General features: G+C 61.8%; 109 protein-coding genes and 6 pseudogenes (2 of these 115 running past the window's edge). 58 read left to right on the forward strand and 57 right to left on the reverse strand.

Annotated elements, in window-relative coordinates; translation table 11 throughout:
• The 10 genes from BM43_RS00695 to BM43_RS00740 all read left to right on the forward strand — a co-directional run.
• A protein-coding gene (locus tag BM43_RS00695) for a VirB4 family type IV secretion system protein (RefSeq protein ID WP_036047751.1) crosses the window boundary here: on the forward strand, positions 1 to 867 show its end. 1,611 nt of this gene lie to the left of the window's left edge; only the last 867 of its 2,478 coding nucleotides appear in the window; its start codon lies beyond the left edge, outside the window; it ends in the stop codon at positions 865 to 867.
• 234 nt (positions 868 to 1,101) lie between these two features.
• Entirely contained in the window at positions 1,102 to 1,842 is a 741-nt protein-coding gene (locus BM43_RS00700; RefSeq protein WP_036047750.1) for a type VI secretion protein, read from the forward strand.
• Entirely contained in the window at positions 1,839 to 2,849 is a 1,011-nt protein-coding gene (locus BM43_RS00705; RefSeq protein WP_036047749.1) for a type IV secretion system protein, read from the forward strand. Before BM43_RS00700 ends, BM43_RS00705 begins: the two co-directional genes overlap by 4 nt.
• The gene (locus BM43_RS00710; protein ID WP_036047748.1) at positions 2,849 to 4,192 is read left to right on the forward strand and encodes a TraI domain-containing protein; all 1,344 of its coding nucleotides are present in this window, start codon (positions 2,849 to 2,851) and stop codon (positions 4,190 to 4,192) included. Before BM43_RS00705 ends, BM43_RS00710 begins: the two co-directional genes overlap by 1 nt.
• The gene (gene traD, locus BM43_RS00715) at positions 4,189 to 6,057 is read left to right on the forward strand and encodes a conjugative transfer system coupling protein TraD (RefSeq protein ID WP_036047747.1); all 1,869 of its coding nucleotides are present in this window, start codon (positions 4,189 to 4,191) and stop codon (positions 6,055 to 6,057) included. The genes BM43_RS00710 and traD overlap by 4 nt, the downstream gene beginning before the upstream one ends.
• Before the next feature lie 10 nt (positions 6,058 to 6,067).
• Positions 6,068 to 6,583: a hypothetical protein gene (locus BM43_RS00720; RefSeq protein ID WP_036047746.1), complete on the forward strand. Its 516-nt coding sequence runs from the start codon at positions 6,068 to 6,070 to the stop codon at positions 6,581 to 6,583.
• Positions 6,540 to 6,803, forward strand: a complete 264-nt coding sequence (locus BM43_RS00725; RefSeq protein ID WP_036047744.1) for a hypothetical protein — start codon at positions 6,540 to 6,542, stop codon at positions 6,801 to 6,803. Before BM43_RS00720 ends, BM43_RS00725 begins: the two co-directional genes overlap by 44 nt.
• A complete protein-coding gene (locus BM43_RS00730; RefSeq protein WP_036047743.1) occupies positions 6,793 to 7,398 on the forward strand; it encodes an IncC plasmid conjugative DNA transfer DtrJ family protein in 606 nt (201 codons plus the stop codon). Before BM43_RS00725 ends, BM43_RS00730 begins: the two co-directional genes overlap by 11 nt.
• A gap of 359 nt (positions 7,399 to 7,757) precedes the next feature.
• Complete coding sequence (locus tag BM43_RS00735) at positions 7,758 to 8,672, forward strand: hypothetical protein (protein ID WP_036047741.1); 915 nt, start codon at positions 7,758 to 7,760, stop codon at positions 8,670 to 8,672.
• A gap of 17 nt (positions 8,673 to 8,689) precedes the next feature.
• Positions 8,690 to 10,411: an ATP-dependent helicase gene (locus BM43_RS00740; protein WP_036047740.1), complete on the forward strand. Its 1,722-nt coding sequence runs from the start codon at positions 8,690 to 8,692 to the stop codon at positions 10,409 to 10,411.
• A 33-nt stretch (positions 10,412 to 10,444) separates the two neighbouring features.
• On the opposite strand, the gene BM43_RS00745 is transcribed toward BM43_RS00740, so the two are convergent.
• The 3 genes from BM43_RS00745 to BM43_RS00755 form a co-directional block, all read right to left on the reverse strand.
• The gene (locus BM43_RS00745) at positions 10,445 to 10,837 is read right to left on the reverse strand and encodes a hypothetical protein (protein ID WP_036047738.1); all 393 of its coding nucleotides are present in this window, start codon (positions 10,835 to 10,837) and stop codon (positions 10,445 to 10,447) included.
• Positions 10,834 to 11,241 carry a bactofilin family protein gene (locus BM43_RS00750; protein ID WP_036047737.1) on the reverse strand — a complete coding sequence of 136 codons (408 nt, stop codon included), beginning with the start codon at positions 11,239 to 11,241 and terminating at the stop codon, positions 10,834 to 10,836. The genes BM43_RS00745 and BM43_RS00750 overlap by 4 nt, the downstream gene beginning before the upstream one ends.
• A 932-nt stretch (positions 11,242 to 12,173) precedes the next feature.
• Entirely contained in the window at positions 12,174 to 12,782 is a 609-nt protein-coding gene (locus BM43_RS00755) for a hypothetical protein (protein WP_036047735.1), read from the reverse strand.
• A gap of 617 nt (positions 12,783 to 13,399) precedes the next feature.
• Between BM43_RS00755 and BM43_RS38075 the strand changes: the two genes are divergently transcribed.
• The 10 genes from BM43_RS38075 (at position 13,400) to BM43_RS00795 (ending at position 22,903) form a co-directional block, all read left to right on the forward strand.
• Entirely contained in the window at positions 13,400 to 13,666 is a 267-nt protein-coding gene (locus tag BM43_RS38075; RefSeq protein ID WP_080562464.1) for a DUF7696 family protein, read from the forward strand.
• Positions 13,663 to 14,937: a recombination directionality factor gene (locus BM43_RS00760; RefSeq protein ID WP_036047734.1), complete on the forward strand. Its 1,275-nt coding sequence runs from the start codon at positions 13,663 to 13,665 to the stop codon at positions 14,935 to 14,937. The genes BM43_RS38075 and BM43_RS00760 overlap by 4 nt, the downstream gene beginning before the upstream one ends.
• A gap of 166 nt (positions 14,938 to 15,103) precedes the next feature.
• A complete protein-coding gene (locus BM43_RS00765) occupies positions 15,104 to 15,589 on the forward strand; it encodes a riboflavin biosynthesis intermediates N-glycosidase (RefSeq protein ID WP_036047733.1) in 486 nt (161 codons plus the stop codon).
• A gap of 79 nt (positions 15,590 to 15,668) precedes the next feature.
• Positions 15,669 to 17,036, forward strand: a complete 1,368-nt coding sequence (locus BM43_RS00770; protein WP_036047732.1) for a metallophosphoesterase family protein — start codon at positions 15,669 to 15,671, stop codon at positions 17,034 to 17,036.
• Between the two features lie 195 nt (positions 17,037 to 17,231).
• On the forward strand, positions 17,232 to 17,753 hold the full coding sequence (locus tag BM43_RS00775; RefSeq protein ID WP_036047730.1) for a hypothetical protein: 522 nt from the start codon (positions 17,232 to 17,234) through the stop codon (positions 17,751 to 17,753).
• Positions 17,741 to 20,062, forward strand: coding sequence for a nuclease SbcCD subunit C (locus BM43_RS00780; protein ID WP_036047728.1), 2,322 nt, complete (start codon positions 17,741 to 17,743; stop codon positions 20,060 to 20,062). Before BM43_RS00775 ends, BM43_RS00780 begins: the two co-directional genes overlap by 13 nt.
• A gap of 79 nt (positions 20,063 to 20,141) precedes the next feature.
• On the forward strand, positions 20,142 to 20,318 hold the full coding sequence (locus tag BM43_RS41565; protein WP_167547483.1) for a hypothetical protein: 177 nt from the start codon (positions 20,142 to 20,144) through the stop codon (positions 20,316 to 20,318).
• A 22-nt stretch (positions 20,319 to 20,340) separates the two neighbouring features.
• Positions 20,341 to 20,535 (forward strand): hypothetical protein, encoded by a 195-nt coding sequence (locus tag BM43_RS00785; protein ID WP_036047726.1) that lies wholly within the window; start codon positions 20,341 to 20,343, stop codon positions 20,533 to 20,535.
• A 59-nt stretch (positions 20,536 to 20,594) separates the two neighbouring features.
• Positions 20,595 to 21,029 carry a phospholipase D-like domain-containing protein gene (locus tag BM43_RS42070; RefSeq protein ID WP_230676221.1) on the forward strand — a complete coding sequence of 145 codons (435 nt, stop codon included), beginning with the start codon at positions 20,595 to 20,597 and terminating at the stop codon, positions 21,027 to 21,029.
• Positions 21,030 to 21,100: 71 nt separating this feature from the next.
• Complete coding sequence (locus BM43_RS00795) at positions 21,101 to 22,903, forward strand: phosphoadenosine phosphosulfate reductase domain-containing protein (RefSeq protein WP_036047723.1); 1,803 nt, start codon at positions 21,101 to 21,103, stop codon at positions 22,901 to 22,903.
• A gap of 101 nt (positions 22,904 to 23,004) precedes the next feature.
• Here BM43_RS00795 and BM43_RS00800 read toward each other — a convergent pair whose 3' ends face one another.
• The 8 genes from BM43_RS00800 to imuA all read right to left on the reverse strand — a co-directional run bounded on the left by BM43_RS00800 (position 23,005) and on the right by imuA (position 31,140).
• A complete protein-coding gene (locus tag BM43_RS00800; protein ID WP_036047720.1) occupies positions 23,005 to 23,484 on the reverse strand; it encodes a hypothetical protein in 480 nt (159 codons plus the stop codon).
• Between the two features lie 70 nt (positions 23,485 to 23,554).
• Positions 23,555 to 24,484 (reverse strand): tyrosine-type recombinase/integrase, encoded by a 930-nt coding sequence (locus BM43_RS00805; protein WP_036047717.1) that lies wholly within the window; start codon positions 24,482 to 24,484, stop codon positions 23,555 to 23,557.
• Positions 24,485 to 24,702: 218 nt separating this feature from the next.
• Positions 24,703 to 25,095, reverse strand: coding sequence for a DUF2471 family protein (locus tag BM43_RS00810; protein ID WP_036047714.1), 393 nt, complete (start codon positions 25,093 to 25,095; stop codon positions 24,703 to 24,705).
• Between the two features lie 90 nt (positions 25,096 to 25,185).
• Positions 25,186 to 25,485, reverse strand: coding sequence for an H-NS histone family protein (locus BM43_RS00815; RefSeq protein ID WP_036052807.1), 300 nt, complete (start codon positions 25,483 to 25,485; stop codon positions 25,186 to 25,188).
• Between the two features lie 92 nt (positions 25,486 to 25,577).
• Entirely contained in the window at positions 25,578 to 25,844 is a 267-nt protein-coding gene (locus BM43_RS00820; protein ID WP_036047712.1) for a hypothetical protein, read from the reverse strand.
• A 24-nt stretch (positions 25,845 to 25,868) separates the two neighbouring features.
• Positions 25,869 to 29,018 (reverse strand): error-prone DNA polymerase, encoded by a 3,150-nt coding sequence (locus BM43_RS00825; protein ID WP_036047709.1) that lies wholly within the window; start codon positions 29,016 to 29,018, stop codon positions 25,869 to 25,871.
• Between the two features lie 6 nt (positions 29,019 to 29,024).
• Entirely contained in the window at positions 29,025 to 30,503 is a 1,479-nt protein-coding gene (locus BM43_RS00830; RefSeq protein WP_036047707.1) for a Y-family DNA polymerase, read from the reverse strand.
• Positions 30,421 to 31,140 carry a translesion DNA synthesis-associated protein ImuA gene (gene imuA, locus BM43_RS00835; RefSeq protein WP_036047704.1) on the reverse strand — a complete coding sequence of 240 codons (720 nt, stop codon included), beginning with the start codon at positions 31,138 to 31,140 and terminating at the stop codon, positions 30,421 to 30,423. Before imuA ends, BM43_RS00830 begins: the two co-directional genes overlap by 83 nt.
• Before the next feature lie 155 nt (positions 31,141 to 31,295).
• Here imuA and BM43_RS00840 point away from each other — a divergent pair, with 155 nt between their 5' ends.
• On the forward strand, positions 31,296 to 31,733 hold the full coding sequence (locus tag BM43_RS00840) for a hypothetical protein (protein ID WP_230676220.1): 438 nt from the start codon (positions 31,296 to 31,298) through the stop codon (positions 31,731 to 31,733).
• A gap of 64 nt (positions 31,734 to 31,797) precedes the next feature.
• Positions 31,798 to 32,556: an SOS response-associated peptidase gene (locus BM43_RS00845; protein ID WP_036047697.1), complete on the forward strand. Its 759-nt coding sequence runs from the start codon at positions 31,798 to 31,800 to the stop codon at positions 32,554 to 32,556.
• A gap of 268 nt (positions 32,557 to 32,824) precedes the next feature.
• On the opposite strand, the gene BM43_RS00850 is transcribed toward BM43_RS00845, so the two are convergent.
• Both BM43_RS00850 and BM43_RS00855 read right to left on the reverse strand, forming a co-directional pair.
• Positions 32,825 to 33,817 carry an IS5 family transposase gene (locus BM43_RS00850; RefSeq protein WP_036047694.1) on the reverse strand — a complete coding sequence of 331 codons (993 nt, stop codon included), beginning with the start codon at positions 33,815 to 33,817 and terminating at the stop codon, positions 32,825 to 32,827.
• 221 nt (positions 33,818 to 34,038) lie between these two features.
• Complete coding sequence (locus tag BM43_RS00855) at positions 34,039 to 35,031, reverse strand: IS5 family transposase (protein WP_036047694.1); 993 nt, start codon at positions 35,029 to 35,031, stop codon at positions 34,039 to 34,041.
• 429 nt (positions 35,032 to 35,460) lie between these two features.
• Between BM43_RS00855 and BM43_RS39955 the strand changes: the two genes are divergently transcribed.
• From BM43_RS39955 to BM43_RS38085, 7 genes and pseudogenes are all read left to right on the forward strand, one after another.
• A complete protein-coding gene (locus tag BM43_RS39955; protein WP_144417600.1) occupies positions 35,461 to 35,781 on the forward strand; it encodes a hypothetical protein in 321 nt (106 codons plus the stop codon).
• An 18-nt stretch (positions 35,782 to 35,799) separates the two neighbouring features.
• Positions 35,800 to 36,117 (forward strand): H-NS histone family protein, encoded by a 318-nt coding sequence (locus BM43_RS00860; RefSeq protein ID WP_036047689.1) that lies wholly within the window; start codon positions 35,800 to 35,802, stop codon positions 36,115 to 36,117.
• A gap of 481 nt (positions 36,118 to 36,598) precedes the next feature.
• Positions 36,599 to 36,790 (forward strand): LLM class flavin-dependent oxidoreductase, encoded by a 192-nt coding sequence (locus BM43_RS41195; RefSeq protein WP_036047687.1) that lies wholly within the window; start codon positions 36,599 to 36,601, stop codon positions 36,788 to 36,790.
• Positions 36,791 to 36,819: 29 nt separating this feature from the next.
• Complete coding sequence (locus BM43_RS00865) at positions 36,820 to 37,596, forward strand: LLM class flavin-dependent oxidoreductase (protein ID WP_052409119.1); 777 nt, start codon at positions 36,820 to 36,822, stop codon at positions 37,594 to 37,596.
• Positions 37,548 to 37,823: a hypothetical protein gene (locus BM43_RS42080; RefSeq protein WP_208453390.1), complete on the forward strand. Its 276-nt coding sequence runs from the start codon at positions 37,548 to 37,550 to the stop codon at positions 37,821 to 37,823. The genes BM43_RS00865 and BM43_RS42080 overlap by 49 nt, the downstream gene beginning before the upstream one ends.
• Before the next feature lie 732 nt (positions 37,824 to 38,555).
• Positions 38,556 to 38,684, forward strand: a pseudogene (locus tag BM43_RS42085) (alkanesulfonate monooxygenase); the annotation flags it as partial.
• Between the two features lie 124 nt (positions 38,685 to 38,808).
• Positions 38,809 to 39,138, forward strand: a complete 330-nt coding sequence (locus tag BM43_RS38085; RefSeq protein ID WP_013700210.1) for an H-NS histone family protein — start codon at positions 38,809 to 38,811, stop codon at positions 39,136 to 39,138.
• A 185-nt stretch (positions 39,139 to 39,323) separates the two neighbouring features.
• On the opposite strand, the gene BM43_RS00875 is transcribed toward BM43_RS38085, so the two are convergent.
• The 4 genes from BM43_RS00875 to BM43_RS41570 form a co-directional block, all read right to left on the reverse strand.
• Positions 39,324 to 39,746: a DUF6884 domain-containing protein gene (locus BM43_RS00875; RefSeq protein WP_036047680.1), complete on the reverse strand. Its 423-nt coding sequence runs from the start codon at positions 39,744 to 39,746 to the stop codon at positions 39,324 to 39,326.
• A gap of 73 nt (positions 39,747 to 39,819) precedes the next feature.
• A complete protein-coding gene (locus tag BM43_RS41205) occupies positions 39,820 to 39,987 on the reverse strand; it encodes a hypothetical protein (protein ID WP_155296512.1) in 168 nt (55 codons plus the stop codon).
• A gap of 44 nt (positions 39,988 to 40,031) precedes the next feature.
• Positions 40,032 to 40,307, reverse strand: a complete 276-nt coding sequence (locus BM43_RS00880; protein WP_036047676.1) for a hypothetical protein — start codon at positions 40,305 to 40,307, stop codon at positions 40,032 to 40,034.
• A gap of 8 nt (positions 40,308 to 40,315) precedes the next feature.
• Positions 40,316 to 40,492, reverse strand: coding sequence for a hypothetical protein (locus BM43_RS41570; protein ID WP_167547484.1), 177 nt, complete (start codon positions 40,490 to 40,492; stop codon positions 40,316 to 40,318).
• A gap of 479 nt (positions 40,493 to 40,971) precedes the next feature.
• Between BM43_RS41570 and BM43_RS00890 the strand changes: the two are divergent.
• The 5 genes and pseudogenes from BM43_RS00890 to BM43_RS38090 form a co-directional block, all read left to right on the forward strand.
• Positions 40,972 to 41,873: pseudogene (locus BM43_RS00890) on the forward strand (IS3 family transposase); the annotation flags it as partial.
• 116 nt (positions 41,874 to 41,989) lie between these two features.
• On the forward strand, positions 41,990 to 42,466 hold the full coding sequence (gene tnpA, locus BM43_RS00895) for an IS66-like element accessory protein TnpA (protein WP_036052816.1): 477 nt from the start codon (positions 41,990 to 41,992) through the stop codon (positions 42,464 to 42,466).
• Positions 42,442 to 42,792: an IS66 family insertion sequence element accessory protein TnpB gene (tnpB, locus tag BM43_RS00900; protein ID WP_036047872.1), complete on the forward strand. Its 351-nt coding sequence runs from the start codon at positions 42,442 to 42,444 to the stop codon at positions 42,790 to 42,792. The genes tnpA and tnpB (BM43_RS00900) overlap by 25 nt, the downstream gene beginning before the upstream one ends.
• A gap of 31 nt (positions 42,793 to 42,823) precedes the next feature.
• Positions 42,824 to 44,389: an IS66 family transposase gene (gene tnpC, locus BM43_RS00905; RefSeq protein ID WP_036047871.1), complete on the forward strand. Its 1,566-nt coding sequence runs from the start codon at positions 42,824 to 42,826 to the stop codon at positions 44,387 to 44,389.
• A 26-nt stretch (positions 44,390 to 44,415) separates the two neighbouring features.
• Positions 44,416 to 44,580, forward strand: a pseudogene (locus BM43_RS38090) (integrase core domain-containing protein); the annotation flags it as partial.
• A gap of 3 nt (positions 44,581 to 44,583) precedes the next feature.
• On the opposite strand, the gene BM43_RS00910 reads toward BM43_RS38090, so the two are convergent.
• The 5 genes from BM43_RS00910 to BM43_RS00925 all read right to left on the reverse strand — a co-directional run bounded on the left by BM43_RS00910 (position 44,584) and on the right by BM43_RS00925 (position 47,028).
• Positions 44,584 to 44,883: a hypothetical protein gene (locus tag BM43_RS00910; RefSeq protein ID WP_144417601.1), complete on the reverse strand. Its 300-nt coding sequence runs from the start codon at positions 44,881 to 44,883 to the stop codon at positions 44,584 to 44,586.
• Positions 44,884 to 45,074: 191 nt separating this feature from the next.
• Positions 45,075 to 45,641, reverse strand: coding sequence for a hypothetical protein (locus BM43_RS00915; protein ID WP_144417602.1), 567 nt, complete (start codon positions 45,639 to 45,641; stop codon positions 45,075 to 45,077).
• Between the two features lie 34 nt (positions 45,642 to 45,675).
• Positions 45,676 to 45,975, reverse strand: a complete 300-nt coding sequence (locus BM43_RS38095; protein ID WP_080742007.1) for a hypothetical protein — start codon at positions 45,973 to 45,975, stop codon at positions 45,676 to 45,678.
• A 237-nt stretch (positions 45,976 to 46,212) separates the two neighbouring features.
• Complete coding sequence (locus BM43_RS00920; protein WP_036047658.1) at positions 46,213 to 46,599, reverse strand: hypothetical protein; 387 nt, start codon at positions 46,597 to 46,599, stop codon at positions 46,213 to 46,215.
• A 27-nt stretch (positions 46,600 to 46,626) separates the two neighbouring features.
• Positions 46,627 to 47,028: a hypothetical protein gene (locus tag BM43_RS00925; RefSeq protein WP_036047655.1), complete on the reverse strand. Its 402-nt coding sequence runs from the start codon at positions 47,026 to 47,028 to the stop codon at positions 46,627 to 46,629.
• A gap of 287 nt (positions 47,029 to 47,315) precedes the next feature.
• On the opposite strand from BM43_RS00925, the gene BM43_RS39970 reads away from it, so the two are divergent.
• Positions 47,316 to 47,675 carry a hypothetical protein gene (locus BM43_RS39970; RefSeq protein WP_111946429.1) on the forward strand — a complete coding sequence of 120 codons (360 nt, stop codon included), beginning with the start codon at positions 47,316 to 47,318 and terminating at the stop codon, positions 47,673 to 47,675.
• On the opposite strand, the gene BM43_RS39975 is transcribed toward BM43_RS39970, so the two are convergent.
• From BM43_RS39975 to BM43_RS41835, 5 genes are all read right to left on the reverse strand, one after another.
• Positions 47,660 to 47,896, reverse strand: coding sequence for a hypothetical protein (locus BM43_RS39975; protein ID WP_144417603.1), 237 nt, complete (start codon positions 47,894 to 47,896; stop codon positions 47,660 to 47,662). The genes BM43_RS39970 and BM43_RS39975 overlap by 16 nt on opposite strands.
• Positions 47,897 to 47,906: 10 nt before the next feature.
• Entirely contained in the window at positions 47,907 to 48,281 is a 375-nt protein-coding gene (locus BM43_RS00935) for a hypothetical protein (protein ID WP_036047947.1), read from the reverse strand.
• 482 nt (positions 48,282 to 48,763) lie between these two features.
• Positions 48,764 to 48,934: a hypothetical protein gene (locus BM43_RS41210; protein ID WP_155308249.1), complete on the reverse strand. Its 171-nt coding sequence runs from the start codon at positions 48,932 to 48,934 to the stop codon at positions 48,764 to 48,766.
• A gap of 81 nt (positions 48,935 to 49,015) precedes the next feature.
• Entirely contained in the window at positions 49,016 to 49,498 is a 483-nt protein-coding gene (locus tag BM43_RS38110; protein ID WP_080742004.1) for a hypothetical protein, read from the reverse strand.
• 512 nt (positions 49,499 to 50,010) lie between these two features.
• Positions 50,011 to 50,199 (reverse strand): hypothetical protein, encoded by a 189-nt coding sequence (locus tag BM43_RS41835; protein ID WP_052409117.1) that lies wholly within the window; start codon positions 50,197 to 50,199, stop codon positions 50,011 to 50,013.
• A 271-nt stretch (positions 50,200 to 50,470) separates the two neighbouring features.
• Here BM43_RS41835 and BM43_RS38120 point away from each other — a divergent pair, with 271 nt between their 5' ends.
• On the forward strand, positions 50,471 to 51,049 hold the full coding sequence (locus BM43_RS38120; RefSeq protein ID WP_080742003.1) for a nucleotidyltransferase family protein: 579 nt from the start codon (positions 50,471 to 50,473) through the stop codon (positions 51,047 to 51,049).
• On the opposite strand, the gene tnpC (BM43_RS00955) is transcribed toward BM43_RS38120, so the two are convergent.
• From tnpC (BM43_RS00955) to BM43_RS01000, 11 genes are all read right to left on the reverse strand, one after another.
• Entirely contained in the window at positions 51,046 to 52,638 is a 1,593-nt protein-coding gene (gene tnpC, locus BM43_RS00955; protein WP_036047652.1) for an IS66 family transposase, read from the reverse strand. The genes BM43_RS38120 and tnpC (BM43_RS00955) overlap by 4 nt on opposite strands.
• A gap of 31 nt (positions 52,639 to 52,669) precedes the next feature.
• Complete coding sequence (gene tnpB / locus BM43_RS00960; RefSeq protein WP_027810102.1) at positions 52,670 to 53,020, reverse strand: IS66 family insertion sequence element accessory protein TnpB; 351 nt, start codon at positions 53,018 to 53,020, stop codon at positions 52,670 to 52,672.
• Positions 52,996 to 53,484, reverse strand: a complete 489-nt coding sequence (locus BM43_RS38125; RefSeq protein WP_111946431.1) for a transposase — start codon at positions 53,482 to 53,484, stop codon at positions 52,996 to 52,998. Before BM43_RS38125 ends, tnpB (BM43_RS00960) begins: the two co-directional genes overlap by 25 nt.
• A 281-nt stretch (positions 53,485 to 53,765) precedes the next feature.
• A complete protein-coding gene (locus BM43_RS37370; protein ID WP_052409116.1) occupies positions 53,766 to 53,999 on the reverse strand; it encodes a hypothetical protein in 234 nt (77 codons plus the stop codon).
• 228 nt (positions 54,000 to 54,227) lie between these two features.
• Positions 54,228 to 54,791, reverse strand: a complete 564-nt coding sequence (locus tag BM43_RS00970) for an imm11 family protein (RefSeq protein ID WP_036047648.1) — start codon at positions 54,789 to 54,791, stop codon at positions 54,228 to 54,230.
• 6 nt (positions 54,792 to 54,797) lie between these two features.
• The gene (locus tag BM43_RS00975; protein WP_042284310.1) at positions 54,798 to 59,036 is read right to left on the reverse strand and encodes an RHS repeat-associated core domain-containing protein; all 4,239 of its coding nucleotides are present in this window, start codon (positions 59,034 to 59,036) and stop codon (positions 54,798 to 54,800) included.
• A 21-nt stretch (positions 59,037 to 59,057) separates the two neighbouring features.
• A complete protein-coding gene (locus BM43_RS00980) occupies positions 59,058 to 59,528 on the reverse strand; it encodes a DUF1795 domain-containing protein (protein WP_042284307.1) in 471 nt (156 codons plus the stop codon).
• A gap of 52 nt (positions 59,529 to 59,580) precedes the next feature.
• Complete coding sequence (locus BM43_RS00985) at positions 59,581 to 60,015, reverse strand: hypothetical protein (protein ID WP_042284304.1); 435 nt, start codon at positions 60,013 to 60,015, stop codon at positions 59,581 to 59,583.
• The gene (locus BM43_RS00990; protein WP_036032541.1) at positions 60,015 to 60,884 is read right to left on the reverse strand and encodes an ankyrin repeat domain-containing protein; all 870 of its coding nucleotides are present in this window, start codon (positions 60,882 to 60,884) and stop codon (positions 60,015 to 60,017) included. Before BM43_RS00990 ends, BM43_RS00985 begins: the two co-directional genes overlap by 1 nt.
• Positions 60,884 to 63,874: a type VI secretion system tip protein TssI/VgrG gene (locus tag BM43_RS00995; protein WP_042284301.1), complete on the reverse strand. Its 2,991-nt coding sequence runs from the start codon at positions 63,872 to 63,874 to the stop codon at positions 60,884 to 60,886. The genes BM43_RS00990 and BM43_RS00995 overlap by 1 nt, the downstream gene beginning before the upstream one ends.
• A gap of 510 nt (positions 63,875 to 64,384) precedes the next feature.
• Entirely contained in the window at positions 64,385 to 65,371 is a 987-nt protein-coding gene (locus BM43_RS01000; RefSeq protein WP_052710553.1) for an FtsZ/tubulin family protein, read from the reverse strand.
• On the opposite strand from BM43_RS01000, the gene BM43_RS38135 reads away from it, so the two are divergent.
• On the forward strand, positions 65,354 to 65,695 hold the full coding sequence (locus BM43_RS38135; RefSeq protein WP_036052839.1) for a helix-turn-helix transcriptional regulator: 342 nt from the start codon (positions 65,354 to 65,356) through the stop codon (positions 65,693 to 65,695). The two genes, BM43_RS01000 and BM43_RS38135, sit on opposite strands and share 18 nt — an antisense overlap.
• A 388-nt stretch (positions 65,696 to 66,083) precedes the next feature.
• Here BM43_RS38135 and BM43_RS01010 read toward each other — a convergent pair whose 3' ends face one another.
• Positions 66,084 to 67,112 carry an extracellular solute-binding protein gene (locus BM43_RS01010; RefSeq protein ID WP_036047927.1) on the reverse strand — a complete coding sequence of 343 codons (1,029 nt, stop codon included), beginning with the start codon at positions 67,110 to 67,112 and terminating at the stop codon, positions 66,084 to 66,086.
• Positions 67,109 to 68,806 (reverse strand): ABC transporter permease subunit, encoded by a 1,698-nt coding sequence (locus BM43_RS37375; RefSeq protein WP_120513391.1) that lies wholly within the window; start codon positions 68,804 to 68,806, stop codon positions 67,109 to 67,111. Before BM43_RS37375 ends, BM43_RS01010 begins: the two co-directional genes overlap by 4 nt.
• A gap of 508 nt (positions 68,807 to 69,314) precedes the next feature.
• Here BM43_RS37375 and BM43_RS01020 point away from each other — a divergent pair.
• The 4 genes from BM43_RS01020 (at position 69,315) to BM43_RS01035 (ending at position 72,826) form a co-directional block, all read left to right on the forward strand.
• Entirely contained in the window at positions 69,315 to 69,791 is a 477-nt protein-coding gene (locus tag BM43_RS01020) for a GNAT family N-acetyltransferase (protein ID WP_042284296.1), read from the forward strand.
• Positions 69,792 to 69,822: 31 nt separating this feature from the next.
• Positions 69,823 to 70,818 (forward strand): AraC family transcriptional regulator ligand-binding domain-containing protein, encoded by a 996-nt coding sequence (locus tag BM43_RS01025; RefSeq protein ID WP_230676315.1) that lies wholly within the window; start codon positions 69,823 to 69,825, stop codon positions 70,816 to 70,818.
• 473 nt (positions 70,819 to 71,291) lie between these two features.
• On the forward strand, positions 71,292 to 71,615 hold the full coding sequence (locus BM43_RS38140; protein WP_080742000.1) for an Arc family DNA-binding protein: 324 nt from the start codon (positions 71,292 to 71,294) through the stop codon (positions 71,613 to 71,615).
• Positions 71,616 to 71,938: 323 nt separating this feature from the next.
• Entirely contained in the window at positions 71,939 to 72,826 is an 888-nt protein-coding gene (locus BM43_RS01035; RefSeq protein ID WP_036052800.1) for a hypothetical protein, read from the forward strand.
• A 432-nt stretch (positions 72,827 to 73,258) separates the two neighbouring features.
• On the opposite strand, the gene BM43_RS01040 is transcribed toward BM43_RS01035, so the two are convergent.
• The 7 genes from BM43_RS01040 to BM43_RS01070 form a co-directional block, all read right to left on the reverse strand.
• Positions 73,259 to 74,317: a DUF746 domain-containing protein gene (locus tag BM43_RS01040; protein ID WP_080741999.1), complete on the reverse strand. Its 1,059-nt coding sequence runs from the start codon at positions 74,315 to 74,317 to the stop codon at positions 73,259 to 73,261.
• The gene (locus BM43_RS01045) at positions 74,317 to 76,056 is read right to left on the reverse strand and encodes a ShlB/FhaC/HecB family hemolysin secretion/activation protein (RefSeq protein WP_036052799.1); all 1,740 of its coding nucleotides are present in this window, start codon (positions 76,054 to 76,056) and stop codon (positions 74,317 to 74,319) included. Before BM43_RS01045 ends, BM43_RS01040 begins: the two co-directional genes overlap by 1 nt.
• Positions 76,057 to 76,440: 384 nt before the next feature.
• A complete protein-coding gene (locus tag BM43_RS01055; protein ID WP_155296510.1) occupies positions 76,441 to 85,719 on the reverse strand; it encodes a hemagglutinin repeat-containing protein in 9,279 nt (3,092 codons plus the stop codon).
• Between the two features lie 211 nt (positions 85,720 to 85,930).
• Positions 85,931 to 86,584 carry a hypothetical protein gene (locus BM43_RS38145; RefSeq protein WP_230676314.1) on the reverse strand — a complete coding sequence of 218 codons (654 nt, stop codon included), beginning with the start codon at positions 86,582 to 86,584 and terminating at the stop codon, positions 85,931 to 85,933.
• Positions 86,553 to 87,530: an ATP-binding protein gene (locus tag BM43_RS01060; RefSeq protein ID WP_036052794.1), complete on the reverse strand. Its 978-nt coding sequence runs from the start codon at positions 87,528 to 87,530 to the stop codon at positions 86,553 to 86,555. The genes BM43_RS38145 and BM43_RS01060 overlap by 32 nt, the downstream gene beginning before the upstream one ends.
• Before the next feature lie 26 nt (positions 87,531 to 87,556).
• The gene (locus BM43_RS01065) at positions 87,557 to 89,548 is read right to left on the reverse strand and encodes an integrase core domain-containing protein (protein WP_036052791.1); all 1,992 of its coding nucleotides are present in this window, start codon (positions 89,546 to 89,548) and stop codon (positions 87,557 to 87,559) included.
• On the reverse strand, positions 89,548 to 90,177 hold the full coding sequence (locus tag BM43_RS01070) for a hypothetical protein (protein ID WP_036052788.1): 630 nt from the start codon (positions 90,175 to 90,177) through the stop codon (positions 89,548 to 89,550). Before BM43_RS01070 ends, BM43_RS01065 begins: the two co-directional genes overlap by 1 nt.
• A gap of 704 nt (positions 90,178 to 90,881) precedes the next feature.
• On the opposite strand from BM43_RS01070, the gene BM43_RS41215 reads away from it, so the two are divergent.
• From BM43_RS41215 to BM43_RS01120, 13 genes and pseudogenes are all read left to right on the forward strand, one after another.
• Complete coding sequence (locus BM43_RS41215; RefSeq protein WP_155296509.1) at positions 90,882 to 91,169, forward strand: hypothetical protein; 288 nt, start codon at positions 90,882 to 90,884, stop codon at positions 91,167 to 91,169.
• A 46-nt stretch (positions 91,170 to 91,215) separates the two neighbouring features.
• Positions 91,216 to 92,450 (forward strand): annotated as a pseudogene (locus BM43_RS01075) (IS3 family transposase).
• A gap of 27 nt (positions 92,451 to 92,477) precedes the next feature.
• Positions 92,478 to 92,645: pseudogene (locus BM43_RS42095) on the forward strand (IS110 family transposase); the annotation flags it as partial.
• Between the two features lie 58 nt (positions 92,646 to 92,703).
• Positions 92,704 to 93,510 (forward strand): IS5 family transposase, encoded by an 807-nt coding sequence (locus tag BM43_RS01080; protein ID WP_036052779.1) that lies wholly within the window; start codon positions 92,704 to 92,706, stop codon positions 93,508 to 93,510.
• A gap of 9 nt (positions 93,511 to 93,519) precedes the next feature.
• Positions 93,520 to 94,431, forward strand: coding sequence for a LysR family transcriptional regulator (locus tag BM43_RS38160; protein WP_080741998.1), 912 nt, complete (start codon positions 93,520 to 93,522; stop codon positions 94,429 to 94,431).
• 902 nt (positions 94,432 to 95,333) lie between these two features.
• Positions 95,334 to 96,314 (forward strand): VOC family protein, encoded by a 981-nt coding sequence (locus BM43_RS01090; RefSeq protein ID WP_036052775.1) that lies wholly within the window; start codon positions 95,334 to 95,336, stop codon positions 96,312 to 96,314.
• Positions 96,315 to 96,369: 55 nt separating this feature from the next.
• Complete coding sequence (locus BM43_RS37805) at positions 96,370 to 97,509, forward strand: FAD-dependent oxidoreductase (protein WP_036052773.1); 1,140 nt, start codon at positions 96,370 to 96,372, stop codon at positions 97,507 to 97,509.
• A 17-nt stretch (positions 97,510 to 97,526) separates the two neighbouring features.
• Complete coding sequence (gene kce, locus BM43_RS01100) at positions 97,527 to 98,453, forward strand: 3,5-dioxohexanoate:acetyl-CoA acetone transferase (protein ID WP_036052771.1); 927 nt, start codon at positions 97,527 to 97,529, stop codon at positions 98,451 to 98,453.
• 71 nt (positions 98,454 to 98,524) lie between these two features.
• Positions 98,525 to 99,700 (forward strand): alpha/beta hydrolase family protein, encoded by a 1,176-nt coding sequence (locus BM43_RS01105; RefSeq protein WP_036052768.1) that lies wholly within the window; start codon positions 98,525 to 98,527, stop codon positions 99,698 to 99,700.
• Positions 99,697 to 100,473, forward strand: a complete 777-nt coding sequence (locus tag BM43_RS01110; protein ID WP_036052767.1) for a cyclase family protein — start codon at positions 99,697 to 99,699, stop codon at positions 100,471 to 100,473. Before BM43_RS01105 ends, BM43_RS01110 begins: the two co-directional genes overlap by 4 nt.
• A 116-nt stretch (positions 100,474 to 100,589) precedes the next feature.
• A complete protein-coding gene (locus BM43_RS38165) occupies positions 100,590 to 101,498 on the forward strand; it encodes a SphA family protein (RefSeq protein WP_036052765.1) in 909 nt (302 codons plus the stop codon).
• A gap of 217 nt (positions 101,499 to 101,715) precedes the next feature.
• Positions 101,716 to 102,963, forward strand: a complete 1,248-nt coding sequence (locus BM43_RS01115) for an FAD-dependent oxidoreductase (protein WP_036052762.1) — start codon at positions 101,716 to 101,718, stop codon at positions 102,961 to 102,963.
• Between the two features lie 103 nt (positions 102,964 to 103,066).
• A pseudogene (locus BM43_RS01120) lies at positions 103,067 to 104,149 on the forward strand (IS256 family transposase); the annotation flags it as partial.
• A gap of 21 nt (positions 104,150 to 104,170) precedes the next feature.
• On the opposite strand, the gene tnpC (BM43_RS01125) reads toward BM43_RS01120, so the two are convergent.
• From tnpC (BM43_RS01125) to BM43_RS01155, 7 genes are all read right to left on the reverse strand, one after another.
• The gene (gene tnpC, locus BM43_RS01125) at positions 104,171 to 105,751 is read right to left on the reverse strand and encodes an IS66 family transposase (RefSeq protein ID WP_036052759.1); all 1,581 of its coding nucleotides are present in this window, start codon (positions 105,749 to 105,751) and stop codon (positions 104,171 to 104,173) included.
• 30 nt (positions 105,752 to 105,781) lie between these two features.
• Positions 105,782 to 106,114 carry an IS66 family insertion sequence element accessory protein TnpB gene (tnpB, locus tag BM43_RS01130; protein ID WP_111946417.1) on the reverse strand — a complete coding sequence of 111 codons (333 nt, stop codon included), beginning with the start codon at positions 106,112 to 106,114 and terminating at the stop codon, positions 105,782 to 105,784.
• The gene (locus BM43_RS01135; RefSeq protein ID WP_036052755.1) at positions 106,111 to 106,635 is read right to left on the reverse strand and encodes a transposase; all 525 of its coding nucleotides are present in this window, start codon (positions 106,633 to 106,635) and stop codon (positions 106,111 to 106,113) included. Before BM43_RS01135 ends, tnpB (BM43_RS01130) begins: the two co-directional genes overlap by 4 nt.
• 124 nt (positions 106,636 to 106,759) lie before the next feature.
• Positions 106,760 to 107,380, reverse strand: a complete 621-nt coding sequence (locus tag BM43_RS01140; RefSeq protein ID WP_036052753.1) for a hypothetical protein — start codon at positions 107,378 to 107,380, stop codon at positions 106,760 to 106,762.
• Between the two features lie 94 nt (positions 107,381 to 107,474).
• A complete protein-coding gene (locus BM43_RS01145) occupies positions 107,475 to 107,759 on the reverse strand; it encodes a hypothetical protein (protein ID WP_144417605.1) in 285 nt (94 codons plus the stop codon).
• 49 nt (positions 107,760 to 107,808) lie between these two features.
• Positions 107,809 to 108,069: a hypothetical protein gene (locus BM43_RS01150; RefSeq protein WP_036047908.1), complete on the reverse strand. Its 261-nt coding sequence runs from the start codon at positions 108,067 to 108,069 to the stop codon at positions 107,809 to 107,811.
• Between the two features lie 91 nt (positions 108,070 to 108,160).
• Entirely contained in the window at positions 108,161 to 108,694 is a 534-nt protein-coding gene (locus tag BM43_RS01155; protein ID WP_036047905.1) for a hypothetical protein, read from the reverse strand.
• Between the two features lie 394 nt (positions 108,695 to 109,088).
• Here BM43_RS01155 and BM43_RS01160 point away from each other — a divergent pair, with 394 nt between their 5' ends.
• Complete coding sequence (locus BM43_RS01160; protein ID WP_230676225.1) at positions 109,089 to 110,009, forward strand: hypothetical protein; 921 nt, start codon at positions 109,089 to 109,091, stop codon at positions 110,007 to 110,009.
• Between the two features lie 489 nt (positions 110,010 to 110,498).
• Positions 110,499 to 110,867: a hypothetical protein gene (locus tag BM43_RS37385; protein WP_144417606.1), complete on the forward strand. Its 369-nt coding sequence runs from the start codon at positions 110,499 to 110,501 to the stop codon at positions 110,865 to 110,867.
• Positions 110,868 to 110,872: 5 nt separating this feature from the next.
• Here the strand turns inward: BM43_RS37385 and BM43_RS39985 are convergent, their stop codons facing one another.
• The 3 genes from BM43_RS39985 to BM43_RS01175 all read right to left on the reverse strand — a co-directional run bounded on the left by BM43_RS39985 (position 110,873) and on the right by BM43_RS01175 (position 112,840).
• On the reverse strand, positions 110,873 to 111,481 hold the full coding sequence (locus tag BM43_RS39985; RefSeq protein ID WP_144417607.1) for a hypothetical protein: 609 nt from the start codon (positions 111,479 to 111,481) through the stop codon (positions 110,873 to 110,875).
• A gap of 268 nt (positions 111,482 to 111,749) precedes the next feature.
• On the reverse strand, positions 111,750 to 112,046 hold the full coding sequence (locus BM43_RS01170; RefSeq protein WP_144417608.1) for a hypothetical protein: 297 nt from the start codon (positions 112,044 to 112,046) through the stop codon (positions 111,750 to 111,752).
• 35 nt (positions 112,047 to 112,081) lie between these two features.
• On the reverse strand, positions 112,082 to 112,840 hold the full coding sequence (locus tag BM43_RS01175) for an HNH endonuclease (protein WP_144417609.1): 759 nt from the start codon (positions 112,838 to 112,840) through the stop codon (positions 112,082 to 112,084).
• A gap of 268 nt (positions 112,841 to 113,108) precedes the next feature.
• Between BM43_RS01175 and BM43_RS01180 the strand changes: the two genes are divergently transcribed.
• The gene (locus BM43_RS01180) at positions 113,109 to 113,351 is read left to right on the forward strand and encodes a hypothetical protein (RefSeq protein ID WP_036047899.1); all 243 of its coding nucleotides are present in this window, start codon (positions 113,109 to 113,111) and stop codon (positions 113,349 to 113,351) included.
• 55 nt (positions 113,352 to 113,406) lie between these two features.
• A protein-coding gene (locus BM43_RS01185; protein ID WP_036047897.1) for a hypothetical protein crosses the window boundary here: on the forward strand, positions 113,407 to 114,099 show its 5' portion. It continues 150 nt past the right edge of the window; only the first 693 of its 843 coding nucleotides appear in the window; its start codon is at positions 113,407 to 113,409; the stop codon falls past the right edge of the window.

Below are 114,099 nucleotides of genomic sequence, written 5' to 3' on the forward strand. Positions count from 1 at the left end.
CCCCTTTCACTATTGGCGGAGCCTCGGCACTACACCTACGTGTCTGATTGGGTGCAGATGGCGATTGAAGGTGATGGCGAGGAATTTCGATGCACCCCGCAGCAGCAGCGGACGCTCTACGAGAGCGTGGTGACGCTCGCGCAAGGCTATGGGCCGGGGTATTGGACTCTTTCCTATCTGACAACGCTATTGCCGGTTGAGCTGCGTGAGCGCCTCCAGATCTGGACGAAGGGCGAGAAGAACGGCCGATTCTTTGATCACGTCGATGACGCGTTTTCGCTCTCCGACGATCTCGCGATCGAGATGGGTGAACTGTTCGAGAACTATCCGGTGGCAGCGGCGCTGTTCATGGATTATGCCTTCTACCGCATCTCGCAGTGGCTGGACGGGAAGCGCTTCACCGTCATTGAGGTCGAGGAGTGTGGCTTCTTCTTCCGGTATCCGAATTTTTACGCGCGTCTCGAAATGTGGGCGGTCACGATCCGCGGGCTGAATGGCACGCTCGTCATGGCCACCCAGTCGCTGAGTCAACTCGAGCGGGTCCCGAACTTCGAGATCTTGAAGGAGAACATCCAGAACTTCTTCTTCCTGCCCAACCGTGACGCTCGGAACAACAAGCGGCTCTATCGCGATGTGTTCGGCCTAACCGACGACCAGATCGACATGATCAGCGATGGCGTTCCGAACCGTGACTACCTCTGGGTTACTCCGGATCACTCGCGGATGCTGCAGGCTCAGTTTCCGAAAGAGGCCCTCGCGCTCCTGCGCGCCGACGGCGCAGCGCAACGCACGCTCGACAAGCACCTTGCGACAGGTTCGCCGACCTGGCGTGAGGACTATATCCAGGAAATGGCAACCGCGGACTGACAGGAAACCTATGGAACGCCCTTATATCTCGGCCTGGCACGCTCACTATCGAGACACATTCGGTTTTACTTCGGACGAAGTTGCTGCGGTCACAACTGGGACGGCCGTACACGTCCGCTTGCGGTGCAACCTCGGGGCCGCGAGCGACTCGTTATCGGGGCCGCGCCAACCTCAGCTCCCTATGCAGCGCGCGGAAGGTGCGGAAATTCAGATCCTCGATTGGAAGGCCTCCCGATGAAATTCTTGCCTACTCTCCGCGTTGCTGCGCTCGCCGCTTCTCTCTTCGTCACCCAGCGCGCGTTGGCGCTCACGGTCTTCGACCCAATGAACTACGCACAAAACGTGGTGACTGCGGCCAAGGCCGTTAGGGGGGAGATCTACCAGAACACCAACATCCTCTATCAGTATCAGATGATGATGAATGATCTGTTGCAGGCACAGAACCTCAACCCGGCGGCCTGGAAAGCGGCGTATGACCAGATCTCGGGCGACATCAGCAAGGTTAAGGGGCTGGTCGGAACGCTGCAGGGCCTCTACGGCGACCTGAACAAGGGCGGCGAATGGGTGACCCAGGTGCAGGGGCTTATCAGCCGATCGGGAAAGACAAACGCGCAGTGGTTCTCGGACATGAATACGCTCTTCCAGCAGAACGACAAGGTCGCGCGAAACCTGTTCCAAATGGGCTCGAACATCATGGAGCACACGAACGAGATGGCGCAACGCCGCCAGGACCTGCAGTCGCAACTGTCGTCGTCGCCGACGCAGCAGGCAACAGCCGAGATCACTACGCATTACCTCGACATCGTGACGAGCCAGAACTCGGACATTCTTCAACTTAATGCGGCCAAGGCTCAGAAGGACGCTCAAAAGGATGCGCAACAGGCGGAAGACGACCAGGAAAAGGCGGCGGATGCGGAAAAGTTCATTTCCAAGCAACAGGCGGAAAGAGCGGCCTACGGGATCACGACGCAATGAGGCTCAGCAAGAGATGTCCTTGGTTACTGGGCGCGCTGCTGCTCGCCGGGCTCGTGCTGCCGAGCCTTGTTTTTGCAGCGGCGCCGGATAGCCCGACTCCGGCCGGTACGAGCGGCTGGAGCTCGAGCTACGTGGTGGGCGAGGTCGCGCAAGGTGCGATGGCTGCCATCGACCAGATCACGCAGTTGATGAAGGGCCTAATCGATCTTGCGGTGACGGTCAGCAAGTCGCTCGACAAAGACTCTGACAAGATGGCCGGCGGCCTTGCGGTCGTCACGATCGTCCTGGCGTTCGTCAGGTTTGCCGCAACAAGAGACCCGGTCGCTGCTTGGGGCAGCGTTTTCGAAGACCTCGCCATTCTGGGTGTTTTTGCGTCGGTTTATCTGGCCTACGGTACCTGGGCTCCTGGGTTTTACAAATGGTTCAACGACATGGCGGTCGCAGTTTCCGGCACCGACGCGCAGTCGTTGCCGGCGGCGATGGTTAAGTCGGCGGGGGCAATATTCGACGCGATCAATGAGGCGCTGAAGGCAGAGCACTGGTGGAACTATGTCGCCTTGGCCATTAACCTCGTTCCGTTGTTGGCGGCGTGGTTCATCCTGATGGTTGCGTCGTTGGTGTTCCTTTTCTACATTTCGCTCGGCACGATTCAGATGGCGGTTGCAATCGTGATGGGGAAGATCGCTTTTGCGCTTGGCATGTCGGAGTTTACGCGGGGTTGGTTCAAGAGCTGGCTTGACTTCACGATCGGCGCGGGTATGTACATGGTTGTTGCCGCGATCCTCCAGCGGCTAATGACGACCACTCTAGCGACGTCGTTTGGCAACACGATTGCGAAAGGCCTGACGACACCGTATTCGGGCTCGATGACGCTTGATCTATCGATTTTCGTTTTAATCCTCTCTTTCGAGATCCCGAAGTTTGCATCCATGTTCGGCGGTGGCGCCAATGCTAGCGGTGGCGCGATCAAGAGTCTGTCGAAGATCGCAACGAAGGGGCTGGCTTGATGATCGATCCGCGTCTCTTTGCTCCTGTCGGCGCTGGCGAGCTCGTGGCTCGCAACGAACGGCGTATCGAGCTGATTGCGCAATGCGCAAACGAATCGTCGCGCACGGAGTTCGACCGGAAGTGGTTGGTGCCGATCATTCGCTGCGCGGAGTGGTTTTCGTCCGTTCCGCTTAGCCCGGAACTGTACCGGGAACCCGCTGGCGCGTTTCGGTGGACGGTCGAGACGGCTTTCTTCGCGATGCGGCTCTCGGGTGGATTGAAATTCGGCACCAACCTTCCGTCGGAACGACGCCGACGCATCGAGCCGCAGTACAGCTACGGCGTATTCCTCGCGGCAATCTGTTCCGGACTTGACGAGCCGTACCGCCATTTCGAGGTGGAGCGAGCATCGGACCGTCACGTTTGGAACCCGTCGGTCCATGGGGCGGTCGGGCCATGGCTCGCTGACGCCAGCTACCGTATGGCGAGGCGGTCAACCCCCCTGCCGGTGGAACGCATGCGGACCGGGATGTTGGCAAATGTGCTGGTCGGCACGGAGTTGCTGTCCGGACTGGACGCCGAGGTGCAGGCGGAGATCTTCGGCGCTATCAATCCCAATCATGCTCCGATGGGCGTGGAAAGCCTGATCCATAAGGTCGTTCGTCAGGCGATCGTGACGGCCGCGGAGTTCGACAGCAAGGCGCAACGGGCGGTCTTCGCGCCGGTAACGTTCGCGGTTCCGTCAGCGATTCATGTGGCCGCCGAGTTGGAGCCCAAGGTCGAAGCTGCGTCTTCAGTGGGTACGCCAATACCCGGATCTGCGCCAGCGCCGGCGCCAGATCAATCGGGGGTTGTCGACTCCTCGGGGGATCCTACGATTGCGGGTGGCGGTGGGATTTCGGAGGGGCCGGGCGCGCCGCCAGAGGTTGGCCAGGAACGCACGAGTGCGAGCACGGTGCCGGCGCCTGCAGTACAGGCGCCATCCAAGGCTCCGGATAACCGGCAGATGGCGCTGGAGCTGCCGCCGCCAGCGGCCGTCAATCCTGCCGAGATTCGACGTGAACCTGCCTCGGCCACGCCGGCGCGGGCCGAGGCCCGGTTCGACGAAATTCTGAAAGGTGCGCCGCGCATGATTTCGGACTTCTTCTCGGCTCTGCAGCAGGACGTCGCGGGCGGCAAGGCCAAGGTTCGGTGGGCGGAGAAGGGCCTCGTGGTGTCCAAGCGCACGATCGGCAGTTACGGCGTCACAAGCGACACGCTGATCGAACATATGCGCCGGCGCAGCCTGCTTCTCGCCAACGATACTGCGGAGGTTACGCTGGCTCCGCGTATCGGTGAACTGATCCAGGAGCGGGAAGCATGAGGGGTTACATCAACCACTTTCGGCCAATTTACGAGGTTCGCGCTGCATTCGGTTGGCTGATCGCGCTCCTAGTTTTGCCGCTTTCCGGTATGCCGTACGGCTGGGCCTTCGCCCTGTTTGTGCTCCCGGTTTTCGGTCTCCGCTCGGGGCAGGTGTGGCGCGCACTCAAGTTTCGGATGGGCCTGTCAACGAAGTGGCTTACGACGCTGGCGGTGCCGTCCTTGCTCGCGATCCAGACCCGCATGCGCGCCGAAGTGAACGCGATGTATCTCGGCACCGGCTTCGAGTGGACGCAAAAGCACTGCCAGATGGCTCACGACATTCTGCGGATGCCGACCACCGAGATTCCTGGCCTTCCGAAGTGGTTACCCAAGACGAAGGCCGGCCGCGCGTTCGAAGAGATGATCGAGGGCCTCTTTGCGCCGAAGGACAGTATCCGGGACCGCGAGCCACAGGGCGTTTCCTGGATTCACGGTCTAGAGACGGCGAAAGGTTTTGTGCCCTTTCACTACAAGGCGATGGGTGGCCACACGGCGGTGGGCGGGACGACAGGCTCCGGCAAGACGCGGACATATGAGGTCATCTCGACGCAGGTTATCCACTGCGGCGATGTGCTGATCAACATCGATCCCAAGAACGACAAGGACTGGAAGGCTCGAGCTGAGCGCGAGGCAAAGCGTACCGGCCGGAAGTTCCTGTATTTCAACCAAGCCAAGCCGTCTGAGTCAATTCGCCTCGAGCCGCTCGATAGCTGGTCACAGCCGTCCGAGATTCCGAGCCGCATCGCGCAGCTCATGGAGGAGGGGCCGTTCCGTGATTTCGCGTACCTGTTTATCAGTCGGTCGGTGAATGGCGAACTGTACATTGGTGACAAGCCGAACCTGCGCTCGATCCTGAAGTACGCGCAGCTCGGGATCGATCCACTCCTGGAGAAAGCACTCAAGCGTTTCTTCATCGAGAGCGGCCAGACCGACTGGGAGGAACAGGTTGCGACCGGCACGGTCAAGTTCGCGAATAAGCCAGGTTCGACGCCAGTCGACGCGATGATTTCGCTATACCAAGCGAGATTCGGTGCGAACGATCGAGGCCACGAGGCGATTGATGGATTGATCGCGACCCACGTGCATGACCGCGAGCATTACATGCGGATCATCGCGTCGGCCCTGCCGCTGCTCCAGATGCTTGCGACCGGGGAAACTGGCCTGATGCTCGCTCCGAAGGTCGACGATTTCGAAGACGAACGGGAGATCTGGACGATCGAGAAGGTCATTCGGCAGAAGGCTGTCCTGCACATCGGGCTCGACTCATTGTCCAACAGCATTGTCGCAAAGGCCATCGCGTCGATGATTCTGGCGGACGTGTCGGCGGTGTGCGGTTCGATTTACAACTTCTACGATAAACCGCCCGATGTCGTGCTGATCATCGACGAGATCGCAGAGGCAATCAATGAGCAGGTGATCCAGATCCTGAACAAGGGGCGCGGCGCCGGCTTCAAGGCGTTCGTGGCGTTCCAGACGCGCGCTGACCTCGAAGCTAAGCTAGGGAATGCCGCAAAAATGCTGCAGGTTTTGGGGAACTTGAACAACCAGATCATCTTACGATTGGAAGACACCGACACTGCAGAGTGGTTCTCGAAGAAGGTGGGGGACACCGCGATCCGCAACCTGATCGTCTCTAGCAGCACGAGCAAGGCCAGTGAAGGGCATGTGGGGGAGTTCACCGGCTCGGTGACGCGGTCGCAGCAGCTGGAAGCCGTGCCGTTGATTCCGACACGTCTGATACAGACCCTCCCGAACCTGCAGTACTTCATGCGCATTTCGGGCGGCGCGGTATATCAGGGACGCATTCCAATTCTTACAGGCTAAACAACCAAGCATGGCTGCCTTATTCAAAAAAATCATTCGCGAGCACAAACTTTCCGCACATCTGACTCCGGTGTTCACCTTTGCTCCCGAACTCGAGCTGGTGTGTGCCCGTGTCGCGGAATTCGTTGGTGAGCACTTCCTTGGAAAGGCCGAGCCGCTCGTCAAGGAGATGTTCGTCGACGGCCTCGCTGCGTTCAAGCGCGTGCGCAAGACCGGCGATCCGCACGTCGCGTTCATGCAAGGACTATTCGGGTCTGCCCACATGCTGTATGCGCGGCGCTTTGTCGTGCGCGATGGTGAACGCTGCCACGTTTGGTCGCCGATGTTCGAGCCGGTAACGGCGTTCGAATCTAGGTTCAAGGTGGCGCCGCAGATGGTGGACGAGCGCTGCCCGGAGAACATCAGCCAGAAGTCGGCCGCATTCCAGCTTGCCGCCCGGGCACTGACCGGTGAGACCTTTCGACTGTACTTCGAGGAATACGATGTCGCTCACGCATTTTCTGATTCGGACGCTCACGCGGCTTGACGGCCATACGGTGGCGCGCGTGATCTCGACCGCGGCCGCGCAAGATGAGCCGACTGCGCAGCCGCCGGCAGAGTTCCGGCAGGGGAGGACTGCGATGGCATACGCGCTGGCCACTTTTATCGGCCGGCGGCCGGTGCAATTTTACGTCGGGCTGTCGGGACTGATCGCCTTGCCGATTTACCTGGTCGGCACGCTGGTTGGGGACTTCTATGGCTGGTAGTCGGTTCGTCGGACACATCAAGTTGTGGTTCTTCTTCGTGCCCCTCTTGTCGTTAGCTCTTCTGCCGGCGGCACCGGAGCCGTCGCTGTTCGTCATCCCGGACGCCGAGACCGCGTCCGTGGCCAGTAGCCTCGGTGAGGCACGAGCAGCGGACGTCGTCGTAGCCACGAACCGAATATTCAAGCGCTATTTCGTCGAAACTGGTTTGGTGCAGGCGTCGATGGCGTCTACGGGCAGTTCCCAGATTGAGGACGGGGGCGTGGCGGACTTTGCGAACCGCTGGGTCCACAATTTCTGGCGTCTTGTGTATCGGATGGCTTATCGCCTCATCGTGATGAAGTACTGGCTGCTCGGTGTCGTGGTGTTCGGGATCGCGATGTTCATTGATGGGTCGGTCCGCCGGAAGGTGAGGGCCGCAGCAGCCGGCTTCGTCAGCCCTTTGTCGTTCCACCTTGCCGCCCACGGAATCTTGCTGGTGTTCGGCATGACGTTCGCGGTTTTGATCGCGCCCGTTCCGATTATCGCGCCATACTTGCTTATCGTCGCGGCGTGCCTCGGCTTGCTGCTGTGGAAAGTGGCGTCCTCATACCAATGACGGCGGAAAGCTGAGGTTTTTCATAGGGCTTTCTGCGCTGAGTCCCACAACCGGTTGCGCGCTACCGCAGGTCCTGAGACGAGAAAAGCCTATTGAAACAGACGACGTTTCCGGCGATTACGGTGGGATTGTCGGATCACAATGATTCCAGGTGCACAGCCCTCGGAAAGCTCGACTCCCCGTAGAGCTTTCAGCCTTGCCCCCTCTAACCTAGAGGGGGCTTTTTTTTCGTCCGCGTGTGGGCGCAGTGCCGTGAAAGGGGCATGAAATCGTTCACGTTTCGGGCGTGTTGCGCGGCATGCGCCCGCAAGAATAGAAGCAAGCCGCACGTGCGGTTAGTCAACCAAAAAAGGATCCACATGAGCACGATCAACGAAGAATCGCACGTTGGCACCGACACCGCAGACGTGCCACCCGAGGATTCGGCTGCGGCCTCCGACCAGGCGCACGCCAACACACCGGCAGGCGCTACTGTGCGCCCCGCGGCAGGCGATGCGCACCTGAGCGACGATCGGCAGACGACGGACGGCGCTGACGATGGGGACGTCGAGCGGGAACTTGACGAGATGGAGCGGTCAGCAAGCATCCTCCAGCGAGAAGGGCTGATCAGCGCCGAGGAAGCTGTGACCAAGATGGAGGAGGTGGCGCGTACGCGGACCCTGTTCCGGGATCTGCCGCCTGAGCAGCGCGCACGGATCGTCCAGCGCCGGCGCGAGATCGGCCGCCAATTGATGAACAAGCAGCTCTCGGGCGCGGCCGTCGTGACCGCGCGGGTCACGATGAGGCATACGCGGCTGAAGCCGCTGTTCGAGCAATGGTGGCCGTACCTGAATCGGATGACAATCAACATGCAGCGCTTTGGACGGGCAACCTACGGCGCGAATGAGCAGGGGATTGTCAGCACCTGGTTCGAGAAGCAGCTGGAGCAGCTTGAAGTGTATGTGAGCGAGCAGCTCGATGTGGCGCAGGGATTTCGGGAGAAAACGGAGACGGAGATGCGGGCCCGTAGCGAGACAGTATTCGAGCCTACGGTGACGAAGCCTTCGCTTGATATCGAGGTGGAAGCGTACTCACGGTTCTCGATGCGCCTGCTGTCGGTGATCCTTAAGTTCGACCAGGTCATGGACCACTTCGATTTCCTCGTCTGGAACGGAATTCGGGACCAGTCCGATGTCGACGACGAAACCGGGCGCTTTCTGCGCAAATTCCATCCGGTCGGCCTGCGGGGCTACACGACCCACTTGAAGCTGATGAACACCGTCCGCGGTAACTGATCTGAAAGGGCGGTGCCATGCTCGACGAGTTGAACCCCCAACAGCGCGAGGTGGCACTTCTACGCCGCCACTGCCTCGCGATCGCTTGCCCGGGCGCGGGCAAGACGAAAATGAGCGCCGCGAAGGCCGCTTGGCGCCTGCAGGATCCGACCGCAATGGTTGGGGCCGTCACCTTCAGCAAGGACGCCGCCGTCGAGCTGCGTGAGCGAATTCTCGCGTTGGCGCCGCCAGACGCCAAGCGCCGCCTCATCGCTGGCACCTTCCACTCCCTCTCCTTCAAGCAGCTTCAACAACCCGGGCGCGGACGGCCGGATATTGCCTCGGACGGAGACCGGCTCGGAATGCTGGGGCGCGTGCTCGCGGAGCTCGGGTACGACTGGAAGGTCGAGGAGGCCGTGCCGATCATCGAGCGGATCAAGACCAACTTCGGCCAGGCGGATGAAGGCTCGGCCGAGGCCGCGCTCTACGCCGCCTACCAAGACGCGCTTGAGCGAAATGGCAAAATCGACTTCCAGGATATGTTGCGTCTGGCCGTCGAACGGATGCAGAGTGGGGAGATCAAGCCCTACCGGTTTACGGATCTGCTCGTCGACGAGTTCCAGGATACGGACCCGCTTCAGTTCCGTTGGGTTGAGCTGCACGCCCGCGCAGGTACTCAGGTCACCGTGGTCGGTGACGATGATCAAAGTATCTACGGGTTTCGGGCTGCCCTGGGTTTCAGGGGAATGGAGAACTTCGCGCGCACGTTCGAGGCTCAACGCGTTGTACTCGGAAGCAACTATCGCTGCCGCGCGGAGATTCTGGCGGCCGCAGACCGCGTGATCCAGAACAACGTCGATCGCATGCCGAAGCTCCTTCATGCGTCGCGTGGCACCGGGGGCGAGGTTGCGGCGCGGCGATTTGACGACGAATACGGCGACGCGGTGGCCGCGGTTGAAGCGCTTGAACCAAAACTGGCTGCCGGCGAGAGTTGCGCAATTCTCGCCCGTACCAACCGTATCCTGGATCCGCTTGAGTCGGTATGTCGATCACATGGCGTGCCGTACTATCGGGCGTCAGGTGGATCGGTGCTCAGCAAGCCGCAGGCCGCGTTGATGTGCAATCTGCTACAAGTCGTGGAAGGCCATAAGCAAAACGGCATCGACGCCGTTTTGGGGTATATGGGCATGAGCTCCTACGACCTCAGTACATTGCATAAGCGCATGGGGACCGCTTTCGTCCAGTTGCAAAAGCAGGAGCTGATCGGCCTTGGCCTGCACGAGGAAACAGCGACCGCTTACCGGGCCTTCATGAAGCGGCTGGGCGAGTGGCAGGCACTTTGCCTGCGGTCGTTCCATTCGCTTGCGCTGGAAGGCGTCTACGAGTGGATGATGACGTACGCGAAGGGCGACGTCGCCACTCGGGCTATCCAGTGTATTTATGACGTGGTGTCCCGGTTAAGCGGCTCGTTCTCTGAGCGCATCGAGTTCTTGAGGCGGGACAACAACAAGCCGGGCGAGGGCGTTTTGGTGCTCACGACGATGCACAGCGCAAAGGGGCTGGAGTATGACCACGTCTGGATCAGCCGCTCGGAGGAAGGGGTTGTGCCGGACAGCAAGAGCCCGGAGTCGGAGGAGCGGCGCCTGTTCTACGTCGCCATGACGCGAGCTCGCGACAGCCTGACCATTTCATCGACCACGAAGAATGCGGTTTCGCGGTTCGTAATCGAGTCCGGTATTGAGCGAGATTCGATCGCGTGATGCGGCCGGGTATGGGGATCCAGTCGCAAGCTTCTACTTGCTTCCCCATTGCTTAATCCAAATCGCCAAAGCGAATGCGCGCCGATTGAGGTAAGGGACGGCTGCTGAGCCAATCGAGAGTAGTAGCACGGCCAGAGCGAGATCGAAAAACGTTCCCCAGTAGTAAAACGCCCCCCAGCCTATTACATTTAATTTCTCGAAATTGGCCAGGGAAAACGCGGGGTCCCCGGGCGGCCCGCCGCTATAAGCTCGGGCGAAGAAATACGCAGCGGCTTGTAGGAACGGGACGATCCGCGTAGTCGCGTCCCCCTGGAAGAAGGGAACGAGGCCCCAGAGGATGTATCCAGTGGAGGCGATCACAGGAACGGACCAGGCACATGCGACCACGGCACCGCTGGCTTGGCGAACCCGGCGGAGCTTCTTCATTGAGCGGCTCCGTTCGATTCCAGGCGTTCGTGCGTCGTCTCTCGCTCGGCAGGGGCGCTTTCGATGATGAGCTCACGGGATACACGACGGAGCTGCCCGTTGAGTGCGGCATGTTGCCCTAGCCGGATAGTGCCGCAATAAAAGACGTTGCCGAGAACGCGGCCGTTGATCTCCAGCGTGGTCCGCGCGTGGACGTCGCCCTCTACAAGTCCATCTATCCGGACGATCTCGCCCTGGACCTTCCCCTTGACGATCCCGCCGGCTCCGATGTGCAGCAGACCTTCTGTCGAAATGATGTCCCCGTTCGCGAGGGCGAAGACGCTCAGGCCGTGATCGAGAATCATGTTGCCTTCGACCACCAGACCCGCCATCAGGACCGTCACGTTGTTCGGTTTTACTTTCATGGAGTGTCTCTTTTAGAACAATGGGACGTCGCCAGTCTTGGTCGGCGTCGGGGATTTCGGGGTGGAATCGGCCTTCGCGGGTTCCATGTGCGGCGCGGAGGCCGGCGCTGTAGTCACGGCTGACTCGTGGTGCCGAACTGCAGGTGTACGGTGAAGGCGTCTCGGGACGCGTGTCGGCTGTTCCTGCAATTGCGCTGTCGGCTGCGCAGCGTGCTGCGTCGTCGACGTCGCTGGGCGGGCGGGCGCGAGGTCGGATGCTGACTCTTCTTGCTGGCCAGCGGTCGGTTTCGGATCAGCATGCGCTGCCTGGACGGGGGATGCGGCAACCCTTTCATTGCCGTTCGCGGGTGAGGCATCGCTAACCAGTGCCGCTGGCGCAGCGGCGTCTGCTGAACGCGGCGCTTGCGAGTCGATTCCGGCAGAGCCTGGCGCGTGGCCGGGCGGGTCGGCAAAGTCCGCGCTGGTGAGCCGCCGTTGGGACACTGCGGGCGTGGAAGCGGTGGCGGCCACTGGCGCGGCGACGGCGGGGCGTACGGTTGGCCGCTCAATATGCGCGGAGGGCTGCGGCGGATGGAGCGCGTGCCAGAGCTTCGCCGCGCAAACGCCGGTGACCCCTGCTCCCATCACCACGGCGAGAAATATCGTAGCTGGCTTGCCGAATTTTTGAACGAAGGAGGCGATCCGCGCTGTGACGCGCCTCCGGTGATATTCCTGCGGATCGGGAGCAGGGAGCGCGCGGACGTGGCCGCCGATGTCGATGACGATGGGTCGAGACGAGTATTGGGAGTGTAGCGCTTGGATCTCGCGAATGTCCAAAATGGGCTCCTTGGTTGATCGAAGGTCGCGGCGTGGTTCGAATGCGCGACAGGCTCGAGGCGAGCCAATGCGCCGGACCACGTGGTCTAGGTCCGGTAGCCTGGAAATCGCAGCCGTCAGTCGCGGACGGTTCCGTCGGCGTCGTAGCGGTCGTTATCAGGGATGCACAGGGTTTTGACGTGCAAGATCCGGCCTTCTGCATTCGACAGGATGTTCACGCGATCCTGCGGCGTAATCTTCTCGGCGAGCTGCGCCTCCATCGAGGCCGTAAACAGACGGTCGTACTGGGTTAGGCAGCGAACCAGCAAGCCGGCAAGGGGGCGCGTGACCTTCAATTCGATCTGTTCGTATGGGAACGTGAGGGAGCGGGCGTTGTGCCGCTCGACCCAGGCAGTCGCCTTGCGCATCCAGTCCGTGGTATCTCTCAGCGCGGTCTCAAGTGCTCGAACCTTGCCACCGCGAGCGACCGATATTTTGGCTGCGCAGAAGTTGTAGTCGCTTCGGATGAACGTGCGCGCGAAAACTGAGCTGTAGAGCAGGATCGTGACGGCGTCCGAATCGGGCACGATCTTGTCGATTCGGCTGTCGCTTGTCAGGCGCTGGATTGGCCTCAAGCCGGTGGACGTGGCGAGATGAACCGCCGGCTCGCTGGAGGAGGGGGTGCTTTGCGTGGGCGCGTCGGATTGCCCGCGCCCATGGTGCGGTGGTTCGAGAACGGCAGACATGAGGTTTTTCGGGTGGTCTCTCTCATTGCCAATTCTGAGCGTCCCGCCATGTAGGGTGTCGGCAAAAGCGTGGCTGATTTCGTGAGCTTTTCGGGGATTGCGGTCCGAGATATTCGCGATACTGACTTTACTTCTCGCGTCCCTGACGCATCGACCTTGACTTCGCTGGCCGAAGTCCATCTTTTGTACAAGCCGTGCCAATGGGCATGCTCCGACTGGTTGGCAACCGGTGTGGAATTCCTTTCTGATGAGTGCCTCGCCCGCGCTCCCCATTTCAGTCATGAAACTCGCTGCTGGCCGCATTTATTTGCGCCGTGGCGTCGTTCGAACCCGGGCAACGGGTGTCTCTCTCCAGGCCTCTGTCTGGGTAGAACGACTGTAGTCGACTGAGCCGTGAACCTGCGTCGGAATGGCACTTCCGAAAATGGGTTGTAGCGCAGCGTGACCATGCTGCGCGAGGACGACCTATCGTCCTCTCTATGAGCCGACCGGCTCCCTGAGCACCACGTCCCCGGAAGGGACGTGGTGCTTGGGTCATTTCACCGAATCCAAGAAGCGCGTTCCTCGACCGAGGAACGCGCTTTTTTTTCGTCCTTCTTTCTTCCCCGGAGGTACGTGTGCTCCCCAATCGTCTCAATTCCCGGATTGCCGACGTGATCACTCAAACGATCGCAGAGGAAAGGTCAGCCACTGATACGACGTCACCCGCATGGCGGCAGCGTTGCGAAGTGGCGCAAGTCGCCATGTTCACCGACTCCGACCGCCGGATTTTTCTGTCCAGTATCGCCAATCGGCGAGGTGAAGCGGCAGCCAAGGCTCTCGAGCAATCGGCGGACGCGTTGCGCACCCAGGCGATCTTCCAACTTGCGAGGAAACCTTCATGAATGCAGTTGTCAGTTTGATCGGCGGCCCCGTACGGAGCGTCGTCGAAGAGCGGGCGATGCGCCCGCCCGTGATCGGGAAGATTCGGCCCGGTATCAAGGTCCTGACCTCGGCCGCTCGGGGCAATCCGGATGCGGTTGCTCTGTACGAGGAGATGGTGGCCGCCGGAGACTCGTTCGAGACGATCGGCAAAGCGATCGAATCCCGTTGTCGGCTCAAGCATGCGCTGGCGCCGCGCAACACCGATTACTTCACGTGCCGCCGCTCGGACTTCAACAATCCGGACGTCGCCGACGAGATTCTCCGGCTCTACGGTGAGGAACGAGGGCAGGGCATCCGGCTCTACCGCTTCCCCGTGCTATTTGCCTTCAACGACTGGATGCAAAACATCCCGAATGAGATGGCGGCGTGGGGATCGAGCGGTCGGAAGTACTTCTCGCAGTACGGACCCGATGGTCTACGCTACTGCAAGACGTATGCGAAGGTTGAGCGCGATCCGCGGGCGCAGCGTGCGACTCGCCATTTCGGCGGCCGCGACGTGATTTTCCGGCAGGATGATGCGATTCCCGATGGCATCTGCAACCCCGAGCAATGCCCGCAGTACCAAAGTCGACAATGCAACCTCGGTGCCCAGTTCATCTTCGCCATTCCGGATATCAAGGGACTGGGTTTGATTGAACTCCCGACGAACTCGATCTACGTCCTGCAGAAAGCATACGCGGCGATGAAGACGGTCCAGCTGGCACGCGGCAAGCTGACGGGCACGAAGTTCTGGATCTCGAAGCGTGAATTCGACATCACGCGTATCAATGAGGCGGGCGACGCGGTGCGTCAGATGCAGATGCTGACCGTGCTCGATGCGGACATCGACATTGGTGCACTGCTCGACGGTGCCGAGGACGCCACGGCAGCGATCGAGGGCGCCGGGCGGCCCACACTTGCCGACTCTGGCAGCACGGTGATTCAGCTTCACCCGTCTGACGGAGAAAGCACCGCCATGCGCGCTGATCAGGCTGTAGCCGGCGACGGCCCACCCGAGTCGATGGACGAAAAGCGCCATCGCATGCAGGACCTGCTGCAGCGCCTTCGCTTCGTTGAGGAGGACCAGCGCAAGGCCTTTCGCATCTACGGCCACTTCCGATTCGGACGCGGCTGGGTGGAACGGCCCACCGACGTCGACAAGATGATCGCGAGGCTGACGACGGCGCTGGAGGACCCGACTTCACTTCAAAGTGAAATCGGCGCCGCGGTCGAGTCGTTCCACGGCAAGTAAATCACACCCCATTCGCCGGCCCTTCGGGGCCGGTGTCTTTTTCTACGTCGCGCCCTGAGAGTCCTTCAGCAAAGCCATTTGCTCAAGTGCTTTCGACCGCGTGCCTCACGCATCGAAATCGTCCGCGCAAGCGGCAATCTCTCGACCCATCCCTCCGGAGTATCCCATGCGCCGAATTGGCAATTTCACGGCGTTTTTCGGTGCTGAAGATGTATTGAGTAATTGGCACCCGAGCCGTTTTACCTACCATGACGTTGAATTCAACTGCGTCGAGCAGTTCATGATGTACGCGAAAGCGATGCTGTTCGACGACCACGAAACCGCGTCGAAGATTCTGACGGCGCAATCACCGAAGAGGCAGAAGGAGCTCGGTCGCGACGTATCTGGTTTCGACGAGCAAACGTGGATCAAAAGCCGCGAATCAATCGTGTTCGTGGGCTGCAGGGAGAAGTTCCGGCAGAACCCCAGCCAAGGAACGGTGTTAAGCGGAACGGGCTCAACGATTCTTGTCGAGGCCAGCCGGTCCGACAAAATCTGGGGAGCTGGGATTGGTCAATTCGACTCTCGAATCACCGACCCCACGAAGTGGCCTGGACTTAACCTCCTTGGTTACACATTGATGCGGGTGCGTGACCGTCCGTTCTCGAAGTGATCACCTTTTATTGCCGCTCGCCGGCGATCGACAATCCTTGGCTGCCCTTGGGCGGCCATTTCTTTTTCTGGAGGCGTTGATGAAGATCGCGCATTTTTCTGACCTGCATTACTCGCCGGGAAACCTCGAGGAGGCTGACCGGTGCTTTTCGCATGCGGTGGGTGAGGCCATTGCACGCGAGGCTGTCGTGGCGGTGATCAGCGGTGACTCGACCGACCACCGTCTTGATGCCCACGCGCCGGCATTGAACGCCCTCGCCCGGCAGGTGCACCGACTCGCGCAAGCGATGCCGGTGCTCATGCTGCAGGGCACGTTCACGCACGAGCCGCCGGGAACGCTTGACAACTTCGCGCTGATGGGCGCGCGGTATCCGGTGGCGATAGCGGATCGAGTCTGTCAAGTCGCCCTCTACGACGGGAATTTCTGGTTTTCGCGTGGTCCGGTTTTCGCTGGAGAGGAGGTTCGGCATCACCTCGAATGCGAGCCCCAGGCGATCTTCACCTGCCTGCCCACGATGAACAAAGCCGACCTGGCGCTGCGCGTCGGGTCGCTGGCGGCATCGACAGATCTCCCGGATACCCTCGGGGGGTTCCTCGCAGCTGCCGGCCGGATCAATGCGGCATTCCGAGCGGCGGGCATCCCTACGATCGGCGTATCGCACGGCACGGTGAACGGTTGTCAGACGGAACACGCCGTCACGATGGCAGGATTCGATCACGAGTTCAGCCTGAGCGCGCTGTTTGGCGCGGAGTGCTCGGCGTTCTTGCTGGGTCACATCCACAAGTACCAGACGTGGGAGCGCGAGGGGCGCCTCGTGGGGTATCCGGGTTCGATCGGACGTTTCCACTACGGTGAGCTCGGCGACAAGGGCTATCTGTCTTGGGACGTTTCCGCTTCCGATGCACGGGCCGTCCTGGTCCCTTCACCGTCGCGGGAGATGGTTTCCGTTGCGTTTGACGGTCCGCCTGACATGAACGAGCTCGAAGCGCTCGCGGCGGCATCCGCCGGGAAGTTCGTGCGTATCCGCTGGCAGATCGACGAAGAGCATAAGCAACTGGTCGACCGCAAGGCGATCGAAGCGATGTTCTCGACTGCCGCCGGCGTGAAGCTCGAGCCGCGCGTGCTTCCTGTCATGCGTAGCCGGGCGGAAGGGATCAGCATGGCGCTGACGGTCGACGCGAAGTTAACCCGATGGTGTGAGCTGGCCGACGTCGATGCTGACCCGCTGGTTGATCGGCTGCAGCTGCTCGAGGCCGGCGAACCCGACGCGATCGCGCAAGCGATCCTGGCGCGTTTAGCCTGTCCCGGCAAGTCCTCGGCTGATCAGCGCAGCGCGCCAATCGACGGGTCCGTTCCATCTCTGACCACAACGTTGATGCACGTGGGGGATGGCGCGACGGCCGCAGTCGAGCCGGATTGGCTCTCTGATGATCTGTTCGCGGCGTAACGCCGCCCAATGACGGAACGCTCTCCGTCCATTCGAACACAGCCGTGTTCCGATAGCCCGAGTGGCTATCGAAACGAGGTTCACCCCGCGCCCGTTGGCGCATCGAACGCAGCAGCGCTGCAGCCATTTTCTTTTCCACCCTGACGGGGCGTGTTCCCCTCAGGGGCGCACTCCGTCTCAATTCGGAGTGTGCTCATGTTTGGTCTCTATCCTGCCGGCGTCCGTTGGGCGCAATCCTATACCGCGTCCACGGACGCGAAGTCATTGCAGAAGCTCCTCGTCGACCACGGCGGGTGCACAGCGGCTCTCTTTCATCAACCGTTCGGTGCTCAGCGCGGCGCTGTCATCGCGCAGCGCGATGGCCTGTTCGTCCTTACCCATGTGATCGAATCCGATCATGCTGAAATTGTGGTCACGCTGGGTGTCGAGCTGCAGAACTTGATCTGGTCGTTCGACTCGGGGTACTCGGGTCAGTGGTCCGGTCGCGAACTGCAGATCCTCACGGGTTGTCCCGATTGGGACTCGGTGCTCAAGCAGACGTCGGACGCGTTCCGGCGCCTCTGTGGGACGGTACAGGCGGCCGTCGACGGCACGTTGGCCAAGCCGACTTCCCGGCCCGAGCCGAAGCTGACGTTCGACGACGATGATGTGCCGTTCCTGCCTGACGGCTATCTGCAGCCCATTACGCTCGCGGAGATCCAGTCATGCGACCACTGAAACTGTTGCTTGAAGGGTTCCATGGCGTGCGGGACGGGATGAAACGCGACAGCGTCGAACTCGACCTGGAGTCACTGCCCAATGGATTGATTGCGTTGACGGGGCCGAACGGCGCCGGCAAGACGACGATCATGGACAACCTCCATCCGTACCGGATCATGCCGTCTCGCGCGTCGAAGCTCTCGGTTGACGCGTTCTCATACTGGGATCACATCAGCGGGTTGCAGGCGCGCAAGGAGCTTGAATGGGAGCACGATGGCTTGCGCTATCGGTCGACCTTCGCGTTCCGCAAGCCCGGCAAATCCGGCAAGGCGGACTACTTCCTGTTCTATCGCTCGACCGATGGCGAGTGGCGGCCGGTATCGCTGCCGGATGGCACTGTCTCGGACGGCAAGGGCGAAAACTACGATCGATGTGTTGACGCGATCTGCGGTTCGCTCGAGTCGTTTTTCACCAGCGTGTTTTCGGCGCAGAACCGCCGGCCGCTCGCGTCGTACGGAGCGAGCGAGATCAAGGCGTTGCTCGCTGAACTGCTGAAGATCGATCACCTCCGTGCGTTGTCGACGAAGGCTGCAGAGGTCGCGAAGGTGCTGGCCCGGGAACTCGGCGTGGTGCAGCAAGACCTCACGGCATTTTCTGGAAAGCGGGAGCGAGTCGATCAGACGCGCAAGGCGATTGCGATGGACGTTTCGGAGATCGCTGCCGCGCGCGAGCAGCGCACGGCTGTACAGGCTGAGATCGCGACGCTGACGCAGCAGCACGCCGTGCTGGTTGCCAAGCAAGGCGAGAACGCAGCTGCGGCGGCGCGACTCGGGGAACTAGGGGCGCGTCGCAACGAGCTGCGGTCTTCGCTTGAGGCCATGGAGCGTGACGGGCAGGCGGAGCAGCAACGGTTCTTGCAGCGCGCGACGACGATTCGTAACACGATCGCCGGCCATGCGGCCGTTGTTCGGCAGCGTGAGTCCATTCTTGGCGCCGCAGCGGATCGCGACGATGCACAGCTTCGGCTCAGCAAGGCCGAAGCACTGTTAGAACCTTTGCAGCGGGCGATCGACGAACTTGACGCGAAGCGACTGCGGGCAGCAACGGTCGGATCGACGCTCACCAGCCTGCAATCGGAGGGCACGACCAAGGCCGACTTGATCAAGACCCTGAACGAGCAATCGGCGGTCATCGGCTCGGTGCCGTGTGCCGGGATGGATATTCACGTGACGTGTCCGTTGCTCGCGCAAGCGAGGAGCGCGGCACAGCAGGTGGACGTCCAGACCATCTCGTTGAATGACCTTCGGACCCGGTACCGCAGCCATAAGGCGGAACTGGATCAACTGGCGCCGGCTGTTGAGGCGTTGTCGGCGAAGCGCGCCGAACTGCAGCGCGTCAATTCGGGACTCGCGGCGGCCCGGCAGGCGTTGCAACGTGCAACCGAACTTGCCGCACGAAAGCCGCTGCTCGATGCAGCTGAAACCGGGATGCAACAAGGCCAGGCGGAACTTGCGTCGCTCGAAATTGAGCGAGGCGAGGCGTCGAAGCGTCGACAGACCGAGACGGCGCGGATAAACGGCTTGTTGCGGGAGGTCGAGGCGGAGGTGTCGCGTCTGGCTTCTGTCGATGTCGCGCAAGCGATTGCGGATGTCGATCGCCAGATGGCCGCTCGACGCGAGACCTGCACGGGGCTGGATGCCAGGATCGAAGCATTGATCCGGAGTCAGGCTACCGGAGAAACGACGCTGGTAACGCTCGAGCGCGAGCTTGAGGGCTTTTCAGCGACGCAGGCACTCGCAGAGCGCATCTCGGACGAGATCGCGAAGTGGAAGCTGTTGGCGAAAGGCGTGGGCAATGATGGCGTGATTGCGCTGACGATCGATGACGCAGGCCCGGCACTGACGCAGACGGTGAACGACCTGCTGCTTGCGTGCTACGGCACGCGGTTCACGGTCCAGATCCAGACGCAGCGCACGTTGGCCAACGGTGACACGCGCGAGGGATTTGAAATCCTCGTGCACGACGCCGAAAGCGACAGCTGCAAAGCGGTCGGCGTGATGTCGGGTGGTCAGAAGGTATGGATAAACGAATGCCTGACACGGGGCGTCGCCCTGTACATCGCTGGTAACGCGGGACAACCGTACGAGACGCTGTTTAGCGACGAATCGGATGGTCCGCTTGATCCCGACCGCAAGGTGCAGTTCATGCGTATGAAGCGCGAGGTGCTCCGTCAGGGTGGGTATGCGCGGGAGTTTTTCATCTCGCAAACGCCCGACCTGATTGCGGAGGCCGATGCGGTCATCGACGTGGCGGCACTTGCGAGGTAGTGCAGCACATATTTTTAACCCTGGTGGGGAACGTTCCCCACAGGGGCGTTCCTCGCCTTTTTTCTGTTCGAGGAACGCAATGAAGCTGAAGTCCAATAATGCTGCTCTGCATCGAAGCCTGACGGTTTCGGTTCGCCCGAAGCCCATCCGCATGGGTACGGAACACGTCTACGAGCTGAATGGCTCACGGTTGCACGACGTGTTGGTTGATGGGCGCTGGGTGACGGTGGCCGCTACGGCGGTCGTGGCGTCCTGAATCGTCGACGGAGGAACGCTCGATGAACGGGATGGCGAACCTGGTGATGCTGTTGATCGCGATGCACGGCGGTTCGGAGCCGCCTGCGCCGGCCCTGCGCTACGCGGTGGCTTCGCTCGCCGCGAATAGGCGGCCGGCTATTAAAACGGACGCGGTCCTCTGCAAAGATGGCCAAGTCCACACTTTTCTTGCGGGGCACCCCAAGCCCTGCATCTGACCCTTGTCCCGCAGCCCCGCTCTCCCACGAGAGTGGGGCCATTTTTTTGAGGATCCTATATGCCACTCCTGAATGTTGATTTTGGTCAGCTCGCGTCGAGTGTCGTGCCTGAAAGCGCGCGAGGTCCGTTCGACGAGATGTCGGTTCGGGCGCGTCTGGCGACGCTCGCGATCGTTGCCGATCAAGCTGGGAACACGTCAGTGCGCGATATTGCACTGAATGCACTGACGGTGATCGACGCCCCGGCCTATGTCGGGCTTTCGGCGGTCCGGATCCCCGTTCGTGTTGTGAGCGCCTTTCCGGCGCAGCACTCGAAGTACGTCGTTGTCGACGGCATGACCGTCGAGACCGGAAGCTACAACTATTCGCAGCAAGCGGCCCGGTACAACGTGGAGAACGTCGTAGTGTTGCGGGGTGACACTCGTGTTGCCGATGCGTACCTGAAGAACTGGGAAGCGGTGTCCGCGCGCGGCGAGTTGTATCGCGCGCCCTGATTGTTATCTTCCTCTCAACCCACGCGGGACAGATCCCGCGTGGAGCTGTTCCTGGGCTACTGGAGCAGCACATGTTTTCGGAAATTCTGTTGAAGATGGAGTCCGCGATCGACTCGCTCGTCGCGCTGATTCGGAAGGGGTACACGGTCTCCAACGCGCTGAGCGGTGGCAAGGACTCGACTTGCACCGCGATCCTCATGCTCAAGGCGGTGCGGCGGGCCGGTGCAGAGGTGTCGCGCGAGCACTTCGTGACGAGTGCGGATACGACAATCGAAAACCCGAGTATGCACGGGCACCTTCAGGCCATGCTGGATGAGATCCGCGACGCCTATGCGGTCGCTGGCACGCCGGTATCGGTGCACGTGGCGAAGCCATCTTTAGCGTCGCAGTTTGTCGTCGCAACGATTGGGCGCGGAACGCTTCCCCGCACCCCGGAAAACGGGGTGAAGGACGGGAAGCGGATACGTGCGTGCGCGGCTGACTGGAAGGTCGACCCGCAAAACCGGTTGCGCGTCGCGCTCGAGCGCTCCGCGGCCGCCGGCGGCAGTGGCGAAGTTGTCACCATACTCGGCAACAGGTTCGACGAAAGCGGCAGTCGTGCAGCGGCCATGACGGCCCGCAGCGAGAATGCGTTGAGACCCGTCCGAAACGCGGCCGGGCTGCTCACGTTCTCTCCGATCGCTGAATGGTCCACCGACTGCGTCTGGGCGATGCTCTCGCTCTTCGCGGACGATGCCTATCGGCCCTTTCCGTCGCCGATCTCCGCTGCGTCGATTCGACGCTTGTCGGATCTCTATCGGGCGGGAAACGAGGGAACATGCGGCGTGATTCTCGGGGAGGGCGGCGCGCGCGCCGCGTGCGGCTCCCGATTCGGGTGCGCGTTCTGTTGCGTGTCGGGCGAGCGAGATCGCTCGATGGAGTCGATGGTGAAGGAGCCGGAGCACCAGCATCTGGAAGGGCTAAATCGCTTCAGGAACTATCTGGTCGCGGTGCAGTGGGATCTCGGTCGACGAGAACTGGTCGGCCGGAAGCTCAGCGACGCTGGGTACCTGGCGGTCAAGCCCGACGTCCTCTCCTACCGGGAGCGGCTCCGATTGCTGCAGTACCTGCTGACCCTCGACGTGCTAGAGGTCGAGCGCGCGGAGCGGCATGAGGGGGCGTTGGCGACGGGCGAAATACCTGATACGCCGGAGAACCGGGCGCTCTGCGATGTGCAGTTCGAGATGATCACTCCGGCGCAGCTGGTGGCGATCGATTTTTATCTCTCCATGCACCACTACGCGCCTCACGCGTTTCCAGCGCTTTCGGTCTGGTTTGATGTGCATCGCCTCGGCCGACGCTACCATGTTCCGGTGCTCGCCCCGTTGCCGAAGACTGACATCCCGCATCACGGATGGTTCTACGTCGGTGCGTACGATGCCGAGGCGCCTGCAGACGGGCTTCGTGACTACACCGCAGAGCAGTGGAATCGCTATCTGCATCCGGGTCGGCCCAGCCGCTACGCGCGCACGAAGGGAGGAGAGCAGGTCGTCTACTTCGAAGAGGGTGACCAGGTCGAGGTGGACAATGAGGCAGCCTGCGCGTTCGTGACCTGCAGCTTCGACGCCGGCTGGTCCGTGAAAGCCCAGCAACACGCTGGGATGGAGTCGGCCCGATTTTGGCTGAACGAAGGCATTTTGCGGCTGCCGGCGGGGATGGCGGGGCGTTATCAGGAGATGGCGAAGCGCGGCCAGTACTTCGCCCATCTCGCCGAGCGATTTAACCTGACGCCGGCAGAGCTTGATCGATTTCTGGTCGAGCGCGCCATCTCGAACTCGGAGCACCTTACGATGCTGAATCTGGCGCCTGTCGACCTGCTCTCTCAGGCTGCTTGAGGTCAAGCTTTCTTGCACAAAGCCCGGCACTCACGTGTCGGGCTTTTTTTGCGCGGCGCACAAACGTATCAGACGGTTGCGGCGCCGGAGAGGGCAGATTTCTAAGCCGCCTCAGAGCGGTTCAGTAGCGCCGCAAGGCCGGTATCCGGCGGCGTCGGCGCGGTGTGCGCCGTCTGAATACGGGTGCGGCCGATCACGAGGTTGCGTGAATCGATCGAGATGCGCCCGATATGGCGGCCGCGTGCAGCGCGCTCGGGGGTCTGCTGGTAAGGGTGGCCGCGTTGAATATAGTCTTCCAGATCTGGCTCTGGGAAGACGATGTGGTGCGCATCACCCTCCGTCAATGCGACGCAGAGCATCGAGACCGGGACCCCGGTCAATTCGCGGTCGGCGATTCGATTCAGGATCGCGTCACGCGTTTTGTGATCGGCGACCGGGTTGCCCGGTCGGTCGCCGTGATGGTTGATCTGGACGATGACTTGCGTCTGGTTGTCCCGCGATTTGATGAGCCTGTATCGACAGGATGCAATTTCGTCGTTCGCGAAGTAGATGAGGTCGGTATAGCGCGTTATGTAGTCCATACGAATGCTCCGATAGGAAAGACGCCAGCGAAAGTGCTGGCTTCTTCAGGCTATCGAGGCGGTGCAGAAGTCAAGCTGCGGTGTGAGCTTGCGGTGAAGGCGGGAGGGTTGCGCGAATCCGGACCACCGTCCGCTGGCTGGTGAGGCCCAGCGCTCGCATGACGTCGTCGTTGCTCTTGCCGGCGAGCAGCAAGCGCCGTGCGAACGTGTTCCGCAGGGTGCGCGGGCTCATATCGGGGAGCCTAATGTCGATCGCGAGGAGTTCGTCTCGGACGATGCGCCCGAGCATCTCGTCGGTCATCGGCCCGCCTGCGCGGGGGGACGGGAACATCAGTGGGCTGTCGGCGGCGGCAGACACGCTTCGCCATCGCGTGAGCGCCGGTACCGCGAACTCGGCTACGTTGACGCGGCGCGATTCGCGCGGGCCGCGCTTCGGGATCTGAAGGCGCGGCCGCGCCGGCGACAGGTCGAGGTCGTCGGCGGTCGCCTGCCGGATTTCCTGCGCGGTGATCCCGGTCGAGAGCAATAAGCCAACGATGGCGCGGTTCCGCAACTCGCGGTCGTCGAGTCCATCAATGGTTCTGATCGACTCCTGCAGTCGATGATCATCGGCTTCGAGCAGGTACACCGGGACGGGCTCGTCCTCCGGCCACGTCTGCGCCAACGCATAGGGCGCCGCTGGATTGGTCTTGCGCACTCCGACGTCGACCAGGTGTCGGCCAAGCCTGTCGAGAAGCTTCTCGTAGCGCAGGCGCGTCGTGGTCCCGGGTTTGCACCGGCGATCGAGGTCAGCGAAGAATGATTCGAGGTGGTCGGGTCCGAAGGTGGCCAGCGACCGTTGCACGGAGGCGAGGTGGCGCATGAAGCGTTCAAACATCGCTTCGTGCTGGACGATCGACCTGGGCGAGAACGCACGCCGATCGGCGCCGGCGGCTTCCGTGCGCTGCCACTGCTGATAGGCCTCGGTCGGTGCCGACAGCCAGAGAGTCGGTTCGTCCATTTGATCTTATATACTGAATATTGGGTGCCGCAAGCATACCGCGAATCTGCGATTCGCGTGGCTCGTCTCCAAGGGGTGAGGGTCCTCCGGACGCAGCGCTGACACGGCCGCCGGCGCGTCGTGAGAGCATTGCGGACGCATCGCCGATGGTTCTGGGCAATGGCGAAGGTAACGAGAACCGTGGCGGGCCATACCGGTCAGTTGAGTCAACCTTCGCCTCACACTTCGTCGTCGCGTTGTGCCGCCGGACGCATGGTCAACACGTGGTCCCGGACACATTCGTAAGCGATCGGCAGCCACCGTGCGGACATACGCCAGTCGATCAACCCGTTCAGATCGATGCCCGGCAGCGTAGTAGGCCCGATCCGGGGAAGCGCGGCGACGACTGCGGCTTCATTGCGGCTTTGGAATGCAAGGTCTGAAAAGGCTTCCTCTTCAATCTCGAGCAGCGCAGGCCAGGTGATCGAGGGCGCCAAACCTGAATTGAAATGGCGCTCCGATATCGACATCACGAGTCGGCGCAAGTCTTCCGTGGCGCGTTCAAGCGCGTGTTTGAACAGCACCGAGTCCGTTTCCAGTTCCATGATTGCGCGATTATCGGAGGGTTCCATGTGGAGTCGTTGAATGATACGCGGCGGGTTGGATTGCGTATCCCCGCCGCGAGCGAGATCGGTTGAATGTATCGAGTGTCGCCGCGCAATTCAAGCTTGCGTGGCCGGCACCTCGATCCGATACTGCGAGCGGTCCTTGCCTTCAATCCACGCCGGCGGCCGGCCGCGACCGCTCCATGTCGCACCGCTCTTGGGATCGCGATACCGAGGCTGAACTGGCTGGCGCTTCCGCGTCTTGCTTGTGCCGAAGATCTCTCGCTTCGTGAGAGCGAACTCGCTCACGATGCGTTTGACGTCGTTGAGCGCTTGTGCGCGTTCTTCTGCCTGGGCAGCTTGGATTTCCGTTTCCAGAGCGGCTCGCTGTTCGAGAAGTTCTTTGTAGGTCGACATCTTTTCTCCAGTCGTGGTGAGGGAATCGATATCGACCAGCATAAGGAGCGATTCTGGAAATCAAGTTTTCGCGATCAGCCACGACGGTCGCGTCAAATGAAATCGGGCGCGAGGCTGGCGTGATGCACGGCAGCGGCTTCGGGGCTCGGGAATCGGTCGTAGATGTGCCGCCCCTTCCATAGCAGGGTCCGCCATTCGCCATCGATCTTGCAGCGCTCGATTGTCCAGCCTGACGCGTGCGAATAGCCGTAGGGGCTCACGACCTGCCAGCCTAAGGCGACGAGCGCTTGTGCCTCGGGCGTTTGCGAGGCCGCCTGGATCCACCGCCGCGACTCTTCGTTCCGCTGTTCCCTGTCCATCCTTCCGTTCCCCCTTTTCCGCCGTCAATGAAAATCGTGTGACTCGACGGGCAGCCCGCCGAGCAGTTCGCTGCGATCTCGCAGGTCTTTTGCGATCAGGTGGTGAACATCGCCTTCGGTTTGCCACACACCATAGACCGCAAGCAACGAAGCGCCAAGCGCCTCTCGTCGATACCTTTCGAGAAGGTCGGGCCAGACAATCACGTTGGTCTGGCCCGTCTCGTCTTCGAGCGTAATGAACAGCACGCCCTTTGCGGTGCCCGGGCGCTGACGTACGGTCACAATCCCGCATGCGCGCGCGAATTGCCCATTGCGCAGCTGCGCGAGCTCGCGCGCCGGCAGCAGCCGGTCGGCTCGCAGCCGATCGCGCAGCAGCTCGAGTGGGTGCCGACCGAGCGTGAAGCCCATCGCACGATAGTCCGTCACAATCTCGCTGCCTTCCGAGGCCTGCGGCAGCGCCGGCGCCTCGTCGTCGCGTTCCGTGCCGCGCAGAATATCCTTGTCCGGCACCGCCGCGGCGGCCGTCCAGATGGCGTTGCGCCGATGGCCCTTGGCCAGCGAGCGCAGCGCGCTGGCACGAGCGAGAACAGCCAGGTCATGCCGGTCGAGCGCCGCCCGTCGAGCGAGATCCGCGACGTCGACGAAGGGGCGCACGGCGCGCGCCAGTTGGATCCTCTCGGCGGCTTCCACGCGCATGCCGCTGATCAGCGACATGCCCACGCGCACGGGCGCCTCGGTGGTGTCGCCCTCGAGCGTCGAATCCCAGCTGCTGACCGTCACGTCGACGGGTAGCACCTGTACGCCGCGGCGCCGGGCGTCCTGGATGAGCTGTGAGGGAGTGTAGAAGCCCATCGGCTGGCTATTCAGCAGCGCGGCCAGGAACACGGCCGGCTCGTGGCGGCGCAGCCAAGCGCTGGCGTAGACCAGCAGCGCGAAGCTGGCTGCGTGGCTCTCCGGAAAGCCGTAGTCGCCGAAGCCTTTGATTTGAGCGAAGATCGCTTCGGCGAAGTCCCGGTCGTAGCCGCGCGCCAGCATGCCGTTCACCAGGCGCTCGTGGTAGGGCTCCAGGCCGCCCTTGCGTTTCCATGCTGCCATCGCGCGGCGCAACTGGTCGGCCTCGCCGGCGGAGAAGCCGGCCGCGAGCATGGCCACCTGCATGACCTGCTCCTGGAAGATCGGCACGCCGAGCGTGCGCTTGAGCGCTTTCTCGACGTCGGGCGACGGGAACGTCACGGGCTCGAGGCCTTGGCGTCGACGCAGGAACGGGTGGACCATCCCGCCCTGCACGGGGCCCGGCCGAACGATTGCGACTTCGATGACCAGGTCGTAGAAGCACCTCGGCTGCAGGCGAGGCAGCATCGACATCTGCGCGCGCGACTCGACTTGGAACACCCCCATGCTGTCGCCGTGGCAGAGCATCTCGTAAGTGGCCTCGTCTTCGGCCGGGATGTCCTGCAGCTCGAAAGCCTCGCCGCGCTTCTCCGAGATCATCTCCAGCGCGCGCCGCACCATGCTGAGCATGCCTAGGGCCAGGACGTCGATTTTCAGCAGGCCCAGCGCCTCGATATCGTCCTTGTCCCACTGGATGATCGTTCGATCCTCCATCGCGGCGTTTTCGATCGGCACCATGCGTGAGAGCTTCGTGCGCGAAATGACGAAGCCGCCCGAGTGCTGCGACAGATGCCGCGGGTAGCCGAGCAGCGCGGTGGCAAACGCGGCCCACTGTTGGTTCATCGGCGCCTCGACGTCGAGGCCTGCCTCGGCAAAGCGCGCGAGCAGATCCGCTTTCGAGTCGAACCAGTGGTGGGCCTTCGCCACACGATCGACGATGATCGGATCCACGCCGAGGGCCTTGCCGGCCTCGCGCAACGCGCCGCGTGGGCGATAGGTCGACACGGCCGCGGTCAGTGCCGCGCGATCGCGGCCGTACTTGCTGTAGATGTACTGCATCACCTCTTCGCGCCGCTGATGCTCGAAGTCGACGTCGATATCGGGCGGCTCGTTGCGTTCCTTGCTGATAAAGCGCTCGAACAGCATGTTGCCGCGCGCCGGATCGACCTCCGTCACCCGAAGGCAATAGCAGACAGCGCTGTTCGCGGCGGAGCCGCGGCCTTGGCAGAGGATGTTTTGGCTACGTGCGAATCGCACGATGTCGTAGACCGTCAGGAAGTACGGCTCATACTTCAGTTCGGCGATCAGCTGCAGCTCGTGTTCGATCTGCGCCTGCACGTTGAACGGTATCCCGTTGGCGAAGCGCCCGTGCGCGCCGATATAGGTCTGCTCACGCAGATACGACGCTGGCGTGTAGCCGGCCGGCACGAGCTCGTCGGGATACTCGTAGCGCAGCTCGTCGAGCGAGAACGTGCAGCGCCGCGCGATGCGGACCGCCTCCTCCAGCGCGCCGGCCGGGTAGAGGTTGGCCAGGCGCAACCGGGATCGCAAGTGCCGCTCGGCGTTCGGCGCGAGCTCGTAGCCACACTCGCCCACCGACCGGCCGAGCCGGATCCCCGTCAGCACGTCTTGCAGGGGCTTCCTCGAGCGCACGTGCATCAAGGGCCAGCTGGTGGCCACCACTGGCACGTCGTGGCGCGCGGCGGCCCGCTCGACGGCGCCTCGGTGGATTTCGTCCATCGCCCGGGCATGCAGCGTCAGCGCGACCCGCGCGCGATCGCCGAACACGCGCGCGGCCCATTCGAGCTGCGCATCGAGGCGCTGTTCGGTCGCGGGAAAATCGGGCGTGAGGATGATCATGCAGTCCGGCAGGCCTCGCAGATGCTCGAGCGGTGCCTCGGGATGCTCGAGGTCCATCGGCGCCAGGCGATACGTGCCCTTCGCCGCGCGCGTGCGGCCGAGCGTGACGAGTTCGCAGAGATTGCCGTAGCCCTCGCGGTTCATCGCGAGGGCCGTGAAGGCGAGGGCGGGCGACCCGTCGCCGGCGGTCAGGCGAAAGTGGGAGCCGATGATCAGCGGCAGGCCTGCGGCCTTCGCTTCCACGTGTGCGCGCACGACGCCGGCCAGCGAGCACTCGTCCGTGATCGCGATCGCACTGTACCCGAGGCGCGCCGCGCGCTCCACCAGCTCCTCGGCGCGCGAGGCGCCGTGCAGAAATGAGAAGTTGCTCGCGCACTGCAGTTCCGCATAAGCGGGCAGCACGCCGATCGGCGCGGCGCACATCGCAGGTCAACCGAACAGGCCATGCAGGAACCAGCGCGGCTCGCGCTCGTCGCGCGCTGAAACGCGCTCGCGGAACAGCCAGAAATGCACGCCGTTGTCGTCTTCGCCGACAAAATAATCGCGCGTCACGGCCTCGCCGTCATCCCAGCCGCACTCGATCCGCTCGCCCGGCGACATCATGCGCAGCGGCGTACCGTAAAAAGGACGATTGGCGCGCATGAGCAGCTGAACGGGCTTCTCCAGCAGCCAGGCGGGGCGCGGCAGATCCGCCGGCGCCGGCACCGGCTTCTTGCGCTGGTCGAACGGGATCCACTGCGCGGCGACCTCCGGCCGGAAGTCGGCCGCCGGCGCCGGCACGAGCACGTTCTCGGCGCCCAGGCGCGCGGTCAGCAGCTCCATGAGCCGCGCGTGGTCTTGCGGCGTGCCACCAGGCTCAGGAAACAGCGTTTCGCTCGGCGCTTCCGCCGGCTGCACACGATGAGCGTGGAGCGCGATCGCAATCGCGGGCGTGGGCAGCTCGAGGCGGCCCAACCGCTCCTTGACCAGCCGCATGAGATGCTCTTCGAAGCGGGTGGGCGCGCCGAGCACGATCTCGAGCTCGGTCGGGGCGATCGCGTTGCGGCCGCGTTCATGCTCGAGCTTCAGCACGAACGCACACAGGTCCAACTGCTTCACGGCCAGCCAGCCCGTCAACTGCAGCACCAGGCGGTGGGCGGCGAACACCAGGGCGTCGGCATGCTCGACGCGGTCAGGCAGCTCGATGCGCACGTCGAACGCCGGCGGCGCTTCGAGCCAGTCATACGGCGCCGGCGCGGCACCGGCTACCTGGTCGAGCCAATCAAGGAGGGCAGTGCCGCACCGCTTCTTGAGCCCGGCGCGCGGCAGGCGCTGCAGATCGGCAAGGGTGGCGCAGCCCAGCGCGTCGAACCACTCCACGTAGCGGCGCGCCGGCGGCGCCACTGCGAGCGGGGCGCGGGCCAGGGCGCGCTGCAGGGAGCGCGCGGCGAGCGCGGATCCGCCGCGCAGGCCTCGGGCGAGCGTCCAGGCGGCCGGCCCCGTCGACGCGAGCGACACGGCGGCCGTCAGACCGAACGATGCCACCAGCTTGCGGACCCGGCGCCGAAGCGCGCGAATGCCGTGGAACAGGCGCAGGCTGGCGGTCACGTCGAGCAGCACCACAGCCTCGGCCTCGAGCACGACGCTCGGCGTGAACTGCAGCAGCGCATACGCGACGCCGCGCACGAGCTCGTCCTCGCGCGCGACGTCGCGCGTGCAGATTCGCGCGTCGGGCGCGAGCGTAAGGACGCCGCCGCGGCGCATGCCGACCAGGACGCCGAGCTCGGCCGCCGGCCGATCGAGCGCGACCACGCGGTCCTGCTCAAGCACGACGACACCCGCGCCGTCATTCGACGATGGCGCTGGCGACAGCGGGACGAACGTTTCGAGAGTGAGGCGCGGCAGATGCACGCCGATCCAGACTGCCATGGCGATCAAGCAAAATCGGGGAGGGGGAGAGCGGCACGAACAGCGGTTCGTCGCGCTGGGCGCCGCGGCGTTTCACGAAGGTCACCTCGACGCCATCGCGCGCCGGCGCGAGTGCCAGGCGTAGCGGCGCTGGGGACGCATCGCGCGCGGCGGCCGCCGGGCGCAACAGGAAAAACAGGGCGGAGCCGGCCTGCGCCGCAAGGTTGAGGCGTCGCAGTGCGTCCGATCGCACGACGTGCTGCCAGAGCAGGACCGCGCCACACGTGCCGGCGCGCAGCGCTTGCTCTGCGGCCCAGAGCGCATCGGCCGTGCGTGGTGTACGCAGGCTCACGAACGCCGCCGGATCCACGCCCCAGTATGCGAGCGCGGCCGGTTGCAGGCGATGGGGCGCCTGGACGACCACGATCGGTTTGGGCGCCAGGCGCGCAAGCACAGGCGCGAGCAGGCGCAGTTCGCCGATGCCCGGCTGCTGCGTCAGCAGCTCGACCAGGCAACTGGGCGGCCAGCCACCGTTAGGAAGCTCGGCGGACAGAGTAGGGTGCCCGGTTTCGATGCCGACGGTGCCGGCCTGCGCGCGCTGGCTGGCGCGCCACAGGGCTGGGTGAATTCGTTCCGGATGAGCGAGAGCGGGGTTCATGTTCGTGCACAAATACTGTATGGATATACAGGGTATGGCGATTGTAACCCAGCCGTCTCAAAAAGCCAGCGCGGGAATTGCACTAGCCGGTTGACGGTCCGCCGGACGCCGGCGCCAAGCGCCGCTCGGCAGCAGTTGCGTCCGGCGAGCGTAAGATGACCAAATCGAATCCGGAAGGAGGCGACATGCGAAAACCCCTGACCGAAATGCAGCGCGCATTCATTGACTGGTGCATCGCTTACTCGAAGTTCGAGATCGTCGACTCGATGTCGATCAGCATGGTGTCGGCCGTCGCCAACAGCTACGACTTCGTGGCAGACGAGGCCAAGCTCGGCAGGTACGGCTATTGCACGCCGAGAATGATTAGATGGGGCAAAAGCCTGTTTCCCGACCCGCCGGGCAGCCCCGAGGGATCTGGTTTCGATGATGCTTACGAGGACGTCTGTACTGCGCTTGATGACTGGCTACGCACCTTCGTTATGCCGATGACGCAGATCTCGTTTCCACCCGAGCCGAGCCATGAAGGCGGGCCGGTCTACTACAACGACCCGAGCATTTCCGACGTGCAAGATCCGCCGTCTGAGACGCCGTGACGCCCTACGTGCGCCATGGCGTCCAGTGGGCCGCTATTCGTCGTTGTCGAGAGGGAGGTCTGCCTTGTGCACCAACTATGTTGCAACCAGCGAAAGCCGGTACGCCGATCTTTTCGATTCGGCACCGCCGGATGGTGATTGGCCGGCCGAAATCTACTGTGACTACCCCGCGCCGTTCATCCGCCGCGGCGCCGACGGCGAGCGGGAATCGCTTCTGGGCAGCTTCGGTATCCGGCCGCAGTCGCGGATCGGCAAGTTCAAGTTCGACACCATGAACGCGCGCAGCGAGACGGTCGGACAGAAACCCAGCTTCAAGGATTCCTGGCACGCCTGCCGTTTTGCGATCGTGCCGGCGGACGTCATCTATGAGCCGCGGTATCCACCGCTTCCGGATCTCGACACGCCTGTTCGCGAGGAGCTCGTGCGCAAGGTGTTGAAGGACAAATCAGAGCGCTGGGCGATCGAGCTGGCGAGCGGCGCGCCGTGCGCAGTAGCCGGGCTGTGGAAGCCCTGGCCCGAGCCCGACGGCGCCGTGGTCTACGGCTTCACGATGTTGACCGTCAACGCGGATGGCCATCCGTTCCTGAGCCAGTTCCACCGACATCTCGAGGCGGACGGCACGCCGAACGAGAAGCGCGGCGTCGTGATCTTGCTGCCTGAGCAGTACGATGACTGGCTTAACTGCAGGGAGCCGGAGCAGGCACGGTCGTTCCTGTCTTTGCTGCCGGCCGAAGCGTATCGGGGCCACCCGGCGCCGCGGCCGCCTCGCCGCAAAAAGCAGGAGCTGGTGGCGCCCGGGCCAGCCAACGACGAGCTGTTTTGAGGCTGACGAACCAATGGTTCGAGGATCCGGACGATGGTGCCCCGGGAACGCTTCGGGATGCGTCCGGGGGCCGCGCGAGCTGACAAACCAGGCGGCGACCGGCCGACCGAGGTCGAGTGGCCGCACCGGGATCGCTAGGGAAACGCTGATTAATAGGCAAACGCGCAAGCTTGTCGGCCGTGCTGACGCGCAAATTCCGGATGCCGAAGTGAATCGCAGCGAATTCGGGGAAGTTTGCCCCGGGAAAGCGCCTCATTTCCTGCATTTTTCATACACGTGACGGACTACTGCCATGAACCGAGCGCAACCGATTTCGCGCGATCACCAAGTTCGCCAAAGCGAACAGGCTGAACAGTTGCGCCGTGTTCTTCGCCAGTCCCTTGTAGCGCACCTTGCGATGACGGAACAGGTTCTTGACGACATGAAACGGATGCTCGACCCGCGCGCGAATTTGTGCCTTGGTTCGCTCGAGCGCGATCACCAGATCCTTCAGTGCACCATCCTGCATCGCCTTGATCTTTCCTCGCTTGGCCGCCACGCGCCACTTCACCGACAGGTCCTTCATTTCATTGCGCTTGTCTACGCCGATGTAGCCCGCGTCGCCGAACGCTTCTTGCTCGTGACCATGCAACAGCGCGTGCGCTTGCGAAACATCCGACACGTTGGCGGACGTGCCGACCACGCTGTGAACCAGCCCCGAATCGGCATCGACGCCGATGTGCGCCTTCATGCCGAAGTGCCACTCGTTGCCTTTCTTCGTTTGATGCATGTCCGGATCGCGACGCTTCTCGGCGTTCTTGGTCGACGACGGCGCTTCGATGATCGTCGCGTCGACCAGCGTGCCTTCCTTCATCATCAGCCCGCGTTCGCACAGCGAGGTGCCAATCTCGTCGAACAGTTTGCGCGTCAGGTCATGTTCAAGCAGCAGGCGCCGGAACTTCAGCAGCGTGGTCGCATCCGGCACGGTCTCGACGGCCAGATCTATCCCGGCGAAGGCTCGCATCGCGATGCTGTCGTACAGCGCATCCTCCAGCCCTTCGTCCGACAGGCTGTACCACTGCTGCAGGAAGTAGATTCGAAGCATCCGCTCCAGACCGATCGGCGGGCGGCCACGCTCGCCCTTCGGGTAGTACGGCTCGATTGCCATCAGCAACCGCGACCACGGCACCAGCTTCTCCATCTCGTCCAGGAAACGCTGGCGCCGGGTCACGCGCTTCTTGCCCGCGCTTTCCGCTTCCGCAAAGCTCATTTGCCGTTTCATCGTCGTGGATTCGTTCCGTGAACTGTCTTCTACAACGTCCTCGGCTACGTCAGCGATGACCGCCGAGCCGGATAAATCAGTGTTTCCCTAGGGAAACGCTGATTAATAGGCAAACGCGCAAGCTTGTCGGCCGTGCTGACGCGCAAATTCCGGATGCCGAAGTGAATCGCAGCGAATTCGGGGAAGTTTGCCCCGGGAAAGCGCCTCATTTCCTGCATTTTTCATACACGTGACGGACTACTGCCATGAACCGAGCGCAACCGATTTCGCGCGATCACCAAGTTCGCCAAAGCGAACAGGCTGAACAGTTGCGCCGTGTTCTTCGCCAGTCCCTTGTAGCGCACCTTGCGATGACGGAACAGGTTCTTGACGACATGAAACGGATGCTCGACCCGCGCGCGAATTTGTGCCTTGGTTCGCTCGAGCGCGATCACCAGATCCTTCAGTGCACCATCCTGCATCGCCTTGATCTTTCCTCGCTTGGCCGCCACGCGCCACTTCACCGACAGGTCCTTCATTTCATTGCGCTTGTCTACGCCGATGTAGCCCGCGTCGCCGAACGCTTCTTGCTCGTGACCATGCAACAGCGCGTGCGCTTGCGAAACATCCGACACGTTGGCGGACGTGCCGACCACGCTGTGAACCAGCCCCGAATCGGCATCGACGCCGATGTGCGCCTTCATGCCGAAGTGCCACTCGTTGCCTTTCTTCGTTTGATGCATGTCCGGATCGCGACGCTTCTCGGCGTTCTTGGTCGACGACGGCGCTTCGATGATCGTCGCGTCGACCAGCGTGCCTTCCTTCATCATCAGCCCGCGTTCGCACAGCGAGGTGCCAATCTCGTCGAACAGTTTGCGCGTCAGGTCATGTTCAAGCAGCAGGCGCCGGAACTTCAGCAGCGTGGTCGCATCCGGCACGGTCTCGACGGCCAGATCTATCCCGGCGAAGGCTCGCATCGCGATGCTGTCGTACAGCGCATCCTCCAGCCCTTCGTCCGACAGGCTGTACCACTGCTGCAGGAAGTAGATTCGAAGCATCCGCTCCAGACCGATCGGCGGGCGGCCACGCTCGCCCTTCGGGTAGTACGGCTCGATTGCCATCAGCAACCGCGACCACGGCACCAGCTTCTCCATCTCGTCCAGGAAACGCTGGCGCCGGGTCACGCGCTTCTTGCCCGCGCTTTCCGCTTCCGCAAAGCTCATTTGCCGTTTCATCGTCGTGGATTCGTTCCGTGAACTGTCTTCTACAACGTCCTCGGCTACGTCAGCGATGACCGCCGAGCCGGATAAATCAGTGTTTCCCTAGAGACTGTATGGCCTACATTCATGAGCTTTCCGACGCGGGATCGCGAATTATTGCTCGGGCTGTCTCTTACATGCCATCTTGAGCAACGAGCCGAGAATGCGGCCGAAGTGAAAAATTGCCTTCGTGACGCGCTTGCAGACCCCAACGTTTTGCTCCCGAACGGAACCACTCCTGAGGCCGCGAAAGGCAGCCTTGATCGCCTGATCAACGCACAGGGCAAATAGCAGCTTGGCGTAAGCGCCGGCACTCTTTTTTGTCGCCTTCCCCGTAGACCGGAAACGAGTTGTGGCTGCGAAGTCGCACGACTGTTCAAGAAATTTATAGCGAGAGTATTTTCCATGATTGTCATTCTGGTAGATCTAGTTGTGGGTGCCATCGTGGTAGGGTGGCTGGCGATCGCTATCGCTCAAAACATTGGCCGAATATTCGGGTACTGGCTGGTGCCCGCGCTTCTTAGCATCTACTTCGGGGCGGCCCTGCTGTTCGTTGCGCCCGCGCCACCCGATGCTTCCTTTCAAACCGTCTATCAAATGTTGGCGGGAGCTAGTCTGGGAGCGATTCCTGTCCCACTCTGCTTTATGATCCTAGGCGCCGTATTCCTTGCCAGCGGGGCTGGTCTGCGTAACTGGCGCACGAGCTGGACATCTAGAAATCATTGAAGAGTAGGGATCACGGAAATGACCACGAATTCGACGGGCTACCTTGCGTTGCTTACGCAATTACAAGAGCTGGACGGGCAGATCAAAGTGGCGCTGGAAAGTGAACGGGAGGCCGCCATCGTTCAGATCAAAGCGCTGATGAGCGACTTGGGCATCAGCATCCACGACCTCCAGGAAAGACCCTCGAAACGAAAGGCAGCCCGGTTGTCGAGTGCTCCACTGTATCGAGACCCGAAAACCGGCAAAACTTGGGCCGGGCGCGGCCGACAGCCCGCATGGCTCGGTGATGACCCTGCTCAGTTTCTCATCCAGCCTGATCTTCTCGACGATAAATAAGGATTCCAACGAAATCCGTCAACTTTGAGGCGCCACGCCAGACCATTGCTCAGAGCATCGCACCACGCCGATGGGTAGCAACAGAACTGCCAATCAAAAATCGTTGAATATACTTATGTCAAATTAGTTGTACGCACAACGTATTTGCGACGGCCCGCCAGCAGCACAGAACTCTCTCGCCAATTCCCCGCCCAACTTCTTCTCAACCTCCATTTTCCGTTGCAGGCCTGGACGCCGCGTGCAGCGTCAGCTTCTTGCGCGCGCCACATACCGCGCCGGTCGTAGAGGCCGGAGACAAGCCGCTGGTGCATAGTCACTGCAGATACTGCTCGTTGCCCACCAGGCCAATCCGGGTTGCCCCCTCGCGCTGGGCGGCGGCCAGTGCCTGCGCGACCACTCGATAAGGCGCAAGCCGGTTCGCCAGCGGGGGCACCTCAGGCTGCCGCGGCGACCGGGCCGCGCCGGTCGGCGGAGCGGCATCGTGAGCGCGAGCTGGAGGCTGGGCCTGCTCACGTGCGTCTATGCCCCGTCGTCCGATTCGCACGTGCTGCACGAGACGTTCGCGTTGATCGAGGCGGCCGAGGCGCTCGGCTATCACGGCGCCTGGGTGGCCCAGCATCATTTCGGCCGAGGCACGCCGCACGCGGCGCATCGCGCTGGGACAGCGCGGTAATCCTGCTGCCGCTGGAGGCGCCGCTGCGGGTGGCCGAGGATACGGCGGTGCTCGACGCGCTGTGGGCCGGCCGGCTGCAGCTCGGCTTCGGCGCCCAGCATCACTTTCGCACCGAATTCGGTCGGCTGCCCTCGCCGCTGGTGCTGCTCGCGGCCATCGCGCAGTGCACGCGGCGCATCGAGCTCGGCACTGGGCTCGTCACGCTGCCGCTCGAGGATCCGCTGCGGCTCGCCGAGGACGCGACGGTGCTCGACGTGCTGTCGATCGGGCGCGTGCAGCTAAGGCTCGGCAGCGGCGGCGCCAACACGGATGCGTTCTCGGCCTTCGGGATCGATGCCGGCACGCGCCAGACGCGCTCCACCGCATCGCTGGAACGGCTCGAGCAGGCGCTCTCGGGCACCCCGTTGGCGCCGGGCGCGAGCGCTGCCGCCGACGCACGCAATACAGACGATCAAAACGACGACGCCCAGGCCGCGCCGCTGCGGCTGCAACCGCCGGCCGCCGGCATGCGCGAGCGGCTCTGGCACTCGCGTTCGAGCCCCGAGGGCGCGCGCCTGGCGGCCGCGCACGGCAACGGCCTGCTGCTCGGCACGGCGGTGCACGATCCGCGCGGCGTGCAGCTGCCGCTGGCCCAGGCCTATCTCGCCGCCTGGCGCGAGCGCGCCGACGCGGCCAGCCGCGCGCCGCGCCTGGGGTGGTGCGCGCGGTATTCCCCGCCGCCGACCGACGCACCGCATTGGCCGAGCTCGCCGACGACGTGCTGCGCCTCATCCCCTGGCTGGCCGCCACGGGTCACCCCGGCGTGACCGAACCGGCCGCAATCCTGCGCCTGCTCAACATGCACCACGGTCATCCCGACGAAGTGATCGAGAGCCTGCGCGCGGATCCGGCGCTGTTCCCCATCGCCAGCTACTTCCTGCCGGCGGTGCAATCCGAGCGCTCCTTGCTGGACCAGTCGCTGCGGCGGCGGCGCACGCCGGCCGAGACCATCGCGCCGGCGCTGGACTGGCGCCCCGCCTTGCGCGCCACATGAGTGCGACCGCCGCGGCCGAGGACGGCTGCGCGGCCCTGCTGCCGAGCGCCGGCCCGGGCCGGCCCGATCCCTGGATCGCGGCGGCGGTGCTCAGCGAAGCGCTGCCGGAACTGGCGCTGACGATCGCCCTGCAGGCCGGCGCCATTCTGCCGGTGGCCGCCGCGCTGTGCGCACAGAGCCTGCAATCGCTCAGGGGCGGCCGGCTCGCGCTGGCCGTGGAGCGCGATGCGCCCGGCGTCGACGCGAGCCGGCGTGGCGCGAAGCTCAATCGCGGCCAGCGCCGCGCGCGCAGGCTCGAATTCCTCGCGATCCTGCACGCGGTCTGGGCCGGCACGGGGCCACTGGACCACCAGGGCGCCTGGTTCCGCGCCGAGCATGCGCGCCTGGCCGAGATGCCGGTGCCGCGCCCGCCGCTCTACTGGATGGCGGCGGCCACCGCTGACAACCTGCGCGTCGCCCCGTTCTGCGACGGCCTGATCGCCGCCGCGCGGCCCGACCCGGCCGTGTTCGAGGCGCTCGCGCGCGTCAGCGCGGCGTGCGCGCTGCCCTGCCTTCGGCTCGCGAGCTGTTCCGCTGCGCCCTCAGCGTGGCCGACGCTCCGCGCGCGGCCCCTCGCCTGGGCGCCCCCCCCCGACGAACTGCTGCACGGCGCCTCGGTAAGCATCTACACGAAAGCTCACCGCGCGCTCGACGCCTATGACTCGGTGGCCCAGCGCAGCCAGGCCACGCTCGCTGCGCGAACTGGAGGTCTATCCGAACCTGTGGGCCGGTGTCGGCCTCACGCGCGGGAGCGCGGGCACAGCCATCGTCGGCAGACACGACAAGGTCGCGCAGTGCCTGGGAGAATTCCGCGCGCTCGGCATTAAAATAACCCGTAGGCCGTCCGTTAATTTCTAGTCGTTGACGGTAGCGATAAGGTCCGCTTCGCGGCCATGGTCCAAGCCAACGTAGCATCGCTCTCCAACATCCAAGAAACGAGGTACGCGTGACATCGAAAATCACCGAATTGCAATCTCAGCTGCGCGACATCAATATCCAACTGGCCGATGCAAGAGTCGAGGAAAAGCGTGCCCTCCTTGCTGCGGTAAAGGAGCACGCGCAGTCGCTAGGAATTACGCAGGACGAGCTGTTAATCGCAGCTGGGTTCAAGAAGCCGAAACACCGACGCGCGCCGGCGAAATACTATGACCCGAGCAGCGGTAATAAGTGGTCAGGACGGGGACCGAAGCCGAAGTGGCTGCAAGATAAAAATCTCGACGATTACCTCATCGACCAGAATCGACCTGAGCCTCAGGCGTGGTGGCCAGGCGAATGAAAGACGGTGCAGATTCCGCGCCCTTTTTCTATCCCGTTTCCAGAATGGTTTCTCTCCCTCGACCGGTTGCTGGCGCCCACGGGCGCTCCGGCCGTTCCCGACCGCAACTCGCACGAGTTCGACAATTGCCGCAGTCACTAGGGCGGAGGTTGCATGCTTCCTTTTGTCGCGCGTCGCTTGCGATATCAGTGATCCGTCAGCCATTGCAGCTGCCTGCCGATCGCCAAGCCCTGCATCGGAATCTGGAGCTCGAACCGACTGCGGAGATATTCGACGAGAAACTCCCGGTATCGCTCGCCCGCCAGCACAACACACCGCATACGCTGGTCTTGACGATTGGCTATTTGCTCATCGATTTGCTTCTGGACCCGCTGGGCCCACGCGCGGCGCGTGGCGACTCCCACTCGATTCAACGTCTGCTCGTAGGGCTCGATCACCGCAGCCGGCGCGGTCAGGCCGTGCTTCGCAGAGAGGATGTACCAATCACCGGAATGGCGCTCGACAAAGGCTCGCGCTTTCTTAAACCAGGGCGACTGGTAGAGATCTCTGGCAGGCGATGCTCGATCCAGTTTCGCCGTCACACAAGATATCAGGTAAATGTCGGTCATCGCGCCCTCTGAGGCCGGCCGTGCCGGCGCTTTCCGCTCTATTTCGTGCCCGTGGCGCAGCGGTGTCGCATAATCACTTCTGCGGCTCCGAAGAACCAGAGGTGACCAAAACCGTGAGCCGTTCGATTTCGGCAATGAGTTTCGGAACAGCGCGAGCGAGCTCGTAGGCCTCGCCAGGAAAATCCGTCTCCTTCAGTACCTGTCGACATATGCGCCGTAGCCTTACCAGATCGATCTCCACGCTTCCTCTCTTCACCCCCTTGAAAGCAGGGTGCTCCTATCCATTTAACGGCCTGCGTCTGTCGGCAACTCCGTGCAGAAACGGTCAGCGTTGAACCGGCGAACCTTTTCCGCGAGTGCATCCAGCCGGCGGCGCAAGTCAGGCGGACACGAGTCATCAATGCCGAGTAGAACGGTCATCATGCACAGCGCGACAACATCAGCTACGTCGGCTATAGCGTGCTCACTTACCACCTCTTCGAGGACGGAGATTTGATCTCGAACGTGTAGATCGCACAAGGACGATAGAAGCTCTTCGGCATTGAATTCCGGCTTGCGCATGCGTTTTCCTATTCGCGCCCGGGCAACTGCTCGAGCAATTCATCCAGCACGTCGGCCGCGCTCCCATGCAGCTCGGACGTTGCGTCATCCAACTCGATGCCCGAGGGCATCTTGTGCGACTCGGCAACGTCCCGTAGAGCGTTGATCGCGAGTCGAAGCGCATCAGCAACCGTCAGGTCAGGCATTGCCGTTTTCCTATTGCAGTTTCCTTGCGACCGCTTCGAACTCCTCGCCCAAGATGCCGTATAAGTGATCAAAGGAACTCAGAATAATCGTTAGATACGGCCCGAGCGCCGGTATCGCACGAGGCTGCCCGCCCAACCGAACGAGCAGCGCACTCTCATGCGTACCGAAGGTGCCCAGCAATCCGCTCCAATTCGGATGCGCATATTCACTCAAGTTCTCGTACAAGCGCATCAGTCCAGGTACGGGCAACCGCGCATCCGAGTCCCGAATAGCGTCTAAGACGTGGACGGAGACGGGGTCTCCTTCGTCACCAGTGCGTGATCCAACCACGACCTTCGCAACCCGCCTATATAACGCGGACACGTCGTTCGTCCGTTCAAACGCTTCCACACTACGCAGCAGGAACGGTAGTCCCCCCAAGAATTAACGGGTGTTCAAGGTAGAATTTTCTAGCAGCAGGATCGACAGGAAATTTTGCATGAAGACGTCCAGATTCACGGAAAGCCAGATCATCGGGATTTTGAAACAGGCCGAAGCCGGAACACCCGTGCCGGAGTTGTGCCGCGAGCACGGGATGAGCAGCGCGAGCTTCTACAAATGGCGCTCGAAATACGGCGGCATGGACGCGGCGCTGATGACCCGGATGAAGGAGCTTGAAGCGGAGAACGCGAGGCTCAAGAAGATGTACGCCGAAGAACGACTCAAGGCCGAAGTGGTGCGTGAGGCGCTCGAAAAAAAGTGGTGAGGCCATCTCGTCGGCGCGAGATGGCCATGCGTGCTGTCAAGGATCGGGCGATGAGCGTACGGGCGGCCTGTGAGGCGTTTGGCGTGAGCGAGACCTGCTACCGCTACCAGGCAAAGCGCTGCCCGGAAAACGGGGTGATCGCCGAGTGGCTTGTGAAACTCACGCATAACCAGCGCAACTGGGGCTTTGGCCTATGCTTCCTGTACCTGCGCAACGTGAAGGGCTTCGTCTGGAATCACAAACGCGTTTACCGCATCTATCGCGAACTGGAACTGAATCTGCGGATCAAGCCACGCAAACGACTGATGCGTGAGCAACCGGAACCACTGGCCGTGCCGCAGGCACTGAACGAGTGCTGGTCAATGGATTTCATGCACGATCAGCTTGCCGATGGGCGTAGCATCCGGCTGTTCAACGTGATTGACGACTTCAACCGGGAAGGCCTGTGCATCGAGGTGGACTTCTCGTTGCCGGCGCTACGTGTTATCCGGTCCCTGGATCAGGTGATCGAATGGCGCGGCAAGCCGCTGAAGATCCGCTGCGACAACGGACCGGAATATGTCAGCGATGCGCTCAGGGACTGGGCCGCTCGACGCGGCATCGTTCTGCAGTTTATCCAGCCCGGCAAGCCACAATAGAACGCGTACATCGAGCGTTACAACAGTAAGCGGTCTTTGAAGGACGCCATTGCACGGCGAGGCTGATTCCCCGAGGCTACGTGTCCATGTTCAATGAGCGTGGACAGGTGTGCATGAACGAGCAAGATGGAGGTTTGCAGAGCCGGTTGGTGGTCGATCTCAAGCGAGACGGACGGCGCAAGTACGACGAGGATGCGAAGCGCGAGTTGATACAGGCGTGTCTGAAGCCTGGGGTGTCTATCGCGCGGACGGCCATGGAACACGACATCAATCCGAACCTCGTTCGGACGTGGATTTCCAAGTATCAGCGCGAACAAGCCGCGGGCGAGATAGTCAGCTCCGCGACGGAGTCGTCACGAGAGGCTCGCGTCGAGTTGTCGACGGCTTCCGTGCCTGAGGAATCCGCCTTTATGCAGGTCGTCACCTCTGCAGCTGCCCCCACTCCGGCTATATCGGCTGCAGTGTTCTCGCTGAATGTGCACTTACCAAACGGCGTTTCCTTGGAGTTGAGCCAGGCGAACTTCGATGAGCTGACGATACTCGTCCAGATGCTCGGGAGGCTGCCGTGTTCCGGTTCGACGAAGGGCTGAAGGTCTACCTGCATCGCGATCCGGTCGACTTCCGCATGGGCATCAACGGGCTGTCGATCCTGGTCGAACAGGCGATGCGCCTGAACCCTATGACCTCGGCACTGTTCGTCTTCGGCAACCGCCGTCGTGATCGAGTCAAGATCCTCGGCTGGGGCGGCAACGGTTTCTGGTTGCTGCTCAAGCGACTCGAAGCCGACCGCTTCGTCTGGCCGAACGGAGGCGACACGATCACGCTCAGCGTTGAGCAGTTGCATTGGCTGCTCGACGGAATCGACCTGGCCGTGATCCAGAAGCATCCCCAGCGATATTACGCGCGGATGAGCTGAACACCACGCGGGTGACATGGTCTAATCGGCCATGCCGAACAACCCCGTCATGTTGAGCGCCGAGGAGTACAAGGCGCTGATTGCCGCGAGCGCCGAACGCGATGCGCTGCGCGGTGAGCTTCGGCTCGTGACGGCTCAGCGCGATCTGGCCGAAGAGAAGCTGCGGGCCTACAAGCACGAACTGTTCGGCGCATCGAGCGAAGCGCGCCATGCCGATCAGCTCGGCCTGTTCAACGAAGCCGAGGCACTTGCGACGGCTACCGACGCGCCCGCGCGCGAGGACGTGCCCGGCACATCGGTCGCCGCCCACACGCGAGGCAAGCGCGGGCGCAAACCCCTCGATCCGAACCTGCCGCGCGAGGTCGTGCGGCACGAGTTGCCCGAGTCCGAACGGTTCTGCGCGCATGATGGCCATGCTCTCGTCGAGATCGGCGTGGAAACGAGCGAACAGCTCGACGTGATTCCCGAGCAGGTGCGCGTCGTTCAGCACCAGCGGGTCAAGTACGCCTGCCCGTGCTGTGATCTCGGTATCAAGGTTACGCCGGCACCAGCGCGCATCATTGCGCGCGGGCTGCTCACGGAATCCGCGCTGGCGTGGATCATCACCGGCAAGTACCAGTACGGTATGCCACTGTATCGCCAGGCCACGCTGCTGCGTCGCTTCGGCGGCGACATCTCGTCGAACACGCTGGCCGCCAGCGTGGTGCGGGTGGGGCTCGCCACGCAGCCGGTGATCAACCTGATGCGCGACGCGCTGCTCGAATCGAACTTGATCTACGGCGACGAAACCACGTTCCAGGTGCTGAAGGAGCCGGGACGAAGACCGCAGGCGAAGAGCTACCTATGGGCGCAGGTCAACGGCTCAGGGCCGCCGGTACGGATGTTCTCGTACTCGCCGGGGCGCGGCGCCCAGCATGCGCAGAAGCTGTATGCCGGCGTACAGCCCGGCACTGCGCTGATGACGGATGGCTACGAGCTCTATAACGGCATCGCCCACGATCACCAACTCGTGCATCTCGGATGCTGGGCACACGTGCGCCGCGGCTTCATCAAGGCTGAGGAGTCGGTGCCGAAGACGGCACGCTCACCGGATCTGCTGGCCACACGCTTCGTCGTGCTGATCGGTAAGCTGTTCGCAGCCGAGGCGCGCAGTGCGAAGTGGGCGCCCGAACGCCGGCAGCGACTGCGCGCCCGATACAGCGCCCGCGTGCTCTCCATCATCGAGCGCATGCTGGTCGAGCATCTGCCGGACATCGTGCCGTCGAGTCTGCTCGGCAAGGCATTGCAGTACATGAGCGGACAGTGGCCCAAGCTGGTCCGCTACGTCGAGAACGGCAACTGGCCGATCTCGAACAACCTGTGCGAGAACGCGATCCGGCCGTTCGTCGTCGGCCGCAAGGGCTGGCTGTTCTCGGATACGGTTGCCGGTGCGCAGGCCAGCGCCAATCTCTACTCACTGGTCGAGACCTGCAAGGCGAATGGCGTCGACCCATACCGCTATCTAGTCTGGCTGTTCACCAGGTTGCCGCTCGCTGCAACCGCCGACGACTACGCCGATCTCATGCCTTGGAGAATGCCTGCTGCTCTCAACCGCTGAGGGGCGTCATTAAAAGACCGCATACTTACAACAAAACGGTTCGATACGACTGGCTCGCCCATTACCTCTTCGAGACCGTGGCCGACGTTCAGGAGTATGCGACGAAGTGGCTGTGGTCATACAATCACGAACGCCCGAACACGGCCATTGGCGGCGTACCGCCGAAACAGAAGTTGCTTATCGCGCCATAACCTCTACTTCTGACCGCCGTTAAAAACGGGGGGACTACCGAACCCCAAGACCGCAGTCGACTCCAACATTGACCTCGAAAGTATTGCGGCCCCAAGATTTTGACCAGCATCAATCAACGAGAAGGTGTCGTCGGCTAAACCTGACACGCGATGGAGCAACGACTCACGCGCGACGATCAGGTAGAAAAGTGTCTTGTGCGTTATGCCCTGCTTGACAGCGTCCACTTCCTTGGGAAGCGCGGCTCTTAGCGCCGCTGCAATTCTTCGGGCTTCCTCTAGAGTCTCCAGTTCCGATGCTTGCATCTCGCGCTCCATATCGCCGATCCCAACAATTTATCGTGGGCACCGCCCGCGATTCATGCGAGCGCCTTACCCATCAAATCACTCCACGTGCAACGGGAGCGAGCGTTAGGGGATTGGCGTCCACCAGACTTTTAAGGGCCTTGAGGCTAGAAGCTCCAATCAAGGTCTGGACGAGCTTTAGCGCCCGACAATCAGCACGTGAGTTTGTGTGTTTCCATATCTCGGCAATCCTCGTCGTAGGCGTTATCGATCCACTTCAGAAATGATTGTTTTCCGCCTTCGAGCGCCAATATGGCGGGCGTGGTTTTCCCCGACGGGGGAATCACTTGCCCTTGCGGGGTCATGTCGTAGCCAAGATCGACATAGCTATCGCCCTCCCCGCGCTTGGACCCAATCCAATAGGTGATGCTCACCGAGTCGGGCTCTCCAGTGGCGCCGCTGTAACCTATGTCGTCGCCACCAGTGAGCGCCCGGTATTTGAACCGCGACGGTCGTTTGGCCTGCACATAAGCTAGAACTTGCGAGACCGTCGAGCCGTCGTCGGTCTTGCGGCTATCAACGGCTCGCACCCATGCTGTCGCCATGTCGGAGCTCAGTTCTTTCGCCTTGGCCGGTGCCGTGGTCGTTTGCGACGACGCCTGCTCCGTCGCTTGGCTATCGTTGTCGCCGCACGCGGACAGAAATACTCCTGAAGCCGCAATGCAAGCGAAGAGGTGCTTGCGTAGCATCAGATGTGAAAGAGGTTTGAGTACGTGCATTTTTCCTGGTGCCGACGCCCGGCGTTTTCCTATCTCAGCGGACAGCATAGGCGCGCAACGCGTCGCCTGCCGCACGCTCGTACATCCACGCGTGATCGAGGCTTTCATCGCACGTTCGCGCGATGACATTCGCGAGGTGCGCTACAGAGCTACGCCCCGGCTCGCCCATTTCGGCCGCCTGCAGTTCCGCGAGGACAGCCTGGGCGATACACTCGTAGTCTTGCCAACGGAGTGCGTTGCCGCGCGCATCGCCTGAATGCTCTGGCTTCTCTCCACACGCGGAGCAAATGGCCCGAGCCATTACTTCGCGCACGCGTTCTTGATGATTATCCATGAGCGTTTTCCTATGCCTTGTGTACGTCGAATTGCGCTTCCGCGTACGAAGCATTGCAACTCCAAATTTCTACGCCGTCGCGGTGGAAAAAAGCCCAACCGTCTTTCACGGTCATCCTCGCTTTCGGGAACACCAGGCTATGTCCATTCGCGGCGGCAGAAATGACGTTGCGCTCGCGACACACAGCCCAATATTCCCCGTCGGCGAGAGGCGCTGTCTTCACGATGCGGTTTTCCGTCACGAGCCGGTTTGCCGGGCGCTCGCCCATGCCACGAACAATTCAGCAGCGTCCGGCACCGCGAAGACTGGCTTGTTCACCCAACTTTCAACACGGTTGCCCTGCCAACCCGTTTCAAAGAGGCGGTCGTTTTCAAGAGGGGAAACGCCCTGCTCAACCAGTTCGCGCGCTGACGTCAGGTTGTAGTAGGCACTTTCCAGATCGGCGTTCGGATACATTGCCAGGATCACGCGCCCCATCGCTGCGTGAGCTTCCTCGCGGCCGATCGCTCGAACAAAGACAGTGAACTCATCGGACGCCATCTCGCGTGGCAAGGAAGTGTGTGCCCGCCACAGGCTGGCCCAGCCGTATTTGAGTGACTGCGAAGAAGCGATTGTGCTTGTCATTGCCAGTTCCTTTGGCGTTTTCCTTTGTCACTGCTGCTCGGCCATCGCCACTGCAGCACGCACTGCGCAAGCTACATGTAATGACATTGCTTTTCCGGATTCCACAGTCCAGATCGTGCGTAGGTAGGGCGTCCCGAAGTCCCGACAGACCTTCGACTGGACCACCCTGGGCGTGGATGCAGCGCCCAACGTGACGACGTAGTTCCGCCCCTTATTGGCCGATACATTGAACACCCTGTCCTCTCCTCCCACGGAGATTCCGCTCGCTGCAAGAGCACCCCGCAGTGCATCCCACGCCGTCACGATCGGCAAACAGAAGGGCGCCTGATCGCCACTTTTCGTGATGATCGTGACGTCCGAGAATTTCGCCTCGAGAAGTGCAACCATCGTCTGAACGACCGACTCGAATTTGGTTTCGCTAATGTTCATTTGCAGTAATTTTCCTTCGTGCCGGCACGACCGCCGCTTTCCGTGGTGTTGGTCAGGTCGATGCCCCTCCGTCTCATATCCGTTAAGTCGCGAGCCACATCGCGCCAGCGTCAGTGATCTGGACCTCGCCATCGAGACGGACGACCAAACCTTTCTTCGCGAGCCCAGAGACAGCACGCCCCCCCGTGTGGTCGAAGGACACGAGAGTGCCAGCAGCGATGCGTCCTGCTTCCTTGAGTACCGAACGCATGTAAGTGTCTTCGCCAAACGACAACCGTACTTCACTCATGATCTTCCCCTCGACGCCAACTCCGCTGGCGCTTTCTAGTGCCGGCCAGCCCGGCGTTTTCCTTCGTGTCCGACTAGACCTTATCGAGGTCGTCGGAAGAGAGTTTGATCGCGTCCAGCCCATCGTCGACGGCCGCCGTAGCCCGGGCATCACCGGCCAACGTTGGTTTCAGCCCGATCAGCAAGCCATTCTACCGCCCCACGAGACGGTTCACGACGACTACCGCTTTCTCGCGCGTGCTTCGCTCGCGGCGCGCATCAACGATTCCGTAGACCGCTACGAGAATGCCCGCGATACCAACTCCCTACCCAACCAAATCCATATTGGTTTCCGCGGTTTCCATCAAACTTTGTCGTAGGCACGCCGGGCGGCATCGATTTTGTCACCGACATCGGTTCCGTTTCCGTTCTGCCAGCCGGCGAACGACTGCTCGCGGCACCCAATCAGCATCAAGCCGAACGTTGCGATAAGGCGGCGGGCGGCCTTCAGTTCTTTCGCCATCTTTGCCACTTCGTCCGGTTGTGCCAGTGAAGATGATCCGGTGGCGAATGCGTTCACGGTGGCGTCGTCAAGTTTCACGATTGTTCTCCTACGCGTTTTTGGTCCTGCGGAACACGACAACGTTCGCTCCCGCGGTCACCGTCACGTTGTCGAGGCCTGCGGCATCGTTGCCATAGATCCTTCGGAGCGCTTCACGAATCGCTTGCTCCGACGCATCAGGCCGCCCGCTCGCCAATTGAGGACGGCGACCGACCACGCGTGCTGCACCAAACTCGTTGACCTCAACGATATCGCCGGAGCACGCTCCAATTGAGGCGAGCGTCTTTACGATGGCATCGCTGAAAGGCGATTTCCCCATGCCTGTCGTCGGCGCCGCGACGCCATGTCCGAGCTTGAATACGCCGCTCGGTTCCGGCTTGCCGACGAGGTCCTTCGCCCACTTGAACATCGAACTGAGCTTCATTGTCGCTTTCCAATCTATTTGAAGACCAACGGCACTATGACTGCGTGAAGTTGTGCCGCTTCCCGCCCGAGCGAGCCGCACGGACTGCCGCATTAATCTTTGACGCTCCAGCAGCATCAATCACAGCGATCGCCGCTGTTCGGGCAGTCTCCGGATCATCTTCAGCGACTCGCGGCACCGCCCGACCAGTCTCAACATCCGATACCACCCACCGCGTCCATAAGCTACGGCTGTTGATCTTCTGGTGAACGGCCCACAATCGATTGGCGTGCATGAATGGAATTCCGATCACTGTCACCGTGTCCCACGGACCGTGCGCCTCAAAGAGAATGCCCTCGACCCGTTTGTTTTCGGCCTCAGCCCTTTCCATGATTTTCCTCCAAGCGGGTACGACCGCCGTTTTCGTAGATCTGTTGGTCCTCGACTGCGGGGCCGAGATCGCCCAGCTCCCGTAGCAAATATGCGTCATCGCTTCATACCGCTCACTTGCCTTTGTAGGAAAGAACGACTGAGAGAACGAAACCCGAGGCCAGCGTGACGAGCAGGAGAACTTGCAGCCAATGCGGAATCGCGTTCTGGCCAACGATCCAGCCGAGACACGAGAGTGCGAAGCAAAAAATCACTACGCGCGTACTTCTCTTCAGTTCCATCATTGATTCCATATCAGCGCTACATCACCGTGGCGACGCACAGCCTGGCTCTTTCCCATTGCCTGCCGTAGCCGCCATATTTACTCAGGCCGCGACCTTTAGTCTCGTCTTGTACACGCGGACGCCGACGCCAGCTTTGCTTCCTCCTCGTCGGCGTTCGTTAAGAACCGTGCCAACACGTTGAAGGATTTCGGTCGCAGGGTGCCCTTCTCGGTTACCGCGAGGCGGCAGCATGTTTTCGCGCTCAATGAGTTGCTTGGCTGCTGCAAGCGTCTCAATATCCATCTCGCGATTGACGACACCAATGTTCGAGGCAAGCACGGCGACGTGCGCAGCACGCTGCTGGTGCTTCTTCGAACTTGCCGCGCGCGCATTGATCTGCCTCCACCCCGCGATCCATTCTTTTAGACTACACCACGTCACTCGTGTACCAGGCGTCGTCATTGAAACGCACTGCGCGCGCGTCTTTTGAGTTCGAAACACCGCAACGTCGAAGACATCCCGAGCGACCGTGCCGCGCGTCAATTTCCTGCTCCCCATTGTTTCCGATTTACTTTGGTTGTTCATCGGCCGAGGTGCCGATGCGTGATTACATAATATATCCCCACTGGGGACAGTCAAGCCTTTTTCTTCTCCCACTCCAGAATCTCTCGCACGTAAGAGCGGCCCATGTCGGGCATGCTCCGAAAGTCCGGAGATTCGCTAGGCAAGAGCCATTTATCCAGGGTGCGTCTAGCGACGCTTACACGCGCCGCGAACTCATCGCGCGTCATCTCTAGTTGCTCCATCGCGTAGCGCAAGAACTCCTGTTGAGGGAGGTCAGAATACTGTCTGGTTGCGGCCATCTAACCCTTCAATATCGGGATTCTCGAGGTTTCACTGTTTATCCCCAGCGGGGACTTTGGTCAAGCCCCCAAGGCGTCGTCGTGATGGTCGGGAACAGGAGTCCGTCGCGCGCCTGCGCGGCTTCGTTCAACGTGGGTCACCCAAGCCATCGACGAGCCGTCTGAAGGCGAGTTGCACTCGCAGCGCGGACCGCCACTGCGTGCGGGTGAGTGTGCGGCCGTCCGCCGAACGGATTACCGGCGGGTTTGATGGCCGGCCTCCCACGCGCCCACCGAATTGAGGCCCATCCGCAGTTGGCTGTCGTGCGCGATCGCCAGCGCCGCGCACAGATCCTGATGCATCTCATCGATGAACCAACGTCCCGTTGCATGGCCCCGCGCAAGCGTCGCCGGCAGCGCGCTCATCAGCTCCTTGATCTGCACCGCGTCGATCCTCTCGTTGTGCGCTCTTCCGCGATGAGCCGCGAGATGGTGGCCAGCCGCAGTAGCAGCTCGATGCGGTGCTCGGTTCCCTGTTCCGCGGCGAGCGCCACGAGCTCCCTGTGACACTCCTGCGCCATCGATCCACGGTAAGCGGTCGGTAAAGGACGCCTCTCTCCTCCATCTGCGTCACACTCGGTTAAGATCGACTTGCCGTGAGCGGCGAGTTTGCTCAGCGGCAGATCGTCGCCTCTACCCAGCGGACTCTTCGCCCATGCCATCAACTGATTTCGAAGCACACCTCGTTGCCCTTGCGCGAGAGTCTTCATGGTTTTGGCCTGCACTGGTTGCAGTCCGGTCCCTGAATCTACCCTCCTGGTGCATTGGTGCTGGTGCCGTACGGAACCTCGTCTGGGACTCTTTGCATGGATTGGAGACATCGTCAGCATTGCGTGACGTCGATGTTGCGTACTTCGATGGCGCTGATCTTTCTGCAGAGCGCGACGCAACGTTTCAGTCTCATCTAAGCAGGATGCACCCCCAATTGCCATGGGAGGTCACCAATCAAGCCGCCGTTCATACCTGGTTCGAGGCGGCTTTGGGTTACGCCGTGCCACCATTGAAGTCGCTGGAGGCCGCCGTCGCGTCGTGGCCAGAGTATGCAACCGCAGTCGGGTTGACTCTACTTCCTGATGACACGCTCAAGGTTCTTGCACCGTATGGGCTGGATGATTTGTTCGCCATGGTGGTTCGTCGGAATCCCGAGCGAGTCAGTGTCGCGACGTATCGGCAGCGGGTACAAGAGAAGCAGTATCGCAATCGCTGGCCTCGCGTAACCATCGTTCACTGCTAAGGGCTCGTACTCGGTGGCTCGCCAGTCGGTTGGTTATTGTATGGTGACGCCCAAGGCAGCAGGGCCGCGTAGCTGTCAGCGGTTGAAGCGTGCGGCAGATTAGCAAACAGCCAGACGAGATAGCGGTATGGGTCGATGCCATTCGCCTTGCAGGTCTCGACCAGTGAGTAGAGATTGGCGCTGGCCTGTGCGCCGGCTACCGTATCGGAGAACAGCCAGCCCTTGCGTCCGACGACGAACGGTCGGATCGCGTTCTCGCACAGGTTGTTCGAGATCGGCCAGGTACCGTTTTCGACGTAGCGAACCAGTTTGGGCCACTGTCCGCTTAGATACTGCAATGCCTTGCCGAGCAGACTCGACGGCACGACGCCCGGTAGATGCTCGACCAGCATGCGCTCGATGATGCCGAGCACGCGGGTGCTGTATCGCGCACGCAGTCGCCGCCGACATTCGGGTTTCCACTTCGCGCTGCGCGCCTCGGCCGCGAACAGCTTGCCGATCAGCACGACGAAGCGCGTGGCCAGCAGATCCGGCGAGCGTGCAGCCTTCGGCACCGACTCCTCGGCCTTGATGAAGCCGCGGCGCACGTGTGCCCAGCATCCGAGATGCACGAGCTGGTGATCGTGGGCGATTCCGTTGTAGAGCTCGTACCCATCAGTCATCAGCACGGTGCCAGGGTGCACGCCAGCATAGAGCTTCTGCGCGTGCTGGGCGCCGCGCCCCGGCGAGTACGAGAACATCCGTACTGGCGGCCCCGAGCCGTTGACCTGCGCCCACAGGTAACTCTTCCCCTGCGGCCTGCGTCCTGGCTCCTTCAGCACTTGGAACGTTGTCTCGTCGCCGTAGATCAGGTCCGATTCGAGCAGCGCGTCGCGCATCAGGTTGATCACCGGCTGCGTGGCCAGTCCCACCCGCACCACGCTGGCGGCCAGCGTGTTCGACGAGATGTCGCCGCCGAAGCGACGCAGCAGCGTGGTTTGGCGATACAGTGGCATACCGTACTGGTACTTGCCAGTGATGATCCACGCTAGCGCGGATTCCGTGAGCAACCCGCGCGGGATGATACGCGCTGGCGCGGGCGTGACCTTGATGCCGAGATCACAGCACGGGCACGCGTACTTGACACGCTGGTGCTGAACGACGCGGACCTGCTCGGGGATCACGTCAAGCTGTTCGCTCGTCTCGACGCCGATCTCCACGAGGGCATAGCCGTCGTGCGCGCAGAATCGTTCAGACTCGGGTAGTTCGTGCCGCACGACCTCGCGCGGCAAGTTCGGATCGAGTGGTTTGCGTCCGCGCTTGCCTCGCGTGTGGGCGGCGACAGACGTGCCGGGCGCGTCCTCGCGCGCGGGCGCATTGGTAGTGGTGGCCAATGCTTCAGCTTCGTTGAACAAGCCGAGTTGGTCGGCATGGCGCGCCTCGCTAGAGGCGCCGAACAGTTCGTGCTTGTAGGCCCGCAGCTTCTCTTCGGCCAGATCGCGCTGGGCCGTCACGAGTCGAAGCTCACCACGCAGCGCATCGCGTTCGGCGCTCGCGGCAATCAGCGCTTCGTACTCCTCCGCGCTCAACATGACGGGTCTATTCGGCATGGCCGATTAGACCATGCCACCTGCGTGGTGTTCAGCTCATCCGCGCGTAATATCGCTGGGGATGCTTCTGGATCACGGCCAGGTCAATGCCGTCGAGCAGCCAGTGCAACTGTTCGGCGCTGAGCGTGATTGTGTCTCCTCCGTTCGGCCAGATGAAGCGGTCGGCTTCGAGTCGTTTGAGCAGCAACCAGAAGCCGTTGCCACCCCAGCCAAGGATCTTGATGCGATCACGACGGCGATTGCCGAACACGAACAGCGCCGAGGTCATCGGGTTCAGACGCATCGCCTGTTCGACCAGAATCGACAGTCCGTTGATGCCCATTCGGAAGTCGACCGGGTCGCGATGCAGGTAGACCTTCAGCCCTTCGTCGAACCGGAACAAGGCAGCCTCCCCAGCATCTGGATCACCGTGGCCAGTTCATCGACGCCCGCCTCACCAAGATCGAATTCGACACCATTGGACAGGCGCACATGCAAGGAGAGCGCCATCGATTTCTCCAAAGGTGGTGGATCAGGCGGAAGTGCTGGCGGCAATGCGGAAATCGACGCGATTGGCACGAATGCTGGTGATGTATTGGGAATATCGATTGTGACGCCGTCGGAAATTGCAGGCGACCGAGCTACCCGATCGTGCTCGATCTGGGCCTGTATCTTTTGATGGCGGGCGACCCAGCTGCGCAGCAGATTTGGATTTAGATCGTGCTCCATTGCCGTTCGCGCTATCGACACACCAGGCTGCAGACAAAGTTGCACCAACTCGTCGCGGGCAGCATCGTCGTATTCTCGACGGCCATCTCGTTTTCGGCCAACAACCAGTCGGCTACGCAAGTCTTGTTTTTCACTCATACACTCTGATGCCAGCTGTCCACGTGGACACGTAGCATCAGAGTGCAGCGATTTCTACACAAGGGCGTCGTTATTCGATCGCTTACGATCCACGGCTTTCGTGGACAGCGGTAGCACGTGGGTTTGTGAAGCCGCGTTTGCGCGGTGTGGCGGGCTTCGTTCGACGCCTGCTGTTTCTCGGCCAGGTGGTGTTGGCCGACGGGCGCCGGCGGCCGCTTCTTCGTCGCCAGGCATGCATGGCCAGCCCGGCGAAGCGATTGCTCCACTGCCTACAGCCGCTCCTAGAGCACGTCCACTTCCGTTGACGCGAGCGTGTCGCCCGCCGCATCGAGCACGCTCACCAGCGCGTCCAGTCGCAGGCGGGGGCTCGCGAGGACCGGCGCTGCGGCCATCCGCGCCTGACCCTCCCGGAACACCGCCATCCACACCTCGAGCGCCCGCCGGCCGGCCGCACCCAGGCTGCGGAGGATCTCCTCCGGCACGCCTTCCGTGGCCCGAAATGGCCCGGTGAGCATGAACGGAAAGCTGTCTCGGGTTCCCGAAGTCGTCGAACAGGTAGCGATTCGAGGCGGGCCATACCTTCGAATCGGGCACCTTGCAGAACACCACGTAGACGATCAACAACTCGGAGGTAGTGATCAAGCGCTGCCGCCCCTCGTCCAGCCCGGCTCGCCTTGTTTATCGAACGCAGCCTCGATCACGGCCATGCTGCCTCGTGGCCTTGAGAAGCGGAAATGAAACACCTAACTTTCAGAAGAAATTGATACCACTTCTCCGAAATCGAACCCCTTCAGCTTGCTTTCCTCAACGAGGACTTTGAATTTTTCGGAGACAAATACTGTCGCGGGGCTTTCCTTCAGCCTGAATATATCGATATCCCGAACCTGATGTTCCAAAAGAACAATTTTATTGAAAATCGTGGCTTGAGGATAAACCTTGTATTTGGACTTCTCCATGTCGACGGCGCCCTCAAGCGCTCTGGTCACGTGAAAACCCAACATGTCGTCCGCTGGCGTCTCGACCGGCAGCACTTCTCCTGCCCCTCGCAACAGAGGGCTCAACGCGTCGAAAGATTTCTTGCTGAATACAAGAAATGGCGACAGCAGGGTGTGAATATCACTGTTTTTCTTTCGTCGGGGAGAGCCCCATGAAAGCTCGACGGGCTTGTACTCCTCCCCGAACGCTCGTCCACACAGGGCGGTTGCACGTATGGCTATGCTCGTGTCGTACGCAACTTCGCCATCGCTATCGACCTGCACCAGCGCCTGATATGCATCGTCCTGCCTCAAACCATATACAGTAGTCATACGCACTCACAATTCAGAAAGAACGGACCTCCATGGCATATCCCTGGAGGCATTTTGCAACGTCTCCCTTATAGTTTGAAGCTGATCAAGAACGGCTTGTTTTCCGCCCAAGTCGGCATTCTGAATAAGTTGATTGACCTTTTGGAAGTAAGTATTTGGATGCTTGCCATTGTGCAATATCCCCCCGAGATCGTCGGAATTGTTTCGATTCGGCAAGAACACGCCATTCAATTCGGAATCTACATCAATGCCATATTTTGCAAGAATGGCGCGAGCCGGTGCAGCTTCTTTCGAAGTATCTCCCACGATATGGTGCGCTGCGGAGTTTGCCGGGCGCGTGACGCCCGATTTTTCCATGTTGTTGCTCAATTTGACCGAACACCAACCCCACGGATCGATCCATCGTTGGGCGTTGCGGCCGTAGGCGTATAAATTCTCCCCACCGTACAACCCGATCGGATCCTGACTGACAAACCGACCGACATCCGGATCATAAAACCGGAACGTGTTGTAGTGCAGCCCCGTGCTTTCGTCGGCGTACTGCCCAGCGAACCTCAGCGGTTGCTCTGTCCGCGCGGCCGGCAGCAGGCTGGCATCCGTCTCGACCCGCCCCCAGGCGCCGTAGCGCCCGGCCCAGGCCAGCTCGCCCGCCTCGTCCGTCACCTCGAGCGGCGCGCCTACCAGGTCGGTATGGAAGTGATAGATCCGGGCCGGCCGCCGCGCCTGCTCGATGGCGGCGGCGGCCATCGCCTCGGCCAGCATGGCATCGACCCGCGCCGCAGGCGTGTAAGGCGCATCCGGGCTGTACACGTAGCTGCTCACGCCGGTGTCGCGCACCTCCTGCGCGAGCCGCAGCCCTTCCCATACGAACCGCTTCGTTTCCTCGCGCAGCGTTACGCCGCGCACGTCGAGCGTCGTATCGGTCTTGGCGATGCGCCGCCCGAGCGGATCGTAGGCGAAACGCGTCTCCACAACGCCGCGCGCGCCCTGCGTGCGCACGGCCACGAGCCGATCCTGCCCATCGTAGGTGAACTGCTGGCGCTGATTCGCGCCGCGCAGCTTGGTCGCGAGATTGCCGAACGCGTCGTAGTCGAAGCGCAGGTTCTGCCACATGCGCAGCCGGTTGCCCTCGACATAGCCGCGGCTGCTGCGTTGCGCATCGTCGAGCAGGTTGCCGGCGGCGTCCCAGGCGAACGATTCGAGCTGCCGGTCGGCGGTGTTGACGCGCTGCGTCAGATAGCCGGCCGGATCGTAGCTGAACTGCGTGCTGCCGCGCAGGCTGTCGCTGCTCTCGGCCAGTTCGCCGGCGGCATCGTAGCCATAGTTGCGCCACAGCTGGCCCTGCCCACGCGCAAGCGCGTCGGGCTGGAAGCCGGCCGATTGCCAGATCTTGCGGCCCAGCAGGTCGTAGGCGGTCCGCTCGGTCAGGCGGCCCTGCGTGCGCGTCAACTCGCGATGCAGGTCGTCGCGCTCGAAATCGCTAACGACCTGGTCGCCGTGGCGAATCTGGTGCACGTGCCCCGAGCCGTAGCGCAGCATCTGCAGCGTCTGCTCGTGTGGCAAGGCGAGCTTCATCACGTGGTCGAGCCCGTCGAGCGTGTATCGGACGCTGCCGTTCGCGCCGTGTTCGGCGGTCAGCCGCCCGGCCTTGTCGTATTCGAACGTCAGCGTGTCGGGCGCGATGCCGAGCGCCAGCCCGGCCGCGGTCGGCACGCTCGCGACTTCGAGCAGGCGGCCGCCGGTGTCGCGCGCGTAGCGCGTCACTTCGGTAGGCGTGTGCTGCACGCACAGGTTGCCCATCCGGTCGCGTTCGAAGCGGATCGTGCGCACCGGGCGATTGTCTGGAGCGCGATCATCGGCCGTACCGACAATCTCGAGCGCCGTCAGATCGCCGGCCTCGCCGTATTCGAAGCGGCGCAGCACGCCGTCGGGCCGCGTTTCGCTGATGAGCCGCCCGCCTGCGCTGTACGCGAACGCGTAGCGCGCGTGCCCCTGTTGCAGCTCGCGCAGCCGCCCTTCGGCGTCGTAGTGGTAGCGGGTTCGCCGCCCAGCCGGATCGACCGCCTCGACGAGTTGCCCGCGCGCATTGCGCAGCGACGTCTGCGTCCGGCCGCCCAGCCCGATGTGCCGGATCATCAGCCCGGCGGCGTCGTACTCGTAGCTTTCGGAACTGCCGTCGGGATAGGTGACCCGGCGCGCCTCGCCGGTCGGGCGCAGGTCGAACGACACGCGGTGCCCGAGGGCGTTCTCGCGCGCGAGCGGCAGGCCGAATGCATCGAAAAAATTGCGCGTGGTCTTGCCCGAGCAATCGGTGTACGCCACCAGCTCGCCGAGCCGGTTCCACTCGAACGTCTTGCGCCCGCCCAGCGCATCGACATGCGCCACCGGCAGCGCGCTCAGTGCCTTCGGATATTCGTAGCGATTCTCCCGGTCGAGCGGATCACGGGTGACGAGCAGCCGGCCCTGCCGGTCGTATTCGGCGTGCCAGGCGCTGCCGTCGGGCAAGATGATCTCGACGGGCCGCATGCTGTTGCCGTCGTAGCGCGTTTTCGTGGTGCGGCCGAGCGGATCGGTTTCGGCAACGATGCGGCCGGCGTCGTCGTATTCGAACATCACGGTTCGTTCGCCGGGCAGCGCCAGCATCACGGGCATGCCGGCATCGTTGTACTTGAGCCCGTAGCGACGGCCGTCGAAATCGAGGTACTCGACGATCTGGAATTGCGCGTCGTAGCGCCATTGCGCGTGGCGGCCGTCGGCATGCCGCACATGGGTGCGGCGGCCTTCGATGTCGTACTCGAACGCCCAGGCCTCGCCCTCGCTGGTATGGGTGGCGACCACTCGCGGCGTGCCGTCGATGGCCTTCCACGTATAGCCCGAGGTGAAACCGAGCGCGTTCGAATGGCTCGTCATGCGCCCGTCGGCATAGGTGAAGCGGCGCACCACCGCGCCGTTCGCGTCGGTCACGGAGGCCATCTGGCCGTTTTCGTCGTAGCCGTAGGCCACGACGAGGCGGCGCTGATCGCCGCTGACGAGCGACACCTCGGCGAGCCGCTCGTGCTCCGGCTCGTAATCGAGCACGGCCAGCAAGCCGCCGCAGGTCTGGATTTCACGCACGCGGCCACGGCTGTCGCGCTCGAACTGGCACCACTGGCCGGCCTGATCCTCGATCCGGCGCACCCAGCCGATGCGGCCCGAGCCCGGCTCGTAGCGGCCGAAGTCGTAATAGGTTTCGCCGACGTCGTGGAGGATGTAGCGGCCATCCGGCGTGCAGGTCAGATAGCGCTGATCGGCCTCGCTGAACGCGGCCTGCCCCGGCTTCAGGATCGGGAAGCCGGCCTCGCGCCCCTGCGCGTCGGTGTACCAGAGCCGACCGTCACGCGCGTGCAGCCGCAGTTCCCACGGCAGCACCCACCCTCGCCCGAGCGTGCCGACGTAATCGAGGTCGCTCGAATAGAAGCGCCGGATCGCCACCGGCATCGGGCTGGGCACGACGTAATCGGTTTCCGATTCGGCCGGCAGGATCTTGCGCCCGGTGGTGACGTCCACCGGGTTGCCGAACATCCCGCCGATCGCGCTGTTGATGGCCGGGCCGATCACGTAGCGGCTCGCCGCCTCGCCGAGCACGTAGCCACCGATGAACTTCGCCGCGCACGGCATCACCGCGCGCGACAGCCCGCCCGCTTCCTTGAGCAGGCCACCGAGCCCGCCCACCAGCCCGGCCAGCGCGAACGCCCAGTCGGTGGCGGTGCGCAGCCACGGCGGCACTTCGTCGTCGATCGGCAGGCAGGTCTGGGTGCCGCCGTGGAAATAGGTGTCGTGCGAGCCGTCCGAGATAGTCGCGCCGCAGGTGATCTTGTCGTCCTTGCGGGCGGCCGGCTTGCCGTTGATGAAGATGTTGGTGGAGCCCTGCGCGACGAGCGGCGTCGGGTTGTGCTTGCTGCACGTCACGCTGCTGAGCGTGGCGTAGGCGGCCTGCTTGCCGTTCACGTAGACGTTCGGCGAGCCGAGCGTGATTGCGCCGGATTGCGAACTGAACATCTTCCCGATCGATTCCCCTAGCGACAACAGCACCTGCGCGCCGATGCCGGCGGCCATGCCGGCCAGCAGCGCCACGCCGAAGCCGCAGGTGAACGTGGCGAACGCCACGGCGGCAATCAGGGCGATGCCGAGGACGGCGCCCACCAGAAAGCCGGTGAGCGCGCTGGTGTGCTCGATCGGATCGGTGACGCGGGCCGCTTCGTACACGATACGTCTCCTTTGCGCGGGTCAGGCCTGGTTCGGTGCCGGTTCCGGCGCATCCGGCCGATAGCTGTCGAGCCAGTCCCGCCAGAGTGCGTTGTAGGTGTCGCCGAAGCTCCTCCCGCTCGACGCCGTGAAGATCAACACGCGCCCCGGCGCGACGACGAACGCCGCCTGCCGCTGGAACACAGTTTTCGCGCCGTTGCGGTAGGCGGTGTCGATCCGTTCGCCGGCGATGCCGCCGTCTTCCGCGCCGAGCCGCTCGGCCGCGCGCGCGATCAGGCGATAACCCTGCAGCCGCGATTTGAGCAACCCGCTCTGACGATCGACGTAGGCGTCCAGCGCTTCGCCGTCCTTCAGCCAGTCACGCGCGATGCTGAGGTTCGGCTGCGCGGCCAGGTCGGCCGGCACGAAGAGATTGGTGGTCCTATCCTCGAAACCCGCCGGCAGCGTGATGCTGCCTTCGTGGATGCGGATACGGTTGTCGGAATCCGTCATGCAAACTGCCCGTGTCAGAAAAAATCGAATGAAGCGAAGGCTCGCGCGCGAGTCAGTGCGTCGCGGCGGCGCTCCGGCGCTGGCGCAGGCTGCCCAGCAGCAACGCCGCCAGCGCCAGCAACCACACATAAAAACCGATCCCGAGGCCGGCGATCGGCGTCGCTTTGGCCTCGTTGAAATACCAGTCCTTCGTGAAGAACGAACACAGCGCGCACGCCAGCGCGGCGCCGCCGAACGCCGCGGCCCGGCCGTCGCGGCGCCGCGCGAACTGCACGGCCGCGAACAGGTAGAGCGGATTGGCCAGCCACGCCGGATTAAGCGTCAGCAGACCAAACCAGCCCTGCCCGAGCAGCGCCAGGCCGCTCAGCGCCGGCTCCTTGTCGAAATACATCGCCGGCAGCAGCAGCGACAGCAGATAGCCGACCACCGACGCGCCCAGCACCGCGCGCCGGCCAACGGCCGACAGCGCCTCGATCGGATCAGCCATCAGTCGGCCTGACCGGCCGGCGTCACGACCTTCTCGCCGCGCGCGCGCATGGCCGCGCGCTGGGCCTTCGGATCGAGCGGCGGCCACGGCGCGCCGGCCGCAACGATCTTGCGGCGGATCTGCTCGATGCGCGCGGCGGCCGGCGAATCGGGTGTCGCGTGATTCTTCAGTTCGTTCTGCAGTACCCAACCGTACGACACGCCCAGCTCGCTGGCGACCTTCGGATCGGCGCCGTGAGCAAGCAGGTAATCGACGGTGTCCCACTGCTGGATCATCGTCGCCTGAAACAACGCCGTCTTGCCGAGCGAATCGCGCGCGTTGACGTTCGCCTTATGTTCGATCAGCACCTTCAGTTGCGGCAGCAGCTTGTTCTCGGTCACCTCGAACAGCATCGGCGTGTCGCCGTTATAGAGCCAGTTCGGATCCAGGCCGCCGTCCAGCAGCACGCGCAGCAGGTTCGGCGTATCGGCGCGCAGCGAGAGTTCGGCGACCGAGCCGCCGTCGGGGCCGAGGCTCGCCTTCGGATCGGCGCCGTTCTTCAGCAGCACCGAGATGATCTGGTAGCGCGGGCTGGACGCGTCGTTCTTGACCGGCACGATTTCCTGCACGGCGTACGACAGCAGCGTGGTGTGCTTCGCGCCGGGCGTGTTCAGGTCCGTCTTCGGCGCGAGCTGCTGCACGCTGCCGAGGTTGCCGTCGTGAATGGCCTGGGCCAGCGTGAGCTGCTGCCCCGAAAAGAATTCTTCCGGCGCATAGCGTTTGAAGCCAGTCATGGTGATCCCTTGCGCTTGAGTGGGCCAGCCGAGCGGCAGCGCCGCGCCGATCAGCGCGGCGACGGTGCCGGCGGCGATTGCATTCTTGTATCGCATCAGTTCGATGAGTTCAGATGGGAGGCGAGATTCAGCTCGTCCTTGGAAACCTGCTCGCCCAGGCCGTTCGACACCTCGCCCATCAAATGGCGGCCGACGGTGGTCACGCTGGTCCCGTCGAGCGTCACCGGGGTGCCGACCGCCTTCGGCATCAGCGTGGCCGTGGCGTCGCTGATCGGGCCGAGGCGGCCTTCCTGCATGCCCGTCAGGATATCGCCGTCGACGCGGTAGGCGGTGATGTTGCTCGCCTGCGCGGTGCCGCCGTATTGCGCGACCGTGCCCGGATCGAGCCCCGCCGCGTTGAACGTGATGGCAGACGAGCCGCTGGCTTCCGAGGCGGCCGAAGCCAGCCCGCCGCCGAGCGAGTGGCCCGTTAAATCGACGCCCGACGCTGCGCCCGAAGCCTGAAGGTCCTTGCCGATCGTGACGGCATTGCGGTAGTACGGCGAATCGTCGCCGAGGCCCTGCGCGAGGTTGTTGCTCATGTCCTCACCGAACAATTGCTGCGTGCCCTTGAACGCGATGGCCGGCTTCATGGTGTCGCCGAACACGGCCGGGTCGGGCGCGTACATCTGCGCGCCGAAGTTGCTGCCGGGCTTCTGCAGGTCGCTCGGCTTGAGGCCGTAGGCCTTGAGCGCCTCGGGATCGTTGCCGATCGCCTTCCAGCCGGTGGGCGGCGGATCGTTCGGGTGATAGACGTGATCGGCCAGCTTGGCGAGCTGCTGCGCCTTGAGTGACTGGGCCAGCTTCGAGGCCGCCGCGCGCGTGGCCGGGTCCGAGCTGGCGAGTCCCTGAGCGATCATGGCCTGCGCGGCGGCCCACTGCAGCGCCAGCGCCTGCTCGGGCGTCTGCACGCTGCCCTGGTTCAGGTGGATGACCGGGCCGTCGAGATAGATGCCGTTCGCGTTGATCAGGATCGTCGACGGGCCGTGGCTCAGCTTGATGCTGTCGGGCGTCATGGTCACGACGCTTTCGCCCACGCGGTGCTCGATGCCGTCGCTGGCCTGGTGGCTCTGCATACCGGGGCCGGCCTTGCTGGCGATCGCCTTGGTATTGATGACGTTCGCCGAGGTGTCGCGGGTCAGCGCGATCGTCTCGGTCATGCCGCCTTCGAGGATCCGTTTGGATTCGCTGCCCTTGAGCAGCGAGACGGTACGCGGGCCGGCCTCGACGGTATGCGTCTCGGCGTCCTTGATGACCGTGTTCATGTCCTTCTGGGCGTGCAGGAACACTTCCTGGCTGCCGTTCACGTCGGAGAAGCGCAGTTCGTTCGAACCTTCGCCCTTGTGCGTCTGGCTCTTGATGCCCATCGTCTGGCCAGCCGCGCCGTGGTACGGGTTGCCCTGCTCGCCGTTGAACACGCGGCCGACGATCACCGGGTTGTCCGGGTCGCCCTGATTGAACGCCACCAGCACTTCCTGGCCAATCCGCGGAATCGCGGCCGCGCCCCAGCCGGCCCCGGCCCATGGCTGCGACACCCGGATCCACATCGAATCGGAGCCATCGAGCTTGCCGCGCCGGTCCCACAGGAAATGCAGCTTCACGCAGCTGCCGTTGGTATGGATCTGCTCGCCCTTCGGGCCCACCACGATGGCCGATTGCGTGCCCTGGATCAGCGGCTTGGGCGTGACGCGCCGCGCGCTGTAGGCGACTTTCTGCGGCAGCAGCACGAAGCTGTTGCGGTACGGTAGCTTGGCCGCGTGCGCGGTGTAGTCGTTGACCGCCTCGTGGCGCACCTGCAGGATCACGTAGGCCTGATTGTCGGCCGCCACAGGGTGGCCCGTCACGCTGACGCTGCCGGCCGTGGTCATGCGCCATGCGTAGCCCTGGCCCGTGTAGCGCTGTCCCTCCGCCTCCTCAGCCTCGATGGCCTGGAGCGCGTAGCGGTCGCCGTCGGCGGCGTGATCGTAGAGCGATTGATGTTCGAAACGCTCGGTCGTGGCGAGCCGTGCGTATTTGAGCGTCGATTCGACTTCCACCATCATCAGCGGCGACGACGGCGTCTGATGGTTGAAGTCGCGATAGACGATCTTGCCGACGCCGAAATGGCCACCCTGGTTGAGCTGGTCGATGCCGTTGTATTCGCTCGACGCACTGTCGGCGTAGGGCACGCTGGCCAGCCCCTCAATGGGGCGGAACATGGCGTTGCTGTCGCCGATCACGAGGGTGTGCTTGTCCTTCTCGTAGCGGTGCGTCCAGATCAGCCCCTCCTGCTCCATCAGCCGGGCGCAGAAGTTGTAATAGGACTCCTGGTACATCACCACGTATTCGAGCGGCTTTTGCTCGGAATGGATGTCGAACGCGAAATCGCTGAAGCCGTGATCGGCAAACACGGTCGACAGGATGGCCTGCGCCGTCTGCTCCTGGAAGATCCGGCAATCGGTCGAGCGCGTCAGGAACCAGAACCACGGCACCACCGACATGTGGTACTGGGTCACGCTGCCCGGGTTGCCGACGCGGTCGAACGACGCCACGAAGCCGTCGAAATACCGCGTCTCGTCGCCGCTCACGGCGGTGGCGGCGGCCAGCAGCGATTGCCGGGATTGCGGGTCGAACCTGAGCCGGACCTGCTGGCCGATCAGGTCGGCCGGCTTCAGATCGTTGCGGTGCGAAAGCAGATCGAGGTGCATCTCAGGCAGCCGGTTGACGTGCTCGTCGACCACCGCCACGCTCACCAGCAGCACGTCCTCGCCGAGGGGCGTGTCGAGCGTGACGTAGCGGTTCATCTGCGTGAGCCTCGCCGTGCTGCCCACTGCCTGATTGATCGAATCGGCAATCGCAGCCGGCGGCCGCTGCAACAGCGAGAAGCCCGTCTGCGCCAATTGCGCGGCGCGCTGCACGGTATCGACGTGACCGGCAAGCGCGGCCACCGGGCCGACCTGGCTAGCGATAGTGGTGGCAAGCGAACCCGCCAGTCCGCCGAGTCCCGCGGGTGCTCCCTGCAGGCTCGCAAAGCTGGACAGGACGCCGCCTGGCGACGCCGTACTCATGTCTTTCCTTCTTCTCAGGTTCTGCCCCGTAGGATCCTTCTCTGCATGGCACCGAAACTTTAGGGGAAAAACGAAAGAAACGGTAAACGTTGAATTGATGTTTCAATCGATTCGGCAATTTTGACTTGACGCCAAACGAACCCCGGATTTTCTCGGTACGATTTTTCGCATGGCAGTTGATAAAATCCCCACGGTATCAACGAGATTGATTTCGAGGCAGTCGATAATTTCCGCGCGATGACACGCTGCGATGCAACATCGGATTAATAGAATATCAGCGCCCATCACAGCAATCGACGACAGCCGTGTTGTAGGCGGCCTTTCAGTAAAGATGTCTCGCCGGCGCCACAATATCCGCCGTGCCCGAGCATCTTCCCGGTATGACATCTTCCTTCTGCCAAACACCGACGATTTTGAGCCTTCATTAGGTTCGGCGCTCCTGCTGATCCACAGCATTCCCGAAGACATTGTCAAATTAATAATGCGGAAACGCACAGCGCAGCCGGATCTCTATATTGCCGCGACGACCGTCACCCGCACGAGACCTCCCATTCGGTCGTCGTAGTGAGATGCAAGGACCACTTCCGTGTCCCCGCGAGTCCGAGCATGGACCTGATAGAGGGCCGACGCGACCTCCCCTAGCCGAAGCGTCTCCGCGCCGCTCACGATCACCAAAATGCCTGACGCCGTGCTCAACGACATTTCGCTGGTCGCCTCGATAGCGTCCCTCGTCGCCTGGAAAATGCGCTCCGGCCCGGCAGCGAAGCCGACGCCCAGGACGCCGCGGCGGCCGGCCGTGAACACCCCCCTCACGTCCAAAAATTCGCTGCCGGCGGGCATGGCGACCTTGCGGCTCCCCCCTGGGTCGCCCCTAGTCGCGGTCCGGTAAATCTGAAGAAGGGACTCCAGAACGCTAAGGTGAGGGAATTCGGGAGTGACGACGATGGCATCGACGACGGCTGCGAGACCGGCAGTCGCGCGCTGGACGGTCTCCCGGTCCGCGGCCGCTCCGTGCATCACGATCGCAACTGTGCGCAAGCCAATCGCGCGTCTGGCGGCGCCAACATTCTCCCCGAGCTGAAGCGCGCGGGGCTCGGCGGACGCGATGAGCAAGAACACAAGATCCGGCTGCGAATCGAGATCCGGCCCGGGCTGGGCTCGCCGAAGCGTTGCATCGGAGAGCGTGTCGGCATCGCGATCGCCGTTCGACCGCGCGATGGCGCCCGAGCTCGCGTGCCTGGCCAGCGCCCGGGCCAACGCGGCGCCAATGCGGCCGACGCCCACCAGATCGCTCACCGGTCGATATAAATCGGATCTGCCGGTCGGCTCCGCCGATACGGCGCTGTCCTGCACCGGCTTTCCCGCGTTCTCATCGCATGCTGACATCGTCATATCCTCGAAGCGCACCGGGTGCGCGCAATGCAAGGTTAAATTAACAAAGAATGCATGGTTAATATTATGGCTTTTGAACGGTTGGCAATGCATGCTCTCGGGCATGAACGCATCTGCCAAAACCCCAACTTTCGAGCGCAACCCGATCACCCCCAGGCCGTCGGCCGGCGGTTGAAGGAAGTGCGCCTACAGGCCGGCAAGAGCCAGGAGGATCTGGCTCACGAGGCGGCCGTCTCCAGGGTTGCGATCAGCGCAGTCGAATCCGGCGCGGCCAATACAACGGTCTTGACGCTCGCCGCGTTGTGCCGGCCGCTTGGGATATCGCTTTCGGAACTATTCGCTCCCTTGACCATGCCGCTCGACGCTCAAGAACCGAGGCGAGTCAACGCTGCCAAGCCGCCTAAAATCGGACGGTCGCGCCTCCGCTAGCAGCCCAGATCAGGGCAGACAGACGACAGCGAGTGGCAGGGACGCTCCGTCACGACGCTTCGCGCCATCTCTTTTCGTGTTTTCGCGGCCGCGCGCCGGCCACCGACTGCGGTTCGAAGCGTCAGCACTCTGCACTCCTAATAAAATAAGAATCTCCGAACACGTCGCAATGTCGCTTTCCGTATTCCGAGCATTGAATAAAAAACGCGATCGGCGTGAGCGCAAACCGCGAGGCCGCCTGCAACGAGGCACGAGAAAAGTGCAGGCGGAGAAAAGCTGCGAGCCTTACGGAAGCTCGCGAATTGGGTGATTTTTCAAAACCGTCTGACGACTGTATTGCCCTGAGGAGGGCGCAATACAGCCGCAGAAATTTCGCGATCCAGAATGCCTAGTTGGACTTGAGCATTTCCCACACTTTGTTTCGCAACTTAATCGCTTGAACCGAGCACGCCTTATAAGGTTTCAATCGCGATTTAAGATTCTCTGGTGTCGCGAATGCCGGATTCGACAGAAGCGATTTATCAACAAAACGCTCGGACCCGACAATCTCATTTCCATACATGTATGTGTTGGAAACAACCGCTATGTTCTCCGGTCGCATCATCCAATTGACGAAGGTGTAGGCCGAGTCGAGATTCTTCGCCTTCGCCGGGATGAGCAAGCTGTCCATGAACAGCCGGACGCCTTCGCGCGGGTAGACGAACTTGACCGATGGCAGCGCCTTTTCGGCACGCACCGCGGCGCCGTTCCAGATCTGTTGGACGATGACCTGCTTCGATGCCATCCGATCGACTGGGCCGTCATTGCTATAGAGCTTGACCGCAGGCTTCTGCTGTTTGAGCACTGCGAGGACCCGCTTCGCGTCCCCCGGGTTCTCCGTGCATTCGTCCTGCCCCAGGAACCAGCTCGCGGCCATGTAAAGCTCCTCCTGGACATCGAGGTCGGCCACCTCCCCTCGCAAGCTCGCGGGCGGGTTGAAGAACGGTCCCCAGGAATCGTCGAGGTGGCCGCCCGGGACACGCGCACTGTCGTAGGCATAGCCGGTCAGTACGATCGTATAGGGCATGGCATAGTCGCGGTTCTTGTCGAACGAAGGATGTTGATATTCCGGCCGGATGTTCGAGACGTTCGGCAGCTTGGTCTTATCCAGCCGTGTCAGCAGCCCGTCCTTAGCCAGGATCGGAACGTAGTAGTCGCCGGCGACCACTACGTCATAGGTTCCGCCACCGGCCTGCAGCTTCGTCAGCAGGCTTGCGTCGCTGTCGTAGGTGTCGAGGGTCGTCTTGATCCCCGTTTCCTTCTGGAACTTTTGAAGCAACGCCGGGGGGAAATAGTCCGGCCAATTACCAATGTGCAGCTCTGCGGCCTGCAGAGGGAGCGAGATCGCGATCAGCGTCGCCAGCAGTGTCGTTTTCACAGTCGGCCTCCTGCGAACGTTTCCCAGTTCGGACCGAATGTCTCCGCACGGCGAGTTGCTTCGCCTCCCGGGATCTTGACCTGCGCGAGCCAGTATCCGGCCGCGACGATACCGCATGTCGCGATCGCCAGAAGCGTGGACGCGGCGTTGATTTCCGTTGTCATCTCAAGCTTAAGCATGCTGTAAATGTAAGTAGGCAGCGTGGTTCCCCCCACGCCGGACAAAAAATACGACGTCACGAAGTCATCGAGCGAAGTGATGAAGGACAGCATTACCGCCGACGCGATGCCCGGTGCGACACACGGCACCACGATGCGAGCCAGCACCTGGGACGGCGAGGCACCTAGGCCCTTCGCGGCATCCAATACCGCGTCATCGATGGCCTCCATACTGGCTCGAATCGGGATGAAGGCTACGGGTAGGCAGAAGACCACGTGCGCGAACAGGACCACGCCGAATCCAAGGTCGATCGACAGCGCGGCGAAGCCAAGCAGTGTCGACACGGCCAGGACAATTTCCGGCGCCACCAGCGGGACGTGGATCAGCGCGCTCAATGCAGACGCTCTCGCTCCTTGGGTGGCTTTCGATCGAATCGCCCACGCAGCCGACAATGCCAGGACAACCGTGATCAGCGAGGTGAGGACCGCGAGCTGAATCGAATTCCACGTGGCGCTTAGCAGCGCCGAGTTCGACATCAAATCCCGATACGCGTGCAGCGAGAACCCCGTCCAGATCAGCGCCGACTTGCCGAGATTGAAGCTCATGACCACCACCGCGACGATCGGCAGATAGAGAAACAGCAGCGCTGCCGCACCCACCAGCCCGGCGCCGCGAAACTTGGTCGGCACGCCCAGCTCACCCGATCCCGGGCCGCCTGGACGGCGAGAGCGCGCTGCCCAAGCAACCAGCAGCGAGAATGCCAGGACGACAATCGCGAGTGCAGCGCCCTTGGGCCAATCTCGGTTGGGGCCGAAGGCCAGTTGGATAAGGTTGCCGACCATCATCGATTTCGCACCACCCAGCAAATCCGACACGACATACGACCCGAAGGCCGGGATAAAGGTGAGGCCGATGCCGGCTCGAATGCCCGGCATACTGGCGGGCACCACCAGTCGAGTCAGCACCGCCCACTTCGACGCGCCAAGGCTAGTTCCGGCATCTACCGTCTCCCAGTCCAGGCGCCGCAACACCGAGTAGATCGGGAAAATCATGAAGGGGATGAACACGTTGGTGAGGCCAAGTACCGTCGCCCAATCGGTATAGAGGATGCCTAATGCGCCCTCGACGCCGAGCCCGTTCAGGAGCCGATTCACGAGCCCGTGGTCCGCGATCAGCAGCATCCAGCCATAACAGCGCACGACAAGGCTCACCAGGAACGGCACGATCAGTAGCAACAGGCAAAGCCGTTGATATCGCGTCCGCAAACCCACGACCCAGAGTGCGGTCGGAAACGCGACGAGCAGGCAGGTCGCGGAGGTCAGCACCGCGAACCAGACCGATCGGGCGAATATCCGTGCGTATCCCGCCTGCCAAACCCACTGGCCATCGAAATCCTGGTCGAACAGCAAGCGGGCGTAGGCCGACCACGAGTGCGCGTGCCAGTCGACCCCACCGAAATCAAGCGGCAGGCACGACGACACGAATCCAATGATCGCGATCGGGTATAGCACGCCCGTACCGATTACGAGCCACACTGCGGTCCTTCCCATAGAAAATCGAATCTCTCCGTTCGATCAAAACCGAATGCCATTTCGGCAGTTCTTTTCGTTATTGTGTCGACGACCCGAAGACACGAAGGCATTCTTAGCGAACGGCCTTCACACTTCAACCATGCAACCCAGACAAATTACGCCAAGGCTTCCGCTGTCTGCCGGCAGCCCGCCGTGCTAGTTGCAGCATGCTCCTGACCAGACTATCTCCTACCGGGAAACAAAGGTTGAAAATATCAGACAATCGATACGTAGTCGGTCACTTTGTCCACCTATCGCAATCAACGATCTCCCCATTTATTTGCATGCAGCAAACGATGGCCGACCCCGCGCCACGATTTTTCCACGCGTCATTTTGATATTCGCTTGGGCGACTACACAATTCGCGCCAACTAAGATAATCTTATCTCGAATGGGCGCAGAAATATCTCCTTAAATCATCACTGAAACTAAGGTGATACTGTCATTTTCTACAGGCAAACCTGACGCATTTATGGCAAATCTCGACACCGAAAACTTCTTGATCCGGCGAATCGTCCCAAGCGACATCGGCGACTACTACGACATTCGATTCTCGGTCACTGAAAACCGCATCCATCCTCACCAGATACACCTGCTGCAGCGCGAAGTCGTCTTGGAGAACATCAACTCTTCAGGCGGGGCAATTTGCATCGATCGACGTTCAGGTGTTGCGGCAGGCGCAATGATGATTCTGATTACCTCGAAACCGATGATATCAGCGCTCTTCGTTCGCCCGGAATACCAGCGTCTGGGGATCGGCAAGGCATTGCTGGACCGCGCGATCGAAATGAGCCGTGCAGCTGGCGTGGACGTCCTTACGCTCGTCACGGATCCGGGCTCCCGAGCCGACACGTTCTATCAACGGCAGGGATGGACGCGGGGCGGTCTGGACGAGTACGGCACCCAGGTCATCTTCACCAAACGCATCTTGGACGGGCGCGATGACTAGGCGGCCGACTCTCGGGGCCGACCTTGCTAGCATGCGACCCGCGCCGCTTCACACGGCCATCATCGCGATCCGGCTTCTCCAAAAGCGCGGTGTCCCGGTCTCGGATCTCATTGCGGAGAGTGGCATCACGGAAAGCGACCTGAGCCGGCCGGACATGATCATTTCGCACGAGCAAGAGATGATCGTCTTCGCGAATGCGCAGCGGCTCACCGGGACGGACATCACCGGCGCGCTGATCGGCAAGGCAATACCGATCACGGCGTACGGCGTGCGCGGACACGCCATGCTCGTCGCCCCGACCCTCCGCGCGGCCATGAGCCTTGGTTTTTCGCACCCTCTGTTGGCAATCTCCTACTTCAAGATTTCGTTTCATGAGATTGGAAGCGACGCGGTCTTCCTGCTGGACGGCTATGCCTACCGTCAGGACCTCAGGGTATTTTCGTCTTTGATGTGCCTCGCCGCGGTGCAGCGGGAGATACTCGATTCCACCCGAGCTCCGGTGGAGTTCATCCGGGCTGAGTTCGACTTTCCACAACCGGACGATCACGAGGAATTGACGCGGATTCTGGGCTGCCCGATCGTGTTCAATGCCCAATCCACCTCGCTGTCGATTCCCAAGCATTACCTTGACACCGAGCTCCCCTTTCATCACGAGATCGAGTTCGAAATTGCCCGGGGGGAGTGTGCCAGGCAAGAGCCGATGATGGCGGCCTGGCAGCCGGAGCATATCGTTACCCGGGCGCTGCAAACGCTCCATCGTCTCGATGGGCGACTCGACGCTCACGGACTCGCTGCGGAGCTGGGCATGTCCCTGCGGTCAATGCAAAGGGAACTCAGCCACGCAGGCCTCAGCTTCCGAACGCTGCTCGACCAAGTGCGGCTCGCGCGCGCACTGGATCCGCTGTTTCAATCGGGGAAGTTTGGCCCGGAGGCTCACTCCAAGATGTTCGGCTACTCGACCAAGTTCGCGTTCGAGCGCGCTAAGGATCGGTGGACCGCGAAGAGCAAAAGCAAGATCAGTGGCTAGCCGCCTTTCGATCGGTTGTCCTCCCGATTTTTTACCGAGATTTCCTGCTCGGGGCAGTCCTCTTTGGCCTGACCTGACCCGCGGCCTCGACGACATCGCGCACTTTGTCTTCGGCATATGGCATCAGGCGTGCCCCCGCAGTCGCAACCCCAAGTCGACCCGCTCTCGGCCGGCGGCCACCCATTGCGGCTTGACGGCTGCATGCTTCCCGATCCCGCTGAACCTGCTCGACGCATTCGGCCGCTGTGCGCTCGCTGATACGGTGCGAGCAGACGAAAAAAAGCCCTTCGCAAAGGAAGGGCCAAGCCTTGCCTACCGCCACAGGGGCCTGCGGTGCTACCGGTAGGCCGGTCGCGACGCGGTCGTCGAACCGCGTCGCTCCGAGGGACAGAAGCGCACGGTGAGAGCGACGCGCAAATGTCACTACGACTGTCACTATACGATTTCCGCGCTCGTAGTGTCAAATCCGGCGCATGGAAGACACACACCGTTCGCAATACCGGCTCCCCTGGTCCCTCTATGAACAGCTGAAGGCCTCGGCTGAAGCACAACGCCGATCGATCAATGCAGAAATCGTCAACCGCCTGACGATCAGCATTGCGCAGAGCGAGCAATACGACCAGCAAGTGAGGGCCGCCAAGCAACGACACAAAGCCGGCGGGCACCCGGTCGCTGAGCCGGTGCCGTCGGTCGAACAGATCCTGGCCGTGCTACGCATCGCTTTCGGGCCAAACATGTTCAACGAAACCGAGTTGCTGTCTGCCGCCGCCCGCATAGAGGCGACGATGCAGAGGTAACAGCCCCTGCTCTCAAAACGAAAGCCCGCCGAAGCGGGCTTTTTCATTTCGCGAGACCGTAGGGCGCAATGGCGGGCTCGCCTAGGGTACATGAGCAGCGGCGCGCGCCGCGCTATACCGAGCGGCCGGCATATGCTTGGGTCTGGCCATCGGTCCCGCTACGCGCCGCTGATTCCGCTGCCTACAGGAAGTCCGGCTCAAGTCGATAAACACCATGGGTTACACGCACCAGCCCTCTCCGAATGCCTGTCCGCCGCAGTTCGAGTCGGCTCGGTCAGCGGACGGTCCGCTGGCTCGACCCAACCTATCGCATGGAGACCAGAATGCAGAAACCCGAAGACGCGCTTCGCCAGTCTCGCCCGTTGCGCAGCCCCGAGCAGATTGGCGCTGACACGACGCCCTCGTATTTGCCGATGCCGGCTCCCCTTGTTGCGCCCATTAAAGCGAAAATCCTCCTCGCCGCTGAGTGTTCGCGCAACGGAATCATCTATCGGCCCGTGGCCGAGGCGCAGGAATTCCGCCATGTGAATTGGCTGCTCAACCGCCGCGACTATCAGGTGGGATATTTCGACGTCCCGCTGACGTCGATTGTCTCGCTCGAGCACAAACAGATGGCACCCAACGCGTCCACCTGGCGCGAGTTGTTCGGTGGCCTGGTGTGCAGCGACTGGGACGGGCGCGCTTTGGCCTACTTTGAATCCGAGATTGGCGCAAAACCCTTCCCGGCGACGGGGGCGAACGGCGCGCTCGAACTGTACGCACGCGGTGGCGCCGTGCAATGCACAAACGGCCATCATCGCCTAATCGCTGCCGTGGTCTGGCTGGCATCTCGCTTCGGGGATACGGCGGAACTGCGCAAGGTGCGCGTCGGGTACACAACGGTACCCAGGCAGGTCCTGCAGCTAATTTCGACAGGGGTGCAGCAAGGCAAGCGCGTCGACATCGCGGAAATCGATGACGGCGCGCTTATTCGCGTGAGTACCGCACGCACCGCCGAGTTCTGGCGTAAGACCGGCGAGGACTTAGAGCCGCATCGGGTCCAGCGAGGGCTCGCAGAATGGTATCGGCGTCGCAAGAACCCGGCAGACGACGAAGAATTCGGGCTACGATGGTTTAACGTCCCGTCGTCCCTCATCGCCGCGGTAGCCGATGACGCCTGGCTGTGCGAGCAGTTGGCCCGGCCGCGCTACACCGATAAGCCCACCCACTGAAGAGCCGAAGGTCGGCTAGGCGCCGACCGAAGCTTGCGTGGCGTAGACCAAATTAAAATTGTCACCGTTTGCGAAGTAAAGATGTCACTTCGCTGCCTCGCGCCGGCGATGAAGGACGAAACCGTCGTGAAATCACGACGTTGCACGTCGCGAATTAAAGTTGTCACTGGCCGCGGCTTTGCGAAGCCCAGTGTCAACTCCCCGTAGTGCCGTTGCAGCGCTGACAGCCCCCGTCACGCGCTGGATCAAATCTGAGTTTGATCCTTCCAATGTAGCGTTAAGATAAGAAAACTTACCCTCCCAGCGGCAAGGAAAAAGTCCGTTGCCGATGGCCATAGCGCGGTCGGGCGAGGCACATTACGCCCCTGGGAAGACGGAGCCGCCGTTAAGCGACCCTAGGTCAGTTGGCTCTTCCAGTACTACCCGGAGCGCTTACCCCTCATCGGGCACAATCTGCAATCGGCCACCCTTCTCGATCACTTCGCGACGCATCGAGAACAGCCGGCCGCATCCCGCACACGACCAGTGTCCGCTCTCTGTTCGCTGCGCGCTGCCTGTCCGGCCGCAATACGGGCAAGGCGTCGTCTCGGTGGGCTCCACCCCCAGTCGAATCCGATCCGACAAGCTCCCGCCCGGCTCCAGTTGGTCTGCGAAGTCGACAAACATCTGGCGCCATTTGCGCGCCAGCGCGGGGCTGATCACGACAATGTCCGAGACCTGCATGAACGACAGGGGCAACGCCAGGTGTCGAATGAACAACCGCATGCGCTCGAGCGAGGTGGCCTTCGTGTTGAGGAACGGCGTGCCGCGGCGCCGAGTGAACTTCGTCCCGCAGTTCGCGCATTTGAAACGCGGAAAGGCGCCCGGCATATGTTCGTCGAAGCGCGTCGCGCGACTGCCGCAGTCTACGCAACTCGGCGCCTGGTGGCTCATCGAGTTCAGTTCGTCAAACTCGCTCGTCAGACGCCCCGTCAACGCGAGATCCTCGCGCGCGCCGATCTCCTCGAAGGCCAGCGGCATGGCAACGATTTCGGTCGGTCGCCCGCCGAGCCGAATCCGTCGCTCCCAAGTGCCGCTCGGATCGAGCCGTCGCAACCACGCGCGCCAGTCCCTCACACGCTGCCCGATATCAGACGGCAGGCTTCCCAGCCGTTCACCCGCCTCGACGCAGGAAAGCGGTTGCGAAAGCAGCGACACGAACAGATCGAGCTTCTTGAGATGCTTCTCGCCGAGTGGTGTGCCGGCGGTGCGGCCGAATACGCGATGGCACGCCTGGCACTCGAACATCGGCAGCCTGCCGCTCTGGCGCGTCCTAACTCCCTCGTTGGTAATGTGCGTACCACCGCAGCGCGGGCAACGCGGACGCGGTTCGTGGCTGGCCGACAGGACAGTCGCGATATGCGCGTTCAGGAACGCGGTCAGCTCCTTGTCTTCGCCCGTGTCGTCGGGATGGCGAAGTGTCGGGCGACTTGAACTCGCGCGCGTTCTCATCAGAACTGGGCCGTCAGTTGAAACCCGAGCGTCACGCGCGCGGTCGGGAAGCCGGCCGGCTTGTACACCGGCGTACCGGCGAACAGGTCGTAGCCGTAGGCGCCGAAGCGCGTCGCAACGCTGCCCTTGACGCCGATCACCGCTCCGGCCAGCTGGGTGCCAACCAGCACGATCGGCTGCGGGCCCCACACCCGACCATAGTCGAGGCCGGCGTAGGCCGCCAGCCCCGTCTGGCCGATCGGCGCCTGCAGCTCGTTGCGCCAGTAGAAGCCGCGTGCCGCGGCGAGCATCGTCTCTCCATCAAAGCCGCGCACGGTGTAGCGGCTGCCGATCGTCAGGTCATCGATGTAGTACAGCGTGTTGCCGGTGTACTGGCCGTGAAACGTCGTGACGTATCGAAATGGCTGCTGCGCGATCACGAACGGCACCGATAGGTTCGCGTCGAGCACCGCCATCTTGTAGCGGTTGGTCGGGCCGCCGTCGGCCGCCAGGCTGTCGTCATGCGCGCCGAATGCGCCGATCCCCTGCCGGTAGGCGAGCGTCCCGTCGAACTGCGCGTTGCCGAAGTAGTGCCGATCGGTCAGGCCGAACTCGATGAACGTGTTGTTGCGGCGCTGTTGCGGGATTTCGGTGTCTTCGATGAAGCTCTGGCCGAACCGGCGCGACAGCCGGATCTGCGCGCCAAACACGTCGTTCTGGCTGCGCGACAGCACACGGTTCAGCTTGAAATCGACGGTCTTCGAGTTGCCGCTGGCGACGAACGTCTGGTTCACGCCGGCGATCTGCTGGTAGTACGTGTTCGTGTACGCCGAGAGCGTCGCGGTCCAGTAGCCCCACGGAATCGAATAGAAGCCGTTCCAGCCGTGCGAGCCGAGCCGCTTGTCGCCGAATTCGAGATCTTGGCTCACGCCAATGTTGAAGATGTCGTTCAGGCCCAGGGGGTTGTCGATGCCGAGCGACAGGTTGCCCTGCAGCCGGCCGGTCGCACGCGTGCCCGAGTTGTCGATCGACGTGACCACAGTCCAGGGCTTGCCGCGCTTAACGTCGAGCACGACGTCGCTCTCGCCCGGCACGTCGGCCGGCACGATCTGCATCGATACGTCCTGGCTCGACACGCGCTTCATCTGCTCAAGGCCCTGCTCGAGGTCGCGCAGGTTCAGCAGCTCGCCGTCGCGCGTCGGGAAGGCTGTTTTCCAGGTGCCGCGTAGTGTTTCGTCGGCAAGGCGCACGTGGCGGATCACACCAGGGATCAAGGATAATTTCAGAATGCCGGTCGACAGATCCTGCTCCGGCAGCAGCACGCGCGTGCTGACGTAGCCGCGAGCGAGAATAGCCTGCTGCAACCCCTTGACGAGCACGTCGAGGCCCTGTTTACCGATACACTGGGCGGTGTAGCGGTCAAGCCATTCGCGCGCGAATGCGAACCGATCCATCGGCAATGCCGATGCGCCATGCGCTTTCACGGACGCGGGCAGCGCGTCGGGCACGTCGAGTGAGAAACGGTCGATGCGAAAGCACGGCATTTCCGACGGCAACGTCGGATACTCGGCGCTCGCGGTCACCCCCGGACGCACCCCGGGTGCAGAAACCGTCCGCTCACGCTCACGCGCCTCCTCCTGTTGTCTAGTTTGCTGGTCGTTACCTGGAACAATCAGGCGCGGACCTTCCTGCGCTGACACACCAGTCGCGATAAGCAGCAGTGCTGTCGCTACAGACTTCCCCCGACAAATCGTTTTCATGTGTTTTTTCTAGGTATGCGATCGCGTACTACGGCTGGGGAGTGCGATCTATCAATGATTCACTTCCGATCGTTTGCATCCAGGCATCAGCACGGTCCGCGCCGCTTGAGTTACATAATAGTCGCGCAATTTCCGATTGAGTTGGATATTCATTATGATCGAGGATCATTTTTTTCTCACAAAAGCCATCGTTGCGAAAACACAAAAAACAATCCCCAGCAGTACGCCATTCACCAAAACGAATCTGGTGTCTTTGCTCGCCCACGAGAAAATATCGCCATAAAAATAGACCATAAAAATCATTACAAATGCTTTTATGGAAGCAAAGCACAGAAGCGACAGCAAGAAGGAGGCCAAGTATAAGACAATCAATCTAAGCATTTTCTATTTCCCAAGGCGAGATTTGGCATCGTTTATCTCTTTTGTTCCTGCCTCGCCACCAGCGGCACCACCAATGCCGGCACCGATTGCAGGAACATTGTTCGGATTGAACAGATTCTGTCCCGATGATCCCGCCCAAACTCCGGTCCCGGACCAACCGAAGCTACCCATCCCTGACTTCGCCAACGCAGAAATTAGGTTTTGCATGGCGAGTCCCGTCCCATAGCCGATAGTCGCCGCGCCCGCGTTCACCGCTGCACCGGTTGCAACGCTGTCGTGTTTCCCAAAAATCGCATTGTTAGTGATAGTATCAAGAGCGCCTGTCACTGCGTTTATTACGACATTCCCAAAAAATTTGGTGTAAGTCCCAGCTCCGCCAGCTATTGCAGCATACCCGACATCGACTGGATTGACAGTGCCATTCTGAATGTACTGTGAAGTCGCGTTTACACCACCAGATAGAACACCAATACCAACAGGCGACGCCCACGAGCTGGCCCCCAAAGCCCCGGTGGAACCAAAAATTGGCGCTCCAGGGATAGCGGCTAATCCGGCAGCAATCTCTGGCGCCAGTCCAGCAGTTACCAGCCCGCCGGCAATGACTAGTCCGGCCTTTGGATTGGCCACCGCACCCGGTAACGCCCTCTGCTCCGGCGTCAGTGAGCCGTCCTTGTTCCCAGACAAGAACGGACTGTTGTACTCTGCCGACGTCGCGCGGAATAGCCCACCACTGTTCTGACTAATATACGCCACCGCAGTTGCGTCGCCCCCTGGCCCCTTGCTTGCCGCCGAGTCCACTAAACGATAGCCGTTCGCGAGCAGCATATTCTGTGCTTGCTCCGCGGTAAGTGCCTTCCCGGTCTTGTCTTCATAAAACTTCGCGAAGTCCTTCGCCTTGTCCTGCGCCCACTGTCTTTCGTCAGGATGGAGTTGCCGGTTGAACCGGTCCACGTTGTACCCAGAGAACGCACCCGACTCACCACCCACCGCCGCACCAGCTCCCGTTGCCAGCGCGTTCGCCACGATGTTGCCCAGCGCCTGATTCATGTTGGCATTGCCAGTCGGGTCGCTCCCCGCGATCGCGTTGCTCAGCTCGTTCAACTTGCCCGATGCAATCGACGCGATCGCCGCGCCGGCAGCACCGCCGACTGCATTCCCACCCGCCAATCCCGTTACCAGCGCCGCCCCAGCGCCTTGCATCAGCGCGCGATTCGCGCCACCTTCCTTCCATGCATTGACGCCAGCCTGGTCACCATTGGCGGCCGCGTCTTTCATCATCTTGTCCGCGTAGTCTCCGATCCGGCGCGACACCGCTTCGCCAGCCGCGCTGGCCGCGGCCATCATGTCCGCCTGATTGGCCAGCAGGTTCTGCATGTCGGGTAGCTTGGCAACCGTTCCGTTCGTGTTCGTCGTATCGCGGTTCAGGCTCGCCACATCCTGCTTCTGGTTTGCCGAATCCGTGATCGTGACCGTGCCGGCGCTGACACCACTCTTCGTTATAGCGCTGTCGCTGCTGCTATCGTTCTGGCCCAGCATGGGCGCCGCACCGCCGGCATTCTTGCCCGACGCACTGCCATGCGTGCTGTAGTTCATCCCGCCATCGCCAGTTGTCGCACCCGCGCTGAAGCCGCTTGAGCTCGCGTCGTAGTGCGATTGGTTCTGGATGTCCGAGAAGGTGAGCGACCCCGTCGTCAGGGAATTCTTCGACGCCTCCGCGTCGCTGGCGATCAGGCCACCTTTCAGGTCGGTATTGCCGGTGACATTGATGTTAAAGCCACCATCGCCCGCGCGGATCCCGGCTTGCTCGTTGACGCCCGCGTAATTGCCCGATGCGTTGCCCTTGCTCTGGCTGAAGTTTGCGCTGGCGCCGCCCTGACTGACACTGAAGCCGCCACCCGTACTCGACTGATGCGCCGCGCTCGACAACGTGTCCTGCACGCTGGCAACGTTCAGATTCCCGCCCACCTCGGCGTTCACCTGGTTGCCCGTCACGTTCGACCCGATGATGTTCGTGTCGCCACCCGAAATCATCGTCACGCTGTTTGCAGCATTCACATGGCTGTTGTTCTGCGTGGCCAGATCGCTGTTGCCATCGCCGTTGGCCTTCGACATCGCCGCCGACACGCCGAAGCCCCCTGTGCCGACCGATACCCCTACGCTCGCGCTCTTCGACTCGTTCGTGCTGCGCGTCGAGTCGGTGTCCGTCGTATTGTGAATATTGATCTGATTCTTCGCCGCCAGTATCACATCGTTCGCGTTAACGTTCGAACCGGCGATCGTCACATTCCCGCTGCTGGGCTGGCCATTGCCCGTCGCCGCAAACGCCGCGGTACCGCCCGCGGTAACGCTGGAGCCGCGATTCGTCACGCTGTCCTCGGTGAACGCGCTCTGACTATGGCTGCTGCCAAGGCTGACTTCGACCTTGAACTGGGGTGTCTGGCCTGCGCCCAGCGTATTGACCAGATCGCCCGCGGCCATATTCGCATCCCACGCCGCACTGGCCGCCGCCATTCCGTGCAGTGCTGCCGCGCGCCCATCCTGGCTACTGCCAGCCGCACGCGATTGATCCACGGCATTCGATACGGCATCGATCACCGGGGCCTTCAGCGCCAGCGTCAGGCCGCTCTTCGACACGTCCTGCGTCTCACCGTGGTGACGCGTGTCCTGCGCGACGTCGATCGTGACGTTCGCGCCCGTGCCGCTCAGATTCTGCGCCGCGATCAGGTCGCTGCCGGTCACATGCAGGTCGTTCCCCGCCGTGATGCTCAGGTTGCCGTTCAGCGAACCGATCGTGCTGCCGTTGTTCGACACCTCGTTCGCCTGGCTGGTCGTTTTCAGCGAACTGCTGCCAACTGACACCGACAGGCCACCGCCCGACATCAGGCCCGACTCCTTCTTTTGATAATACTCCGACGACTGCAAGGTATCTTGCGAAGTAGTCACCGTCACGTTGCGCGCGGCAGTGAGGGCAACGTCATTCGTTCCGACGATAGTACTACCCTGAACATTGACGTCCTTTCCAGAGACGACATTCACGCCGTCCGCGGAAACCAGACTGCCATGATTCAACGTCATCGTCTGGTCAATCCCGCTCGCCACCTTCGAACCGCTCACGACGTTGCTGTGGCTGTGCGTTTCGTGCGAGTTCAGCTCATGCGTTTCGGTCGCCGCGCTGATATTCACGTCGCCGGCGGCCAGCAGGTTCGCGTTGCCCTTGTCCAGGCTGATCGCGCTGCCGGAGAGCGTGATGTCCTTAGCCGACACGATATTCACCGTGTCGCCGCCCTTGAGCGTCGTCCCCGTCAGTGCCTGATCCGCCGTATGCAGCGTCTCCGCGTAACTGCCGTGGCTGTCGCTTCCCGAGCTGTTGCTGTTCACGGTCGAGGTCGCGCTTGCCGCGCCGAGCGTCACGTTGCCCTTGGCCACGATCGTCCCGCCCTGGCCGAGGTCGATCTGTGCACCCTTGGCCGTCAAATCGCCACCCACACCGATACTCGACTGCCCACCGACCGTCACCGAGCTGCCGGTCACCTGGTTGATGTCGGTATTCGACACGCCATTGGCCCGCTGCACGATCTTGTGCTCGCCGGTCTGCACCGCACCGAGACCCCAGTTGCCGCCGACATTCATGCCGAGATTGCCGCCCACCGACAGGTTGCCCGCATTCTGCTGGACATTGCCGCCCGTCACGATCGACGCATTGCCCGCGACATCCAGTTTCGCGGTCGGCCCAAGCGTCGTCACCACGCTCGTCGCGCCATCACGGCTCACGCGTGTGCTGGTGTTCGTCGCCGTGTCGAGAATCAGGTCCTTACCCGCGTCCAACTGCAGGCTGCCGGCCTTCACATTGGCCGAGGTCAGGTCGATGTTGTTCTCGGTGTTGAGCGACATCAGCCCACCGCTTTGCAGCGTGCCGAACGCGTTGTCGATCTGCTTGCCCTGGATCGCCAGCGTGTTGTCCGCCTGGATCGTGCCGCTGTTCGTGAACGACTGCGCGTTCTGGAAGTCAATGTTCGTCGCGCTGATCAGTGGGCCATTGACGTTCTGCTGGCTCGCTTTCGCGAGATACACGACCGGCACCAGCACCGACTGGCCATCGACCACGCGCGTCTCCATCATGACCACGTTGTTGGTCAGCTTCGCGACCTGGTCGGCCGACAGGCTTGCGCCGATGGGCAGATCGAGCGACTTCGACAGATCCGCACCGGCTGCCATCAGCGACTGATACATCGTGTCCAGGTCGGCATACGGCCCCAATACCGCCTTGCCCGTCAGCGCCGTGACTTCGTTGCGCACGAGCTGCTGCTCGTAGAAGCCGTCGCCCAGGCGCTTCGGGATGTGCGTGAGGTCCACGCCGATCTGACTGAAGAAGTAGTCGCTCGAGATGAAATTCTTCTGATTCGTGAAGGCCGGGTTCGTCTCGATCACGTAGCTCGCATTCGGTGCCGTCGTCGGTTTGAACAAACCCCCTTGCGGAATGGTGAGATTATTCAGGACGTTCAGCGCCGTGGCACTGGCGATGATCGGATCGACCGGCGCCGGCGAGCCGCCGTGCACGGACGTGGTACCCGATGTCGCGCCACTCGCGTTACCGCTCAGGCCGATCGGGGTGAGTCCCGGCACCGATTGCCCTGGCAGCAAGCCCAGCGGAGGCGTCGAGGCGTTGCCGGCCGTGTTGTTGACGCTCACGCCCGTACCCGAAATCGTGCCGTTCGCGCTCAGCGTCGAGTCGTAGCTCGGCAGCTTGTAGTCCCGGATATCAGCCGGTGCCGCCTGCGTGTACCCGCCCGGGCGACCGCCAACGAACGGCGCATTGCCGAATGGCAACTGCCAATCATGTTCGGTATTGTCGTAGTTGTTGTAGTGATACTGCCCCGAGTAGGAGACCGTCACGCCCGGCAGTGCCTGGCCGGATGCCGCCCAACCGTCCGCGTCGTAGCGCGCCGGCATCTGGATGTCGCCGACCGCCGCGATGTGGCTCCAATAGTTCTGCAGCGTGCCGACCGAAGACGCGTCGATGTTCCCACCCGACACGATCTGGCCAGCCGCACTGAGGCCGGTTACAGTGGTCGCCGTTGCACTGTCGGCATAGTAGGTCGTGAACTGATACGTGCTGTTCCACTGCCCGCCGTGGGGCGGCTCGGTGTAGACGCCGCCGATGCTGTCCGGATCCTTCACACCGATCTGGCCCGTGCGGCCGCTGACCGGAATGCCGAACTGCCCGAGCAGCGAGGGATCGATGGAACTCGTCGAGGTCGTCATGAGCCGGCGCGTGTTCGTGATCGTGTCGGCGTGCAATGCCATATTGCCGCCGGACTGGATCAGCGCCGACGCGTTGTTCACCCGCGCGGCGTTCGTGTAATTGCCGCTCGCATCCTTGCCGCCCGCCAGCACGACCTTGCCCATGCCGAAGATGGCGGTCGTGGCCATCGTATCGGCCGAGCTCGTGTCGTCGCGGTTCTCGATGTCGCGCGCGAGGAGCTCGAGCGTGCCGTTGCTGTCTGAGCCGCCAATTAGCGCGGCCGGGCCGAGATTCGCGATCGTGTTGGTTGCGCTCAACGACGCGCTGGCGCCCACGAGTGCGCCGGTATTGGTGAGATTGGCGGATTGCGTGTGCAGCAGGCCGCCCGCCGTCAAGGCGCCCGCATTCACGATATTGCCCGCGTCGACGCTCAGGTTGTTGACCGACTGCAGGTTCGCGTTGTTCGTGAAGGTGCCGGGCAGCGTGAAGGCAAGGTCATGGCCGACATTGAACTGGGTGTCGGCTGCCGCCGTATAGTCGCCCTGCAGGTTCACGTTCGCGTCATGCGTCGCGCTGTAGGTACCGCCGCCTTGCAGCGTGGCCGCCGCGACCGACAAGTCGTGCGTCGAGCTGATCTGGCCATTCGTGTTCGAAATTGCGCCGCTCGTCGTGACGTCCACATCGCCGTTCGAATTCGTGACGTTGCCAATGGCGCCGCCGCTGTTGTCGAGGGTGTTGCCTTGCACATGCAGCGCCGCGCCGCTGAGCTGGCCGCCTTGGGTGTTGCTGATCGACGCGGCACTGACCGTCACGTTGCCGTTGCCGGTAATCGCGCCCATGCCCGCTACGCCGCCGGTGTGGCTGTTCGCGATCTGGCTGCCGCCTTGCACGGTCATCTTGCCGGTGCCAAGGTCGACAATGGCGCCGTCCGCGTTGTCGATCGACGCCGATTGAATATCGAGCGTGCTGGTGTCGGCCGCACTCGACTGCCCCGCCTGGATGTGGCCGCCTTGGTTCGACAGGACGCCACCGTTCTTCAACGACAGCGACGCATCTGATTGCAGCAAACCCTGTGCGTTGTTGACGCCGCCCGCAATGGTGGCGTTGATGCCGCGCTGCGCCGCCAGGATGCCGCTCGCGTTATTCCAGCTGCCGGCGTTGACGATCGCTTGCCCCTTCGTCACGATGGTGCCCGACGCGTTGTTCAGCGCATTAGATCCATTGCCCGGTGCGATCGTCAGCGTGCCGGTACCGGCATGTGTAATGGTGCCGCCCGAATTGTTCAACTCGGCTGGCGTGAGCGTCAGGTCCATACTGTTGGTCTGAATCACGCCGGCGGCCGAGTTATCGAGCGTGCCGCTGACGTTCATGCCCATTGCCGACGAACCGTACTGCGTGATCGTGCCGCCGTGGTTCGTGAGATTCGCCGCCGTCAGCGCGAGCTGATTGGCCTCGAGCTTGCCGACGCTGTTGTCCAGCGTCGAGTCGGTCGTAACCGACAGAGTCGGCGCAACGATCGAGCCGCTCTGATTCGTCATCGAACCCGTGTGGATTGTCGCGCTCGTGCCCGCGCCGATCTGGCCGCCGTCGTTCGTCAGCGTGCCGCTGGCGGTCCTGAGGTCCGTGTTCGACAACAGCTTGCCGTTCGCATTGGTCAGCACGCCGGCAACGGTTGCCGTCAAACCCGTTTGCGCGTTGATGGATCCCGACGTATTGTCCAGTGAGCCAGTTTGCGCGGCGATGCGCCCGTTGCTCGCGATCGAGCCGCCCACGTTCGATACCGAGCCGGATTGACTGCCAAGCGTCAGCGTGCCGGTGCCGGCATGAGTGATGGTGCCGCCGTCGTTCTTCAGTACCGCCGGCGCGAGCGTCAGATCGGTGCTGTTGGTCTGCAACGTGCCGCCGCTGGCGTTGTCGAGCGTGCCCGACACGTTGACGCCCATTGCGCCGGCGCCGGTCTGCGTGATCGTGCCGCCATGGTTCAGCAGGTCGGTGGCATTCAACGAGACCTGATCGGCCTGCACGGTGCCGGCGCTGTTGTCGAGCGTCGTTGCGCTGAGTGTCGCCGTTTGACCAGCAATCGAACCGCCGTCGTTGGTCAGACGTGCGCCGGCCTCGACCGCAACGGTCTGGGCGGCCTGCAGGGTGCCGCTGCCGTTGTCGACCGACTGGCCCGAGACACGGAGATTCGTATTGGACGTGATCGTCCCGTGATTCACAACGCTGCCGCCTTGCACGGTGACAGCGCCGTTGCCGCCCATGACGCCGCCTTGTCCACCGTTCGCCGTCGTACCGGCTGCATTGGTCAGTTGACCACGCGTTGTGATCGACAGGCCGTCGGCGTTGAGTGACGTGATCCGACCTGCGGAATTGTCCAGCGATGCGCCCGCCACCGTCATGCCGGCTGCGCTCTGGAGGGTGCCCTGGTTGTTCGCGATGGCACCGGCCTGCACGTCCGCCGTGCTCTCGGACACCATTTCGCCGGACTGGTTGGCGACCTGGCCGGCCACGTTGACCGCCAGCGGGCCTTGTGACGACACCTGGCCGCCCTGGTTCGAGAGGCCGCCGCCGGAAAGCGTGGTGCCGCCGCCGCTCGACAGGCTGCCGTGATCGTTGATCACGGTATCCGACGCGTTCGCCGCGACGGCGCCCTGGGCGCTCGTCACCGCGTTGGCGAGATTCACGTCGCCGGCCGTCGCGTTCAGCGACAGATTGCCGTTCGCCGCGGTCTGGCTGCCGGCGAGACTCACGTTGTCGCCGCTCAGCGACGCGTTACCGCCCGCGACGTTCTGGCCGGTGGCGCTCAGTTGACCCGAGGCCGTCAAATTCAGATCGCCGCCGCGTCCGACCGTGCCGTCATTGTTCACGCCCGCGCCGAGCGTGCCGGTCGAATCGACGCTGCCCGCGTGCACGGTCGTATTCTGCTGCGCGGCGAGCGTCCCGGTGTTCGTCACGTCGGCGGTCGTATTCACCGACGCCGACTGCTGGGCGTAGGTCGTGCCGTTGTTCTGGACGCCACCCGCGGCCGACAGCGCGAGGTTACCGCTCGCCGTGGTCTTGCCCGTCAACACGAGCCGCCCGTTCGACTGCAGCGTCAAGTCACCGGCCTGCGCAGCGATCGTCCCGGCGTTCGCCACGCCCACCCCGTTCTCGTTCGAGGCGAGGAAGATCCGGTTGCTATACATGCCGCCCAACTGGCTCACGTCGATCGCGACCGCCGGGGCGGGACCGTCGCCGGCAATCGATGTCGCGGCCAGCGTGTCGTGGTTGACCTGGTTCGCGCCGGCCACCACGTTGAGGTTCTTCGCGTAGACGGCCGCGTTCACCTGAACCGCCCGGGCGATGAGGTCCACCTGGTCGATATTGGCCGCGTTCAGGCCGGCGCCGGCCACCGTCACGAGTCCCCGGTTGACGGTGTAGCCAGCGAGCGAGCCATCGGCACCATAGAATGGCACGCCGGTGGTCAAGGTCGCGCGGCTCGTATTCACGAAACTTCCACCGTCCACGAGGATGCCTGATGGATTCGCCAGCACCAACTCGGCGCGAGCGCCGGCAATCTCCAAAGCACCCCGAATTTGGGAGGGGTTAGGGCTGTTGACCTGGTTGACGATGATGCGCGCGGCCTGGCCGGGGCCGTAATTCGGGTTGCCATTGATCCAGCCGGCCTGCTGCGTCTGGACCATCGTGGCCGAGTTGTTCAGAATCGCGCCAGCTTTTTGGACGTCGAACTGGTTGTAGGTGTTGACCGAGACGCCGGCGCCCGACGGCGCGGCCACGTTGACTTGAGGCAAGCCGTTCGGCGTCTGGATCACGTGCGTGCTGGTGCCCGGCGTCGGCACGATCTGCGCATCGGACAGGGTAGGCAGCATGCCGAGCGCGGCGACACCGGCCACCACGGCACGAACGCCGGACGTTGACGCGCGTCGCCGTGCGCGTGCCTCACCCGTTGCCGATTTCCCCTCGGCAGTTGCCGTCTCCGCAACGGCCACCACCATTCCCCGAAGCCTGGAGTACACCAGGCGATGCGCGTTTTTATTCATTCTCGTCGACGCGGCCTGCGTCCATTCGTTGTTTATCGGGTACGAGCTTACCGATATCCCGACAAATAACTGTCAACCATTGCTAAACCGTTAATGGAAAACGACAAAACAGAATTTCGAAAGCAAAGGAAAAAACGGCCATCCCATCGGGCGACCGAAGAATGCTCTGGCACGTCGGGAAACCCGGCCGCCGACCGATCGGAGACGAACCCTATCCCAAATGCCGGTCGTAGTACCGCCGCGTGAAGGCAATGCGATGTTTCGCCCGCATCGGCCGGGCGCGATCGGGCGACCATCCGTCGCCGCCGTAGCTGCAGCCGCAGAACGCGCAGCGATGCGGGGACTCCAACAACAACACGTTCACCTTATAAGGCGCCTCATATCCGCAGCGTCGGCACGCCGTTTCCAATGGACGATAGTGCGCCGGGCAGTGATGGAACATTAGCATCTGATGCAGCACGCTGTGATAACCACGCGAGATACAGTTTCGGCAGTACCGGAACAGCGGACTATATCGGCGCCGCTGACTGGGATGCAGGAGTGCGATCTCGAGCGGCGCGATCGGAATGCCGAGCGTGCGACGCAAGCGTGCAAGGTCGACCAGGCCTAACTGGGGCGTGACGCCCTCGTTGGGATCGATGTCCGGTCCCATCAACCGCGCCACGACGAGGCCCGGGAGGGCGTTCACCGTTTCGAACTTCCACAGGATCGATACGAGCGATTCGCACGGATCCAACCACCGCTTGTCAAAAATATAGCCCAGCGACGGTGTTAGGCGCTGCTCGTCGAGCGTCAGAATCGGGAAGTTGTACGATCCGGCGCCCGCTGACCGATCATACGGTGGCGAGTACGCGGCCGGTTGCATGACGCGACTGGACGTAACCAGAATGGTGCACGGCGTGGGCCCACAATGCCGCATCGGGACAGTAGCCAGGCGCGTCGTTGAGCTCGCTGTCTTTGAGCACGATCTCGGCGGCCCGCACAAACGACTCCATCGGGATTTCGAGCCGGCCGGGCAAGCTCGCGCGATGATGCGCATCCTCGAACGCTTGCCACATCACGGCTGCGTCGTCGGCGAGCCGATAACCCGCGTCGAACGCCCGGGGCAAGTAGAAGCGCGTGAAATTCCACTCGCTGCCTTCGGGATACGCGGTACGATCGTAGCCGTTTAGGCTCGTGGCGACGTCGTCCACATTGCGGACTCCGTAGAAGGCCAACTCCTCGACCATCAGCCACGCGACAATCTGCGTCTTGCCGGCGATTTGCATCGCGGTTTTCTGCGCAAGAATTTCCTGCTGGCCGACCAGAAACGTAAAAAGCTTGATCTGCTGCCGGTCGAGTGCGTCGTGCACGTCGCGTAACCACTCGTATTCGTTGTCGTTGTAGCGCTGCGCTTCGTCGCAGAATAGCAGCACCGTGCCGCTACCGGCTCGAGCCGCCGCCTCGCGGATGCGTAGCGTCAGGCGCATGCGCTTGGTCGAGTTGGTGCCGGCATTGGGTGCGTGGTCGCCGACGGCTTCCAGCAGGTTCACAAAGAACGGTCCTTCGGCGTGAGAGGGCTTGTGCTCACACTGCGCGTGGTAAATCGTCAACTTCGGCATATTCCGGGCCAGCAGGAGCCGTATATATTCGATGGCGCGGGTCTTGCCGAGGCGGGGAAGGCCGTAGATGAGCGCGCCCATGATCCGGTAGCGTAGGCATTTCATGACGAGCTCGTAGAGCGCTTCGATCGCCGGTGTCGCGATCCGATAATTGCCGGTCGCCAGTGGATGGAGCGAAGGATCGATGGGACGTGGAATCTCGATGGACATGATGTCCTCCTCATGGAAGTAGTCGATCAGCCTACCTGGCCGGTACCGATCGCGAGCTTGCGCGGGACTGTACGCGCGCGGGGCGTTTGTTGCGGCGCCGTCCGCGGCGCGACAGGTGATGCGGACGCCGGCGCAGTGGGCGAGCCTGATCCTGGCACAGGCCCTGGTGGCGTACGGACGATCGGTGCGGCGGCCAGGATGCGAACCGCCTGCGTCAAATCGGACGCCGCCCGGCGGTTTTTCCCCGCCCGTTCGAATTTGCCGCGCACGTACGTCTCGATCGCGTTGGAATCGAGCGGTGCACGGAAACGCTTCCGGCTCTGGAGTTTGCGGATTTCCTGCCGCAACGTCAGGTTGTGCGGCACGACGCCCCACGCCCCCTGGGCATCGAGCACGCCCAATTCGGCGCCGTCCAGCAGGAACGCACGCACGCTTCGCAGATCGTCGGCGTTCAGGTAGACGAGCAACTGCTTGCCGATCAACCCGGTGCTGCAGGCCAGAACCGGATTCGTGTATCGGACGCCGTGAAGATTGATATGCGGACGGGCCCCTTGATTGAGATAAGCGCGCACGCGGCAGCGTTTCGCCGACTGCATCAGGCAAAGCGTGCGACGCCGGACCTCCGGCAACCAGTTCACGAGCGTGTGCTTGCCGCGAATGAAGTATCCCATCGCCTCGAGTGGCGTGACGTTATTCAATCCCGTATGCGGGGTGCCGTTGTAACTGGCGATCGCGTGTTCGACCAACTCCTCCAGTTCGTCAAAGGACACGAACAGGCGCAGGTTGCTCTTCGGGTCCGACAACGCGCGCCGCAGGTCACGCGGATGGCTGCCGGTGTAGCCCGGCAAGCGCGACGACAGTCGACTTGCGATCGTGCCAAAAAAGCGCTCGATGTAAGGGCGCTCGTCCGGGCTGTGCTTCGGGCCCGCCGCGACCTCGCAGCCCACAAATTCGCACAGAGCCGCCAGCGTCTCGATGGCAAGATTCGCCTTCGCGTTATCGAGTTTGATGGTCTCCCATGTCACGTAGGCCAGTTCCGGCAAACGCTCGGATGGGTAGCCATCCATGGGACCGTAGCCGAGATCGGGGATCGTGAAGTCCCGGGGCCGATGCGGCTCGAGCGCCGCCTCGACGGTCTTGATGACGTCGTAGCGGCTATACTCTCGCGCCAGCACGAGTCGATACCCGAGCGCCGCGCGCGTACACACATCGAGGATGACGAGTAACCAGACGCGCTCGATCTCGAATTCATGCGTGAAGCCGAGCGGGTCGTGCATCACGACCTTGAGCCGGATATCGAGCCGGTGGCCGTCGAACTCAACGAGTTGAAACGGACGCGTCGCGGCCGGAACCGCGAAGTTATCGTCCCGCGGTAGGCCTTTCAGGTGAGTCGCGCCGGCGGCCCGCGCGGCAGTACCGAAGCTACGCAGCAATTCCGCCTTCACGCGGGCCGAGAGCGATCGGATCGCGTGGCTGGCCGTATTGAACGGATAGTCCGCAGCCACCAGACCGCACTGGCGACATTGCTGCAGAAAGCCCGCGTGTAGCCCCCGCAGGCCGCGCAATCGCGTGCGCAGCTCACCTCCGGTCCGAATCTCCAGCAGCGCTACGCGATGTTGCTTGATCTGCAACTGCAACCACGCCGCGAGTGTTGGGAAACGCTCGAGCAGTTGCGAAAGCGCGCCAACGGCGCCGCGGCTGCCGCGCTCGCCGCTCACGCTGACAGGACTGATGCGGACGTAATCGACCACGCGCGTGTATGCGAGAAGCGCACGAAAACCGTAGATGCGTCCGTCTGGATGGGCGGCCAGCGCACGTTCGAGCAGGCGGTAGAGTTGGCGACGGTCGATACCCGTAGTCTGTTCGATTTCCTTGATCGTCGCGCCGCACGCGTACAGCTCGATCGACTTCGCACGCGCCTGGATGGCGTCGCGCGCGGCGGCGTCGAACTCGGTCCACGCGATGGTCGGCCACGTCGTTGGGTCCAGCGCCTGGAATTCCGGTTTGCGTCGCGGCATCATGACGCTCCAGTCGCCGTGAAGCGAGTCAACAGCGACAGCGGTTCGGTACGCAGGTCGATCGCGCTGATGCGTCCTGCGTGCAGAAGTCCAAACACGGCCGCGCGGACCAGTGCCGGATCGCCGAGCGCAAACTCCCGCTCGATCTCGAGCAGCGTGTGCGCTATCGTCACGAAAGTCTCGACGGCGCGCTGGAGTGAAGATGGGACGAGGCCGCGTGTCGCGACCAGACAGGGCAACATGTGCCGCCAGTTGTCGATCCAGACGTGCGCAGCCGCCAGGTCGGTTGACCTCACCGAACGGATGGGGACTGCGCCTGGTTCTCTACCTTGCGGCGATGCGTACGGAGTGTCTGGGAAGGAGTCAGACAGGAGAACGAACTCTTGGCGGCTGTCGTACTCAACCCAGAAATCGACGAGCCGGCGCGCTTCGCCAACCTGCACGTAGCCGGGACGCTCACAAAATGTCCGGACGGCGGGATCCGTCTCGATGAGCAACCATAGTTCGGGCGCGCCGCGTTGGAACAGCGTCAGTCGACGATCGAGTTTGAGGCTGAAGGCGTCCAGCCGAGGCGAGCCGCGCGGGCGCGGCGTCGTCACCGGCCGCATCGCGTGCCGGGAATCGTCCATAAGATCAAAGCCTTACGATCGGGCTTCGAAGTCTACGACGCGAATTGACAAAGTTAATCCGGACATATGCGAATTGACGACATTATTTTGGCGAGCAGTCAATAAAATCGTCAACTCAGGTGCTGGACGTCTTTCTCGGCGTGGATTCTGGAGTGACAGATTTAATTTGCTCTACGTGCGCCGGACGGTTGACGAAAGAGGGTGATGCGCTTGGCGGCGCCGTCGATGACTGCCTCCAAGCGAACGGCGCGGGCGTTGTCGTCCGGACGCGCCCAGCGATGCAGCACGCGAATCGGCGCGTCGGCCGCGCAGCCAAGCCAATGCGCGGCCGTCGCGCGCAACCGATTAGCCGGTTGACGGATGCCTGCCAGGCGGTGAGCCTCGGGGGGTGCGGGGGGGAACGCCCGCGCGTGTGTGGGTGATTCGGTCGGGGGTGGTTGCGCTCACGGTTTCGTCCTTTTGTGTCGGGTTGTGGATCTGCCATTGGGAGCCGCCTCGACGCGGGTTCAGCGCGCGCCGGCACGGGCGCAAGGGCGCGCCCGCAGGCCGCATGCGGAGCGCAGGCGAAGCCGAGCACCGAACGGGCGAGGACGTGGGCGAAGCGCAGCGCAGCCTTTACCCTTGTGCCCGTGCCGGCGTGCGCTATGCGTCGAAAAGGGGCGGCTCCCGATGGCAGATCCACGCGCTTAACCCGGCGCAAAAGGATGGAGCGCAACCACACGCTTTCCCCGGCCGAAGCACCCACACCGCGCGGGGCGCATCTGACCCGCGCGCCCTCGGCCGGCATAGCCGGCCGCTGGACCGGCAGTTCGCCCGCGCGCAGCGGGCGCGTATCCCACGAGCACGCGATTGAACGTGGTCCACAGGTCATCGCCGGCGTCCTCGCTGCGGCGTGCGCGCAGTACCTGGCTCTCCGTGATCGGCGCGGCCGCTTCGCTCTCTACATGGCGGCCGTCGTCGCTAAACGCTATAACTGGACCGGCCCCCGCTAAAACCGGACACGGGGTAACGCTTAAATTATGAGGTAGTCTTCTGCCTATGTTTAAGCCCAACCACAACGTAGAACCGGTCGAAGTTCTGACCCAGCCGGAGCAACGCCGCCGGCGTTCTGTCGAGGAGAAGCTCGCGATAGTGCGCGAGACGTTCGAGCCCGGCGCGACGGTTTCCGTTGTTGCTCGTCGCCATCAGGTGAATGCCAACCAAGTCTTCGCGTAGCGCAAGCTCTATCAGGATGGAAGCCTGTCGGCCGTCAGTGCTGGCGAACAGGTGGTGCCGGCATCGGACCTTGCCGAAGCGATGAAGCAGATTCGCGAGCTTCAGCGGCTGTTGGGCAAAAAAACGATGGAAGTGGAAATTCTCCGTGAAGCCGTGGAGTACGGTCGAGCAAAAAAATTGATTGCGCGCTCACCATTGCTGACGGGGGACGACCGTTGAAGACGGTCTGTGAAGTCCTGGGGGTGTCGCGCGCGAATCTCGCGGTCAAGTCGAAGCGTCCTGCCGAGTGGGTCGACCGGCGCAAGACGCCAGTTCTGGATGATATGCCGCTCGTCACCGAACTGCGAGAGCTGGTTGCCGACCTGCCCACGTACGGCTACCGGCACGCATGGGCGCTGCTGAGGCGAAGCCGGGACGCGCTGGGCCAACCTCGCGTCAATGCAAAGCGGGTGTACCGCGTCATGCGTCGCCACGGGCTGCTGCTCGAACGCCGAGCTCGTCACGTCCCCTCGACGCGTCGGCACGATGGCAAGGTCGCGGTGGACAGAAGCAACGTGCGCTGGTGCTCGGACGGTTTCGAATTCCGCTGCGACGACGGTGCCCCTTTGCGCGTCGTCTTCGCACTGGACTGCTGTGACCGGGAAGCCATGAGTTGGGCTGCGACCACGGGCGGCTACACCGGCGACATGGTGCGCGGCGTGATGCTTCAGGCGGTCGAAAACCGTTTTGCCGGTGCGTCGAAGGCTGACAGCGAAATCGAGTGGCTGAGCGACAACGGTTCCTGCTACATTGCCGACGAGACGCTAACGTTCTCGCGGGAAATCGGCCTGAAGCCGGTCACGACACCCGTCAGAAGTCCGCAGAGCAATGGGATGGCCGAGAGCTTCGTCAAAACGATGAAGCGTGATTACGTTTCGTGGATGCCCAAGCCCGACGCCCGAACGGCGCTGCAGAACCTGGCCATTGCGTTCGACCACTACAACGAGTCGCATCCGCACAGCGCCTTGAAATACCGCTCGCCGCGCGAGTTTCGCCAGCGAGCAAATTCTCCAACCTAAGCGTGACCGCGTGTCCGGTTATGCAGGGGCAAGTCCAATAACCCTCACATCAAGGCATTGTGTGAACGCTTGGCAGCGCGTGGCAAATCCACCATGTCTATACTCGGCGCTGCAATGCGTAAGCTTGTGCATCTGTGTTTCGGCGTTCTGAAGACACGACAGCCTTATCGGGCGAACTACGTCGCAATCGCTTGACGGGCAAGACGGTATCTCCTCAAAATCCGGGGCGGTTCAGACCTGGTAACCTGGGCGGATGGAAAAACGCAAACCTTACCCTAGCGACGTGTCTGATGAAGAATGGAGTTTCGCAGCACCGTACCTGACGCTGATGAGCAACGACGCCCCCCAACGCCGATACGAATTGCGCGAGATGTTCAACGCACTGCGCTGGATGGCGCGAGCCGGTGCCTCGTGGCGTATGCTGCCGACCAACTTCCCGCCGTGGGAGCTGGTCTATCAGCAGACGCAACGCTGGATTCGTGCAGGCTGCTTTGAAGCGATGGTGAGCGACCTGCGCTCGGTAATACGCGTGGCACAAGGACGAAGTGGGCAGCCGAGCGCGGTCATTCTTGACGGCCGCACATTGCAGTCGACTTGCGGGAGTGGCCCGCGTGCGGGCTATGACGGCTATAAACGCAAGCGCGGCAGCAAGGTGCATATGGCAGTGGACACGCTGGGCCAGCTGCTCGCGGTTCACGTCACGCCAGCCAATGAACAGGAGCGCGCGCAAGTGAGCGAGCTCGCGCGGCAGGTGCAGCACGCCACGGGACAGACAGTGAGAATCGCGTTTGCTGACCAAGGCTACACCGGTGCGGAGCCAGCGGAGGCCGCGCGCGACGAAGGCATCGAGCTTCAGGTGGTCAAGTTGCCAGAGGCGAAAAAGGGTTTTGTGCTGTTGCCCCGACGCTGGGTGGTTGAGCGCAGCTTTGGCTGGCTTAATCGCTTCCGGCGCTTGACCAGAGACTACGAGCGTTTGCCTGAAACGCTGGCCGGACTCCACTTTATTGTCTTCGCTATGCTTATGCTTGTTCATTTCGCAAACCTTAGCAATAGTTGCTAACACTCTCTAATGAGATTTAACAAACTTGACCTCAATCAGCTTGTATTGCTGGATGCTCTTTTGGTAGAGCGCAGTGTTGTCCGTGCTGCTCAACGTGTTTTCTTAAGTCAACCCGCAGCGAGTAACGGTCTGGCCCGACTCCGTGAATTTTTCGCAGATGATCTGCTTGTTCAGGTTGGCAAGACAATGGTGCTCACGCCGTTAGCGGAGACCCTCACCGAGCCCGTTAGCGATGTACTGCTGAGAATCCTGGCTATCACTCGGGTGAGGCCTACATTTGATGCATCGACCTCAACAAGAAAAATAAGGATCGTAGCGTCGGATTACGTGATCGAGGTTCTCCTCTCAGACGTTGTTCGAAAGATATGGCAATCAGCGCCAAAGATCCAGCTTGAGCTATCAGTCATAACTGAAAATTCGCGAGAAAAGCTGGAGAATGGAGAGGTCGAAATCTTGATCGCACCGGAATTCTTCAACGCTGCAGGTCACCCATCTGAGCCGCTTTTTGAAGATACATTCTCCTGCCTGGTTTGGGAGGGGAATGGTGATGTGAAGAAGAAATTGACTGCCGATCAGTATCTCGCGCTCGGTCACGTCGCAGTGCAGTGGGGAGTAAATAGAGTTCAAACAATCGATGAGACTTTTCTTCTTGAACGCGGCATGCATCGCCGGCGCGAAGTTGTCGCCCCCAGTTTTACACTCCTTCCGCGGCTTCTCGTAGGAACGAACAGAATTGCGACATTACATACGCGTCTCGCTCATGTGATCGCGTCGGGATATGGACTGCGCGTTTTACAATGCCCCATCAGTCTCCCCACGGTGAAAGAGACGATTCAATGGCACAAATATCAACAACATGATCCAGCCATTTCGTGGTTCAAAGACCAGACAGTTTCGCTCGCAAAGCAGCTACTGAAATAGCGTTCAAAATAATTCCTGTGAACGCCCCGACCTTAGAATCGTTCGTTCTCAAGAGCCCATCGAATCGTCAGCGGCGTGCTGCAGAACAACGCGTATGGTGAAGGCAAGACGGTTTATGAAACCGATGGGTAAAGGCACGGAGCTTCCGGAAGAAACGGGCAGGGTTTCGTCGCCCATGTATGCCCCTGGACCCGGACGTGAAACAACCCGCAATGGCCAGTAGCAGGAACAGACGTCCCCGCGTGAGTGACCGCCCCGCGGGGCGTTGTTGACTCCACTTCAAGGTGACTCGGGACACGCGTCAATCGCTACGCTGCCCGCACACGTCGCGCATGCCCTCGGCTCGCACGCGTGTACTACCGACGCAAAACTCAATCACACTCGGGACTACCGGCTGAGCATGCCTTGCCTTACGGCTGACGGGACAATGCACTAGCCCCGCACTCAATCATGTGTTCCTTGAGTGTCACTTCTACCGCCGACATGCCAATGGCTAGTCATGCCGGACCAGACAACTTCGACGTCGCCGTCAGAACAACCGGTTCGTATTGAGTTCCTGAGTTCCGGCTCCTGAGCGAGCCTTACGGGGCGAGCTCGCAGTGCCCAGTATTCGTCTGCCAAAACTCTCCGTGCGTTTACCCTGAAGCGACGGTCCATTCATGCGGTGAATGGATCACATTGAAGCAAACAAGTTGAGCTTCGCGGAAGTCCCGACGATCATTGTCGCAAAGAGCATAGCTCTAGCCGCTGGCACAGAAAGATTCGGAGACGCTTCATGACTTGCCCCCTTTATACCTAGTCCGCTGGCGTCCGCCCGCACCCTCCCGAAAGTTACGTCCCTTAGGCGCGCGTAAGCAATCGCATGCCGGGAAGACTTGCGTCCAAAAATCAAGGTAATTGATATGACTATCCTGGGAATCAAAACGTTGGTGTACGGTGTAGATGACATCGCTGTCTGCACGCGATTCTTCGAAGATTTTGGCTTGCCACTAACCGAAAGCGACGCGGAGCGTTCCGTTTTTACGCTGGTCGATGGCTCTAGCGTGATCGTCCGATCGGTCGAAGACAAGAATCTTCCTCGCGGTTCGCTTATCGGTACTGGCGTGCGCGAAGTAGTTTGGGGTGTCGACAGCAGCGAGTCCCTTCGTGCGCTGATCGCTAACCTCTCTATTGACCGCGAGGTAAAGCTCGACGAGCACGGCGACGCACATTTTCTGTCCGATTGCGGGCTGCCGATGGCGCTTTCTGTCTTCCACAAGCGCCCTGTTATCAACGCCCCCGACCAGGTGAATGCGCCCGGCGTCGTGAAGCGCCTGAATACCCATCGCAAATGGCGTCGTCGCGCTCATCCCAAGACGATTCAACACGTGGTCTTTGCCGTGAAAGACTTCAAGAAGTCGTTCGCGTTTTTCCGGGATCGACTCAATTTCCGTCTCACCGATTATCAACGTGGGTTCGGCATCTACAGCCGTGCTAGCGGCAGCAACAGCCACCACACCCTGTTTCTCCTGGACGCGTCCCTGCCATTTCCGGGACTGGACGGGCAGCCGCGCTTCCACCATGCGAACTATGGCGTCGAGGATATCGACGAGATCATGACTGGCGCGAATTACATGGAACGCAAAGGTTGGCCTAAGTCGCATCTCGGGCTCGGCCGGCATCGTATTGACTCTGCACTTTTCTTTTACCTTCCGTGCCCTACGGGAGGCGAAGCGGAGTATGGCGCAGACGGCGACTTCATCGACGACGCGTGGGTGCCTCGCGAGTGGAGTGTCCCGTTATTTGGCTATGCGCATTTCGTTCACAACCTGCCGGAATGGCTCCGCGAAGCGCCCGATTGGGAGTTCAAGTTCCTGAACGCAGACAACGACCTGTCTGCGTAAGCGCTCGGCACGACAGTGAGATGGGCCAAGAACTGGCTCCAACGAGGAGATACTTGTGTCAGCTATAAAAAAAGTTCTGATCGTCGGCGGGGGTATCGCCGGACTGAGCGCTGCGATTGCTCTGAAGCAACGGAATATTGAAGCCGTCATCGTCGAGAAGAACCCGCAGTGGTCCGTGTACGGTGTCGGGATTATCCAACCGTCGAACATGCTTCGCGCGCTCCGCAGCCTTGGATTGGGAGACAAATGTCTCAGAGTTGGTCGCGGCTTCAACGGCTGGCGTTTTTGCAACGCAAACGGTGACGTGCTCGCGGAGGCAGCGGCACACAATATCGCAGGTCCGGGCTATCCCGCAGTAAATGGCATCACTCGACCGGCTCTGCACACGATTCTTACTGAAGCAGTTCTGGCGCAGGGAACAGACGTTCGACTCGGCGTCACGATTGAACGCGTCGCGGAAACGGGAGACAGCGTTAATGTCGAATTTACCGACGGTCAATCGGAAGTGTTTGACCTCGTCATCGGTGCAGACGGGGCGTATTCGAAAATGCGATCGATGCTCTTTGGGGTATCCAGTCAGCCGACTTACACGGGCCAGGGAGTATGGCGCTACAACTTTCCGCGGCCCAAGGATCTTGACTGGGGATGCATGTATTTTGGAAAAAAGACCAAAGTTGGTCTAGTCCCCCTTTCAGAGTCGGGGATGTACATGTTTCTCCTGAGCGCCGAACCAGGAAACCCACGCATGCCGGCGGACAAACTGAGTTTGTTGCTACGTGATCGGATGGATGAGTACGGCGGACTCATCGCCGAACTGCGAGAACTCGTTACCGACTCCGACGCCGTTGTCTATCGCCCGATGGAAGCTGTGATGCTCCCAGGACCGTGGCATCAGGGCCGTGTTGTCCTGCTCGGAGATGCGGCCCATTCCGGAACGCCGCACCTGGCAGAAGGCGCAGCCATGGCGATTGAAGATTCGATCGTTCTTGCCGAAATGGTCGACGGTGCGAGCGACATCGAAGCCACGTTGCAGGCGTTTTGGCGAAGACGTGCTCCGCGTGCCCAGCTCGTCTATGAGACCGGAATCAAGCTGGGCGAATGGGAGCAAGCCGAATGGCGCGGTGAAGCCAGTCCCGGCGCTGCATACAACGAAGCGTTCTCCAACGCCTACAGCATCCTCAGCGAACCCATCTGAATTTCAGAGGTCACAAGATGAGCAAAGTCATCATCAGTTGCGCCGTAACCGGTGCAATCCATACCCCTTCAATGTCGGAGCATCTTCCGCTCACGCCTGCTGAGATCGCACAGCAAGCCGTCGAGGCGGCCGAAGCCGGCGCTGCCATCTTGCACCTGCATGCAAGAGATCCCGAGAATGGCAAGCCCACAGCCGACCCCGCTGTTTTCGCACAGTTTGTTCCGCAGGTTGCCGCGTCAACGAATGCGGTCATCAATATCACGACGGGCGGCAGCACGAGCATGACGCTCGAAGAGCGATTGGCATATCCGCTGATCTGCAAGCCAGAGATGTGCTCGCTTAATATGGGATCGATGAATTTCTCGATTCACCCGGCCGCGAAAAAAATCAAGGAATGGCGCTACGAATGGGAAAAGCCCTACGTTGAGGGTACGGAAGATATCATTTTTCGCAACACATTCCGCGACATCCGGCGAATTATCGAGCAACTGGGTGAGTCGGGTACCAGATTCGAGTTTGAGTGCTACGACGTCGGCCATCTCTATAACCTCGCTCATTTTGTTAACGAAGGGCTCATCAAGCCGCCTTTCTTCATTCAGTCAATATTTGGCATTCTGGGTGGCATGGGTCCGGACCCGGAAAACCTCGCGTTCATGCGTACTACCGCTGACCGTCTGTTTGGCCGGGGAAATTACCGGTTCTCGGTCCTCGGCGCGGGTCGCCATCAAATGTCGTTGTTGACTGCCGGCGCGGTATTCGGCGCTAACGTCCGGGTTGGCCTTGAAGACAGCCTGTTCCTCGAACGGGGTAAGCTTGCAGTGTCGAATGCAGAGCAGGTTCGAAAGATTCGGCGAATCCTGCAGGAACTCTCGCTGGAGATCGCTACGCCGGACGAAGCGCGCGAAATGCTCGGTCTCAAAGGGGTCGCCCAAACGTCAATTTAGGATCTGATCGGCACTAATCTTTTTAAGACATCCATGACTTTCGTTATCCTAATTGAAATCGAGTAACTGAAATGCTTGAATATTTCCCGACGAATTACGTGTGGAACCTTGCTACCAACCTCGCCATCATGATGGGTGGGAACGTAGGCGAAATTGACGTGATCTGCCGCAACCTCATCGAGGCGTCAAAGAGTGGTGACGACGCTGGCACGGAGGCATTCTTTGATGCATGGTGTGCGCAGGCGGATACGCTCGTGGAGCTGGCCGAAGAGGACGTCGCCGCAAAGCGTTTGCTGAGTGCAGGCAAGAAGTACGGTCGCGCCGCGACCTACTATCTGACAGCGGAGCGCGCCCAGAATCGTGACTTTGCGCCCCGCCGCGCTGCGTACGCGAAGATGCTCGACTCCTTCGAGAAGTTCATCGCGTTGAATGACGAGAACTGCGAGCGAGTAGAGATTCTTTACGAGGGAAAAATTCTCGCGGGCCTGCTTGTCAAGGCAGACCGGCGCGACGGAACGCCCGCGCCTTGCATCGCCCATTTCAATGGTCTGGACAGCACCAAAGAGATGATCTACGGCGCAGGCATTGCGCAGGCGCTCGCACGCCGTGGCATCTCAACGTTGATGATCGACCAGCCGGGCGTTGGAGAAGCGCTTCGACTTGAGGGGCTCTATGCCATCGTCGAGAGCGAGAAGTGGGCCGGTGCGGTTGTCGACTATCTGCAGTCGCGCAGTGAAATCGATCCGGAAATGATCGGGGCATGCGCCTGGTCTTTGGGCGGCTATTACGCACCGCGAGCTGCTGCCTTCGAGAAGCGATTCAAGCTGTGTGTCGCGTGGGGCGCAAATTTCAACTGGGGTGAACTTCAGAAGCGACGTCTGGCACGAGAAGGCGACAAACCTGTTCCTCACTACTGGGAGCACGTTCAGTGGGTTTGGGGCAAGAATTCGCTGGACGAATTCATGGCCTTCGCGCCAGAAGTTACGCTGGAAAATGTGATCGACAAGATCACCGTACCGTTCCTCGTGACCCACGGCTCGAATGATCGTCAGATCCCCCGAGAGTACGCCCACGCGCAGTATGAAGGCGCAGTGAACAGTCCCAAGCGCGAGCTGAAGTTCTTTACGCCGCGAGAAGGCGGCGTTGAGCATGTCAGTGCGGACAATATCGAAAACGCACGCGATTACATCGCCGACTGGATCAGCGAGACGTTCTCGGAACTCGGTGCCTCGGGAGTCAGAAAGTGAGCCCGCAAATTATTGATCTGTCGATCTATCTTGAGAATGACGTCATCTCGGACCCGCCTATCTACCGGCCGAAGATCCAGTATATCGATCACAAGATGTCGGTTCCGGAGTTGACCGGATTCTTCCCCGGTCTGAGAAAAGAGGACCTGCCGGACGGTGAAGCGTGGGCCATCGAGCGTATCGAACTCATCACGCACAACGGCACCCATTTGGATGCGCCGTATCACTTCGCATCAACGATGGACGAGGGGGAACGCGCTCTAACCATCGACGAGGTTCCCCTCGAATGGTGCTTCCAACCGGGCGTGAAGTTGGACTTCCGGCACTTCACGGACGGATACGTCGTGCAGGTTGACGACGTTAAGACCGAGCTGGCACGTATCGGCCACACGCTCAGCCCACTTGAAATTGTGCTCGTCAACACGGCCGCTGGCGCTCGGTACGGCGCCGACGATTACGTGAGCGCGGGCTGTGGAATGGGCGCCGAAGCTACCTTGTTCCTGCTGGAACACGGCGTCAAGGTGACCGGCACCGATGGATGGAGCTGGGATGCACCTTTCGTTCACACAAAGGAAAAGTACGCGGCCACGGGCGATGCATCGCTTATCTGGGAAGGGCATAAAGCGAGCCGGCTAAAGGGGTACTGCCATCTTGAGAAGCTTCACAACCTCGAATCATTACCTCCAGTCGGCTTTAAGGTTTCCTGCTTCCCGTTCAAGATTCGCGGCGCTTCAGCAGGATGGACCCGCGCGGTAGCGATCATCGAGGGTTGAAGTTGGAATTGAAGCGCGACTCGTCAATTGGCTTCCAAGAATAGGCCAGCGAGTCGTGTCTTGCGATAAAGCGTAGGGCGCCAGATGCGGGCAAATAAAAAATATTGGAGACAACGATGAATCGAAACAAGCTGCGTGCAGCGATGTTAATCGCTGTTGCATGCATGTGCGCGGACGCACGTGCGACAGAAAACGGCCTGCAAAGCTACCCGCTCGGCGTGAATACCGTGCTTAACGGAATTGTGCCAACTCCTGGTACGAGCCAGTTCTATAACTACACGACCTTTTATACCGCTGACCGCTTCGCCGGCCCCAATGGTGGCAGCGCCGTCCCCGGATTCAAGACCGACGTGTTCGTCGAGACGCCCCGTATCCTGCATACATGGGGAAACCTGCCCGGGCCATTTACGTTCACGTCCGGACTTGTCGTTCCTCTCGTTCACACGAATATCGGCATCGGTGGCGCCAGCGATTCACGATGGGGACTGGGTGACATCGTCGTCCACCCGTTAATCATTGGCTACGCGAATCTGCAACATTACTTCTTCGCAACGCTCGCCCTTGATTTCTCGGTTCCGACCGGGAGCTTTTCCTCCACGCGTCTCGCGAATACCGGCATCAACTCGTATTCTTTCATGCCGAATGTGAATATTACCTACTTTCCATTCGAGAAAGTGGAGACATCCGTTACGGCCGGATATGAAATAAACTCTCCCGATCGTCAGACTGGGTATCACTCTGGCAACCTGGCTTTCCTGGACTGGATTGCAGGCTACGCAGTGACTCCGAAGTGGCAACTCGGCATTCAGGGTTACGTTTTAAAACAGACAACGGACGATACGCTTAACGGTGCGGTTTTCGACAACGGATTTCGCGGCCGCGTCTACGCGATTGGCCCTCAGGTCCGTTTCAATTTCAATCAATATTCTGGCGTCGTCCTGAAGTGGCAACACGAATTCGGCGCTCAAAATCGTCCGCGAGGGGACAGGATATGGCTGGAGTTCACGGTTCCCTTTAACGGCTGAGGGAGAAGATTCGGTTGACAGCATTTAGGTGAAGCCGGAATATTCGGACGAGCAGTACGTGCTGAAAAAATCACGCCTAAAGGGCGGGGTGTCATTTCGGATCTTAGTTTGCAGCTTGCATCAATTCCATTCATTCATTTGTCGTATCAATTTTCGTTTCCCGATAAACGGCGCGAAAAAAGAATGTACTATCTGAAAACTGAAGGAGGCTATTACAATGAGCGAAGTTAACTGGAGACCTGGTCGTCGTGTGGCAATCGCAGGTGGCGGGCCTGGAGGCGTCTCTGCTGCGCTCGCATTCCTGAAAGCGGGCTTCGACGTCAAGATTTTTGAGCGGAAGAACAACGTCGAGCCGATTGGTGGCGCGGTTTTGCTTTCGATCCCCGTTCTCATGATCTTGCGCGAATACGGCGTTGATCTCACGAGATTTACAGCGGGTGCGACCATGTGGTTTACCAATCACAAGGGAAAGGTTCGCGCGCGGCTGCCGGCGTCACGTGACGCAGAAGTGGCTTCGGGCATTGAGCGCTTTTCTCATGGTGTGCTTCGCTCGGAAGTCTGCAGGCGAATGGCCGACCTTCTTCCTGCAGGCGTTGTTCACGTCAATCACGGCGTTGCGGGATACTGCGAAACGGCCACCGGCGTACAGGCACTTTTTGAGGATCAGGAACCTGTCGAAGCCGATATCCTGATTGGAGCAGATGGAATTCGCTCGAAGGTCGCGAGGCAGGCGTTCGGTGATCCTAACCTCTTCCACCTCGGGATCAAGGTTTGGCTAGCGCACTGTGGCACGCCGAATGGGATGAACATTCCGCGAGACCGGGCGCTTCTGTCGCACTCTTCCCGCTATCAGGCGTCGCACTTTCCGCTCATCCGCCATGGCGAGGAGGGTTTCGAGTGGTGGATTGTCGAGAAGTTTCCTGAAGGAACTTCGCACCCGGCCGATCCGAAGGCATACGTGCGAAACATCGTTAAGGATTTCGACACTCCGATCCGCGACCTCGTCGAGATTACCGACTTCAGCACCTCTACTTTCCAGTGGGAAATCTATAACCGCAGTGCGTTGCAGAAGTGGTCGAAGGGGCGTGTTGCGTGCCTGGGTGACGCCGTTCACCCGGTTTCGCCGTATGCCGGCTATGGTCTCGGTATGGCTGTCGAGGACGGCTACTTCATTGCTCGCTCACTGCGGGGCTGCGATCTGCGAAACGCAGAAGCGGTTCGCCTGGCGTTCAATGCGTTTGAAGATATCCGCGTTAACTACGTCAATACGCACGTAGCATTTGCGCAGAAACTCGGTCATATGTTTCACAAGGTTCCAGCTCCGTTGAGTTATCTGCGCGACTTCGTCTTTGATCGGACTTCTTTCCTTCAAAAATCGCTATCGCAGGGGTATACGCAGGACGTCCTGAAGGAAACGATGGACTTACGTGAACTTCACGTTGTTCGTGTGGAGTCGCTCGCGTAGAAAGCGATATTTTTAGTTTGCGATTTAGTTGGGACAGGAAAATGGTAGATGGGCCTGTCCGTAATTTTGTGTTCGAGGCATATTTTTGTCCCAAGGAGAACATATGCCTCGCAAACCGAAAGCCATGCCGGCCGAGTTGCCGGCGATTCCCGCCGAGCTGCTGGAGCAGTTCGGCAATGGCCCGATGACGGCCGATGCCATCAACGCCGCAACGCTGGCACTCAAGAAAGCGCTGATCGAGCGCGCGCTGGGTGGTGAAATGAATCACCATCTAGGCTACGCGTCGGGCGCGGCCAAGCCAGCTGAGGTGAGCAATCAACGCAATGGCAAAAGCGCCAAGACGGTCCTGACCGAAGACGGCCCGATCCGTATCGAGGTGCCTCGCGATCGCGACGGCAGTTTCCAGCCGCTGCTCATTCCCAAGCACGAACGCCGCTTCACCGGCTTCGACGACAAGATCGTGGCGATGTACGCACGCGGCATGACCGTGCGAGAAATCCAGGCTTTTCTGCTCGAACAGTACGGCACCGAGGTGTCGCCGGATTTCATCAGCTCCGTCACCGATGAAGTCATGGCCGAGGTCACGGCCTGGCAAGCCCGGCCGCTTGAACTGATGTATCCGGTCGTCTTCTTCGATGCCTTGCGGGTCAAGATCCGGGAAAACGCCGTCGTGAAAAACAAGGCCATTTACCTGGCGCTGGGCGTGTTGCCCGATGGAACGCGCGACATTCTAGGGCTCTGGATCGAAGGCACCGAAGGCGCGAAGTTCTGGATGAAGGTCTTCAATGATCTGAAAACGCGTGGTGTGAACGACATCCTGATCGCCGTCACCGATGGACTGAAAGGGATGCCCGAGGCGCTGGCAGCCGTATTTCCGGCCACGACGCTGCAGACCTGCATCGTGCATCTGATGCGCAACAGCCTCGATTACGCGAGTTGGAAAGACCGTCGAGGGCTGGCCGCGGCCATCCGGCCGATCTACACGGCGGCGAGCGCGGAAGCGGCCCAGGCCGAATTGGATGCGTTTGCCGATGGCGAATGGGGACAGCGCTTCCCGACCGTCAGTGCCTCATGGCGCAACGCCTGGGATCGCGTGATCCCATTCTTCGCGTTTCCCCCGGCGATTCGCAAGATCATCTGTATGCGGTCCACGAACGACGCCCCTCAGAGAAGGTGTCGGAGTGTGTGAGGTGGGTAACGCTGCGGTTCAGCGGAGCTCAGCAGGCATCTTCCAGGGCAGCAGCGCGTCGTAATCGTCAACAGTCTTCGCCAGGGGCAGACGCTGGAACAGCCAGGTGAGGTATCGGTACGGGTCGATGCCATTGGCCTTCGCCGATTCGACCAAGGTATAGAGATTGGCGCTCGCGTTTGCACCATCGACGGTGTCGGAGAACAACCAGCCGCGGCGCCCCACGCAGAACGGGCGAATCGCGTTTTCGCAGGGATTGTTCGAGATGGGCCAGTCGCCATTCTCGAGGTAGCGGATCAACTTCGGCCATTGCGCGCGCAAGTAGGTCAGTCCCTTGCCGAGCAGGCTTTTCGGTACGATACCCGGCGATTGCTCGAGCATCAGCGCATGGATAGCATCGAGTACGCGTGCACTGTAGCGTCGTCGCAATCGCTGTCGTCGCTGCGACGGCCACGTCTCACTGCGCGTCTCGGCAGCGAACAGCTTTCCGATCAGCTTGATGAAGCGCGTCGCGAGCAGATCGGGCGTTCGGGCAGCCTTCGGTACGCTGTCCTCCGCTTTGACGAAGTACCGTCTCACGTGTACCCAGCATCCAAGGTGAACGAGCTGGTGACGTTGAGCGATGTCGTTGTAGGGCTCGTAGCCGTCGGTCATCATGACCGCGCCTTCGTGGATTCCGGTGAACAGCTTGTCGGCCAGCTTGGTGCCGCGCCCAGGCGTATAGGTGAAGCAGCGGATGGGGACACCCGAACCGGTCATTTGCGCCCAGAGGTAACTCTTCGTTTGGGGGCGGCGGCCTTCCTCCTTGAGCACCTGGAGCGTCGTCTCGTCGCAGTAGATCAGCTCGGCATCGAGCAACGCGTCACGCATCAGGTTGATCACGGGCTGCGTCGCGAGGCCAACTCGGACCATGCTGGCGGCGATCGTGTTCGACGAGATGTCGCCGCCGAAACGACGCAGCAGGCCGGCCTGGCGATACAGCGGCATACCGAACTGGTACTTGCCGGTGGCAATCCACGCGAGTGCGGATTCGCTCAACAGTCCGCGAGGGATGATGCGCGGCGGCGCCGGCGTGACCTTGATGCCGAGATCGCAGCACGGACACGCGTATTTGACGCGATGGTGCTGGATCACGCGAAGCTGCTCGGGGATCACATCGAGCTGCTCGCTTATCTCTACGCCGAACTCGACGAGCGCGTGCCCATCGTTTGCGCAGAAGCGTTCAGCTTCGGGCAGTTCGTGTCGCACGACGTCGCGCGGCAGGTTGGGATCGAGTGGTTTGCGGTGGCCGCGCTTCTTGCGCGTATGCGCAGCAACCGCCAATTCCGCAGTGTCTTCCTGCGCCGGCGTCGCCTTCGTGCCCAGCGCTTCGGCTTCATTGAACAGACCGAGCTGTTCCGAGGATCGCGCCTCACTTTTGGCGCCGAATAATTCGTGCCGATAGGCGCGCAGCCGCTCCTCCGCGAGATCGCGTTCCGCCGTCACGAGACGCAGCGTGCCGCGAACTTCTTCATGCTCGCGCTGAAGCGAACCATACGCTTCGCGTATCGCGAGCAGCGCGGCAAGTTCGGCGGCGGTGATGGTGACCTGGATCGGCATGCCGATTCGACAGACATGCCGATCTCGCGTTCAACTGACGCGACGATATTCGCGTCTCGGATGCCGCTGGATCGTAGTAATGTCGTCACCGTCGAGCAACGCGTGCAGCAGATCCGTCGTCATCGTCACGACTTCGGTTTTCTTGTCTGGCCAGGTGAAGCGATCGGCCTCAAGGCGTTTCGTTAGCAGCCAGAAGCCGTTCCCATCCCAGCCGAGGATCTTGATTCGATCACGACGCCGATTGCCGAACACGTAGAGCGAAGCATCCATCGGGTTCAGTCGCATCGACTGTTCGACGAGAATCGACAGGCTGTTCATGCCGTAGCGGAAGTCGACGGTATCGCGGTGCAGGTAGACCTTCAAGCCTTCGTCGAACCGGAACACGGCATCCTCCCCAGGATCTGAACCAAGGTCGTCAGTTCGTCGACAGTCGCGATGGCCTTGCCCAGTTCGAGCTCGACACCGTTGGATAGACGCACGTGCAACGCGAGCGTCATCGATGCTGATGTGGGCGGTGTCAACGACGGCGCCGAAACGACCGGCACGAACGCAGATGCTGGTGCCGTGGCCGAAATGCGCTTGAGCGAACCCGGGAGACCGATAGCCAAACCATCGACCACTTCGACGGCGGGGGGCAAATCGTGCCCGTCAGCGTCGTTATCTTGCGACGCCGGCACGAGGCCTTTCTCGCGCTCCATCAGATACTTCGAAATCCACTTGCGTAGCAGGTTGGCGTTGATCCCGTGCTCCTGCGCCAGGCGAGCCACCGACACGCCCGGGCGTAACGCGGCCTCGACCAATGCGCGTTTTCCCTTCTCGTCGTAGCGGCGACGGCCGTCGCTGTTTTGACGAACCACTCTCAACTCAGAGTCTTTGTCAGCCATAGGTGTCCACCTCCCAAATAGGTGGACACCTATGCTCCTCGCTCAGAGCGCCGTTGGGCAGACGCCGACAATGGACCGCATACGTTGAGCGTGCCCGGGCCGCGCGTCGACGTCTCAAGGGGCCTCACGACGCGCGCGCGTCGTCGCCCGCGGCCGGCGCCGTACGCATCAGCTCGAGCACGTAGTCGGTCATCGAGACGGCGATCGCCGAGGCCTGCTCGAAGCTCACGATGCTCCGCGCCTCGTCGCCGAGGGTGCGATCGCCCACCTTCAGCTCGACCCACTGCGTCCCGAGCGCGAGGGTGCGGGTCACGGTGTAGTACGGCGCGTCCCCCTCCCTGCCACGGTAAATCGCGATCACCGCCTGCGACGCGCCGATCGGCGCATGCCACTTGTCGGCGTCGGCCGTGCCGGCGACCCACGTGACGCTCCCCACCTGTCGCGTGGTCCACGCGAAGCCACTGGCCCAGGCCAAGGCATCCTCGGCGCTGGCGAACCCGCTCTGGCGCACGACCGGGTCCTGCCCGCGCTGATACTCGACGCGCGCGCTGTAGGTCGGCGCCTCGTCGGCGCTCGCGCCGAGGCTTTCGGTGATCGTCACCAGGGCCATGGCGCCGTCCCCGGCGCCATGTAGCTCGGTGCTCGTGCCGAACCGCATCGTGAACCAGCGGTGGCCAGCAAAGTCGACGTGCCCGTGTTGGGCGTCAGCCGCCAGCGCGGCCAGGGTCTTCGGGATATCGCTCATGAGGGTGTCCGGTTGTGCATCGATGGGTCAAGGGGGCTCAGCCGCGCGGTCGAGCGTGGGTTCAGGTCGGGCGCGCGGGGCGTGCCCAGGGCGCTCATCCGGCGTGCCCATTGCGTTGCAGCCAGCGTTGGCGCCGATCGGCCGGCGAATCCAGGCGCAGGGTGAGCGAGCCGGGCCACGCGGCCAGCGCCGCGCGCAGATCCGCCCCGAGATCCGCCGACGGGCCGCCCCGCGCCAGCTCGACCAGCTCGAAATCGCCCAGGCGCTGCAGGCCGATGCGCGTGAGGCGCCAGGTGTGGTCGTCGTAGACCTCGGCGAGGAACGACGTCAGGCCGATGCCCCAGATCGACACGCGCCAGGTTTGGATGACGGAACGCACTGGGTTCGCCGCGGCCGCCGCGATCGGATTCGATGGGTTCATGGGGGCGTCAGTGGCGCGCGGCCGGGTAGACGAAATCGGCTTCCGGGGTGAAGGCGTAGCGCGTCGGGTCGTTCTCGAACAGCACGTAGCCCTCGATGCCGCGCTCGCGCAGCGCCGCGACGGCGCGCCGGGTGCTGGCCAGCGAGAACGTCTCGAGCTTGCCCGGGTCGACGCCCTGTCGGCCGCCTGTCGAGGTCCCCAAGCCGGTCATCAGGACGATCATGGGCTCGTCGGTGCCGACCTTGCGGCCGAAGATCTGGTGCTTCATCGTGCAGCTCCTGTTGGCCCGGGGGCCGGTGTGGGCGTGGGCGCGGACACGGCCGCGCCCGCCTCGCTCTGCTATTCGCTGCCCGCCACGCTCAGGCCTGGGGCTGACGGGAAAGGTGGTCCGCCACGTCGACCACAACGTCCGCCGCGCGCGCCTCGGCGAGGGCGCGCGAGGCAAACGGGACGGACCGGCAGCCGCGGTACGTGATACGCCACGCGCCATCGTCGTCACGCTGCATCAACGCCGGCTCCCCGAGAAACACGGCGTGATACCGCTCGGGCTCGCCGGCTCCGTCGTCCACCCGCACCCACTTGGGGTGCGCCGGCGCCGGGTCGCCCCAGAAAAATTCGGCCTGGGCTTCCGTGCGGGCCAGCAGCGCCCCCTTCCATAGGTCCTGGTCTTCCACATTGCTCTCCAGCAGGAAGAACTGACGGGTTTCGGGCCCGGCTTCGGTCTGACGGGTGAGCGTGTCGACCCGATAGCTTTGGAATCGCGACGCCGCGTCGGTGCTGAAGTCCGGACGCCAGGTCTCGATGAACGACGACGGTTCGGCGTCGCGCAGTTTGCCGTGCCAGCGGCCCCCGACGCAGAGCAGCTGCGCGTCGTCGAAGTTGATGATGGTCATGCGGTGGTCCTCGTCGTGTTGGTATGGCCGCGCGCGGAGGCGGGCGCATCGATATCGTGACGCACGCTACGAAACTTGTACAACGGGATACATTCCGCGCGCTGCGCCCGGTCACGCGGCGCCCGGCACCGCGCCGGGCGGGTGTGGCGCGCAGGCCCGCCGGGCGCGGCTCGGAGGGGATCAGGAGGGAGTATCGGCGAAAAGCGGCCGATCTGACCGGATGAAATCGCACAGGCGATAAGCCTAGTTATCAGATGTGCGATTTGTCTATCGACCGAATGTTCACGCCCTGCCTCTTGAAGTCGGCCGGCCGCACCACCATATCAGCGCCTGCGCACGCGGCTTCCCTTTGGCACGCCCCGGTTGATTGATCGCGGAAGCGACGTGAGCAACCATGCTACCCAAACTGAGGGACCTCCTGATGCCGTCTATTCCCCGCAAGCTCATCCCCGACGATCAGTGCATCGTTGTGCTCGACACCAGCCCGGTGCGCGACATTGCATATGAATCCTCTACCCCCCCTTGGGTGGCAACGTTCGAGAAGATGGCCGACGCCGGCTACTCGTTCTCGCTCGCCGACAACGCCGTCACCGAGCTTTTGAACCAGCGTCTCGATGGCCGCCTGACCGAAGCCGATTTGCACAAGATTCACAAAGCGCTTGCGCCGTTCTTGAATCCGGATGCACCGGTGTTGCCGGGAAAGAAGGATCTGCTGGCCATGATCGGGGAGTCTGAGGACTTGGACTGGTCGGAAGCCGAGGTGTCGGATTTCGCTACGCGCGCTTGGGCGGTCCTCTGCGATCCGTCACTGCTCAACGAAGACAGTGGGAAGGACATCAAACGCGCACTGCAAGACGATCGCGAAGACTGGACTGAGTTATTTAAGGACCTTGATGACGCCCACGCCGAGTGGATGGCTCATGCCCCGGACGGCGAGGCCACCCGTCCGTTGCATGAATACGATCACCCCCAGTTGGATAAGGCGCTCGCCACCGAGGCGTCACGCGGAAAATCGCAATCTCCGAGCATAGCCGAGCGCCAGGATCTGATGATCCGGTACATCTGGCGCCAGTGGGTTCGGACGCGCAAGTCGAAGGAGCCCTACGATCCGACTAGTGACAAGAAGATCAACGACGGAATCGATCTTGACCTCTATCGTTACTTGATGCTGCCTGCGTTCGTGGTCGCGGGTGACAACGGGTTTCACGGGAAAATCGCGGACCTTCGGAGACCGCAGTTGAAGTGGTTTTGGCGCCCGCAGGATCTGGCGGATGCTTGGGAGCGCGGCGACAATCCTCGCCCTGCGTGGAACTAAAGGCATCGCGGCCCATTCATCTGGGTTACGGCATCTCCGTCATGCGCGTCTGGCCAGGCACGCGACGCATCGCGCTCTGGCCAAGTCGTGGTCGGACGCACACGGCTTTAACCTTACCGCCGCGCTTGCTCGCTTCCGACCGGAACATTTATCACCCGCCTAAGACTGCCGGTGTTCCAAATGGCCAGCCAAGTTGCGCCGGCCAAGAAAAATCCCGGCCGAAGCCGGGCTTGATCGCTGGTCAGCACCAGGAATGCCGATGCCTCCACCATTCGACAATGCCGACCATACGAATTATCGGCATTGACATGACACCCCAAAAAACGCGGCCGCGACCGGGTCGCCACGCGTCCAGCACCTGCGGACCGGGCAGTCCAATCATAGGCCAGCAGCGTCTAGTATTCCCTGGGCAGTCCAACACTGCCTCTGCTGCGCAGCATTGACCCAGGCCATCGTTTTCTGCTGCAAGTCGTGCCCTAAGACGGGCAGGTGCCCACGTACTACGCGCCGGCATCCGGGGGCGGCGTGCCCGACGCGGTACGCGGCCGGTTCCGGCGCAATATCCCTGATCCGATACCCGTAGTCGCGTTGTGGCTGCTCGCCGACGACCGGCGCGTGCTGCACACGGTCGCGGCGATCGCCATTCGCGGCCTGAGCGCGCACGCGATCTCAGTCGCGATCGACGCGTACTACGAGCGAGGCGGCTTCGAAGCATTTCCGCTCGATCCGACGCTGTTGCTGATCACTCTGGCCGATTTCGAGGCCGCCATGAAACGCGGGCACGCGGCGGATGTCATCGACCGCGTGCAGTCGAATGATCGCAGTTCGGTATTTTCATCCGCGTTCACGCTGCGCTGACCCGATCAATCGGACGGTGGTCCATCTCTCTGGCCGCAAGTGCCGGGGCAGGAAGAACCTAAGCAGCCCTTGATGATATGCCATTCACACATCAATTCCATCGCGCGGATAGAGCATTTGTTGGATAGTGCTTTTTCTTCCGCATCCGGAACCCCCTGCTTAACTCTCGGCCAATACATCGAGTCCATGGCCTCGTCGATTGCTTCGTTATATGCATGACGGCGACGAGCGGCTTCCACATGTTCGACAATTGACGTGCCAAGGGCCCGAAGTTCCTCTTCCTCGCTTACTGGGGTGATGCCCGATAGACCGCCGAACATCACGGCGTATAGAAATCGATCTTTTATCGATCGCCAAGCTGCGTCGAGCTCGGGAGCATCAACGAGATAGTTGAGTTTGCGAAGACGTTCTCGGACCAGTTCAAGGGCAAGATACATCGGTGGTCGGAGAACTTCCGGCCTGGCCAACGCCGCTTTCAACGACGCGTGGGTACGAAAGCCCAATCCGTACGCCAGTGCCTCTGTCAGATGAGAGGAGCCAACTTGGGGAAGTACTTTGGCAACGACATGCTTCAATTCAGCAAGTTCCGTCGCACTAAGACGAGGATGGTGCATGCAGATCTCCAGACATTAAAATCGACGGTTCCCGATTACACATCGATTCGGATTGGAGTCCGCTCGGCTAAGGAAAAAACACTCTGTGATTTAACCCGGGAACAGGTTTGGCCCAGACGCCAGCGACAATTATATACAAGAAATAGGATGGCGCGATCTGCGGGGCCATTGTCGTTCACAGCGCCCGTGAGATCACCAGCTGCCTGGGGCGCTGATCTTTCAAAGGGGTAGCCGCATGACCACGAAGGTGTGAGCAAACACGCGCGTTTTACCTGGGGGTGACGAACCGGGCTCTCGCGACGACATCACGAAGACCCGCTATGAGCGCGTTAAATTCGGCACCCCGCCCTAGTCGCAATGCCTGCTCGAACCGCTCGTCGGCTTGAAACGCCCGCGCGTGCCATTCCAGGATTGAAAAGTCCTCCGACGAGAGATCGAGCATGCTGTCCAATCCCTCGATCAAATGAGCATATGCGACGTCCGGCGTGCTCGTGTCGTTGCGCCGGGCGAACGCAAGACGGTTCCTAGCGTTGGCGATCATCTCGATCGCAGTGGCGTCGTCCACGTCCATGCTCGTAAGGGGCCGGTAGATCATCTCGATCAACCTACGCTAATCGGAGCGAGGCAACCTGGAGGGCGGTCTTTGTGCTTCGCGATCCACTCAGCTGCATCGTTGGTCGCGACGAACATGGTGCGCGCGGTTTCACCCGACCGCTTCGAATCGCCGAGCTCAACACCGCCGAAGAACCGCATCTGCCACAACGTGACATTTCTGTTCGTCGCGATGTACCCACCTCGATAAGCGATGACATCGCTCTCATAGATCTGAGTGACGCGCTGCTCCGCTGGAATGCCCGCCCATGCGCTCTCGAAAACCTGCGTCCCTTCCGAAGTGAAAATGGAGGCGTTCGCGACGGCGTTCGGCGCGATCTGGATCTTCCAGTGGTGCCAAGCCAATCCGAGTGCGATGTAACAAGCCAGGGTCGCCAGCTTCCCGCCTTCGAAAGGGATCGACATACCTTCCCGCCAGACGCCATCCGGCCCACGAACGAGCCGGTCTCGCTGACCGACCGCGAGGTTGCGGCGAAGCTTCTCGTTCCTGCCGATTCGACCAGCCACCTGCTCCACGATGGTCGCAACCGCGTCCGGGTGTACACCGCCCATCGGCAGCACCGCCAAGACATAATGTTCAAGTTGCGACTTTGCGTTATTGCAAACATTGCAAGCCGGAACTTTCGGAAGGTTGGCGCGCTCCCCGACTCGAAAGAACTCGCGCGCAACCACATGGTCTGCCGTTTCGGAAACAGTTTCCCGGCCACAATAGACGCACGTCTTGTTTTTAAATCCCTTGCTTCCCATCAGGCCCCCGTAGGTCCGCCTTTGCGCGGTAGCACTTCTTTCCTACCACGCCACCAATCGTACCCCACGTTGTTCGCCGCCCGCGCGCCGGGCGTGCCAGGGCTCTACCTCGCCACCATTCGTTGGCGATATCGGCCCACGCCTCGCCACGCGAGACGCTGCATCTGTCTGCTGAAGTGTGAAATCTTATCCCAACAGAATCCGACCATCGGCATGTGCGAGTAATATGGAGGTATTGAAATGCCACGAAATAGCTACCGGAGACTCAATGGCCACGGCAATGACACCCGAAGAAGCAGCCCGCCGAATTCTTGACATTTTCGTCAATCATTTCCATATCACCGTCGACCGCGCGCTCGGCTCAACCAACGTCATGCACGTCTGGTTGAAGAGAGGCTTGCAAATGGATGACATGAAAGCTGGCTTCAAGTATGCCGATGAAGCAGGCTGGCTTGTCGATGGTCCCACTGGTGGCGTCGTCTTGACTCAAGCGGGCTTCGACGAGGCGTAAGCGCATTGACATCCATTTTAGTGGTCACATCGACACTCGTGTCGTTGGAGGCGAAATGCTGAAATTCGATGGTCAATGGCGTTACCAGTCGCCGGGTGAAATGGAGGGCGGCGTCGTCGCCGATCTACTCGCGCTCGTGATGCGCATCGCAACGCAAGACGGCACAGCCCAGAATATCTACGAGATATTCAAGCGCCGGTTTGCACAGGCAGCTGGTCGGCAGACCTCGCGCAGCTCGAGCGAGGCGTGGGCCAAGGCCGACATGAAGGATTATGCTGGTCACGCCTCGGAGAATGCGGCGTTATTCGTCGAGGCGTTTTACGACGCCTGCACTGATGTTGAGCGTCACAACGACTCTATCGTCTTGCCACCGCTCGACCATATCAACCGAATCCTTCAGTCCAGCGGTTATGCGATAGCCCCGCCCGATCTCGTGATGGGCCAGATCAACGCTAGTGTTGCGGTGCCGGGGCATACACCGTCGCTCGACGAGCAGGCGAACGAACTCATTCAAACGTCGCTATTGCGATCCGAAGATCTGCTGGCAGCCGGACAGTATCGAGCCGCAGTGTCGGAGATATTCTGGCTGCTCGAGACGGTGTCGACTGCCTTTAAGGGTGCTACTTACGCGGGCGGAAACGTAACCGGCAACTACTTCAACCAGATCGTTGACGACCTCAGACGGCTTAATTATGGCGGCGTCCTCGGCCAAGTTATGACCTGGATGAAAACCCTCCACGGGTTTGTC

It is taken from the genome of Burkholderia gladioli (assembly GCF_000959725.1).
Lineage (GTDB): Bacteria > Pseudomonadota > Gammaproteobacteria > Burkholderiales > Burkholderiaceae > Burkholderia > Burkholderia gladioli.

Coding starts and splice junctions, on each gene's coding strand:
- BM43_RS00830 (WP_036047707.1), bottom strand. CDS start 30,503: ATGGCAGTCTGGATCGGCGTGCATCTGCCGCGCCTCACTCTCGAAACG.
- BM43_RS00725 (WP_036047744.1), top strand. CDS start 6,540: ATGTCGCTCACGCATTTTCTGATTCGGACGCTCACGCGGCTTGACGGC.
- BM43_RS38095 (WP_080742007.1), bottom strand. CDS start 45,975: ATGGATAATCATCAAGAACGCGTGCGCGAAGTAATGGCTCGGGCCATT.
- BM43_RS00770 (WP_036047732.1), top strand. CDS start 15,669: ATGAAGATCGCGCATTTTTCTGACCTGCATTACTCGCCGGGAAACCTC.
- BM43_RS00910 (WP_144417601.1), bottom strand. CDS start 44,883: ATGCAAGCATCGGAACTGGAGACTCTAGAGGAAGCCCGAAGAATTGCA.
- tnpC (WP_036052759.1), bottom strand. CDS start 105,751: ATGCCGATCCAGGTCACCATCACCGCCGCCGAACTTGCCGCGCTGCTC.
- BM43_RS01020 (WP_042284296.1), top strand. CDS start 69,315: ATGGCAAATCTCGACACCGAAAACTTCTTGATCCGGCGAATCGTCCCA.
- BM43_RS01080 (WP_036052779.1), top strand. CDS start 92,704: ATGGAAAAACGCAAACCTTACCCTAGCGACGTGTCTGATGAAGAATGG.
- BM43_RS00850 (WP_036047694.1), bottom strand. CDS start 33,817: ATGAAACGGCAAATGAGCTTTGCGGAAGCGGAAAGCGCGGGCAAGAAG.
- BM43_RS00820 (WP_036047712.1), bottom strand. CDS start 25,844: ATGGACAGGGAACAGCGGAACGAAGAGTCGCGGCGGTGGATCCAGGCG.
- tnpC (WP_036047871.1), top strand. CDS start 42,824: ATGCCGAACAACCCCGTCATGTTGAGCGCCGAGGAGTACAAGGCGCTG.
- BM43_RS00860 (WP_036047689.1), top strand. CDS start 35,800: ATGACCACGAATTCGACGGGCTACCTTGCGTTGCTTACGCAATTACAA.
- BM43_RS42070 (WP_230676221.1), top strand. CDS start 20,595: ATGCCACTCCTGAATGTTGATTTTGGTCAGCTCGCGTCGAGTGTCGTG.
- BM43_RS38145 (WP_230676314.1), bottom strand. CDS start 86,584: ATGCAACCGGCCGCGTACTCGCCACCGTATGATCGGTCAGCGGGCGCC.
- BM43_RS01135 (WP_036052755.1), bottom strand. CDS start 106,635: ATGGCTGACAAAGACTCTGAGTTGAGAGTGGTTCGTCAAAACAGCGAC.
- BM43_RS01055 (WP_155296510.1), bottom strand. CDS start 85,719: ATGAATAAAAACGCGCATCGCCTGGTGTACTCCAGGCTTCGGGGAATG.
- BM43_RS00735 (WP_036047741.1), top strand. CDS start 7,758: ATGAGCACGATCAACGAAGAATCGCACGTTGGCACCGACACCGCAGAC.
- BM43_RS00995 (WP_042284301.1), bottom strand. CDS start 63,874: ATGAGTACGGCGTCGCCAGGCGGCGTCCTGTCCAGCTTTGCGAGCCTG.
- BM43_RS38125 (WP_111946431.1), bottom strand. CDS start 53,484: ATGAGTGAAAAACAAGACTTGCGTAGCCGACTGGTTGTTGGCCGAAAA.
- BM43_RS01105 (WP_036052768.1), top strand. CDS start 98,525: ATGCTTGAATATTTCCCGACGAATTACGTGTGGAACCTTGCTACCAAC.
- BM43_RS01155 (WP_036047905.1), bottom strand. CDS start 108,694: ATGACCATCATCAACTTCGACGACGCGCAGCTGCTCTGCGTCGGGGGC.
- BM43_RS00720 (WP_036047746.1), top strand. CDS start 6,068: ATGGCTGCCTTATTCAAAAAAATCATTCGCGAGCACAAACTTTCCGCA.
- BM43_RS00815 (WP_036052807.1), bottom strand. CDS start 25,485: ATGTCGACCTACAAAGAACTTCTCGAACAGCGAGCCGCTCTGGAAACG.
- BM43_RS00990 (WP_036032541.1), bottom strand. CDS start 60,884: ATGCGATACAAGAATGCAATCGCCGCCGGCACCGTCGCCGCGCTGATC.
- BM43_RS41570 (WP_167547484.1), bottom strand. CDS start 40,492: ATGCCTGACCTGACGGTTGCTGATGCGCTTCGACTCGCGATCAACGCT.
- BM43_RS39985 (WP_144417607.1), bottom strand. CDS start 111,481: ATGCACCATCCTCGTCTTAGTGCGACGGAACTTGCTGAATTGAAGCAT.
- BM43_RS00805 (WP_036047717.1), bottom strand. CDS start 24,484: ATGGACGAACCGACTCTCTGGCTGTCGGCACCGACCGAGGCCTATCAG.
- BM43_RS01040 (WP_080741999.1), bottom strand. CDS start 74,317: ATGAGAACGCGCGCGAGTTCAAGTCGCCCGACACTTCGCCATCCCGAC.
- BM43_RS00970 (WP_036047648.1), bottom strand. CDS start 54,791: ATGACTACTGTATATGGTTTGAGGCAGGACGATGCATATCAGGCGCTG.
- BM43_RS00745 (WP_036047738.1), bottom strand. CDS start 10,837: ATGAAGAAGCTCCGCCGGGTTCGCCAAGCCAGCGGTGCCGTGGTCGCA.
- BM43_RS00810 (WP_036047714.1), bottom strand. CDS start 25,095: ATGGAACCCTCCGATAATCGCGCAATCATGGAACTGGAAACGGACTCG.
- tnpC (WP_036047652.1), bottom strand. CDS start 52,638: ATGCCGAATAGACCCGTCATGTTGAGCGCGGAGGAGTACGAAGCGCTG.
- BM43_RS39955 (WP_144417600.1), top strand. CDS start 35,461: ATGATTGTCATTCTGGTAGATCTAGTTGTGGGTGCCATCGTGGTAGGG.
- BM43_RS01090 (WP_036052775.1), top strand. CDS start 95,334: ATGACTATCCTGGGAATCAAAACGTTGGTGTACGGTGTAGATGACATC.
- BM43_RS38135 (WP_036052839.1), top strand. CDS start 65,354: ATGCATGCTCTCGGGCATGAACGCATCTGCCAAAACCCCAACTTTCGA.
- BM43_RS00710 (WP_036047748.1), top strand. CDS start 2,849: ATGATCGATCCGCGTCTCTTTGCTCCTGTCGGCGCTGGCGAGCTCGTG.
- BM43_RS41215 (WP_155296509.1), top strand. CDS start 90,882: ATGGAGCGCAACCACACGCTTTCCCCGGCCGAAGCACCCACACCGCGC.
- BM43_RS00800 (WP_036047720.1), bottom strand. CDS start 23,484: ATGGACTACATAACGCGCTATACCGACCTCATCTACTTCGCGAACGAC.
- BM43_RS38110 (WP_080742004.1), bottom strand. CDS start 49,498: ATGAACAACCAAAGTAAATCGGAAACAATGGGGAGCAGGAAATTGACG.
- BM43_RS01070 (WP_036052788.1), bottom strand. CDS start 90,177: ATGGACGATTCCCGGCACGCGATGCGGCCGGTGACGACGCCGCGCCCG.
- BM43_RS01150 (WP_036047908.1), bottom strand. CDS start 108,069: ATGAAGCACCAGATCTTCGGCCGCAAGGTCGGCACCGACGAGCCCATG.
- BM43_RS41210 (WP_155308249.1), bottom strand. CDS start 48,934: ATGATGGAACTGAAGAGAAGTACGCGCGTAGTGATTTTTTGCTTCGCA.
- BM43_RS00780 (WP_036047728.1), top strand. CDS start 17,741: ATGCGACCACTGAAACTGTTGCTTGAAGGGTTCCATGGCGTGCGGGAC.
- BM43_RS00755 (WP_036047735.1), bottom strand. CDS start 12,782: ATGTCTGCCGTTCTCGAACCACCGCACCATGGGCGCGGGCAATCCGAC.
- BM43_RS00730 (WP_036047743.1), top strand. CDS start 6,793: ATGGCTGGTAGTCGGTTCGTCGGACACATCAAGTTGTGGTTCTTCTTC.
- BM43_RS37370 (WP_052409116.1), bottom strand. CDS start 53,999: ATGCTCACCGGGCCATTTCGGGCCACGGAAGGCGTGCCGGAGGAGATC.
- BM43_RS00925 (WP_036047655.1), bottom strand. CDS start 47,028: ATGAACATTAGCGAAACCAAATTCGAGTCGGTCGTTCAGACGATGGTT.
- BM43_RS01035 (WP_036052800.1), top strand. CDS start 71,939: ATGCAGAAACCCGAAGACGCGCTTCGCCAGTCTCGCCCGTTGCGCAGC.
- BM43_RS01140 (WP_036052753.1), bottom strand. CDS start 107,380: ATGAGCGATATCCCGAAGACCCTGGCCGCGCTGGCGGCTGACGCCCAA.
- BM43_RS01160 (WP_230676225.1), top strand. CDS start 109,089: ATGCTACCCAAACTGAGGGACCTCCTGATGCCGTCTATTCCCCGCAAG.
- BM43_RS00920 (WP_036047658.1), bottom strand. CDS start 46,599: ATGACAAGCACAATCGCTTCTTCGCAGTCACTCAAATACGGCTGGGCC.
- BM43_RS00795 (WP_036047723.1), top strand. CDS start 21,101: ATGTTTTCGGAAATTCTGTTGAAGATGGAGTCCGCGATCGACTCGCTC.
- BM43_RS01175 (WP_144417609.1), bottom strand. CDS start 112,840: ATGGGAAGCAAGGGATTTAAAAACAAGACGTGCGTCTATTGTGGCCGG.
- BM43_RS00700 (WP_036047750.1), top strand. CDS start 1,102: ATGAAATTCTTGCCTACTCTCCGCGTTGCTGCGCTCGCCGCTTCTCTC.
- kce (WP_036052771.1), top strand. CDS start 97,527: ATGAGCAAAGTCATCATCAGTTGCGCCGTAACCGGTGCAATCCATACC.
- BM43_RS41565 (WP_167547483.1), top strand. CDS start 20,142: ATGAAGCTGAAGTCCAATAATGCTGCTCTGCATCGAAGCCTGACGGTT.
- BM43_RS00825 (WP_036047709.1), bottom strand. CDS start 29,018: ATGTGCGCCGCGCCGATCGGCGTGCTGCCCGCTTATGCGGAACTGCAG.
- BM43_RS38165 (WP_036052765.1), top strand. CDS start 100,590: ATGAATCGAAACAAGCTGCGTGCAGCGATGTTAATCGCTGTTGCATGC.
- BM43_RS00875 (WP_036047680.1), bottom strand. CDS start 39,746: ATGACCGACATTTACCTGATATCTTGTGTGACGGCGAAACTGGATCGA.
- BM43_RS00980 (WP_042284307.1), bottom strand. CDS start 59,528: ATGACGGATTCCGACAACCGTATCCGCATCCACGAAGGCAGCATCACG.
- BM43_RS00750 (WP_036047737.1), bottom strand. CDS start 11,241: ATGAAAGTAAAACCGAACAACGTGACGGTCCTGATGGCGGGTCTGGTG.
- BM43_RS00705 (WP_036047749.1), top strand. CDS start 1,839: ATGAGGCTCAGCAAGAGATGTCCTTGGTTACTGGGCGCGCTGCTGCTC.
- BM43_RS00740 (WP_036047740.1), top strand. CDS start 8,690: ATGCTCGACGAGTTGAACCCCCAACAGCGCGAGGTGGCACTTCTACGC.
- BM43_RS00935 (WP_036047947.1), bottom strand. CDS start 48,281: ATGAAGCTCAGTTCGATGTTCAAGTGGGCGAAGGACCTCGTCGGCAAG.
- BM43_RS38160 (WP_080741998.1), top strand. CDS start 93,520: ATGAGATTTAACAAACTTGACCTCAATCAGCTTGTATTGCTGGATGCT.
- tnpA (WP_036052816.1), top strand. CDS start 41,990: ATGAACGAGCAAGATGGAGGTTTGCAGAGCCGGTTGGTGGTCGATCTC.
- BM43_RS39970 (WP_111946429.1), top strand. CDS start 47,316: ATGATCTTCCCCTCGACGCCAACTCCGCTGGCGCTTTCTAGTGCCGGC.
- BM43_RS01065 (WP_036052791.1), bottom strand. CDS start 89,548: ATGCCGCGACGCAAACCGGAATTCCAGGCGCTGGACCCAACGACGTGG.
- BM43_RS00880 (WP_036047676.1), bottom strand. CDS start 40,307: ATGCGCAAGCCGGAATTCAATGCCGAAGAGCTTCTATCGTCCTTGTGC.
- BM43_RS01045 (WP_036052799.1), bottom strand. CDS start 76,056: ATGAAAACGATTTGTCGGGGGAAGTCTGTAGCGACAGCACTGCTGCTT.
- BM43_RS00855 (WP_036047694.1), bottom strand. CDS start 35,031: ATGAAACGGCAAATGAGCTTTGCGGAAGCGGAAAGCGCGGGCAAGAAG.
- BM43_RS00785 (WP_036047726.1), top strand. CDS start 20,341: ATGAACGGGATGGCGAACCTGGTGATGCTGTTGATCGCGATGCACGGC.
- BM43_RS00760 (WP_036047734.1), top strand. CDS start 13,663: ATGAATGCAGTTGTCAGTTTGATCGGCGGCCCCGTACGGAGCGTCGTC.
- BM43_RS01025 (WP_230676315.1), top strand. CDS start 69,823: ATGCGACCCGCGCCGCTTCACACGGCCATCATCGCGATCCGGCTTCTC.
- traD (WP_036047747.1), top strand. CDS start 4,189: ATGAGGGGTTACATCAACCACTTTCGGCCAATTTACGAGGTTCGCGCT.
- imuA (WP_036047704.1), bottom strand. CDS start 31,140: ATGAACCCCGCTCTCGCTCATCCGGAACGAATTCACCCAGCCCTGTGG.
- BM43_RS38140 (WP_080742000.1), top strand. CDS start 71,292: ATGGAAGACACACACCGTTCGCAATACCGGCTCCCCTGGTCCCTCTAT.
- BM43_RS00915 (WP_144417602.1), bottom strand. CDS start 45,641: ATGCACGTACTCAAACCTCTTTCACATCTGATGCTACGCAAGCACCTC.
- BM43_RS38120 (WP_080742003.1), top strand. CDS start 50,471: ATGCCATCAACTGATTTCGAAGCACACCTCGTTGCCCTTGCGCGAGAG.
- BM43_RS01115 (WP_036052762.1), top strand. CDS start 101,716: ATGAGCGAAGTTAACTGGAGACCTGGTCGTCGTGTGGCAATCGCAGGT.
- BM43_RS00765 (WP_036047733.1), top strand. CDS start 15,104: ATGCGCCGAATTGGCAATTTCACGGCGTTTTTCGGTGCTGAAGATGTA.
- BM43_RS00840 (WP_230676220.1), top strand. CDS start 31,296: ATGACCAAATCGAATCCGGAAGGAGGCGACATGCGAAAACCCCTGACC.
- BM43_RS01000 (WP_052710553.1), bottom strand. CDS start 65,371: ATGCCCGAGAGCATGCATTGCCAACCGTTCAAAAGCCATAATATTAAC.
- BM43_RS00775 (WP_036047730.1), top strand. CDS start 17,232: ATGTTTGGTCTCTATCCTGCCGGCGTCCGTTGGGCGCAATCCTATACC.
- BM43_RS00985 (WP_042284304.1), bottom strand. CDS start 60,015: ATGGCTGATCCGATCGAGGCGCTGTCGGCCGTTGGCCGGCGCGCGGTG.
- BM43_RS01060 (WP_036052794.1), bottom strand. CDS start 87,530: ATGTCCATCGAGATTCCACGTCCCATCGATCCTTCGCTCCATCCACTG.
- BM43_RS01180 (WP_036047899.1), top strand. CDS start 113,109: ATGGCCACGGCAATGACACCCGAAGAAGCAGCCCGCCGAATTCTTGAC.